The 107,091-nt window shown below is 64.9% G+C and carries 86 protein-coding genes and 1 pseudogene; 42 read left to right on the top strand and 45 right to left on the bottom strand.

Annotation, left to right across the window (positions count from 1 at the left end; all coding sequences use genetic code 11):
* Window positions 1-406: 406 nt before the first annotated feature.
* Entirely contained in the window at window positions 407-874 is a 468-nt protein-coding gene (locus ACFFWD_RS19150) for an L-2-amino-thiazoline-4-carboxylic acid hydrolase (RefSeq protein WP_376967902.1), read from the top strand.
* Between the two features lie 24 nt (window positions 875-898).
* Here the strand turns inward: ACFFWD_RS19150 and ACFFWD_RS19145 are convergent, their stop codons facing one another.
* Entirely contained in the window at window positions 899-1,600 is a 702-nt protein-coding gene (locus ACFFWD_RS19145) for a hypothetical protein (protein WP_376967900.1), read from the bottom strand.
* 215 nt (window positions 1,601-1,815) lie between these two features.
* On the opposite strand from ACFFWD_RS19145, the gene ACFFWD_RS19140 reads away from it, so the two are divergent.
* The gene (locus tag ACFFWD_RS19140; protein WP_376967897.1) at window positions 1,816-2,586 is read left to right on the top strand and encodes an SDR family NAD(P)-dependent oxidoreductase; all 771 of its coding nucleotides are present in this window, start codon (window positions 1,816-1,818) and stop codon (window positions 2,584-2,586) included.
* A 231-nt stretch (window positions 2,587-2,817) separates the two neighbouring features.
* Here ACFFWD_RS19140 and ACFFWD_RS19135 read toward each other — a convergent pair whose 3' ends face one another.
* From ACFFWD_RS19135 to ACFFWD_RS19125, 3 genes are read right to left on the bottom strand one after another with little or no spacing between them, the layout of a single operon-like run.
* Window positions 2,818-6,417, bottom strand: a complete 3,600-nt coding sequence (locus ACFFWD_RS19135) for an error-prone DNA polymerase (protein WP_376967895.1) — start codon at window positions 6,415-6,417, stop codon at window positions 2,818-2,820.
* The gene (locus ACFFWD_RS19130) at window positions 6,414-8,168 is read right to left on the bottom strand and encodes a Y-family DNA polymerase (protein WP_376967893.1); all 1,755 of its coding nucleotides are present in this window, start codon (window positions 8,166-8,168) and stop codon (window positions 6,414-6,416) included. The genes ACFFWD_RS19135 and ACFFWD_RS19130 overlap by 4 nt, the downstream gene beginning before the upstream one ends.
* Window positions 8,059-8,853, bottom strand: coding sequence for an ImuA family protein (locus tag ACFFWD_RS19125; RefSeq protein WP_376967890.1), 795 nt, complete (start codon window positions 8,851-8,853; stop codon window positions 8,059-8,061). Before ACFFWD_RS19125 ends, ACFFWD_RS19130 begins: the two co-directional genes overlap by 110 nt.
* Window positions 8,854-9,119: 266 nt before the next feature.
* Between ACFFWD_RS19125 and ACFFWD_RS19120 the strand changes: the two genes are divergently transcribed.
* Window positions 9,120-10,547, top strand: a complete 1,428-nt coding sequence (locus ACFFWD_RS19120) for a UdgX family uracil-DNA binding protein (protein ID WP_376967887.1) — start codon at window positions 9,120-9,122, stop codon at window positions 10,545-10,547.
* Between the two features lie 482 nt (window positions 10,548-11,029).
* Complete coding sequence (locus ACFFWD_RS19115; protein WP_376967885.1) at window positions 11,030-12,658, top strand: inorganic phosphate transporter; 1,629 nt, start codon at window positions 11,030-11,032, stop codon at window positions 12,656-12,658.
* A 204-nt stretch (window positions 12,659-12,862) separates the two neighbouring features.
* Here ACFFWD_RS19115 and ACFFWD_RS19110 read toward each other — a convergent pair whose 3' ends face one another.
* On the bottom strand, window positions 12,863-13,771 hold the full coding sequence (locus ACFFWD_RS19110) for a LysR family transcriptional regulator (protein ID WP_376967882.1): 909 nt from the start codon (window positions 13,769-13,771) through the stop codon (window positions 12,863-12,865).
* Window positions 13,772-13,911: 140 nt separating this feature from the next.
* Here ACFFWD_RS19110 and ACFFWD_RS19105 point away from each other — a divergent pair, with 140 nt between their 5' ends.
* Window positions 13,912-15,093 carry a cytochrome P450 gene (locus tag ACFFWD_RS19105; protein WP_376967880.1) on the top strand — a complete coding sequence of 394 codons (1,182 nt, stop codon included), beginning with the start codon at window positions 13,912-13,914 and terminating at the stop codon, window positions 15,091-15,093.
* 161 nt (window positions 15,094-15,254) lie between these two features.
* A complete protein-coding gene (locus ACFFWD_RS19100; RefSeq protein WP_376967876.1) occupies window positions 15,255-17,753 on the top strand; it encodes a hypothetical protein in 2,499 nt (832 codons plus the stop codon).
* 417 nt (window positions 17,754-18,170) lie between these two features.
* Here the strand turns inward: ACFFWD_RS19100 and ACFFWD_RS19095 are convergent, their stop codons facing one another.
* Entirely contained in the window at window positions 18,171-19,343 is a 1,173-nt protein-coding gene (locus ACFFWD_RS19095) for a M20 aminoacylase family protein (RefSeq protein WP_376967873.1), read from the bottom strand.
* Window positions 19,344-19,512: 169 nt separating this feature from the next.
* Window positions 19,513-20,283 carry an IclR family transcriptional regulator domain-containing protein gene (locus ACFFWD_RS19090; protein WP_376967870.1) on the bottom strand — a complete coding sequence of 257 codons (771 nt, stop codon included), beginning with the start codon at window positions 20,281-20,283 and terminating at the stop codon, window positions 19,513-19,515.
* A 123-nt stretch (window positions 20,284-20,406) separates the two neighbouring features.
* Here ACFFWD_RS19090 and ACFFWD_RS19085 point away from each other — a divergent pair, with 123 nt between their 5' ends.
* Genes ACFFWD_RS19085 through ACFFWD_RS19070 form a run of 4 tightly spaced genes read left to right on the top strand, consistent with a single transcriptional unit; the run spans window position 20,407 to window position 23,975 of the window.
* Entirely contained in the window at window positions 20,407-20,898 is a 492-nt protein-coding gene (locus ACFFWD_RS19085; protein ID WP_376967868.1) for a MaoC family dehydratase, read from the top strand.
* Window positions 20,899-20,908: 10 nt separating this feature from the next.
* Window positions 20,909-21,391 carry a MaoC family dehydratase gene (locus ACFFWD_RS19080; RefSeq protein WP_376967864.1) on the top strand — a complete coding sequence of 161 codons (483 nt, stop codon included), beginning with the start codon at window positions 20,909-20,911 and terminating at the stop codon, window positions 21,389-21,391.
* 39 nt (window positions 21,392-21,430) lie between these two features.
* The gene (locus ACFFWD_RS19075) at window positions 21,431-23,050 is read left to right on the top strand and encodes a GMC family oxidoreductase (protein WP_376967861.1); all 1,620 of its coding nucleotides are present in this window, start codon (window positions 21,431-21,433) and stop codon (window positions 23,048-23,050) included.
* Between the two features lie 7 nt (window positions 23,051-23,057).
* On the top strand, window positions 23,058-23,975 hold the full coding sequence (locus ACFFWD_RS19070; protein ID WP_376967859.1) for an alpha/beta fold hydrolase: 918 nt from the start codon (window positions 23,058-23,060) through the stop codon (window positions 23,973-23,975).
* A gap of 82 nt (window positions 23,976-24,057) precedes the next feature.
* Here the strand turns inward: ACFFWD_RS19070 and ACFFWD_RS19065 are convergent, their stop codons facing one another.
* Window positions 24,058-24,273, bottom strand: coding sequence for a hypothetical protein (locus ACFFWD_RS19065; RefSeq protein ID WP_376967856.1), 216 nt, complete (start codon window positions 24,271-24,273; stop codon window positions 24,058-24,060).
* A gap of 285 nt (window positions 24,274-24,558) precedes the next feature.
* Here ACFFWD_RS19065 and ACFFWD_RS19060 point away from each other — a divergent pair, with 285 nt between their 5' ends.
* The 4 genes from ACFFWD_RS19060 (at window position 24,559) to ACFFWD_RS19045 (ending at window position 27,274) form a co-directional block, all read left to right on the top strand.
* Window positions 24,559-25,512, top strand: coding sequence for a metallophosphoesterase family protein (locus ACFFWD_RS19060; protein WP_376967853.1), 954 nt, complete (start codon window positions 24,559-24,561; stop codon window positions 25,510-25,512).
* Window positions 25,513-25,531: 19 nt separating this feature from the next.
* On the top strand, window positions 25,532-25,855 hold the full coding sequence (locus ACFFWD_RS19055; RefSeq protein WP_376967851.1) for a cupredoxin domain-containing protein: 324 nt from the start codon (window positions 25,532-25,534) through the stop codon (window positions 25,853-25,855).
* 94 nt (window positions 25,856-25,949) lie between these two features.
* Window positions 25,950-26,510: a sigma-70 family RNA polymerase sigma factor gene (locus ACFFWD_RS19050; protein WP_376967848.1), complete on the top strand. Its 561-nt coding sequence runs from the start codon at window positions 25,950-25,952 to the stop codon at window positions 26,508-26,510.
* On the top strand, window positions 26,507-27,274 hold the full coding sequence (locus ACFFWD_RS19045; protein ID WP_376967846.1) for an anti-sigma factor family protein: 768 nt from the start codon (window positions 26,507-26,509) through the stop codon (window positions 27,272-27,274). The genes ACFFWD_RS19050 and ACFFWD_RS19045 overlap by 4 nt, the downstream gene beginning before the upstream one ends.
* Before the next feature lie 253 nt (window positions 27,275-27,527).
* Here the strand turns inward: ACFFWD_RS19045 and hpnO are convergent, their stop codons facing one another.
* Window positions 27,528-28,919 (bottom strand): aminobacteriohopanetriol synthase HpnO, encoded by a 1,392-nt coding sequence (gene hpnO, locus ACFFWD_RS19040; protein WP_376967844.1) that lies wholly within the window; start codon window positions 28,917-28,919, stop codon window positions 27,528-27,530.
* Between the two features lie 102 nt (window positions 28,920-29,021).
* Here hpnO and ACFFWD_RS19035 point away from each other — a divergent pair, with 102 nt between their 5' ends.
* A complete protein-coding gene (locus ACFFWD_RS19035) occupies window positions 29,022-29,678 on the top strand; it encodes a DUF2147 domain-containing protein (RefSeq protein WP_376967842.1) in 657 nt (218 codons plus the stop codon).
* On the opposite strand, the gene hpnN is transcribed toward ACFFWD_RS19035, so the two are convergent.
* Window positions 29,619-32,234 (bottom strand): hopanoid transporter HpnN, encoded by a 2,616-nt coding sequence (hpnN, locus tag ACFFWD_RS19030; RefSeq protein ID WP_376967839.1) that lies wholly within the window; start codon window positions 32,232-32,234, stop codon window positions 29,619-29,621. The two genes, ACFFWD_RS19035 and hpnN, sit on opposite strands and share 60 nt — an antisense overlap.
* A 443-nt stretch (window positions 32,235-32,677) precedes the next feature.
* Here hpnN and ispH point away from each other — a divergent pair, with 443 nt between their 5' ends.
* Entirely contained in the window at window positions 32,678-33,604 is a 927-nt protein-coding gene (gene ispH / locus ACFFWD_RS19025; protein ID WP_376967837.1) for a 4-hydroxy-3-methylbut-2-enyl diphosphate reductase, read from the top strand.
* 40 nt (window positions 33,605-33,644) lie between these two features.
* Window positions 33,645-34,808, top strand: a complete 1,164-nt coding sequence (gene hpnH / locus ACFFWD_RS19020; RefSeq protein WP_376967834.1) for an adenosyl-hopene transferase HpnH — start codon at window positions 33,645-33,647, stop codon at window positions 34,806-34,808.
* Between the two features lie 106 nt (window positions 34,809-34,914).
* Here the strand turns inward: hpnH and ACFFWD_RS19015 are convergent, their stop codons facing one another.
* The 6 genes from ACFFWD_RS19015 to ACFFWD_RS18990 form a co-directional block, all read right to left on the bottom strand.
* Window positions 34,915-35,673 (bottom strand): phosphorylase, encoded by a 759-nt coding sequence (locus ACFFWD_RS19015; RefSeq protein ID WP_376967832.1) that lies wholly within the window; start codon window positions 35,671-35,673, stop codon window positions 34,915-34,917.
* Complete coding sequence (gene shc / locus ACFFWD_RS19010) at window positions 35,670-37,631, bottom strand: squalene--hopene cyclase (RefSeq protein ID WP_376967830.1); 1,962 nt, start codon at window positions 37,629-37,631, stop codon at window positions 35,670-35,672. The genes ACFFWD_RS19015 and shc overlap by 4 nt, the downstream gene beginning before the upstream one ends.
* A 60-nt stretch (window positions 37,632-37,691) precedes the next feature.
* The gene (gene hpnE, locus ACFFWD_RS19005) at window positions 37,692-38,948 is read right to left on the bottom strand and encodes a hydroxysqualene dehydroxylase HpnE (protein ID WP_376967827.1); all 1,257 of its coding nucleotides are present in this window, start codon (window positions 38,946-38,948) and stop codon (window positions 37,692-37,694) included.
* Complete coding sequence (hpnD, locus tag ACFFWD_RS19000; protein WP_376967825.1) at window positions 38,948-39,787, bottom strand: presqualene diphosphate synthase HpnD; 840 nt, start codon at window positions 39,785-39,787, stop codon at window positions 38,948-38,950. The genes hpnE and hpnD overlap by 1 nt, the downstream gene beginning before the upstream one ends.
* Window positions 39,784-40,662: a squalene synthase HpnC gene (hpnC, locus tag ACFFWD_RS18995; RefSeq protein ID WP_376967823.1), complete on the bottom strand. Its 879-nt coding sequence runs from the start codon at window positions 40,660-40,662 to the stop codon at window positions 39,784-39,786. The genes hpnD and hpnC overlap by 4 nt, the downstream gene beginning before the upstream one ends.
* A 194-nt stretch (window positions 40,663-40,856) precedes the next feature.
* A complete protein-coding gene (locus tag ACFFWD_RS18990; RefSeq protein WP_376967820.1) occupies window positions 40,857-41,102 on the bottom strand; it encodes a hypothetical protein in 246 nt (81 codons plus the stop codon).
* A 406-nt stretch (window positions 41,103-41,508) separates the two neighbouring features.
* Between ACFFWD_RS18990 and ACFFWD_RS18985 the strand changes: the two genes are divergently transcribed.
* Complete coding sequence (locus tag ACFFWD_RS18985; protein ID WP_376967818.1) at window positions 41,509-42,012, top strand: hypothetical protein; 504 nt, start codon at window positions 41,509-41,511, stop codon at window positions 42,010-42,012.
* 70 nt (window positions 42,013-42,082) lie between these two features.
* Here the strand turns inward: ACFFWD_RS18985 and ACFFWD_RS18980 are convergent, their stop codons facing one another.
* From ACFFWD_RS18980 to ACFFWD_RS18965, 4 genes are all read right to left on the bottom strand, one after another.
* The gene (locus ACFFWD_RS18980) at window positions 42,083-44,461 is read right to left on the bottom strand and encodes an efflux RND transporter permease subunit (protein ID WP_376967816.1); all 2,379 of its coding nucleotides are present in this window, start codon (window positions 44,459-44,461) and stop codon (window positions 42,083-42,085) included.
* 194 nt (window positions 44,462-44,655) lie between these two features.
* Entirely contained in the window at window positions 44,656-45,447 is a 792-nt protein-coding gene (eutC, locus tag ACFFWD_RS18975; protein ID WP_376967814.1) for an ethanolamine ammonia-lyase subunit EutC, read from the bottom strand.
* Window positions 45,448-45,454: 7 nt separating this feature from the next.
* Complete coding sequence (locus tag ACFFWD_RS18970; protein ID WP_376967811.1) at window positions 45,455-47,041, bottom strand: B12-binding domain-containing radical SAM protein; 1,587 nt, start codon at window positions 47,039-47,041, stop codon at window positions 45,455-45,457.
* A gap of 132 nt (window positions 47,042-47,173) precedes the next feature.
* Window positions 47,174-48,556: an ethanolamine ammonia-lyase subunit EutB gene (locus ACFFWD_RS18965; protein WP_376967809.1), complete on the bottom strand. Its 1,383-nt coding sequence runs from the start codon at window positions 48,554-48,556 to the stop codon at window positions 47,174-47,176.
* 336 nt (window positions 48,557-48,892) lie between these two features.
* On the opposite strand from ACFFWD_RS18965, the gene ACFFWD_RS18960 reads away from it, so the two are divergent.
* From ACFFWD_RS18960 to ACFFWD_RS18950, 3 genes are all read left to right on the top strand, one after another.
* On the top strand, window positions 48,893-50,575 hold the full coding sequence (locus ACFFWD_RS18960; protein ID WP_376967807.1) for a methyl-accepting chemotaxis protein: 1,683 nt from the start codon (window positions 48,893-48,895) through the stop codon (window positions 50,573-50,575).
* 167 nt (window positions 50,576-50,742) lie between these two features.
* A complete protein-coding gene (locus tag ACFFWD_RS18955; protein ID WP_376967804.1) occupies window positions 50,743-52,245 on the top strand; it encodes a sensor domain-containing diguanylate cyclase in 1,503 nt (500 codons plus the stop codon).
* 332 nt (window positions 52,246-52,577) lie between these two features.
* A complete protein-coding gene (locus ACFFWD_RS18950) occupies window positions 52,578-53,531 on the top strand; it encodes a helix-turn-helix domain-containing protein (protein ID WP_376967801.1) in 954 nt (317 codons plus the stop codon).
* A gap of 8 nt (window positions 53,532-53,539) precedes the next feature.
* On the opposite strand, the gene ACFFWD_RS18945 is transcribed toward ACFFWD_RS18950, so the two are convergent.
* Genes ACFFWD_RS18945 through ACFFWD_RS18935 form a run of 3 tightly spaced genes read right to left on the bottom strand, consistent with a single transcriptional unit; the run spans window position 53,540 to window position 60,223 of the window.
* Complete coding sequence (locus tag ACFFWD_RS18945) at window positions 53,540-54,418, bottom strand: transglutaminase family protein (protein ID WP_376967799.1); 879 nt, start codon at window positions 54,416-54,418, stop codon at window positions 53,540-53,542.
* A complete protein-coding gene (locus tag ACFFWD_RS18940; RefSeq protein ID WP_376967796.1) occupies window positions 54,415-56,937 on the bottom strand; it encodes a circularly permuted type 2 ATP-grasp protein in 2,523 nt (840 codons plus the stop codon). The genes ACFFWD_RS18945 and ACFFWD_RS18940 overlap by 4 nt, the downstream gene beginning before the upstream one ends.
* Window positions 56,938-56,956: 19 nt before the next feature.
* On the bottom strand, window positions 56,957-60,223 hold the full coding sequence (locus ACFFWD_RS18935; RefSeq protein ID WP_376967794.1) for a transglutaminase family protein: 3,267 nt from the start codon (window positions 60,221-60,223) through the stop codon (window positions 56,957-56,959).
* Window positions 60,224-60,405: 182 nt separating this feature from the next.
* Here ACFFWD_RS18935 and ACFFWD_RS18930 point away from each other — a divergent pair, with 182 nt between their 5' ends.
* Window positions 60,406-61,362, top strand: a complete 957-nt coding sequence (locus ACFFWD_RS18930; protein ID WP_376967792.1) for a lipase family protein — start codon at window positions 60,406-60,408, stop codon at window positions 61,360-61,362.
* 220 nt (window positions 61,363-61,582) lie between these two features.
* Complete coding sequence (locus ACFFWD_RS18925) at window positions 61,583-62,011, top strand: DUF2147 domain-containing protein (RefSeq protein ID WP_376967906.1); 429 nt, start codon at window positions 61,583-61,585, stop codon at window positions 62,009-62,011.
* Window positions 62,012-62,128: 117 nt separating this feature from the next.
* On the opposite strand, the gene ACFFWD_RS18920 is transcribed toward ACFFWD_RS18925, so the two are convergent.
* The 7 genes and pseudogenes from ACFFWD_RS18920 to ACFFWD_RS18890 form a co-directional block, all read right to left on the bottom strand.
* The gene (locus ACFFWD_RS18920; RefSeq protein ID WP_376967790.1) at window positions 62,129-63,652 is read right to left on the bottom strand and encodes a D-arabinonate dehydratase; all 1,524 of its coding nucleotides are present in this window, start codon (window positions 63,650-63,652) and stop codon (window positions 62,129-62,131) included.
* A 102-nt stretch (window positions 63,653-63,754) separates the two neighbouring features.
* Complete coding sequence (locus ACFFWD_RS18915) at window positions 63,755-64,531, bottom strand: HpcH/HpaI aldolase family protein (protein ID WP_376967788.1); 777 nt, start codon at window positions 64,529-64,531, stop codon at window positions 63,755-63,757.
* A gap of 37 nt (window positions 64,532-64,568) precedes the next feature.
* Window positions 64,569-65,653 (bottom strand): annotated as a pseudogene (locus tag ACFFWD_RS18910) (malate/lactate/ureidoglycolate dehydrogenase).
* A 26-nt stretch (window positions 65,654-65,679) separates the two neighbouring features.
* Complete coding sequence (locus tag ACFFWD_RS18905; protein WP_376967786.1) at window positions 65,680-66,408, bottom strand: ABC transporter ATP-binding protein; 729 nt, start codon at window positions 66,406-66,408, stop codon at window positions 65,680-65,682.
* A complete protein-coding gene (locus ACFFWD_RS18900) occupies window positions 66,408-68,180 on the bottom strand; it encodes a branched-chain amino acid ABC transporter ATP-binding protein/permease (RefSeq protein ID WP_376967784.1) in 1,773 nt (590 codons plus the stop codon). The genes ACFFWD_RS18905 and ACFFWD_RS18900 overlap by 1 nt, the downstream gene beginning before the upstream one ends.
* On the bottom strand, window positions 68,177-69,049 hold the full coding sequence (locus ACFFWD_RS18895; RefSeq protein WP_376967782.1) for a branched-chain amino acid ABC transporter permease: 873 nt from the start codon (window positions 69,047-69,049) through the stop codon (window positions 68,177-68,179). The genes ACFFWD_RS18900 and ACFFWD_RS18895 overlap by 4 nt, the downstream gene beginning before the upstream one ends.
* Window positions 69,050-69,123: 74 nt before the next feature.
* Window positions 69,124-70,269, bottom strand: coding sequence for an ABC transporter substrate-binding protein (locus ACFFWD_RS18890; RefSeq protein ID WP_376967780.1), 1,146 nt, complete (start codon window positions 70,267-70,269; stop codon window positions 69,124-69,126).
* 292 nt (window positions 70,270-70,561) lie between these two features.
* Here ACFFWD_RS18890 and ACFFWD_RS18885 point away from each other — a divergent pair, with 292 nt between their 5' ends.
* The gene (locus tag ACFFWD_RS18885) at window positions 70,562-71,557 is read left to right on the top strand and encodes a GntR family transcriptional regulator (RefSeq protein ID WP_376967778.1); all 996 of its coding nucleotides are present in this window, start codon (window positions 70,562-70,564) and stop codon (window positions 71,555-71,557) included.
* 36 nt (window positions 71,558-71,593) lie between these two features.
* On the opposite strand, the gene hpaR is transcribed toward ACFFWD_RS18885, so the two are convergent.
* Window positions 71,594-72,130 (bottom strand): homoprotocatechuate degradation operon regulator HpaR, encoded by a 537-nt coding sequence (gene hpaR / locus ACFFWD_RS18880; protein ID WP_376967776.1) that lies wholly within the window; start codon window positions 72,128-72,130, stop codon window positions 71,594-71,596.
* 198 nt (window positions 72,131-72,328) lie between these two features.
* Between hpaR and hpaH the strand changes: the two genes are divergently transcribed.
* The 6 genes from hpaH to ACFFWD_RS18850 all read left to right on the top strand — a co-directional run bounded on the left by hpaH (window position 72,329) and on the right by ACFFWD_RS18850 (window position 78,747).
* Window positions 72,329-73,135 carry a 2-oxo-hept-4-ene-1,7-dioate hydratase gene (hpaH, locus tag ACFFWD_RS18875; protein WP_376967774.1) on the top strand — a complete coding sequence of 269 codons (807 nt, stop codon included), beginning with the start codon at window positions 72,329-72,331 and terminating at the stop codon, window positions 73,133-73,135.
* A gap of 27 nt (window positions 73,136-73,162) precedes the next feature.
* Window positions 73,163-73,561: a 5-carboxymethyl-2-hydroxymuconate Delta-isomerase gene (locus tag ACFFWD_RS18870; RefSeq protein ID WP_376967772.1), complete on the top strand. Its 399-nt coding sequence runs from the start codon at window positions 73,163-73,165 to the stop codon at window positions 73,559-73,561.
* Window positions 73,554-75,104, top strand: coding sequence for a 5-carboxymethyl-2-hydroxymuconate semialdehyde dehydrogenase (hpaE, locus tag ACFFWD_RS18865; protein WP_376967770.1), 1,551 nt, complete (start codon window positions 73,554-73,556; stop codon window positions 75,102-75,104). Before ACFFWD_RS18870 ends, hpaE begins: the two co-directional genes overlap by 8 nt.
* Window positions 75,105-75,224: 120 nt before the next feature.
* Complete coding sequence (gene hpaD / locus ACFFWD_RS18860; RefSeq protein WP_376967768.1) at window positions 75,225-76,208, top strand: 3,4-dihydroxyphenylacetate 2,3-dioxygenase; 984 nt, start codon at window positions 75,225-75,227, stop codon at window positions 76,206-76,208.
* Between the two features lie 11 nt (window positions 76,209-76,219).
* Complete coding sequence (locus ACFFWD_RS18855; protein ID WP_376967766.1) at window positions 76,220-77,089, top strand: fumarylacetoacetate hydrolase family protein; 870 nt, start codon at window positions 76,220-76,222, stop codon at window positions 77,087-77,089.
* A gap of 29 nt (window positions 77,090-77,118) precedes the next feature.
* Window positions 77,119-78,747 (top strand): thiamine pyrophosphate-dependent enzyme, encoded by a 1,629-nt coding sequence (locus ACFFWD_RS18850; protein WP_376967764.1) that lies wholly within the window; start codon window positions 77,119-77,121, stop codon window positions 78,745-78,747.
* Here ACFFWD_RS18850 and ACFFWD_RS18845 read toward each other — a convergent pair.
* The 5 genes from ACFFWD_RS18845 to ACFFWD_RS18825 all read right to left on the bottom strand — a co-directional run bounded on the left by ACFFWD_RS18845 (window position 78,744) and on the right by ACFFWD_RS18825 (window position 83,604).
* Window positions 78,744-79,964, bottom strand: a complete 1,221-nt coding sequence (locus ACFFWD_RS18845) for an MFS transporter (RefSeq protein WP_376967762.1) — start codon at window positions 79,962-79,964, stop codon at window positions 78,744-78,746. The two genes, ACFFWD_RS18850 and ACFFWD_RS18845, sit on opposite strands and share 4 nt — an antisense overlap.
* A 49-nt stretch (window positions 79,965-80,013) precedes the next feature.
* The gene (gene alkB / locus ACFFWD_RS18840; RefSeq protein WP_376967760.1) at window positions 80,014-80,667 is read right to left on the bottom strand and encodes a DNA oxidative demethylase AlkB; all 654 of its coding nucleotides are present in this window, start codon (window positions 80,665-80,667) and stop codon (window positions 80,014-80,016) included.
* Between the two features lie 12 nt (window positions 80,668-80,679).
* Complete coding sequence (locus ACFFWD_RS18835; protein ID WP_376967758.1) at window positions 80,680-81,426, bottom strand: 2OG-Fe(II) oxygenase; 747 nt, start codon at window positions 81,424-81,426, stop codon at window positions 80,680-80,682.
* A gap of 149 nt (window positions 81,427-81,575) precedes the next feature.
* Window positions 81,576-82,262 (bottom strand): DUF2848 domain-containing protein, encoded by a 687-nt coding sequence (locus tag ACFFWD_RS18830; protein WP_376967756.1) that lies wholly within the window; start codon window positions 82,260-82,262, stop codon window positions 81,576-81,578.
* A complete protein-coding gene (locus ACFFWD_RS18825; protein WP_376967754.1) occupies window positions 82,255-83,604 on the bottom strand; it encodes an amidase in 1,350 nt (449 codons plus the stop codon). Before ACFFWD_RS18825 ends, ACFFWD_RS18830 begins: the two co-directional genes overlap by 8 nt.
* Before the next feature lie 198 nt (window positions 83,605-83,802).
* Between ACFFWD_RS18825 and ACFFWD_RS18820 the strand changes: the two genes are divergently transcribed.
* The 4 genes from ACFFWD_RS18820 to ACFFWD_RS18805 all read left to right on the top strand — a co-directional run bounded on the left by ACFFWD_RS18820 (window position 83,803) and on the right by ACFFWD_RS18805 (window position 87,722).
* A complete protein-coding gene (locus tag ACFFWD_RS18820) occupies window positions 83,803-84,216 on the top strand; it encodes a Zn-ribbon domain-containing OB-fold protein (protein WP_376967752.1) in 414 nt (137 codons plus the stop codon).
* A gap of 5 nt (window positions 84,217-84,221) precedes the next feature.
* The gene (locus ACFFWD_RS18815) at window positions 84,222-85,361 is read left to right on the top strand and encodes a thiolase C-terminal domain-containing protein (RefSeq protein WP_376967750.1); all 1,140 of its coding nucleotides are present in this window, start codon (window positions 84,222-84,224) and stop codon (window positions 85,359-85,361) included.
* Window positions 85,362-85,497: 136 nt separating this feature from the next.
* Entirely contained in the window at window positions 85,498-86,412 is a 915-nt protein-coding gene (locus ACFFWD_RS18810) for an SDR family oxidoreductase (protein WP_376967748.1), read from the top strand.
* A 389-nt stretch (window positions 86,413-86,801) separates the two neighbouring features.
* Window positions 86,802-87,722 carry an SMP-30/gluconolactonase/LRE family protein gene (locus tag ACFFWD_RS18805; protein ID WP_376967904.1) on the top strand — a complete coding sequence of 307 codons (921 nt, stop codon included), beginning with the start codon at window positions 86,802-86,804 and terminating at the stop codon, window positions 87,720-87,722.
* Window positions 87,723-87,787: 65 nt separating this feature from the next.
* Here the strand turns inward: ACFFWD_RS18805 and ppc are convergent, their stop codons facing one another.
* The 3 genes from ppc to ACFFWD_RS18790 all read right to left on the bottom strand — a co-directional run bounded on the left by ppc (window position 87,788) and on the right by ACFFWD_RS18790 (window position 93,231).
* Entirely contained in the window at window positions 87,788-90,589 is a 2,802-nt protein-coding gene (gene ppc / locus ACFFWD_RS18800; RefSeq protein ID WP_376967746.1) for a phosphoenolpyruvate carboxylase, read from the bottom strand.
* Between the two features lie 106 nt (window positions 90,590-90,695).
* A complete protein-coding gene (locus ACFFWD_RS18795) occupies window positions 90,696-92,243 on the bottom strand; it encodes an acyl-CoA synthetase (RefSeq protein WP_376967744.1) in 1,548 nt (515 codons plus the stop codon).
* A gap of 175 nt (window positions 92,244-92,418) precedes the next feature.
* Window positions 92,419-93,231: a crotonase/enoyl-CoA hydratase family protein gene (locus ACFFWD_RS18790; protein WP_376967742.1), complete on the bottom strand. Its 813-nt coding sequence runs from the start codon at window positions 93,229-93,231 to the stop codon at window positions 92,419-92,421.
* A gap of 102 nt (window positions 93,232-93,333) precedes the next feature.
* Here ACFFWD_RS18790 and ACFFWD_RS18785 point away from each other — a divergent pair, with 102 nt between their 5' ends.
* Window positions 93,334-94,209 (top strand): SDR family oxidoreductase, encoded by an 876-nt coding sequence (locus ACFFWD_RS18785; protein WP_376967740.1) that lies wholly within the window; start codon window positions 93,334-93,336, stop codon window positions 94,207-94,209.
* Window positions 94,210-94,464: 255 nt separating this feature from the next.
* Window positions 94,465-96,045, top strand: coding sequence for a fatty acid--CoA ligase (locus ACFFWD_RS18780; RefSeq protein ID WP_376967738.1), 1,581 nt, complete (start codon window positions 94,465-94,467; stop codon window positions 96,043-96,045).
* A 102-nt stretch (window positions 96,046-96,147) separates the two neighbouring features.
* Here ACFFWD_RS18780 and ACFFWD_RS18775 read toward each other — a convergent pair whose 3' ends face one another.
* Together ACFFWD_RS18775 and ACFFWD_RS18770 are read right to left on the bottom strand one after the other, a co-directional pair.
* Entirely contained in the window at window positions 96,148-96,624 is a 477-nt protein-coding gene (locus ACFFWD_RS18775; RefSeq protein ID WP_376967736.1) for a GFA family protein, read from the bottom strand.
* A 20-nt stretch (window positions 96,625-96,644) separates the two neighbouring features.
* Entirely contained in the window at window positions 96,645-97,919 is a 1,275-nt protein-coding gene (locus ACFFWD_RS18770; RefSeq protein ID WP_376967734.1) for an acyl-CoA dehydrogenase family protein, read from the bottom strand.
* 220 nt (window positions 97,920-98,139) lie between these two features.
* On the opposite strand from ACFFWD_RS18770, the gene ACFFWD_RS18765 reads away from it, so the two are divergent.
* Window positions 98,140-98,919 carry an enoyl-CoA hydratase-related protein gene (locus tag ACFFWD_RS18765; protein ID WP_376967732.1) on the top strand — a complete coding sequence of 260 codons (780 nt, stop codon included), beginning with the start codon at window positions 98,140-98,142 and terminating at the stop codon, window positions 98,917-98,919.
* 211 nt (window positions 98,920-99,130) lie between these two features.
* On the opposite strand, the gene ACFFWD_RS18760 is transcribed toward ACFFWD_RS18765, so the two are convergent.
* From ACFFWD_RS18760 to ACFFWD_RS18750, 3 genes are read right to left on the bottom strand one after another with little or no spacing between them, the layout of a single operon-like run.
* Window positions 99,131-99,505, bottom strand: coding sequence for a DUF6285 domain-containing protein (locus ACFFWD_RS18760; protein ID WP_376967730.1), 375 nt, complete (start codon window positions 99,503-99,505; stop codon window positions 99,131-99,133).
* A 1-nt stretch (window position 99,506) separates the two neighbouring features.
* Complete coding sequence (locus tag ACFFWD_RS18755; RefSeq protein WP_376967728.1) at window positions 99,507-100,493, bottom strand: phosphotransferase family protein; 987 nt, start codon at window positions 100,491-100,493, stop codon at window positions 99,507-99,509.
* Complete coding sequence (locus tag ACFFWD_RS18750; RefSeq protein WP_376967726.1) at window positions 100,490-101,281, bottom strand: enoyl-CoA hydratase/isomerase; 792 nt, start codon at window positions 101,279-101,281, stop codon at window positions 100,490-100,492. The genes ACFFWD_RS18755 and ACFFWD_RS18750 overlap by 4 nt, the downstream gene beginning before the upstream one ends.
* Before the next feature lie 154 nt (window positions 101,282-101,435).
* Between ACFFWD_RS18750 and ACFFWD_RS18745 the strand changes: the two genes are divergently transcribed.
* The 5 genes from ACFFWD_RS18745 (at window position 101,436) to ACFFWD_RS18725 (ending at window position 105,942) form a co-directional block, all read left to right on the top strand.
* Window positions 101,436-102,218 carry an SDR family NAD(P)-dependent oxidoreductase gene (locus tag ACFFWD_RS18745; RefSeq protein ID WP_376967724.1) on the top strand — a complete coding sequence of 261 codons (783 nt, stop codon included), beginning with the start codon at window positions 101,436-101,438 and terminating at the stop codon, window positions 102,216-102,218.
* Between the two features lie 768 nt (window positions 102,219-102,986).
* The gene (locus tag ACFFWD_RS18740) at window positions 102,987-103,364 is read left to right on the top strand and encodes a VOC family protein (RefSeq protein ID WP_376967722.1); all 378 of its coding nucleotides are present in this window, start codon (window positions 102,987-102,989) and stop codon (window positions 103,362-103,364) included.
* 300 nt (window positions 103,365-103,664) lie between these two features.
* Window positions 103,665-104,939, top strand: a complete 1,275-nt coding sequence (locus ACFFWD_RS18735; RefSeq protein WP_376967720.1) for an acyl-CoA dehydrogenase family protein — start codon at window positions 103,665-103,667, stop codon at window positions 104,937-104,939.
* Between the two features lie 76 nt (window positions 104,940-105,015).
* The gene (locus ACFFWD_RS18730; RefSeq protein ID WP_376967718.1) at window positions 105,016-105,291 is read left to right on the top strand and encodes a GNAT family N-acetyltransferase; all 276 of its coding nucleotides are present in this window, start codon (window positions 105,016-105,018) and stop codon (window positions 105,289-105,291) included.
* A gap of 171 nt (window positions 105,292-105,462) precedes the next feature.
* Entirely contained in the window at window positions 105,463-105,942 is a 480-nt protein-coding gene (locus ACFFWD_RS18725) for a hypothetical protein (RefSeq protein WP_376967716.1), read from the top strand.
* A gap of 97 nt (window positions 105,943-106,039) precedes the next feature.
* Here ACFFWD_RS18725 and yghU read toward each other — a convergent pair whose 3' ends face one another.
* Complete coding sequence (gene yghU, locus ACFFWD_RS18720; RefSeq protein WP_376967714.1) at window positions 106,040-106,918, bottom strand: glutathione-dependent disulfide-bond oxidoreductase; 879 nt, start codon at window positions 106,916-106,918, stop codon at window positions 106,040-106,042.
* Window positions 106,919-107,091 lie beyond the last annotated feature (173 nt).

The raw sequence follows: 107,091 nt of genomic DNA, 5'->3' as shown, positions 1-107,091 counted from the left end.
CTTCGCAACAAAGATGTGTGCATTAGATAGCCGGCGAGACCGGGCTTGTTTGTCACCGTCTTCGCAAAGGCGCTTCACGCCTTGCGAGGAGACACCTGCCACTGGGGCGTCAGGACCACACGACTTCGCCGTCCGCTTTCCGCGCGCACTCGTCGGTTGCGCGCGCCGCGTCCACCGCATCTCGACCCAACACTCGTGACGATCGCGAAGCGCCCCTCAAGCGGGTGAGACGAGTGGATCATTACACTGATTTGCACTTCGCATAAACCGAAATATTTTTGCGGCAGGGGCTTGCGCCGTCGGGCAAATCAGTGCCACGGGGCGGATGCCCTCCCTCCCATCGGTTGTTCAGCGTCACCGCCGTCGGCGCTATACTCCAGGACAAACGAACACGAGGGAGAACCCGGTGAGTATTTCCGTTATCGAGCAAGCCAGGATCCAGGCGCAGGTGCTGGTGCCGCTGGTGAAGGCGCTGCAAACTGAGCTCGGCGAGGCGCGCGCCAATGCGCTGGTGCGCAAGGCGCTCGGCGAGCTCTATCGCCGCCACGGCGAGGCGTTCTGGCGGGCGAAGAACGAGAGCCATCTCGGAACGGCGGTGGCGTCGGCATTCAAGACCTATGCGCGCGACGACGCGCTCGATTATGACGTGATCGAGCAGTCGCAGGATGCCTTCGAGATCAAGGTGACGCGATGCAAATATGCCGAGTTCTACAAGGCGCTCGATGAGCCCGAGCTTGGATTCCTGCTGGTCTGCACTGCGGATTTCGCAACCGCCGACGGGTTCGGCGGCGACGTCAAGCTGACGCGCACGCAGACCATCATGCAGGGCGCGAGCCACTGCGACTTCAGGTATGCGCGGAAAGAGCCGGGCTGAGGGCAGCGCCTTGCAACTTCGATGTCACCGTTCTTGCGATGCGGCTGCACGCCGATGTCGCCAGCGGATGAACCACATCACGATAGTCACGAACCACTCCGGCGCGTCCAGATAGCGCAGCGTTTCAATTTGACCCTGCTCGTCGCGTTCTTGGAAATTTGCTTCGGAAAAGTAGTCTTGGGTCGCGGTGTACCACTCCAAGGTATGTGTGATTTCCTCCTGCAAAGGAGCAGTACTCGGAAACCTTTTGAGGAAGTTCAGTTCGCGGCGAAGACAGATCGCCTCGATGCTCGCGCGCTTCTTCTCCTCGTAGTCAATGCCCCATCCAGCGAGCCTTGCATGAGTCGTTTCATGTATGATCGTGGAGGCCAGACGCTCACGCGTCGTCGTGTCCTGGAGGACAAAACGCTCATCAAGGGCGCAGGCGTTCAATGGCGGGCTGTAGTGTGCGAGCGCATGTGGAATCAGGTGCACCCATATTCGGCCGAGATTGCGGGTGACGCGGGAATGGTTGAGCCGATCGCTGCGCTTGATGAGCTGTAGCGCGTCCTCGACGCGGCGCAAGGCGGTATAGGGCTCTGCTTCCCTGCTTCCCACCCAAAGCCCGTCGATCGTCCGGCCGTTTGATAGCCAGAGCTCCAGCCTCTCGGCGCGGGTGGGATTTCGATCCGGCTTTCTGACCAGGACGAGGCCGCGCGGCTTTTGCGGCGATTCCGATTGCTGCAAGCGGTACCCCGTCGTGCCCGAGTTCGGTTTCCGCCGATCACGATAGGCGAGCCTCGCTTTCAGGCTGTTTAGGAGCTTAGCTCAAATCGTAGCGATTGTCGTTAAGGCCTCACGAGGCTGCGGCTGGTCCATTCCGGATTTCGTCGGTCTGGTGGTTTCTCCAGAGCGGTCCAGGCGCTACAGTGCGCGCACAGATCAAGAAAAGGAAAATACGAATGGATTTGGGTTTGAAGGGACGAAACGCCGTTGTGCTCGGCGGCACGCGCGGCATCGGGCGGGCGATTGCGGCGACGCTGGCCGGCGAAGGCGCCGGCGTGGCGGTCTGCGCCCGCAACGCGGAGCAGGTCGCGGGCACGGTTGCCGAATTGAAGGCTGCGGGCGTGCGCGCGACCGGCGCGCCGGTCGACATTACTGACGGCGCCGCGTTGAAGTCGTGGATATCGGATGTCGCCAAGGAATTGGGCAGCATCGACATGCTGTTCTCCAATGCCGGCGCGATGGCGCAGGGCGGTGATCCGGCGTCGTGGGAGCAGAATTTCCGGCTCGACGTGCTCGGCGCGGTGAATGCGTTCGAGGCCACGCGTCCGTTCCTCGAAGCGAGCGGCGAGAAGACCGGCGATGCGGCCTTCATCATCATCTCGTCGATCTCGGCCGCTCAAGCCGACCGCGTAAGCTCCTATGGCCCGATCAAGGCGGCGCTGGTGCACATGGCGAAGGGGCTGGCGCGGCAATACGCGGCCAAGAAGATCCGCGTGAATGTCGTGTCGCCCGGCACGGTGTATTTCAAGGGCGGCATCTGGAACATGGTCGAGCAGAACGCGCCCAAGATGTACCAGGACGCGCTGGCCCGCAACCCGACCGGCCGCATGGCCACGCCGCAGGAGATCGCCAATGCCGCGGTGTTCCTGGCGAGCCCGGCGTCCTCGTTCACGACGGGCTCGAACCTCGTCGTCGACGGCGCGATCTCGAACCGGGTGAATTTTTGAGGGCGACGACATTCGCGGCCGACCTGTCATCCCTGCGCAACGGCTTCGCCGTTGTCGCTGGAGGTGCTCGCCGTGCGGTGCAATGCACCGCACGGCGAGCATCGAAGGATGAACGGCCACAGTCGGGCCGTCGACCCTTCGAGACGCGCGCAATGCGCGCTCCTCCAGCGACAAAGGCGAAGCCTTTGCGCGGGGGTGACGGTGAGAGGACGACGCTTTGGCGACAGCCCCTCAATGAAAATCCCGTGACGGCGGCAGGATGCGGACGTTGCGGGGGTGGCGGATTTTCTGCGCCGGCATGTCGACATGGTCGCGGCGGTCGTCGTTGAGCTGCTCGATCAGCGCCGGGCCCGGCGGCACCGGATGCTTGCGGCTGAGGGAATCGTTGGCGAGGCCAGTCAGGTCGTGGGAGCGGTCGACCATGCGCTGCGCGACCAGATGCGTGACACCTTCCGGGCTGCTCTGGATATAGCCCTCGACCAGGATCAGGCGCGCCCCCATCACCTCTTTCCGGTACTGCTCCATCACCTTCGGCCACACCACGATATTGGCGATGCCGGTCTCGTCCTCCAGCGTCATGAACACGACGCCCTTGGCGCTGCCCGGCCGCTGCCGCACCAGCACCACGCCGGCGCAACGCACGCGACGGCGGTCGTTAGCGTGATTGATCGTCTTGCAGGCGACGACGCGCTCCTTCGTGAACATCTCGCGCAAGAACTCCATCGGATGGCCCTTCAACGACAGGCGGATGGTCTGATAGTCGGCGACCACCTGTTCGGGGCGCGGCATCTCCGGCAGCGGCTCTGCGTTCTCGTCGGGCTGCTCGCGCGCCGTGGCCGCCTCGAACAGCGGCAGCGGAACGTCGTCCGGCAGCCGCCGCACCGCCCACAGCGCCTCGCGGCGGTCGAGCCCGATCGAGCGGAACGCATCGGCATCCGCGAGCAGGATCAGCGCGCGCTTGGGCAGGCCCGTGTCGCGCGCGAATTCCTCCAGCGAGGTGAAGGGACGGCGGGTCCGCGCGGCGACGATGCGGTCGGCCCAGTCTGTTGGTTCTGCAGCAGCTTGTCCGCGGGCTCGCTGCACCTCTCCCGCTTGCGGGGGTCGAGACGAGCGAAGCTCGCTCTTAGGTCGGATCGCATCGTAAGATGCGATCCGGGTGGGGGCTCTCTCCTCACGAAGAGCGTCGCCCGCGGAGATACCCCCACCCCAGCCCTCCCCCGCAAGCGGGAGAGGGAGCGTAGTCCCTTCGCGGCTAGAAGTGGACCGAGCATGTAGCGCCGACATGCGCCGCCGCAGCGCCTGGTCCCGCTTCAATCTCTCCTCATCCGGATCATTCCAATGAAACCCGTCGATCTGGCGGAAGCCGAGCCGCACCGCGCAATAGTCCCCGTCCTTCTCCTCCAGCGTGTTCTGCGCGAAGCTGAAGGAGACATCGACCTCGCGCACCTTGACGCCGTTCTTGCGGGCGTCGCCGACGATCTGCGCCGGGGCGTAAAAGCCCATCGGCTGCGAGTTGAGCAGGCCGCAACAGAACGCATCCGGGTGGTAATGCTTCAACCATGACGAGATGTAGACGAGCTGGGCAAAGCTCGCGGCGTGGCTTTCCGGAAAGCCGTAAGAGCCAAAACCCTTGATCTGGTCGAAGCAGCTTCTGGCAAACTCCGGGTCGTAGCCGCGCGCGACCATGTTGCCGATCAGCTTGTCTTCGTATGTGCCGATGGTGCCGAGATTGCGGAAGGTCGCCATCGAGCGGCGCAGGCCGTTGGCTTCCTCGGAGGTGAATTTTGCCGCCTCGATCGCGATCCGCATCGCCTGCTCCTGGAACAAGGGCACGCCGAGCGTCTTGTGCAGCACATTATAGAGTTCGTCCTTGTCGCCCTTGTCCGGTGACGGCGACGGATAGCTCACCTTTTCCTGGCCGTTCCGCCGCCTGAGATAAGGATGCACCATGTCGCCCTGGATCGGCCCGGGGCGCACGATCGCGACCTCGATGACGAGATCGTAGAAGGTCCGCGGCTTCAGCCGCGGCAGCATGTTCATCTGCGCCCGGCTCTCGACCTGGAACACGCCGAGCGATTCCCCGCGGCACAGCATGTCGTAGACCCTCTCGTCGTCCTGCGGGACGGTGGCGAGCGCCCAACGCTCACCCTTGTGGTCGTCGATCAGGTCGAAGCATTTGCGGATGCAGGTCAGCATGCCCAGCGCCAGCACGTCGACCTTCATCATGCTGAGCGCGTCGACGTCGTCCTTGTCCCATTCGATGAAGGTGCGGTCGTCCATCGCGGCGTTGCCGATCGGCACATAGGTGTCGAGCCGGTCCTGGGTCAGTACATAGCCGCCGACATGCTGCGAGAGGTGACGAGGAAACTCGATCAGCTCGCTGGCGAGCTCGACCGCAAGGGTGATCATCGCATTTTTGGGATCGAGTCCGGCCTGCCGCACCTGCACGTCGTTGAGGCCCTTGCCCCAGCTTCCCCACACGGTGTTGGCGAGCGCCGCGGTGACGTCTTCCGTCAGCCCGAGCGCCTTGCCGACGTCGCGGATCGCGCTGCGCGGGCGATAATGGATGATGGTCGCGATGACGGCGGCGCGGTGGCGGCCATAGCGGCGGTAGACATATTGCATCACCTCCTCGCGCCGCGAATGCTCGAAATCGACATCGATGTCGGGCGGCTCGAGCCGCTCCTTGGAGATGAAGCGCTCGAACAGCAGATCGACCTTGGTCGGATCGACCGAGGTGATGCCGAGCACGTAGCAAACCGCCGAGTTCGCCGCCGAGCCCCGCCCCTGGCACAGGATGTTCTGGCTGCGCGCATAGTGCACGATGTCGTGCACGGTGAGGAAGTAATGCGCATATTTCAGCTCGGCGATCAACGCGAGCTCCTTGTCGAGGGTGGCGCGGAGTTTTGCGTCGATCTTGCCGCCGAAATATTTGTCGACGCCGGCCCAGGTCAGGTCTTCGAGGTGCTGCTGCGCGGTCTTGCCCGGCGGCACCGGCTCGTCGGGATACTGGTATCTGAGCTGGTCCAGCGTGAAGGTGATGCGCTCGGCAAAGCGCATGGTCTCGGTGATCGCCGCAGGCCAGTCGCGGAACAGCCTGATCATCTCATGCGCCGGCTTGAGATGGCGCTCGGCATTGGCCTCGAGCTTGCGGCCGATTGCCTCGATCGTGGTCTTCTCGCGGATGCAGGTCAGGACGTCCTGCAGCGGGCGGCGCGCCGGGTGATGATAGAGCACCTCGTTGGTGGCGAGCAGCGGGACATCGGCCTTGGCCGCAAGGCCATGGAGCTGTGCGAGGCGGCGCCGGTCGTCGCCGCGATAGAGCAGGCTGGCGGCGAGCCAGACGCCGTCGGCCGAGCTCGCCTTCAGCTTTTCAAGCAGGTCGAGCGCGCTTGCCGCGTCGAAGCGATGCGGCAGCGCCAGCACCAGGAGCTGCCCCTCGGCGAAGTCGAGGAGATCGGCGAGCTTCAAATGGCACTCGCCCTTCTCGATCCGCACGATGTCGTCGCCGCGCTTGCCGCGGGTCAGGAGCTGGCACAGCCGGCCATAGGCGGCGCGGTCGCGCGGATAGACCAAAATGTCGGGCGTAGAGTCGATGAAGACGATGCGCGCGCCGATCAGGAGCTTTGGCGGATGCGTGACCTTGTCGCTGTCGAGCTCCTTCCAGGCGCGCACCACGCCGGCCAGCGTGTTGTGATCGGCGATCCCGATCACCGGGATGCGCAATTCGCTCGCCTCATGCACATAGGCGCGGGGGTCGGAGCCGCCGCGCAGGAACGAGAAATTGGTGGTGATGCCGATCTCGGCATAGTCAGGCGTTTGCGCGCTCATGCGAACAACCCATGCACATACCAGTTGGCGGGAACGGGCTCGCCGGCCTCGTCCCGCAACTCGCTCTCATAGAGACCGTCGCGGAAGATCCAGAAACGCTGGCCCTCGGCGTCCTCGACGCGGAAGTAATCGCGCGTCAGCGCTTGGCCGTCCTGCTTCCACCACTCCATGGCGATGCGCTCGGGGCCTTCGGCCCGCACCACCGCATGCCGCGCGCGCCGCCAGGTGAACTGATGCGGCGGACCGTCGGGCACGGTTGCGAACGGCACCTTGATCGGCTCGGGCCGGTCGAACAGCCGCAACGGGCGCAGCGGCGGCTCGCCCGCGACGCGCTCCGGCCATGCGGCCGCGCTGGCGGCGGCGAGATGATGCTGCGCCGGCACCGCGAGCGCTGATCGTTCGGGGATGTGGCTCTCCAGCGGCAGATGCACGACCACGCGTTTTCCGCCGATGCGGGCGGCGATGCGGTCGATCAGGTCGGACAGTTGGTCATTGTCGTGCACATTGGCGTCGAGATCGCGCTGCTGCTGCACCACGATCTCGGTGCGGCCGGCGGCGAGGCGGACGAGGTCGAAGCCGAAGCCGGGATCGAGCGGATCGTTGAGCGCATCGAGCCGCTCGCGGAACAGGCGGTCGATCATCTCGGGCCGCGTCACCGGACGCCCGGTGTCGACGACGATCGCGCGCACCGCGCCGTCGGTGCGGAAGAAGCTCGCCTCCAGCTGCCGCGCGCCCTTGCCCTGCTTGTCCATCGCCGCGACCAGCATCCGGGCGAGGTTTTGCAGCGTCAGCGCGATCACGGTGTCGGTGGCGATGGGCTCGGGGAAACGCTTCTCCACGATGTAATCGGGCAGCGGCTTGCGCGGGCTGATCGGGGCATCGCCCTGCCCGAGCGCATGCGTCAGCAGCGTCGTGAAGGCGGTGCCGAACCGCGCCGAGATCTCGTGCGGCGCGCGTGCCGCGACATCGCCGATGGTCTTCAACCCCGCGCGGCGCAGGCCGCTGGTGATCGCCTCCCCGGCGCCGAGCGCTGCAACCGGCAGCGGACCGACGGCCTCGGCCTCCTCGCCGCCGGCGATGATCCGGCCCGAGGCGTGCCGCGTCAGCGTGCGCGCCGCAATCGAGGTGCCTGATATCGCGGCGCTGACGGCAAAGCCGCGGCGGCCGAGCGCGCCAGTCACGGTCTGCAGCAGCGCGCGCTCGCCGCCGAACAGGTGCGCGCAGCCGGTGATGTCGAGGAACAGGCCATAAGGCGGATCCAGCGCCACCAGCGGCGTGAAGCGGTCGCACCAGTCGGCGATGTCGTTCAGCGTCTTTGCGTCCGCAGCGGGATCGGCGTCGTAGACCGTGAGCTCCGGGCAGATCGCGCGGGCATTGGCGAGCGGCAGCCCGACCGAGAGCCCGGCGCGCACCGCGGCCTCGTCGAGCGCATGCAGCAGGATGGCGTTGTGGTCCTTTGCGACGACGACGCTGGGGATTTCTTTCTTCGCCTCTCCCGCTTGCGGGGGAGGCCGGATCGCATCGCGAGATGCGATCCGGGTGGGGGCTCTCTCGACAATGGGACTCGTGGAGACACCCCCACCCCAGCCCTCCCCCGCAAGCGGGAGAGGGAGCCCTACCACTGCCCGAATGTCGTGCGCGTCAGCTTGCGAGACGGTGCCCTGCGCGAGCTTCCGCTTGATGCGGTCGATGGGCAGGCGTGGCAGCCACAGGCTGAGGATACGCCGACGGTTCGCTGAATTGGCACTCATCACATTTCCATTCCATGATCCATCGCCCGACCGGGCCATGACGATTGCGGATGAGCTCGGCGTCGAACCGCGGCACGCCCCAGGCGCTGGCCACCGTGCCCGGCGGCGAATGCGCCGCGCGCACGATCCAGCGCGTCTCGGCGGTCGAGGGAATTGGCGTCGCCGCGATCCGCAGCACCAGCGCGGTGACGCCGGAAGCTTGCGCGGCCAAGGTCAATTTGCGGCTGGCGACGAGATCGAGCTGGCGCACATTGCCCCAGACCTCGAGCACGACCGCGCCCAGCGCATCGCAAGCGAGCGCATCCGCCGCCGTGCGCAACGCGGCATCAACGTCAGTGGCACGCACGGTCACCAACAGGCGCGGATCGAGGCCGAGCTCGGCAAGCCCGTTCATCGACAGCGCACCGGATTCGACGTCGGAAAAATCCTGCCGCACCCAGACCAGCGGCTTGCGCGGTGACAATCGCCCGGCGAGCCCGGCGATGAAACCGGTCGCGGCTCCGCCCTGATGGCCGCCGGCGAACACCTCGTGCAGCGCCGACGTCGCAAGTCCGCCGCGCAGCATCGCGTCCGCTCCCGCATGTCCAAGCGCGATGCGGTTCGGCGCCTGCGCATCGTCAGACGTCTCGATGCGCGCGATGCTGCCGCGCAGGGACGCAAGCGTACTCATGCGTGCGCCGTTCATGCGCCGCTCCCTTCCAACCGAGATTTGAGGCCGTCACTGGTTCTGAACAGAGAACCAGGCACTGGCTCATTTGTTCATGATATGTTCTAATATAAAGCTAACAGGACCGGCGGAGTCAATCGGATTGGTAGGCTCTCCGATTCATCAGTGAAATCAAAGGGATTCAAGGGGGGCGCTGAAGCTGGCGCAGTCCCGCCATCCTCTCCTCGCTCATTTCCGGAGCCGGGCTCCGGAAATGGCGGCGTCACGAAAACGGAGCAGGTCGCATGCATATCATCATGCTCGACAACGACACCGATTTCGACGGCTGGCGCAAAGCCGCGCGGCGATTGGCGGTGAATGACGTGACACCATCCGACGTCACCTGGACGGTGCGCGGTGAGGCGGAATTATTCGCAGGCCCTTGCGCGAACGACCTGCCCGATATGCCGCATGCGACGTTCAACGTCTCCGCCAGATTCATCGATCTGGCCAGGACCGCGATCCTGCATCGCGATCGCGAACGCTTCGCTTTGCTCTATCGCCTCGTCTGGCGGCTGCGCAGCCATCATGATCTGCTCAACGCCACGACCGATCCCGAAGTCGGCGAGATCCACGCGATGGCGCGCGCGGTCTATCGCGACATCGACAGGATGCATGCGCAGCTCCGCTTCCGCGAGATCGGCCGCGAGCAGAAGGCGCATTACGTCGCCTGGTTCGAGCCCGAGCATCACATCGTCGAGGTCGCCGTCCCCTTCTTCGCGAGCCGCTACGCCGACATGCCGTGGTCGATCCTGACCCCCGACGTCTGCGCGCATTGGGACGGGCACGCGATCTCCTTCACATCGGGCATCGATCAATCCGAAGTGCCGACCGAGGACCGGCTCGAGGACGCCTGGCGACGGCATTACAGCGGCATCTTCAATCCGGCGCGGCTGAAGGTGATGGAGATGCCGCAGGCCTATTGGAGGAACCTGCCCGCGGGCTCGATCATTAGGCCCCTGATCGAAGACGCGATGCGGATGACGAGCGGCGCCTTCGTCGAGCGCAGGACGAGCGAACAGCGCAAGCCCGAGAGACGGCAGGACACGCCGATGGCCCGCAAGCAAGCCCGCGATACGATCGCCGCCTTGCGCGACGAGGCCAAGGATTGCCGCGCCTGCCCACTGTGGAAGGATGCGACCCAGACCGTGTTCGGCGCAGGGCCGCAAGACGCATCCATCATGCTGGTCGGCGAACAGCCCGGCGACAAGGAAGACCTCGCCGGCAAGCCGTTCATCGGCCCGGCCGGGCAGATGCTCGATCGTGCGCTGGAGGAGGCCGGCATCGACCGCCGCAAGGTCTACGTCACCAATGCCGTCAAGCATTTCAAGTTCGTGCCGCGCGGCAAGATCCGGCTGCACCAGAAGCCGGGCACGCCGGAAATCCGCGCCTGCCGGCAGTGGTACGAGCGCGAGCTCGCCGCCATCAAGCCGGAGCTCGTGGTGGCGCTGGGCGCGACCGCGGCGCAAAGCGTGCTCGGCAAGATCACGCCGATCAACAGGAACCGCGGCCGCCTGATCGAGCATGACGACACCAGGGTGCTGGTGACCGTGCATCCGTCCTATCTGCTGCGACTGCCGGACGAAGATGCCAAGGCCCGGGAATACCAGCGCTTCGTCGACGATCTGAAGATCGCGGCCGCAAGGTTGGGGCAATGTACGGATGCTACCTGAGCCTCGCGGATCTACAGAAACTCGGGAACCGCACATTGATGTGAAACAGTTGATCGCGCGGAGAAACACCTACAACCTTTAATTGACATGTGTTATAGTCGCAGTCTTCGCAGGCATTGGGCGTCATGTTCACGCCATGACGTGCCCTGAGGTCAGCGCGCTGCGCGGTTCAATTAGCCCCGACCGCGCGGCGCGCGACCTCGCATTGTTGTTTGCCGACGCGCCACTGCTTCAGCTTCCCGGGATACGCCATGCGCGAAACGCTGCACTGCGTGCGGTACATGGCGCGTCGCGCCAGACACCTGTGATCCGACAACATTAGATAGATTCCAATGAGAAGCGTTGTGCCTGACCGCACATAACGCGGCACACGCTCAACTGCTTGCTGCACCTGCTCAATGTAACGTTGAGACTGTCATCTAACCTTCAAGTCCCTCGGTCAAAAATGCCACCGGCTGGCATGGTATTTGAGGGGCGTCAGAATGACCGATATTACACTCAATTCATCGATAGCCGAGGGAGCGCCGATACAGCCGGCGTCGCGGCCCAATCTCGACAAGGGTTTCAACCCGCTCACGATGATCCTCTTCTTCGGCATCCTCGCCGCGGGACTGCTCTACGTCGCCTACAGCATCTATTCCGACGTCGATGCGACCGGCGCCAAGGTCACGGCCTACCTGCCCTACATCCTGCTGCTCGTCGCGCTCCTGATCGCGCTCGGCTTCGAGTTCGTCAACGGCTTCCACGACACCGCCAACGCGGTCGCGACCGTGATCTACACCCACTCGCTGCCCGCGGAAGCCGCCGTGATGTGGTCCGGCCTGTTCAACTTCCTCGGCGTCCTGACCTCGACCGGCGCAGTGGCGTTCGGCATCGTCTCGCTGCTGCCGGTGGAGTTGATCCTACAGGTCGGCTCCAGCGCCGGCTTCGCCATGGTGTTCGCGCTGTTGATCGCCGCGATCCTGTGGAATCTCGGCACCTGGTATTTCGGCCTGCCGGCCTCCTCCTCGCATACGCTGATCGGCTCGATCATCGGCGTCGGCGTGGCGAACGCACTGATGCGCGGCCGCGACGGCACCTCGGGCGTGGACTGGGGCAAGGCCACCGAGATCGGCTACGCGCTCTTGCTCTCGCCGGTGGTCGGCTTCGCCTGCGCCGCCGTGCTGCTGTTGCTGCTCAAGACCGTCGTCAAGAACCCGGCGCTCTACGCCGCGCCTGAAGGCAACAAGGCGCCGACGCTCTGGATCCGCGGCCTCCTGATCCTGACCTGCACCGGCGTCAGCTTCGCCCACGGCTCGAACGACGGCCAGAAGGGCATGGGCCTGATCATGCTGATCCTGATCGGCACCGTGCCGACGGCCTATGCGCTCAACCGCGCGCTGCCGGAATCCCAGGTGGCGCAGTTCCAGAAGACCTCGGAGGCGGCCTCCAGGGTGGTCGCCGCCAAGGGCGCCGGCCACAACATCATCGGCGATCCGCGCCCCGCGGTGACGCAGTACATCACCTCGCACCACATCAGCGAAGGCACCTATCCGTCGCTCTCGGTGCTGGTGAAGGACGTCGGCGACCAGGTGCAAAAGTACGGCTCGCTCAACAGGGTGCCCGCGGAATCCGTCGGCAACACCCGTAACGATATGTACCTGACGTCGGAAGCGATCCGCTTCCTGATGAAGGACAAGGAAAACGACCTCAGCAAGGAAGAGGTCGCGACCTTGAACGCCTACAAGGCCTCGCTCGACAGCGCGACCAAATTCATCCCGACCTGGGTGAAGGTCGCGGTCGCGATTGCGCTCGGCCTCGGCACCATGATCGGCTGGAAGCGCATCGTCATCACCGTCGGCGAGAAGATCGGCAAGACCCACCTCACCTACGCGCAGGGAGCGTCCGCGGAGCTCGTCGCCGCCGGCACGATCTTCGCCGCGGATACCTTCGGCCTGCCGGTCTCGACCACCCACGTGCTGTCATCCGGCGTCGCCGGCGCGATGTCGGCAAACGGCTCCGGGCTCCAGGTCGCCACCATCAGGAACATGGTGATGGCCTGGGTGCTGACGCTGCCCGCCGCGATCCTGCTGTCGGGCACGCTCTACGTGATCTTCTCGCGCGTGTTCTGATCCACGAGGCCGATAGCGGCTATTGAGAAAGGCCCGCCGATGCGCGGGCCTTTTGCTTTTTGGATGATACCGTCATTGCGAGGAGCTCGCGACAAAATTGCAAAGCAATTTTGCGCTGAAGCGACGAAGCAATCCATGCCTCCGCAAGCGGTGAAATGGATTGCTTCGCTTCGCTCGCAATGACGACGGAGAGGCCGTAACACCTCACGCCGCGTAGCTCTTCGTCACCTCGGCAATCAGGCCGCGCGCCCATTTGTGCAGGCCGGATTTCGCGGTCCGTGCGCTCCAGTACATGTCGATCGAGATCGGCACGCGGAACGGCAGGGCCGCGACATGCAGGCGGCTGCGCATGGTGCGCGCCAGGTGGTGCGGGATGGTCGCGACGAGACGCGTGCCGGACATGATGCGCTCGAGGCTGTCATGGTTGGGCAGCGACACCGCCGGCTCGAGCACGATGTCCCGCGCCTTGAGGTGATCGAGATAGAGCGGCTGCCATTCCCCGCTATGGGTGACGAAGACATGCTCGGCCCTGCAATAGGCCGACAGCGTGACCTTGCCGCGCGCGAGCGGATGGGTGCGGTCCATGACGCAGACATAATGATCGGTGAGGATGTGGCGGCGATAGACACTCTCGCCGACGATCCCGACCGGACCCAGCACGATATCGCACTGGTTCTGCTTAAGGTGGAGATGGCCATGCCCCGCCGCATCGAGCAGGGTTAGCCGCACGCGCGGTGCACGAGCGCGCAATCGCGCGCTGAGCTGCGGGATCAAGGTCTGGCGTTCGTAATAGTTGCAGGAGATCGTCACGGACCCTTGCGCGGTGGCCGGATCGAACTCCGCGGGCGAGGCCAGCCCCTCGATCTCTCCGATCATCTCCCGCGCCCATACCACCAGCGCCGCGCAGCGTTCGGTTGGGCTGACGCCATTGCCCTGGCGGACGAACAGCGGGTCGCCGAGGACAGCGCGCAGCCGTTCGATGGCGTAGCTGATCGTCGACTGGTTGACGTCGAGCCGCTTCGCCGCCGCCGAAAACGACCGCAGGTCGTACACGAGCACGAGCGTCCGCAACGTCCCGATGTCGATCGGGTCGATCGGCGAATTCACCGTCACGCACCGCCTCCCAGATGGCCAAGCGGTCGTCAGGCTAGCACAAGGTCATGCAGGAATTCGATAGGCTGTATCAGACCCATCGAATTGACCCATCCGAATCCGCTGGCTAGCCTCCCCAAAAATGCCCCGGGAGGACAATGATGACCAGCACTGTGCCCGTCGTCACCGACATCTCGTATCAGGATCTGCTCGACGACCCCTATCCGGCGTTTCGCCGCCTCCGCGAGACCGCATCTGCTGTGTATGTGGAAGCCGCCAAGCTGACGCTGGTGACGCGCTTCGACGACATCACGCGGATCGAGCGCGATCCCGCGACCTATTCGGCCGACAATCCGGTTTCGCTCGTCAACAGGGTGATGGGGCCGACCTTCATGCGCAAGGACGGCGCCGAGCACGCGGTCGGTCGCAAGGCGATCGAGCCGTCGTTCCGGCCGGGCACGATCAAGGAATACTGGACGCCGAAATTCACCGCGATCTGCGAACGGCTGATCGACGACCTCAAGGATGCGTGCGAAGCGGAGCTGTTCGGCGCGCTCGCCGCGCCGATGGCCTCGCTCTGCCTGATGGAGATGATCGGCTTTCGCGAGATGCCGTGGCAGACGCTGGCGGAGTGGTCGCAGGCGCTGATCGACGGCGCCGGCAATTATGCAGCCGACGCCGAGATCGAGCGGAAGGCGATGCAGGCATCCGCCGACGTCGATACCGCGATCGAAGCGGTGCTCGATCATCATCGCGCCAATCCCAATCCCTCGATCCTGTCCTCCATGGTGCACGCCGACCCGCCGATGCCGACTGAGGGCATCCGCGCCAATGTCAAGGTGATCATCGGCGGCGGCCTTAACGAGCCTCGCGACGCGATCCTGACGCTGGTGCTCGGCCTCCTGGAAAATCCGGCGCAACGGGCGAGCGTCATAGCAAACCCGGAGCTGTGGCCGGCCGCGTTCGAGGAGGCGGTGCGCTGGATCTCGCCGATCGGCATGTATCCGCGTCGCGCCGCGCGCGACGTCGAGCTCTCCGGCGTGCGGCTTCCGGAAAACCTTCAGATCGGGCTCTGCGTTGGCGCCGCGAACCGCGACGGCAAGCGCTTCGCTGATCCTGACCGGTTCGACCTGCTCCGGCCCAAGCAATCGCATTTGGCGTTCGGCGCCGGACCGCATTTCTGCGCCGGCACCTGGGTGTCACGGTTGACGGTTGGCAAGATCGTGGCGCCGATGCTGTTCGAACGCCTCCGCAATCTCCGCCTCCGCGACGACGCCGTGCCGGTGTTGCGCGGCTGGGTGTTTCGCGGGCCGATCTCGCTGCCGGTCCAGTGGGATGCCTGAACAACACACCTCGCAGGCGCGCGGTGCCGCCTGCGCAACACCTTAAGATTGTAGAATCCGCCTTCACGTGCTTACAATGGATGCCGATCCATGGCTTGCCGGGACACACCCGACGCGAAAGCCGCATTTTAGGATCGGATCTCTATTGCAGGGCGCATTTCATGACGAGCATATCCGAAGCCGACGTCACGACAGCTCCGAAAGCAGGACAAAACTGCGGCCCCTTCACGGTCTATGCCCGAAACAAGACTAACGAGGCCATGGATGTAGAGGCCGGCGACGTCTGGTCGTTCAGTGCCAAAGGCCGCTGGACGGATTGGTTCATCGCGTGCGGACCCGAGGGCTATCGCAATTTCCTGGCCGACATCCTACAGATCGAGCCCCGCGTCGCCGGCCAGAACCTGTTTTGTCTCTGCGGTGAGGTCACGGACAAGGACGGGACCGAAAGCTTCGCGATCGGCCGCGGATGCACATACACCTTCAAAAAATCGGGCAGGCTCAACCTGTTCGCCAACGACCTGCCGCGCATGTACTGGAACAACGACGGCGACGTCACCGTGAATGTCGAACGCGGCGGCGTAGCGCCGGGTCCCGACACCGATGCGGCGGATCCCACCGATCTCATCGGGTGGTGGCAGTTCATCCACGGCACCGTGGAAAAGACGAGAGGCGTGGGCACGCTTGCGATCCTCGTGCTTGGCGCCTGCCTGATCCTCGCCTTGCTGCCGCAAGGTGTCGACCTCGTGCGCGCGGTCGGCGACGACTCGCTCGACGCGCCGAAGCATCAGCTGATCGCTTTCGTCCTCGGCCTCCTGTTCCTCGGCATCCAGTCGTGGCTCTGGCCGCGCGTGGTGATCAATTTCAACTACGGGATGAATCGGAGCAAGTGGAAGCCGAAACGCCTGCTCGAATGGGGCCCTAGGGTGCTTGGCGTCGCACCCTTCGTTCTGGTCCTGTTCGCGATGCGCAACACCCTTCTTACAAATCCCGGCCTGCCGATCATCCTGATCCTGTCCGCGTTGGGCTTCCTCGTGCTTCTGATCAAGCGCGAGGACTGGACCAAGGGCCTTCGCGCAGCCGATGGGCGATCGCGTTTCGCGCCATGGTGGATTGCCCTATGCCTGCTGCTTGCACCCGGACTGATGGCATATACGAGCTTCACGCCGGTCGCGTTCGGGCACGCGCTCGGCGCGCCGGCCGTCGTCTTCATCGGGCTCGGCCTGATCATCCCGCCGATGATCATCGCGATTCAGAGCGGAAGCGGATTGCGATTGCCGATCGTCGGCGGCACGCTGCTGGCGGCGGTCGTGTTCAGCTGGTGGATGGACAATCACGAGGTCGGCCGCCGCGCATTCGGACGCGGGCCGGCACCGATGACCAGCGTCGCGCGACCGGACCTTGCCGCGGCCTACAAAATCTGGCGATCCAAGCAGGGTGACCCGAAGGGTGGCGCGCTTCCAATCGTGCTGGTGGCCTCCGAGGGCGGCGCGTCGCGCGCCGGCGACTGGACCGCCGAGGTCTTGGGCGCGCTCCACCAGCAAAGCGGCGGCAAGCTGGCCTCGAGCCTGTTTGCGATCAGCTCGGTCTCAGGTGGAAGCGTCGGTGCAGTCGGCTACTCTGCCCTGTTGCACGCCGCGCCTGCGCTCGCGCCGGACAAATTCGCCCTGGTGCTGCCCGCGTTCACCGGCCAGGATGCGCTGAGCCCGACGCTGACGAGCATGCTGTTCTCCGACCTGCTGCAGCGCTTCGTGCCATTCCCGGTACTGCCCGACCGCGCCGAAGCGCTCGAACGGGCCTGGGAGACGGGATGGAATGCGACCTGCCCGCCCGAGGGCAAGGAAGGCTGCGCCGACCTGATGCAGAAGGCTTTCCTCACGCTCAGCCCGCGGCAGGACAAGCCGTGGCTTCCGATCCTGATCGTCAATGGGGCAAGCGAGGAAACCGGCCGGCGCATCCTGACCAGCACGGTCGATCTTGGCGGTGCCATCGATGCCGACGACTTCCACACCATCGTGCAGCGCGACGTCCGGATTTCAACGGCGATCAGCAATGGCGCCCGCTTCCCCTGGATCAGCCCGGCCGGAACGCTGAAGCAGCAGGGCAAGCGGCAGGGACACCTGCTCGATGGCGGCTATTTCGACGCCGCGGGCGTCGCGACGATCGGCGAACTCGCCCAGGCCATTGCCGGCGTAGCGGGGACCGAACGTCTCCACTTTATTTTTGTGTTCATCGGCTACGACGGAGCCACCGAACCGTCACGGCCGCCAGGTCAGCAACCCACGCAACAATCGCTTCCGTCGGCAGGCGCGCCCGCAAAGCCCATGCCCCCATCAACCGAACCGCCGAGGACTCAGAGCGACGGCGCCCGGCTGCTCAACGAAGTGCTGGCTCCCCTGATCGGACTATTCGCGAGCCGCACCGCGCACGCGGCGCACATCATGCATGTGTTCCACAATGCGACGGCGCCGACCGGCGCAACCGCAGAGATCGTGCCGCTGATGCTCTGCCAGACCGAGGACTTCGAACCCCCGATGGACTGGGCCCTTTCCGACGCGGCACGCAAGTTCATTCACGGCGCGCTCGGCTCGAATGGAAAGCTTCCCTGCGCCAGCGCCAATGCCGAAGCGCTAAGGAAGATCAGCGGCCTGATCACGAAATGAGGCGAGCTGCCCGGCGATCAGGCCGCATGTTCGAGCGCTTGCGCAATCTGCGCCTCCGCGACGACGCGGCGCCAGTGCTGCGCGGCCGGCTGTTCCGCGGCCCAGTCTCGCTGCCAGTCAGGTGGGATGGCTAACGAGCGTTTTGCTTCTGTCGACGACTTCACCGTCGTTGCGAGGCGCGAAGCGACGTCGCATGCGCACTCGGCACAAAAAAGCCCGCGCGGCAACATGACGGCCGCGCGGTCCAAGTCTAGGGAGGAAACGCCCAATCCGAGACAAATCGGCGGAGCCGACTTGCTCTGAGGGCCGCGATAGCGCGAGGCGCTGTCGCATCCTCGATATAGGAACGAAAAAGCTTCGCGCAATGCCGCGAGGCGCTGTGTTTCGGGCCGCGCCGCCAGCGACGGCGGAGGAAGATCACGCCGCCAGCGAGTTCTCCACCAGCTTGATCCAGTACGAGGTGCCGTGGACGATCGCCTCGTCGTTGAAATTATAGGCGGGGTGATGCAGGCCGGCGCTGTCGCCATTGCCACAGAAGATGAAGGCGCCGGGCCGCGCCTCGAGCATGTAGGCGAAATCTTCCGCGCCCATCAACGGCGGCATCTCGTGCACATTGGTGTTGCCCGCGACCTCCCGCGCGACCCGCGTCGCGAATTCGGTCTGGGTCTCGTGGTTGACGGTGACGGGATAGCCGCGCTCATAGGTGAGGTCGATTTTCGCGCCGGTGACCTTGGCGATGCCCTCGACCACCTCACGCACGCGCTTCTCGACGAGATCGCGGACCTCTTTCGTCAACGTGCGCACGGTGCCGCGCAATTCCGCGGTCTGCGGGATCACGTTGCGGGCGTTGCCGGCGTGGAACTCGCACATCGAGATCACGGCGGAATCGAGCGGATCGATGGTGCGCGAGACGATCTGCTGCAGCGCGGTGATGAGCTGCGCACCGACCAGCACAGAATCGATGCATTTGTGCGGCCGCGCGGCGTGGCCGCCGAGGCCCTCGATCTTGATGTCGATCGCATCCGTCGCCGCCATGATCGGACCGGTGCGGATCGCGAACGAACCGATCGGGATGCCCGGGCCGTTGTGCATGCCGTAGACCTGCTCGATGCCGAAACGGTCCATCAGGCCGTCCTTGATCATGGCAGCCGCGCCCGCGCCGCCCTCCTCGGCCGGCTGGAAGATCACCACCGCGTCGCCGGCGAAATTGCGGGTCTCGGCGAGGTAGCGCGCCGCGCCGAGCAGCATCGCGGTGTGGCCGTCATGGCCGCAGGCGTGCATCTTGCCCGGGGTCTTCGAGGAATAAGGCAGGTTGGTTTCCTCGTGGATCGGCAGCGCATCCATGTCGGCGCGCAAGCCGATCACCTTGAGATCGCCCTTGGCAGCCCCCTTCTTGCCCTTGATGACGCCGACCACGCCGGTCTTGCCGAGGCCGGTCACGACCTCGTCGCAGCCGAACTCCCGCAAGCGATCCGCCACGAATGATGCAGTGCGGTGCACATCGTACAGCAATTCGGGATTTTCGTGGATGCTGCGACGCCAGGCCTGGATATGGGGTTGCAGATCGGCGACGCGGTTGACGATGGGCATGGGAGTTCTGGCCTCAAGGGTTGGACTGCGAAAGCCTGTCTAGCATGCAAGGGCCGGTCCACCCAACAGGGCCTGGCATGCCTCAGGCTGGACCCGGCGGCGCAACAAACGCAGGGCAAATCGACCGCAGATTGCGAAGCGCGCGCGCTGCGCTGCAACCCGAAGCGGACTAGCCCGACGTGATCATCTGGCTGCGAATTTCCTGCGCGGTACGCCGGAGCGGCAGCAGGTATTTCTTGCGCGCGCCGGCCTCGCTGACAGTACCCGAAATGGTGTTGACGCTGAGCGCCGCGACCACCGCGCCGGCTGGATCGCGCAATGGCACCGCAATGCCGCAGATCGCGGGGTCAAGCTCACCGTCGACCCAGGCATAGCCCTCGCTCTCGACCCGCGTCAGCAACTCGCCAAGCTGCCTGGGATCGATGACCGTGCGCGGCGTGACCGGCTTGAACGTGCCGGCGGCGAGATAGGCGTCGCGCGCGTCCGATGGCAACGCCGCGAGCAGCACGCGCCCGAGCGAGACCAGATGCGCCGACAGGCGGCTGCCGACGCCGAGATTGGCCGAGAGAATGCGGCGCGCCGGCAGCCGCAGCGCATAGACGATCTCGTCCTCGTCCAGCACAGCCATCGCGCAGGACTCCCCGACCTCGTTGCGCAGATTCTCCAGCGCGCGTTGCGCATGCGCCCACCATGGCAGCGCGTTCAGATAGGACAGGCCGAGCCCGAGCGCACGCGGCCGCAGGCTGAAATAGCGGCCGTCAGAGGCGCAATATTTCAACGCCACCAGCGTCGCCAGGATGCGGCGCGCGGTGGCGCGGTTGAGACCTGCAATATCGGCGGCTTCCGCCAGCGTATGCCGCCCCGGCGGCTTGCCGAGCGCCTCGATGATGGAGAAGCCGCGCGCGATCGCGCGCACGAAGCCGTCGCTCTCCTTGCTCACGACACGGCTCCCTTGCCCATGACGCAACGCTTCGCGCTTGTCAGGTGTCCCCGACCGCGCTAGCGTCAGTTCACATAGCGAATGAATTGTTCGCCTGGCGAACTGATAGCAGGAGGATCCACGATGGCGCAAGCAGAAAGTTCTGCGGCCGGCGCGTTCGAAACCGATTTCTGGAAGGACGCGAAGCTGCGCAAGGTCTGGGACGAGATCGTCCCCGGCGAGCCGCGCAAGACGCTGCCCTACAAGCTGACCTTCGAGGCGATCGCGCTGTATTGCCGCGCGGTCGGCGAGACCAATCCGCTCTACCTCGACGAGGCGGCCGCCAAGGCGGGGCCGTATGGCGGGCTGATCGCACCGCCCGCGATCCACATTCTCCTGATGTTCGCCTGCACGCCCGCCGACGACTGGATGCGCTCGCCCGGCACCGTCAATGCCGGACAGTCCTGGAGCTACAACATCCCTGCCCGTCCCGGCGACACCATCACCTTGCAGGCCCGCGCGCTCGACAAGTTCATCAAGCGCGATCGCCTGTTCGTGGTGCACGACAACGTCTTCTTCAACCAGCATGGCGACGTGATCTGCTCGGGTCGCGGCCAGACCATCCGCCCGATGTGAGGAGAGCGACATGACCACGCTGACATTCGAAGGGCTCAAGGCCGGCGACACGATCGACGGACCCGCATTCGCGGTCTCGCGCGAATCCATCCGCCTGTTCTGCGATGCCTCGCTCGACTACAACCCGCTGCATCTCGACGACGACTACATGAAGGGCGATTTCGGCAAGACCAATTTCGGCGGCATCATCATGCATGGCATGAACAATTTCGGCCTGATCACGCGCATGCTGACCGACTGGGCGACGCCGGCGGGCGCGATCCATCGGCGGCTGGAGACGCGCTGGCTGAAGCCGGTGAAGCCAGGCGACACCATCCGCCCGGCCGGCACGATCAAGGCCAAGCAGGTCACCGCCAAATCGCGATGGGTCGTGGTCGACGTAACAGTGCAGAACCAGCGCGGCGAAACGGTCGCGGCCGGCGAAGCGATGCTGGAGTTTCCGCCAGGCCCGGCGCCTCGGCCGGGCTTGTCACGTCCTGCGGCGTCTGACTAATAGACGTGAAACAGGAATGACGACCGGGACAACGAGGACATGCCGCGAAGGCTCGAGGGTGATTTCGACTATATCGTCGTCGGCGCGGGCACGGCCGGCTGCATCATGGCCAACCGCCTGTCGGCCGATCCGAGCAAGCGCGTGCTGCTGCTGGAGGCCGGCGGCAACGACAACTGGATCTGGTTTCACATCCCGGTCGGCTACCTCTTCGCGATCGGCAATCCGCGCTCGGACTGGATGTTCAAGACCGAGGCCGAGCCGGGGCTGAACGGCCGCGCGCTGAGCTATCCCCGCGGAAAGGTGATCGGCGGCTCGTCGGCGATCAACGCCATGATCTCGATGCGCGGACAGGCCGCGGATTACGACCATTGGCGGCAGCTTGGCCTGACCGGGTGGAGCTACAGCGACGTGCTGCCGGTGTTCAAGCGGCTGGAGGATCACTTCCTCGGCGCCAGCGAGCATCATGGTGTCGGCGGCGGCTGGCGCATCGAGGCGCCGCGGCTGTCCTGGGAGGTGCTCGACGCGGTCGGCGATGCCGCCGAGGAGATGGGCATCAAGCGCATTCCGGACTTCAACACCGGCGACAATGAAGGCACGAGCTACTTCCACGTCAACCAGAAGCGCGGCCGGCGCTGGTCGTCGGCGCGCGGCTTCCTCAAGCCGGTGCTGAACCGCAGCAACCTCAGGCTGGAAACCAACGTGCTGGTCGACCGCCTGATCATCGAGAGCGGCCGCGCCACCGGCGTCCGCTTCCGGCAGGGCAATGAAGAGGTCGAGGCGCGCACACGCGGCGAGGTGATCCTGTGCGCCGGCTCGATCGGATCAACCCAGGTGCTGCACCGCTCCGGCATCGGCCCGTCGGAATGGCTGTCGCCGCTCGGCATCGAGATCGTGCTCGACCGCCAGGGCATCGGCCGCAATCTGCAGGACCATCTGCAGCAGCGTGCGATCTACAAGGTCTCCGGCGTACGCACGCTGAACGAGACCTATTACAATTTGTTCCGCCGCGGCCTGATGGGGCTCGACTACGTGTTCCGCCGCCGCGGTCCGCTGACCATGGCGCCGTCGCAGCTCGGCATCTTCACACGCTCGGATTCCACAAGGTCGCGCGCCAACATCCAGTTCCACGTGCAGCCGCTGTCGCTCGACAAGTTCGGCGATCCCCTGCATCGCTTTCCCGCGATCACGGTGAGCGCCTGCAATCTGCAGCCGACCTCGCGCGGCACGGTGCGCCTCCGCTCGGCGGCGATCGACGACAAGCCGTCGATCGCGCCGAATTATCTGTCGACCGACGACGACCGCCAGGTCGCGGCGGACGCGATCCGCACCACGCGGCGGCTGATGAAGCAGCACGCGCTCGCCAAATATCGTCCCGAGGAATTTTTGCCCGGCCCCTCCGTCGGCGACGACGACGCGTCGCTGGCGAAAGCCGCCGGCGATATCGGCACCACGATCTTCCATCCCGTCGGCACCGCGAAGATGGGAACGGCCAATGACCGAATGGCCGTCGTCGACGAGCGGCTGCGCTTCTACGGCCTCGACGGCCTGCGCATCGCGGACGCCTCCGTCATGCCGACCATCACCTCCGGCAATACCAACACGCCGACCGCGATGATCGCCGACAAGGGTGCGGCGATGATTGTGCAGGACGCGCGCTGATCGACCGATGACGCAACCGCAACGAATCGTCGTTGGCGACGCAAGCGAGGCCATCGCGCTGGCGCGATGGGGCGAGCCCGGCTCGGGGAAACCGCCGGCCCTGCTGCTGCACGGCACCGGCTTCGTCGCCGAGGTCTGGACCGAGGTGGCGGCAGCGCTTGCGTCCGACTACACGGTGTACGCGCTCGATCGCCGCGGCCACGGCTTGAGCCACAAGCCGCCTGCCGATCGGTATCACTTCCAGGATTTCGCCGAGGACCTCGCCATGGTCATCGCGCGCCTCGATCTCGACGGCATCTTCGGCATCGGGCACAGCGCCGGCGCCACCGACCTGCTGCTGGCCGCCAAGCTGATGCCCGGACGCTTCTCGCGCCTGTTCGTGATGGAGCCGACCGTGATGGATCCGCACAACCTGCGCACCGGTGTCGCCTTGAGCGACCTCGCGAGGGGATCGGTCGAGGGGGTGCTGCGCCGCCAGGCCGAATTCGACAGCGCGGACGCCCTGTTCCGGCGGCTTCGCGCCGCGTCCGCCTTCGCGCCATGGACCGAAGCGGCGCTCTGGGCCTATGTCCGGCACGGCTTCGCCGTCCTCGACAATGGCCGCGTGCGGCTCCACTGCACGCCGGAGATCGAATCCGCGTTGCTGCTGCCGATCTTCCAGGCGATGGAGCAGATCTATGTCGGCGACGGACGCGGCAATCCGTTTCCCTGGTTGTCCGACATCACCTGCCCCGTCCGCATCGCGACCGCCGAGCTATCCTGGCCCGCCTACAAGGTCATGGCCGACCGCGCCGCGGCGCTGATCCCGCATGCCAGCCGGTGGACGTTTGATCGTGTCGGGCATTGCGTGGCGCAAGAGGCACCGGGGCAGCTGCTCGCGGCGCTCAAGGCATTCGCCACTGGAGGGCTGGCTCCGTCGCCGTAGCCAAGCGGCGAGGCACCGGTGGAGGAAAAATGCCGTCCCCTTGCGGGGACGGCGGAAGCTACTCACGCAGTACTGGAACCAATTAGTGGTGGCCGTGGTGCTCGGCGTGGTGCCGGCTGGCCTCGGTGTGGTGATGCTGGGCGTGGCTGGCATGGCCATGGGCGCTGTGGGCGTGATGCGCCGCCTTCTCGTGATCGCCCGCCTCGTGGTGCTTGGCGGCTTCGCGGTGATGCCGCGCCGCGTGCTCGTGATGCTCGGCCGCCTTATTGTAATGCTCAACGCCTGCGTGGTCGCTCATGTCGATCTCCCCTGTGGCGAATGAAGTCTGGCATGCTTACGCAGGACCGCTGACACTATGCTGACGGTTGCAAGACACCTTTGTTGCGGCCGTTCATATTCGGCCGGCGCGGGCGCGCAGCTCCCTCCCGATGTCCCGAGAGGCGCGCGCGATCCGGGAAATTCCCGCCGATCACGAAATCGTCATCCCGCAGTGCCGCATTGCCTGGGCGGCCGGGAATAAACCCTCAGCCCCGCCGATCACGTCCCCGGAAACCCAATCCCTGGGCCCCACGGGAGACATGCCATGAGCGGACACGATCACGACCACCACGACGAAGAGAAGGGCGTCAGCCGACGCAAGGTGCTGGAATGCATGACCTGGGCCGGCACCGGCGTGCTCTGGACGATCACGGGCGGCGTGCCGCATTCGCTCGGCATCGTCGGCGAGGCCGCGGCCGCCGAGCAGGCTGCCGGCATGACCTTCCTGCAGATCAGCGACAGCCATGTCGGCTTCGACAAGCCGGCCAATCCGAACGCCAAGGGCACGCTGGAGGAGGCCATCAACAAGGTCCGCGCGATGCAGACCAAGCCGTCCTTCATGATCCACACCGGTGACATCACGCACCTGTCGAAGGCCGTCGAATTCGACGACGCCGACCGCATCATCTCGCAGGCCAAGCTCGACGTGCACTACGTGCCGGGCGAGCACGACATTATCGACGAGGAAGTCAAGCTCTACAAGGAGCGCTATGGCAAGGGCACCAGGGGCCCGGGCTACTATGCCTTCGACGCCGGCGGCGTCCACTTCGTGGGCCTCGTCAACGTCGTCGACCTCAAGGGCGGCGGCCTCGGCAATCTCGGCAACGAACAGCTGGAATGGCTGGAGAACGACCTCAAGGGCCGCTCGAAATCCACCCCGATCGTGCTGTTCGCCCATATCCCGCTGTGGACGGTCTATCCGCAATGGGGCTGGGGCACCGAGGACGGCGCACGTGCGCTCGAATATGTGAAGGGCTTCGGCTCGGTCACCGTGCTCAACGGCCACATCCACCAGGTGATGCAGAAGGTCGAGGGCAACGTCACGTTCCACACCGCGCGCTCCACCGCCTTCCCGCAGCCGGCACCGGGCACAGCCCCCTCGCCCGGCCCGATGAAGGTCGAGGACGCCAAGCTCCGCAGCATGCTCGGCGTCGCCAGCATCAACTTCAAGCAGGGCACTGAGCGCCTTGCCATTATCGACACGCCGCTGCAGGGCTAACGGAAGGACAACAAGAGCGATGAGTTCGATCAATCGACGCGACTTCGGTATCGCCGTGGTCGCCACCATGCTGCTGCCCGTCACCGCCGCCCGCGCCGAGGACCTCGAGATACATATCGACAACTTCGCGTTCACTCCGGCGCAACTCGCGGTGAAGGTCGGCACCACGGTGACCTGGATGAACCGCGACGACATCCCGCATACCGTGGTGTGCGGGGGCAAGTTCAGGTCGAAGACGCTCGATACCGACGACAAGTTCTCGTTCACCTTCACGGCGGCCGGCGAATACAAGTATTTTTGTTCGCTGCACCCCCACATGACAGGCAGTGTCAAGGTTGAGTAACGTGTCCAACCAAGGCATTACGACCATGCCCGGCCGGTGGCCCGCCGCCCCCGGCCGGGCGCGAACGTCTTCTGCAGCTGCCGAGCGAACCACGATGGCCGTCAAAGCGTCGGACGATGACCCCGAGAAGGCACGGCGCTTTCGCGAAGCCGCGCTGCCTTATCTCGACGATGCCTACACGCTGGCCCGCTATCTGCTGCGCGACGCTGCCGACGCCGAGGACGCGGTGCAGGAATGTTTCCTGCGCGCATACAAGCACTTCGACAGCTACCGGGGTCCGGCGATGAAGCCGTGGCTGTTCGCGATCCTGCGCAATGTCTGCCGCGCCGAATATGCCCGCCGCGCGACCGCGCCGATCACCGCGGTCGACGACGTGCCCGAAAGTGCCGACCGGACGCCGATGTGGAACGAGACTCCCGACACGCCGGAAACGCAGCTGCTGCGCCGCTTCGATGGCGACACCGTGCGCAAGCTGATCGCGGCGCTCGCCGAGCCGTTCCGCGAGACCTTCGTGCTCAGGGAAATCCAGAATCTTTCATACCGCGAGATCGCCGATGTCGCCGCGGTGCCCGTGGGCACTGTGATGTCCCGCCTCGCGCGCGCCCGCGCCATGCTGCGATCGGCCTGGCTTGCGGAACAGGAGCAAGCGAAATGACATGCGAGGAAGCTGAAGTGCTGCTTCACGCGCTGATCGACGGCGAACTCGACGCCGGCCATGCACGCGACGTGGAAGCCCATATCGCCGGCTGCGCGCACTGCGCGGCGCTGGCAAGGGACTATCGCGAGATCAGCCAGGCGATGGCCGGCGCCAATCTGCGCTACAAGGCGCCGCTCGAGCTGCGCCACCGCATCGAGAAGGCGTTGCCGAAACCGCAAGTGGCGGCGCCAAGCCGGCGCTCCGTGCTGCGCGGCTTCGCGCTGGGTTCGGCGGTGTCGGCCATGGCCGCGACCGGCCTGTTCGCGATCGTGCTGCGCAATGACGACGAGCAGCGGATCCAGTCCGAGATCGTCTCGGCGCACCTGCGCTCGCTGCAGGCCGGCCATCTCACCGACGTCATCTCCACCGACCAGCACACGGTGAAACCGTGGTTCAACGGCAAGCTCGACGTTTCGCCGCCGGTGATCGATCTGACGGCGCAGGGCTTCACGCTGATCGGCGGCCGGCTCGACTATGTCGATACGCGCGCGATCGGCGCCGTGGTCTATCGACGGCGCCAGCACGTCATCAATCTGTTCGTGGCGCAGACCGCGAGCACCGAGCATCGCAACGTGAAGTCGGAAACCCTTCAGGGCTTCAACATCCACCGCTGGAGCGAGCGCGGATTGAATTATTGGGCGATCAGCGATCTTGGGAAGGACGAGCTCGCCGAGTTCTGCCAGAAGTTCGAGGCGGCGATGCAGGCGCGCAAGGAGGGGTAAACGCTTGTGTCGTCCGGCTCGGGCCGCCGTCATTGCGAGAAGCGTTGGCGACGAAGCAATCGATACCTCCGCTTGCCCCGCTGTTGATTGCTTCGCAGAGCCTACCAACGGGTGATACGTGGCCCGTTGCTTCGCAATGACGGCGGCAGATTGTAGGGCCGACTGGCCAAAGCCGCAACATCAAGGCGGTCTGCCACCTGCCTGCCGAATAGCGGGAGATCGTCTGCCTCGACCGGGGCGAACGCTTCGATTACTACGCCGACTTCCGCACCGCGTTGTCGACCAGCGTCTTGCCGAGCGACCAGATCGCGCCGGGGACCTTGTGGCTGCCGGCGATCACCTCGTCGAACGCCTTTTCGATCCAGTTGCAGTCCTCTTCGGTGATCACGAGCGGCGGAAGCAGCTTGATGGTATGGCTGCCGTGGCCGGCGACCTGGGTCAGGATCTTGTGGTCCTTGAACAGCGGCACGGTGATGAGTTGGCAGAACAGCCCCTTGTTCGCGGTCTCCAGCAGGTTCCACGAGGCCTTCAGGCGCAGCGACTTCGGCGGGCCGAACTCGACGCCGATCATCAGCCCCTTGCCGCGGACCTCCTTCATCAGCTCGTAGCCCGGCACCATGCGCGTCAGTGCCAAACGGAGCTCGGCGCCGCGCTTGGCGGCCTGCTCGACCAGCTTCTCGGCCTTGATGACGTCGAGCGTGGCGATGCCGGCGGCCATCGCGAGATCGTTCTTGGCGAAGGTCGAGCCGTGCACGACCGCCCGATCCATCTGGTTGAAGATCTTGTCGAAGATGTTCTTGCGCGTCAGCAGCGCGCCGATCGGCACGTGGCCGCCGGACAGCGCCTTCGCAAGCAGCACCATGTCGGGCTCGATGCCCCAATGCTCGATCGCCAGGAACTTGCCGGTGCGGCCGATGCCGGTCTGAATCTCGTCGGCGATGAACAGCGTGCCGTATTTGCGGCACAGCGCCAGCGCGCCGGGCAGGAATTCGTCGGTGGGCATGTTGACGCCCTTGCCCTGGATCGGCTCGACGATGAACGCGCCGACCTGCCTGGACGACAAAGCTTTCTCGAGCGCGTCGAGATCGTTGAACGGAACGGGCGTGCAACCCGGCAGCAGCGGCTCGAAACCGCTGCGGAAGTTGGCGTCGTCGGTCAGCGACAGCGCACCATAGGACAGGCCATGGAAGGAATGCGTGCAATAGACGATGCCGGGGCGACCGGTCGCGCCACGCGCGAACTTGATCGCGGCCTCGACGGTCTCGGCGCCGGAATTGGCGAAGAACACCTTGTCCAGATATGGCACATGTTCCAGCAGGCGTTCCGCGAGCACGCCGGCGAGCGTGGAGACGTCGAGCTGGACAAGGTTGGGCAGATCGGCGTCGAGCACGCTCTTCAGCGCGTTGCGCAGCGTCGGATGATTCCGGCCAATCGCAAAAACGCCAAATCCGCTCAATAGATCAAGATAGCGAGCCCCCTGACGATCGAAAAGGTATTGGCCTTGCCCCTTCTGAAAGCCGACGTCGTAACCGATGGTCTTGAGAACGCGAACAAGCTGCTCATTGAGGTGGCGCGTGTGCATGGCACCGCGCTGCCCCTCGCGCTCCACAAAAATCTCGGAAACGTCTAGATTGGAACTTAGCATTCGTTACATACGTCGGTTGATGGCCATGTCGTCAACATAAAACGCTCGACAGCGGCGTTTTGACCCCCGCTCGGATCATCTACTTAAGCACAGGTTCGGACCATGTTGCACTGCCCAAAGACTTTCGCGCGTACAATAGGCTTTTCAGGTTTATTTTTGGCCACCGTATTATCACCGGCATTGGCTTTGGACCCGACGGGGGACTGGAAGGTCGCGGACGGCGTCGCCACCATCCGCGTCGCCCAATGTAATGGCAGCATGTGGGGTGCCGTCGCCTGGGAAAAAACCCCCGGCGGCAAAGATAAAAACAATCCCGATCCGGCGAAGCAGACCCGGCCGACACTCGGCATGCCGATCCTGATCGACATGAAGAAGCAGCCGGGCGTCGATGCCTGGGAGGGTCAGGTCTACAACGCCAAGGACGGACAGCTCTACAGCTCGACCATCAAGCCGGTCGGCGCCGACCAGCTCGAAATCCAGGGCTGCGTCCTGGGCTTCCTGTGCGGCGGCGAGACCTGGACGCGCGTCGGCCCGCCGATTCCGACAAGCCCTGCCAACGCCGCGGCCAAGGGCCCCGCGCCCAAATCGTCGGCAACAACGCCGCCTCCGCCTCCGGCGCCGCCGAAGACCACCGGTGCGGTCCCGCCGCCCGCCTCGACCAAGCCCGGCCAGAAGCAGGCGGCCGTCGCGCCGGCAGCTTCAGGTGACGTCGTTGGCGATATCTGTGTCCTTCCCGATATCGCGCGGTTTGCCCATTAGGGCGGGCTGGAACAGCAACACGGCCGCAAGCGTGGTCACGAGCGAGAGCGCAAGCAGCTTGCCCATGCTCGCGGTACCGGGATGACTTGACAGCCACAGGCTGCCGAAGGCTGTCGCCGTCGTCAGCGCGCTGAAAAAGATCGCGCGCGTCAGGCTCGACTGCAGCAGGTTCGTTCTGCCCTGCCGCCACGCGGTGACATAATAGATCTTGAAGGCGACGCCGACGCCGAGCAGCAGCGGCAAAGCGACGATGTTGGCGAAGTTGAGCGGCAGGCCGATCAACACGCAGATCTCGAGCGTAACGATACCCGCGACCAGGAGCGGAACCAGCGTCAGCAGCACATCGGTGATCCGCCGCAGCGTCAGCCACAACAGCAGGCTGATCGCCACCAGCGCCAGGATGCCGGCGTGGATGAAGGCCTTCACGACAGTGTCGCCGGACTTCAGGATCGAGACCGGTCCGCCGATCGCGGTCGGCTCGGCCGCAAGCACGGCGTCGGCGAATCGACGCAGATTGTCGTTATCGTTGGGGTCGCCCTTGGGCAGCGCCTCGACGCGCATCAGGCCGTCCTTCGCCTTCCAGCTTGCCACCAGCTCCGGCGGCAAGGTCTTCAGCGTAACGGTCTGGGCCTGCAGCGTGTTCTTGAGCTGATCGAACACGATCTTCAGCGGCGCGACGAAGATCGCCTGCGCCTTGTCGCGGGTCGCCTTACTCGAATCGGCAAGCTTCTGCAGAGCATCGGCAAGCCGGCGCGCCGCGACGGCGCCCGGCCCCTTGCCGTCGCCCGCGGTCTTGCGCAGGCTCTCGACCGAGCTCTTCAGCGCCTCGACGTTCTCCTCGTCCGACGGCGAGGGATCGACCGTATCAGGGTTGAGCGCGGGACCGAGCACCTTTGCCGCCTGCGCGATCAGCTTCAGCTTGGCGGGCTGATCCTGTGGCACGAAGCTGTCGAGCGACATCACTCGCAGCACCTCAGGCACCTTCTCGAGCTTCGCCTCGATCTTCTTGGCGTCGGCGTCCGAGCGCGTCATCACGTTGATGGCGTTGGCGCCGGTGTTGGGATCCTTGCGCAGGTCGAGGAAGGTCGCGATCGACTCGACCCTGGCGTTGCGCAGGTTGATCGGGTTGAAGTCGAACTTCATGTAGGAGAGCAGCGGCAGGCCTGCGATCGACACCAGGATGGTGCCGACGATAATCGGGATGCGGTGCCGCTCGAGGAATTCATCGACCGGCGCGAGGAAGGCGTAGCCGACCGGCTCCTTCTCGCCGGCCGGATGCAGCAGGTCGAGCAGCGCCGGCAGCACCGTGATGCTGGTGATGAACGCGATCAGCATGCCGGCGCCGGCGATCTTGCCGAGCTCGGAGATGCCCTTGTAGTCGGTCGGCAGGAAGCAGAGGAAGCCGGCTGCGGTCGCCATCGCCGCGAGCGACAGCGGCACCGCCGAGCGGCGCGCCGCGTTCTCCAGCGCGAGCGTCACATTGTCGTTCTTGAAGCGCTCGGAGCGGTAGCGGACGCTGAACTGGATGCCGAAGTCGACGCCGAGGCCGACGAACAGCACGGCAAAGGCGATCGAGAGCAGGTTGAGCGACCCCACCATCATCAGCCCGACCGCCGTGGTGATCGCAAGACCGATGAACAGGTTCACGAACACCGCGAGGATGATCTTGCCGGAGTGCAGCGCCATCCAGAGGATGACCAGCACGATCAGCACGGTGCCGACGCCGTTGACGATCGCGCCATCCTGGACGGTGGCGTATTCCTCGTTGGCGATCGGGACCGGCCCGGTGAGCCGGACGCGCGCGTGATACTCGGCCGGGAACTTCAGCTCGGCCGCCGCCTGCCGGATCGCGTCGGTGGCGGCCTTGCCGGGCTCCAGCGCGGTATAGTCGATGATCGGCTTGACCTCGATAAAGGCGCGCTTGTCGGTATCGGTCAGCGGCTTGTCGCTGGTCAGCTCGCGCCAGGAGAAGGTGGCGGTGCCCTTCGCCAGGATGGTCTCGACGGTCTCGGAGATCAGGTTGAACGGACGCGCCGCGTTGTCGAGCTTGACCTGCCCGCGCTTGACGCCCGCAAGCCCGGTCTCGAGCGCACCGGTCAGCCCGCGAATCGAGGGATCGCCGGCCATGATCTCGACCAGGGGCGCCGCCGATTCGAGCTGGCCGGTGATCTTGCCGACCTCCTCGGTCGGCAGGAACAGGAGGCCATTCCGCTCGAAGAACTCGCCTGAACCGAGCGAGGTCACCGCCTCGAAGTTCTTCTTGTCCTGGACGAGCTTCGCGGCGAGCGCCTTCGCTGCCGAACTGGTCAGCTCCGGCGTCGGGGCCTCGACCACGGCCAGGATCATGCGCTCGCGGTCAAACGCTTTCTCGAATTGGTTGTCGCGCTTGCGCCAGTCCAGGTCGGGCGAGATCAGCTTGTTGATGTCGGTATTGATGGCGAAGTTACGGGCCGCGTAGACGCTGGCCCCGGCCGCTACAATCAGAGAGAGAACGACGACAGGAAGGGCAAACCGCGTACAGGTCCTAACAACCGAGACAACAATATTGGTCAGCACATCGTATCTTTCTAATCTCAGGGAAGCTTGGCCGAAAACGCCTGCTGTCTAGCGGAGTTCCCGGGGCCGATCTAATGTTGTTTTGGTTACTTTCTGCGGGCGGACGGCGAACAGTGCCAAACAGCACGAAACGGCAGTGAGGCGCCGGTATAAACCGCCTCAAAGGGCGATAAAGTGACGAACAAGTGAGAGAGACGGACAGTCGCAGAGGGCGATATTCTGTATTATAATACCACCAATCTCCTGCCCTTGAGATAGCGCACCTTTTCTAGGCGCTACGTTTTTGACACAAAGCCCTGTATTTCCATGCGCTTGGGACGCGGGAACTGTCATGGTGCGGATATTGCAGCTCACGTTGCAGTGTCCGGCCAAGTGGAGTGCGGCGCCAAAATAGCCGGAAGGGCATTGAATGAGATTGGTGCAATTTGCGTAACGGACGTCCTATGGAAGTATTTCTTGCTCAGCCGCGCGGCTTTTGCGCGGGCGTGGTGCGTGCCATCGAAATCGTCGAGCGTGCGCTCGATAAATACGGCCCGCCGGTCTATGTCCGCCACGAGATCGTTCACAACAAATACGTCGTCGAAAGCCTGAAGAAGAAGGGCGCGATCTTCGTCGAGGACCTGTCAGAGGTGCCGCCCAAGGCGGTGACCGTGTTCAGCGCACACGGCGTGGCGCGGAGCGTCGAGGAGGAGGCTGCCGCGCGCGACCTGCCGGTCCTCAATGCCACCTGCCCGCTCGTCACCAAGGTCCATAACCAGGGCAAGCGCTATATCTCCAAGGGCCGTACCCTGATACTGATCGGGCACGCCGGCCACCCCGAGGTCGAGGGAACCATGGGCCAGGTTCCGGGACCCGTCACCCTGGTCCAGAGCGTCGAGGACGTGGCGGAACTCGCCCTGCCGACCGATACCCCGGTGGCCTATATCACCCAGACCACCCTGTCCGTGGACGATACCAAGGACATTATCGCGGCCCTTCAGGTAAAATTTACAGATATTCAAGGCCCAGACATCCGGGATATCTGCTATGCGACACAGAACCGCCAATCTGCGGTAAGGGACCTGAGCAAACTCGTGGACGTCATATTGGTGGTGGGGGCCGCCAATAGTTCCAACTCAAACCGGCTTCGCGAAATCGGCACCGAGGTTGGTGTCGCGAGTTACCTTATTGCCGATGGCCGCGAGCTCAACCCGGATTGGCTGAAGGATGCGAAGGTCGTCGGAATTACGGCGGGCGCCTCGGCGCCCGAAGTTCTGGTCGACGACGTGATCGAGGCCTTGCGACGCATCGGACCGGTGACGGTCTCGGTGCTCCCGGGCCGGGAAGAGAACATCGAATTCCGGCTGCCAGCCGAACTGACTGCGGGCTGATCTGAACCACCTTACCTTAAGTCCAGAAAGTAAACTCCCAATGGCTATTCCGTTTTTCAAGGAAATGCGTATCGGCGGTTACCTCATCAAGCAGAAGCTGCTTGGCCGTAAACGCTATCCGCTCGTGCTGATGCTGGAGCCGCTGTTCCGCTGTAACCTCGCTTGCGTCGGCTGCGGCAAGATCGACTATCCGGATGCGATCCTCAACCGCCGCATGACGGCCCAGGAGTGCTGGGACGCGGCCGATGAATGCGGCGCGCCGATGGTGGCGATCCCGGGCGGCGAACCGCTGATCCACAAGGAGATCGGCGAGATCGTGCGCGGCCTGGTCGCGCGCAAGAAGTTCGTCTCGCTGTGCACCAACGCGCTGCTGCTCGAGAAGAAGCTCGATCTGTTCGAGCCGTCGCCGTACCTGTTCTTCTCGGTGCATCTCGACGGCCTCAAGGACCATCACGACAAGGCGGTGTCGCAGAAGGGGGTGTTCGACCGCGCGGTCTCCGCGATCAAGGCGGCCAAGGCGCGCGGCTTCACCGTGAACGTCAACGCCACCATCTTCGACGGCCATCCGGCCGAGGAGATCGCCAAGTTCCTCGACTTCACCACCGAACTCGGCGTCGGCGTGTCGATGTCGCCGGGCTACGCCTATGAGCGCGCGCCCGACCAGGAGCACTTCCTCAACCGCACCAAGACCAAGAAGCTGTTCCGCGACGTCTTTGCGCTCGGCAAGGGCAAGAAGTGGAACTTCATGCATTCCGGCCTCTTCCTCGACTTCCTCGCCGGCAACCAGGAATACGAGTGCACGCCCTGGGGCATGCCGGCGCGCAACATCTTCGGCTGGCAGAAGCCCTGCTACCTGCTCGGCGAAGGCTACGCCAAGACCTTCAAGGAGCTGATGGAGACCACCGACTGGGATTCCTACGGCACCGGCAAGTATGAAAAGTGCGCCGATTGCATGGCCCATTGCGGCTACGAGCCGACGGCTGCGACCGCCGCACTGAACAATCCGCTGAAGGCGATGTGGGTCGCCCTGCGCGGCATCAAGACGTCGGGTCCGATGGCGCCTGAGATCGACATGTCGAAGCAGCGTCCGGCGCAGTACATCTTCTCGGAGCAGGTCCAGAAGAAGCTTTCGGAGATCCGCCGCGACGAGGCGCTGGCCGCCGAGCGGAAGGCCGCCGCCAAAACCGACTCGACGGCAGCGTAAGCCGCGCCGTCAGGCACCCAAACGACAAAGGCCCGATCGCGATGCGATCGGGCCTTTTGTTTTTGCGTTTGATCCGGCGCGGAAGCCGTCTCCGCCCGGACGATAATCAGGCCGCCTTCGCCGTAACCAGAATGTCCTCGACCGGAGCTAGGACATCGTTTCCGAGCAGGAAGCCGCGGCAGCCGCGTAGCGAGCGCAGCGCGCGATTGAAGTCGATGCCGGTCGACACCAGTGCCCGCAACGTCCGCGGATTGCGGGCGATGCCGCGCAGCACCTTGCGCAGGTCGATATCGCCGTTCGGCTTGACGGCGGACTTGGCGAGTTCGGGCAGCGCGCGGTGGGCGGGATCGCTGATCACCCGCAGCGCCGCGAACGGAATGCCGGCATCGGCGGCGTAGGCGGCCGCGATATGGCTTTCCATGTCGACGGCGGCAGCCCCCGTCACCGAGCGCAGCGCGGCCTTGCAGGCCCTCGCCACGACCACCTGTTCCACGCCGGCCAGGCCGCCGCGCACGATCTTGCGGCCCTTCAGCGCGGCGCTGGCGATCATTTCCTCGTTCAACGCCGAGCCGGCCAAAAAGCGCGCATCGCCGGCCATCACCTCGGTCGCGACCACGACGTCGCCCGATTTCAGCGACGGGTCGAGCCCGCCGGCCACGCCGAACGAGATCACGCCGCGGAATGTCGTTGAATCCAGCGTCGCCAGCAGCGCACGAAGCTGCTGCGGGTCGCTCGAACTGCAAATAACGATCATGCCGGGGCCCGCCGCAATGCGAGCCTCCTGCACCAATCCAGTCACGATCAACACCGGCCGAGGATCAATTCTGTTGCCCACGGTCTCGGCGGCCCCCGCCCCCAAAATCACATCCCGACCCCTACCACCCTGCTATTGGTGCTTCTCAAATTCCGATACCGCGCAAGCGCCCAGAGCGGAAAGAACTTCGAGTAACCATGATATCGCAAGTAAAACACCCGCGGAAACCCCGTTGCGGTGTACCGGGGCTCGTCCCACTGCCCTTTTTCCGTCTGTGTTGCCTTTAGGTACTCAATGCCCCGTGCGACGGCCGGATTATCGACCTCCCGGGCCGCCATCAGCCCTAGCAAAGCCCATGCCGTTTGCGACGCGGTCGACGGCGCAACCTCGTATTCCTTGTAATCCAGCCGGTAGCTGACCGCGTCCTCGCCCCAGCCGCCGTCCTGATTCTGGACCGACACCAGCCAGTCTACCGCTTTTCGGACCATCGGGTCGTCAGGGTCGATGCCTGCGACATTTAGCGCCGAGAGCACCGACCAGGTGCCGTAGATGTAGTTCAGCCCCCAGCGGCCGTACCAGGAGCCCTCGGCAAGCTGGGTGCGGCGCAGATAGGCGATGCCGTCGGCCATCACCTGGCTGGTCCCGGCGGTCACGCCGAGCTGGCCCAGCATCGAGATGCAGCGCGCCGTGACGTCCTCGGTCGGCGGGTCGAGCAGCGCCCCGTGATCCGAGAACGGGATGTTGTTGAGGTAGTATTCGAGGTTGTTGACGTCGAAGGCCGCCCAGCCGCCGTCGCGGCTCTGCAGGCCCTCGATCCATTCGCGGCCGCGCGCGATCGCCGCGTCGTATTCCTTGGTGCCGGTCTGGCGGCGTGCCCGGTCCATCGCCATGACCACCACGGCGGTGTCGTCGAGATCGGGATAGTGGTCGTTGTTGTATTGGAACGCCCAGCCGCCGGGACGGACGTTCGGTGCCTTGACCGCCCAGTCGCCCTTCAGCTCGAGCACCTGGCGCGGCTTCAGCCAGTCGAGCCCCTGCTTGGCCTTGGCAAAGGTATCGTCGCCGCCGGTCTCCTGCAGCGCGTGGCAGGTCAGGGCGGTGTCCCACACCGGCGAGACGCAGGGCTGGCAATAGGCCTCGTGCTCGCCGATCACGAGCAGCTTGTCGATGCCGCGCCGCGTGATGGCGCGCGGCGGGAAATTCTCGTCCTTGCCGAGCGCGTCATACATCATCACGATGTTGGCCATCGGCGGATAGATCGCGCCCATGCCGTCCTCGCCGTTCAGCCGCTCCTCGGTGAAGGCAAGCGCGGCGTCGATCGCGCGCTGACGCAGGCTCTTCGGGAACAGCGGCTCGATCACGCGCAGCACCGCGTCGAGCGAACGGAACAGATAGAACCAGCCCGCGCTCTGGTGCGGCGCCTTCGGCGCCATGCGCAGCGACTTCGGATCCTGCAGGAACAGCTCGTCGATGCCGACGCCTTTCGGATTCTTCGCGCGCGGCTTCAGCGCGGCCAGCACCATCAACGGCACCATCGTGGTGCGCGCCCAATAGGAGATCTTGTTGATGTGGAACGGCGACCACATCGGCAGCAGCATGATCTCGATCGGCAGCACCGGCGCCGCGCGCCAGGTCACCACGCCATAGAGCGCGAGCAGGAAGCGCGTGAACACGTTGCTGCCCGCCGCACCGCCGCGCGACAGGATCGCCTCGCGCGCCCGCACCATGTGCGGCGCGTCGACGGAATCGCCGATCATCTTCAGCGCGAAATACGACTTCACGCTGGCGCTCATGTCGAACGGGCCGTCATGCACCAGCGGCCAGCCGCCATGCGCGCCCTGCACGCGGCGAAGATAGCTGGCGATCTTGGCCTCGAGCACGGCATCGATCGGCTCGGCGAGATAGTGTCGCAGCAGAACGTACTCGGCCGGAATCGTGCTGTCGGCCTCGAGCTCGAACACCCAGTGACCGTCGGACTGGCGATAGCCCAGCAGCGCTTCGGTCGCCTTGGAGATGCTGGTCTCCAGCGCGACCGGATCGACTGTGACGCCGTGATCTCTCGAAAGCATTTCGCTCGATATCCTCTTCATCGCGGTCCGGCGATTGAGTGCCGGGGCCGCTGCAACAGGTCAAACTGAGCGTCTGGCAAGAACCAGATCGGCGGCGCGATCACCCGACCGCACCGATCCCTCGATGGTTGCCGGCAACCCGGTAGCAGTCCAGTCGCCGGCGAGGAACAGGTTTTTTTGCGTGGTCTCAGGCCCCGGACGCAGGGCATTCTGCTCCGGTGTCGCCTCGAATGTGGCGCGGCGCTCGCGCACGATCTGCCAGGGCGGCAACTCGCCGGACACGCCGGATGCCTTGCAGACGTCACGCCAGATCGCCTGCGCGAGCTCCTCGCGCGGCATATCGACCAGACGGTCGCCATTGCTGATCGTCACCGACAACCGCTGCGGGAAGGCAAACAGCCACTCCACGAGGCCGCCGACGACACCGAGAATGGGCGCGGCATCGCGCGGCGGATCGACGCGGAAATGCGCATTCACGATGGCGCGGAATTTGGTCGGGGTCTTCAACCCCGGCAGCAGCGACGCCGCGGCGCGCGGCGGTACCGCGAGCACGACCGCATCGTCGGCCGACAGCGCAATCTTGTCGCCGTTACCGAAATCGAGGGCGCTGACGCGGTCGCCGGACATCACGAGCGCGCGCAGCTCATGGCTGAACTGGACGCTGTTGCCCCTATCCTGCAGCTGCTTGACCGCGGGCTCGATCAAGACCGAGCTCAGGCCGTCGCGCGCGATCAGAGGGCGGCAGGCCTGCCCGCCCGCCAGCAGCGTCTCCCGCACGATGGCGCCGGCGAGCCCGGCCGAGCCTTCGGGCGGATCGACATTGAGGGCCGCAAGCAGCAAGGGCTGCACCAGCCGCTCGTACAGCGTGCCCTCGCACGGAATGGCATTGCCGACGAGCTTGTCGGCGCCGGCCCAGACCAGCGGCGCCAGCGCGAGATAATCACGCAAGCTGGTGTCGGGGACGCGACGCGCCTCGTCGAACACCCACAGCGGCAAACGCGAGTCACCAAGGTCGAGTTGCCAGCGCTGGCCGCTCGAGAGATCGACAAACGGAAACTGCGCGCGCGCCGGCCCGACAAGGCCCGCGTCGGTGCCGATCGAGCGGGCGTAGCTCACGGCATGGCGGTTGCCCGACAACAGGAGGTGATTGCCGTTGTCGATCGTGAGGTTGGTGGCGGCGTCGAAATAGGAACGGCAGCGCCCGCCGGCCTGCTGCGTGGCCTCGTGGACCGACACCTTGTAGCCGGCATTGGCAAGCCGCACGGCGGCCGAGAGGCCGGAAATGCCGGCGCCGATGATATGAACGGTCTTTTGCATCAGATGATCGCGTAACGAAGGAGAATGCCGATCTTGGCCGCCTTGGACACGCGCACCGGCGCGCGCGGGGCGGCAAAGCCGCGTGCAATCAAGAGGTCGAGGATCGCGCGGTAGTATTTCGACATGATCCGCGGCGCGCGCACCGCGCGGCGCGAATTGCTCTCCATGATCTCGTCGGCCTTCTGGAAGTGCATCTTGGCGCGCTCGGCGAGCGGCGCGCAAACCTTCGGCAGCGCACGCTCGGCGGTGACGCGCGCCGGATCGTCGCTGGTGATCCCGGCGTGCCACAGCCATTCGCGCGGCAGATAGAGGCGGCCGAGGCCGGCGTCCTCGTCGATGTCGCGCAGGATGTTGGTGAGCTGCAGCGCGCGGCCGAGATGATGCGCAAGCAGGATGCCGTCTTCCTCGGGCAGGCCGAACACCCGCACCGAGAGCCGGCCGACCGCGCTCGCCACGCGATCGCAATACAGATCGAGCGTCGCGAGGTCGGGCGCGCGGATGTCCTGCGGCACGTCCATCTCCATGCCGTCGACGATCGCAAGGAAATCCTCGCGCTTCAGGCCGAAGGTCTTCACCGAAGCGACGTAGTCCCTGAGGCGCTCCGGCGGGCGGCCCTGATACAGCGCGTCGATATCGTCGCGCCAGACTTGCAGCGCCGCCAGCCGCTCCGGCCGCGGACCGTCGGAATCGGCGATGTCGTCGACCTGGCGGCAGAAGCTGTAGATCTGGAACATCGCCTCGCGCTGCGCACGCGGCAGGATGCGCATCGCGGCATAGAATGAGCTGCCGGATGCGGTGCTTCCGTAATTTGCGTTGGCCGCCGCCGTGCCCACGCTCATGCGCCGGCCGCCGTCTTGGAGACCGAACGGCGCCCGGTGGCGCGGCGGGCGATCTCGCCCGCGACACCGCCGAGGCTGTGCGCGAGAAGCTCGACCGGGCTGAGATGGACGCGCTCGCTGAGCGGATCGCGCACTTTCAGCATGCCGACGATGCGGTCGGCGAAAGCCTGGATCACCGCGACCTCGAGGCCAAGCCTGAAATCCTTCACCTCGGCTGCGAGCGGCTTGCTCTCGTCGAGCAGCGCCTCGGTGCGCACCGCGAGCGCCTGCAGGCATTTGAGCAGCGCCGGCTGTGACTTCGCCTCGCCGAGCATCTCGACGGTTGCACCCGACGCGGCCAGCGCGTCGCGCGGCAGGTAGACGCGGTTGAGGTTCTTGTAGTCCTTGGCGCAGTCCTGCAGGTGGTTGTTGACCTGCAGGCCGGCGCAGAGCGCATCCGACGCGACCCAGGTCGACGTGCTCTCGCCGTGCACGTCGAGCATGAAGCGCCCGACCGGCATTGCCGAGTAGCGGCAATAGTGGATCACGTCGTCCCAGGTCTCGTAGCGCAGCTTGGTGACGTCCATCCGGAACGCGACCAGCACGTCGAGCGCATGGCGCGGCGGCATGCCGCGCTCGGCGAGCGCGCGGCGCAGATTGACGGCTTCCTTCTGGGTGTCGCCCTGGCCGAGCAGCTCGGCCTCCATCAGATCGAGGTAGCGGAGCTTCTCGTCGGCGGGCAGCGTCGCGTGATCGGCGATGTCGTCGGCGGTGCGGACGAAATTATAGAAAGCCAGAATCAGGGCGCGATGCCGCGGATGAATGATCCACGACGCGACCGGGAAATTCTCGTCGCGGTGGGTCTTTCCGGATCGCAGGTCGCTCGCGCTTGTCATTGGAAATTGGGCTACACGGGTCATGGCACGGCGCAGGCGCTAGGTGTCCGGCGCATGCGGAGGATTGCGAGCCCCATATAGGGGAATATGCCGCCAAAACCAATGCTATCTGTGACCGCCAGCACAGCCGGCCCGTGACCGGCGCGCATGCCGGTCGCGGGCCTTTCGGCGATCGCTTAAGGCGTGAACCGGCCTTATTGGCCGTGATTCTTGAGCACCTGGTCGCAGGCGGTGCTGATCTTAGTGCGGTTCTGCTGCAGACAGGCCAGGATCGTGAAGTCACCCTGGTCGATCACGGAGCGGCAGTGCTTTTGCACGTCGCGCGCGCAGGCCTTCTGCTCCTCAGGCGTGCCGCTGCGCGCCTGCTGTTGTTGCTGGGCGAAGGCGTTGGATGAAAGCGGGATCGTCATCAGGACAACAGCGAGGAGAAATTTACGCATCGTATTCCTTCACTTCCGACAGCAGAAAATCTGTCCCCGAAAAGCGCTTCGGCATGGCCGGGACGGATTTGTTGGGATTGCAGACGCCGCGTAATGCAGCAACGAAGCTACGACAAGCACCACTAAATGCGGCTAAAATTGCGGCGCTGTAAACCCTCGCATAAGCCATTGATATTGATTATTTATTTCTGTGACAATTTTGCCCGAATTTGGCGGTTGCAGGCAAAGCCGACGCGAGGTCAGATGCCCTTATGGTACAGGAAGTTCTTGATTCCATTTATGGAGACGACGGCCTCACGCACGAGCGCCATCATTTGAACCTAACATAGTGCGGTGACACTAAATCTTCGATGCGGCGAGACGTTTTCTTTCACCGGAAGCGTCTATTTTGATGGGAATATTCACAATGAAACTGTTTGGTTCCAGCCTTTGTGGTGGGGCATTCAAGGCTGCCGGCATCAGCGCCGCGCTCATGCTCTCGGTCGCGGCAAGTCATGCGCAGTCCAGCGGGCCTTTTGCCGGCTTCGACGGCTCCTGGAGCGGCTCTGGCACGGTTTCGTTGTCCAACGGCACCACCGAACACATCCGCTGCAAGGCCGACTACAAGGTCGGGGCATCGGGCCTGAACCTGAAGCAGAACCTGCATTGCGCCAGCGACAGCTACAAATTCGACCTCTCCAGCGACGTGACGAGCCAGGGCGAGCGCATCTCCGGCAACTGGAGCGAGAAGAGCCGTAACATCTTCGGCAATCTGCAGGGCACCGCGGGCGGCGGACAGATCGACGTGTTCGTCGAGGCGTCCGGCTTTGCCGCCAATCTGAACCTGCGCACCAACGGCACCAAGCAGGTCGTCCAGATCGATTCGAAGGGTGAGATCCGCGGAGTCTCGATCACGATGACGAAGGGCTGACGCTCCTCCTTCGACCCACGAAAAAGGCCCGGTTCCGAACGCTCGGAGCCGGGCCTTTTCGTGCGTTCGGCTATTCCGCCGCTTTCGGCTGTCCCGCCGTGCCGCGGATCTTCTGCGCCAGGTTGATCAGGAACATCGACGTCGGCCGCAGGATGAATAGGTCGGCAACCAGCGCGGCCACCATCGAAAACGCGCTGAGCCAGCCGAACAGCCGCAGCGACGGCAGGTCGGAGAATACGGTGACGACGAGGCCGCAGGCCAGCACCACCGTGGTCAGGATCAGCGCCGGGCCGACCAGCACTGTGGCGCGTTCGACCGCGAGCGCGGACGAGACACCCGGTTTGCTCTCAAGCCGCAGGCGGTTGAGGAAGTGGATGGTGGCGCTCAAGCCCAGGCCGAACGACACCGTCAGCGCCACGACGCTGGCGAATTGCAGCCCCTCCCCGAGCAGCCACAGCACCGTGCCCGACAGCACCACGGGGAAGATGCCGGGCAGGATGCAGGAGAACATCACCACGACCGAGCGGAACGCCAGACCGATGAAGATCGCAACCAGCGCGAATTCGACGGTGAGGCCACGGTTGAGCTTCTCGATCATGTTGGCGCTGTTACGCGCTGCGATCGCAGACAGGCCGGTGACCGCGATCTCGTAGCCGGGATGCTCGGCGCGCACCTTGTCGAGCGCATGGTCGAGCTTCTCGACCACCGGCAGGATCTCGCTGGAATCAAGGTCGGGCACGCGGCCCGACACCACGACCGCGTCCTGCTCCTTGGAGATGAAGCGCCGCACCAGATGTTCGGGGATCACGCTGACATATTCCTTCAGCGTCCCGACGTCGTTGCTGCCAGCCTTCTCCGCGAGCCAGCGGCGCAGCGTCTCCAGCGACCACACATTGCCGACGCCGGCGGCCTTTTCGACCATGGCATGGACGTCGGCGATCGTGTTCAGCGTCTCCTTCGAATAGAGATCGGCTCCTTTCGGGAATTCGATCAGCACGTCGATCGGATTGGCGCCGGTCAGCTTGGCGTCCAGTCGGCTCGACGCCTCCACCGCCTGCCGCTTGTCCGGCACCTGGTCGGCCAGGCGATAGCGCGGCTCGAGGCTGCCGTAGATGATGCCGAGGCCGCCGACGACGATCACCGCGATCAGGCTGAACAGCCCGGGACGGCTCACCATGCGCACCGCGATCCAGTAGCAGAAATTGCGCAACGCCTGCACGCCGGCATCCGCGCTCTGGAACTTGACCGCAAAGATCTTCTCGTTTCGCACGAACAGGATGCCGAACACCGGCACCAGGCTGAGCACCGCGACCAGCGCGATGATGGTAGCGGCAAGCCCCGCCTCGCCGAACTTGCGGATCAGGTCGGAGTCCGAGAACTGCAGCGCGATGAAGGAAATGCCGGCGGTGCCGTGGGTCAGCACGCAGGCCGGGCCCACCACCAGCACCGCATTCTTGAACGCCGTGAACTTGTCCTGCCCGGCGATCAGCCGGTCGCGCGCCGCAAACGTCAGCTGCATCGAGTCGGAGAAGCTGATCACCATGATGAGCGGCGTCATCACGTTGAGGAACATGTTGAGATTGAAATTGGCCCAGCCGAGGCCGCCGAGCGCGAGCAGGATCGCGATCATCGGCGGGAACGCCGCCGCCACCATGAAGGAGATCTTGCGGAAGAAGATGATGGCGATGATGCAGCCGGCGAGGATGCCGAGGATGTTGTAGGTCAAGCCGTCGCGCTCGACCGCATTGCGGATCTCGAGCTGCATGACCGGCACGCCGGAGAGCTGGGCGTTGAGCCCGCTGCCGCCGAGGTCGTCGGCCATGATCTTCCGCATGTCGGCGACGACCTTGGAGAGCTTGTTGCTGCCGACCACCTCCGGTTCGAGCGACAGCACGATCAGCGCCAGCGTGCCGTCCTCCGACAACAGCTTGCCGCGGATGATCTCGTTGCTTTTGACGGTCTCGACGAATTTGTCGTAGGCCGCGCCCTGCGGCAGCTCAGGCGGGAACAGCGCCGCCGGCAGCTTGCCGGGCTCCGGCGCCTGGCGCGCCGAGAACAGCGAGACCAGGCCGCGCACGCCCTCGACCAATTGCAGGTCGGTGACCATGTCGCGGATCTTTTCGAGGTTGTCGCGCGCGAGCAGCGTCTTGCCCTCGACCACGACCAGGACGTCGAATTCGGTCGCAGGGAAGCGCTTGGTCACCGCCTCGTACTGCTTGTAGTCCTTGGAATTGGAGCGGAACAGCTGCGACAGCGAATCGTCGATCTTGATCCGCTGGACGCCGAACACCGCACCGATCATCAGGAGCACGAGCACGACGCAGGACAGGATCGGCGCCCGCATCGGGATCAGCCCGATGCGCTCCAGCCCGAACGCGATGCTGGTCCCCGGCCGCGGCTCTTCGATCTTCCCGACGTGGACCTGACTTTCGGAGTTCTTTTCGAGCATGCCCTATCCAGTTCTGAAAACGGCTTGATCTGTTAGCTTGGGTTGCGGGCGCGAATGAGGCTCTGAAGCCAGTGTGGTCGGCGCTAGCCCTTGAAAACACGCGAGTATTACCGGCGCCGGTTTTACAGGGCCACAATCCCGCTCGCAAGCACAGGCGCGATATCAAATAAGTGCGGAACTACAGAAAACCACCATTAAGTATCTGATTTGTCACACCCGGGCAGCGAGCGCGAAAACGATCCGCCGCCACTTTCATCCTTCAGCGCAACACCCGTGACCTGGCGCGCAATCCCCTCGCGCACGAGCCAGCTGATTCTGAATGCTGCCTCCTCATAGCTTAGGCCCGCGCCGTGGATGTTGGAGACGCAGTTGCGCTCGGCATCGGTCAGCCCGATCCGCGGCGCGAAGGTGAGATAGGCGCCGAGGCTGTCGGGCGCCGACAGGCCGGGACGCTCGCCGATCAGCATCACCAGCATCCGCGCGCCGGTGATCGCGCCGATCTCGTCGCCAAGCGCGACGCGCGCGCCTGACGCAACGACCACGGCACCGACCTCGACCTTGTCGGCGGCGAGCCGCGGCAGCAAATGGCGGACCAGCGCGACCGCATGGACGTTGACCGCCGTCGGCGACAGGCCGTCGCCGACGACGATCGCGCATGGGCATGGTGCCGCGCCCCTGCCCTCCACCGCGCGCTTCGATGCGGGATCCAGCATGCGCCCGAGATCGGGACGGCGCAGATAGTCGCGGCGGTTGCGCGCCTGGCTCGACACCTCGATCGGCGCGGTGCCGAGGCCGGCGAGCCCGGCCATGATGCCGGCGGCATCAAAGGCGGCGTGGACGGCGTCGCGGGCGCGCGCATGGTCGAGCGTGAAGGAGAGCAGCGCCTCCGTCGGCAGGCTGGCCGCGCTGCGGCCGAGACCGACCCGCGCCGGCGTCAGCCTGCGCAGATCGGCAAGCGAACGGGACGACGGCACCGGCGGTTTCATACGGCTGTTACTCGGCTGGAACGGACGCCTCGCGCAGGCGGACCGAATAGTTCGACGCGTTCTGCCGGCCGCTGGAGGCCGCGCGGGCGAACGTGATCAGGTGATGCGCGATCATTGCCGACGAGATCAGGCCCTCGATGTCGCCGCGCCTGAGCCGCCCCAGCGCGAACTTCCAGAACACGCGCTTGTAGTCGCCGAGTACGCCAACCTTCCAGAAGATATTGCGGAGCATGATCAGCGCGCGCTTGATGTTCCGCCACGTCTTCAGCTCCGGCGCGACCGGCACCTTCAGGCGCTTCGCATAGGTGTAATCGCATTGGTACTGGTAGCGCGCGTACAGCTTCTCGGGCTGGTAGGCGACCTCCATGCATTTGCGCCAGGAGTTGACGACGTCCTCGTAGGGCAAGAGGAACTGCACGTTGGAATCGCGGCTGTCGTCGTCGATCAACCGTCCTGCCTTTTCGAGCCGATCCCACAGCGGCGTCTTCGGCAGCGCCTGCAGGAGATTGATAGTCAGAAGTGGAATGCGGGATTCGTCGATGAAGGAGAGCAGCGCGTTGCCGGTCTCGGGCTTGTCGGTATCGAGCCCCATGATGATGCCGGAGACGACCTCCATCCCGTAGGAATTGATGGTGTGCACGCCTTCCAGGATCGGGACCATCATGTTCTGGTCCTTGTGCATCGCGTGCAGCGCGTCGGGATCCGGCGTCTCGATGCCGCAGAAGATGGTGACGAAGTAGGCCTCGCGCATCTTCTCCAGGATCTCCGGCCGCTTGGCGATGTTGAGCGTCGCCTCGCAGGCGAGCGGCGTGACGTAGCCGGTCCGTTTCTGCCATTCGATCAGATGCGGCAACAGCTCCAGCGCCGCCTTGCGGTTGCCGATGAAATTGTCGTCGACGAAATAGATCGTGTCGGTCATTCCGCATTCGCGCAGCTTGTCGAGCTCGGCGATGATCTGCTGCGGCGTCTTCAGCCGCGGATTGCGGCCATAGAGGCCGGGGATGTCGCAGAACTCGCACTGATAGGGACAGCCGGAAGAGAACTGGATGCTGCCGAGAAAATACTTGCGGGTTTCGGCGAGCTCGTAGGCTGGCAGCGGGAAATCCGTCATCGGCAGGCGGTCGACGGTGTTCAGCACCACCTGTTGGTCGGGGCGCGTGGTGTCATCGGCCAGCCGCTTGATCAGCTCGTTGGTGGCATCGCCAAGCTCGCCGACATGCAGGTAGTCGAACGAGGGATAGTAATCCGGGCAGGCGCTGACCGACGGACCGCCGATCGCGACCGGCAGATCGTAGTCATGCGCGCGGTGGCAGATATCGTTCATCTGCTGGCGCTGGATGTGCATACCGCTGACGAAGACGGCATCGGCCCACGCGAAATCGTCTGCGGTCGCCTCGCGCAGATTCTCGTCGATGAAACGGACCAGCCAGTTCGCGGGCAGATAGGCGGCGATCAGCAACAACCCCTGCGGCGGCATGAACGCCTTGACGCCGTCGGTTAAGGGATAGGCGTATTCAAAGGTCCCAAAGGCCGACGTATAGCGCGGAAAGACGCAGAGGATACGCCGTACCGTCTGAATGCCCTCAGCTCTCATCAAACGTCCTCAACCGAAGCACCAACAAATCTAACCACGCCATTGAACGCTGGGCCAGAAATCTTTCAACAATGTGGCACCTGCTAACGTCACAAGGCCGGGATGGTTGCTCAAAAAACTCCTTCTCTTGCCTCACGCGATCAGCCGCGCGGCGAATTCGGGCAGCAGCCCTGCATCGGCGGCAAGGCGGTAATCCTGGTCGGCAAGGCCCGATCGCATCAGCCAGTCGTCGAATTCCGGCGCCCGCTTCAAGCCGAACAGGTCGCGGACATAGAGTGCGTCGTGAAACGAGGTCGACTGATAGTTCAGCATGACGTCGTCGGCGCCCGGCACGCCCATGATGAAGGTGACGCCGGCGGCCGCGAGCAGCGTCAGGAGATTGTCCATGTCGTCCTGGTCGGCCTCGGCGTGGTTGGTGTAGCAAACGTCGACGCCGAGCGGCAGGCCGAGCAATTTGCCGCAGAAATGATCCTCGAGCCCGGCGCGGATGATCTCCTTGCCGTCGTAGAGGTATTCCGGACCGATGAAGCCGACCACGCTGTTGACGAGCAGCGGATCGAACGCGCGCGCCACCGCATAGGCCCGTGCCTCACAGGTTTGCTGATCGACCTGGTGATGGGCGTTGGCCGACAGCGCCGAGCCCTGCCCGGTCTCGAAATACATGACATTGTCGCCGACGGTGCCGCGACGCAGCGACAGCCCCGCCTCGCGCGCCTCCTTCAGCAATGCGAGATCGACGCCGAAGCTGCGGTTGGCCGCCTCGGTGCCGGCAATCGACTGGAAGACGAGGTCGACCGGCAGCCCCTGCCCGATCAGGCCGAGCGTCGTGGTAACATGGGTGAGCACGCAGGCCTGTGTCGGGACCTTGAGCCGCGTGATGATGTCGTCGAGAAGCCGCAGCAGGCTCCCGATCACACCGGGATCGTCGCTCGCCGGATTGATGCCGATGCAGGCATCGCCCGATCCGAGCAGGAGGCCGTCGAGGATCGAGGCGGTGATGCCCCTGGGGTCGTCGAACGGATGGTTCGGCTGCAGCCGCACGCTCATCCGGCCGCGCAGGCCGATCGTGTTGCGAAAGCGCGTCGTCACCTGGCACTTCTTGGCGGCCAGGATCAGGTCCTGGTTGCGCATCAGCTTCGACACCGCGGCCGCCATCTCCGGCGTGATGCCGCGTGCCGCCGCCTTGAGCGTGTCCGGCGTCGCCGCGTCCGACAATAGCCAGTCGCGGAAGCCGCCGACCGTCAGCGCGGCGAGCGGCGCGAAGGCTCCCGCATCGTGGCCATCGAAGATCAGGCGCGTCACCTCGTCGTCCTCGTAGGGGATGACGGCCTCGTTGAGGAACTGCGTCAGCGGAACGTCGGCGAGCGCAATCCGCGCCGCAATCATCTCCTCGGCGCTGTCGGCCGCAATGCCAGCGAGCCGGTCGCCGGAGCGCGGCGGCGTCGCCTTGGCGAGCAGGTCGCGCAAATCATCGAAGACGTAGGAGGTGGCGTCGATGGTGTGGCGATAGACCATGGCAACTCCGGCCTGCAACGGCTGCAGGATTCATGTCAGCGTACCACCTCTCTGCGAACGCCGTGCCATCCGCCGCCGCTCCCCGACCCAAGGGGTGCATCGAATTCCGGCTGCAGCCGCAATCTCCCCGGCCGGTCGGGCGAAACTTGGCATGCCAGTATAAGCCTTTGGTATTATTAAGCAAAAATTTGAAATTTGCGCCTGCTAAAAGCTCGCGCATTAAGAAATAATCCATGAAGCTTCTGCATAATTCTTAACCGGCCGAAGGTGCTCGCCGGCCTCTCTGGAGTGCCCACGGCCATCCGTCACATCGCGGCACCTATTCCTCGGCGCACCATGGCATCCCGCTTCTCGCTCGCAGCCAAGCTGTACTCGATCTTTGCGCTCATCGCGGTCCTGACCGCGGCGATCACCATCCTGTCGGACTACAACTCGCGGCGGAATGCCGAATTGACCGAGGCGGTGGATCTCGCAAGCCGCGCAGCCCTCAATATCGAACGCGTCAATTCGCTGGTCTACGCCGTGGTGATGGAATCCCGCGGCATCTACATGTCGACCGATCCGGCCACGGTGAAGAAATACGGCGAAGGGCTGCTGAAGTTCAACGAGCGCATCCTCGCTGTGGTCAAGAACTGGGAAGCACTCGTGCAGGCCGACGACGCCGAGCAGTTTGCGACCTTCAAGAAGCGCATCGAGCAGTTCGTCGACTTCCGCAAGGAGCTAGTCCGCCGCGGTGTCGAGATCGGCGGCGCCGCCGGGCGCGAATGGGGCGACAACGACGCCAATCGCGAGGTGCGCACCGCGCTGAACAAGGATCTCGAGGCACTGTCCAAGGTCTATGCCGAGCGCGGCAAACGGCTGGCGCGGCAGACCGACGCCAATCGCGACATGGCCTTTGTCCTGACCTGCCTCGGTGCGGTCGCGCTGATCGTGGTCGTGCTCGGCGTGCTGATCATCGCGCGCTCGATCGCCCGCCCGCTGTCGCAGATCACCACGACCATCAAGCGCGTCGCCGAAGGCGCCGAGGGCGTCGAAGTCCCGCATGCCGCTCGCAGCGACGAGATCGGGGCGCTGGCGCGCGCGATCAAGGTCTTCCAGGAAGCGATGGAGCGCAACCGCAGCCTCAATTCCCAGGTCGTGCAGGACTCCGAGGCGCGCAACGCGCGCACCCGCCATATCGAGAGCTCGGTTGAGGCATTCCGCGACGCGATCGGCGCGGTGCTCCGCGTGGTTCATGACAATGCGGCCTCAATGCGCGCGACCGCGCAGACGATTGCCAACGTCGCCGCGAATGCCAGCGGCCGTGCCGGCGACGCCGCGGCCGCGACCGAGCAGGCCTCGAGCAATGTCTCCGCGGTCGCCGGCGCCGCCGAGGAGCTTTCCGCTTCGGTCCAGGAGATCGGTCGGCAGGTGCGTCAGTCGGCCGGTGCGGTCGAACAGGCCGGTGCGCGCACCGACAAGTCGATCAGCGAGATCGAGGGGCTTGCCGCCGCCACCCAGCGCATCGACGGCGTGCTCAACCTGATCCAGGCCATCGCCGAGCAGACCAACCTGCTGGCCCTGAACGCCACCATCGAGGCCGCCCGGGCCGGCGACGCCGGCCGCGGCTTTGCCGTCGTCGCGCATGAGGTGAAGGCGCTCGCCGGGCAGACCGCGAAGGCGACCGCCGAGATCAGCGAGAATGTCAGCCTGATCCAGGCCTCGACCCGGACGTCGGTCGATGCGGTCCGCGAGATCGGCAACGCCGTGCGCGAGATCAACGATGTCACCGCGAACATCGCCACCGCCGTCGGGGAGCAGGACGCCGCCACCCGAGAGATCTCGGTCAACGCGCAAATGGCCGCGCAGGGCAATGAAACGCTGGTCGCCAATATCGGCTCGCTCCGCGACGACATGGGCCAGACCAGCACGGCCGCGGAATCGGTGCTGGCCGCGTCCAACGACCTGACCGCGACCGCCGAGACGCTGTCGCGCGAGGTCGAGCAGTTCTTCCGCAGCCTGCGCAGCGACGCGGCCTGAGGGTTTGCAGCTGCCGTGCGAGCCACGACGGCCGTCAACCCGCTGGTTAACAACTCCCTAATCCGCGCGAATAAATTGCGTCCGGTTCGCGTCCGCTTTCTCAATCTGATGGCCCTATAAAGGCTGTCAATGCGCGGGGGCGCGGGGAATTCAGGGGGAAGCAAGCAATGCAGGGGCTGTTGCCACGGCCAAGAGCGGTGCCGGCCAAGCGGCTGCTCGCACTCGGCATCGGTCTTGTTCTCTGCTTTTCCGCCGTCTGTGCATCCATCCTGTGGGAGATGGCGCAAAAGGACTATCAGCATGCGAAGGAAGCAGCCACGAATCTCGTGGCCAGCATCGCAAGCGAGATCGACCGCAACATCGAACTCTATGATCTCTCGCTACAGGCCGTCGTCGATGGCGTGAAGCTGCCCGAGATCAACCGCGTCAGCCCCGAGCTGCGCCAGGTCGTGCTGTTCGACCGCGCCGCGACCGCCAAGGACATGGGCTCGATCCTTGTTCTCGACCCGGCCGGAGAGGTCTTGCTCGACTCCAGGACGTTGACGCCGCGCAAGACGAACTTTGCCGATCATGATTTCTTCCGGATTCACCAGGCGCGGTGGGATGCGGGACTCTTCATCAGCCAGCCCTGGGTGACCTCGGACGGCGAGTACCTGATCAGCCTCAGCCGACGCATCAGCAACGACGACGGCTCCTTTGCCGGCGTCGTCGCCGGCAGCATGCGCCTCAGCTATTTCCACAACCTGTTCAGGAAGCTCAACTTCAACGCCAAGGACTCGCTGGTGCTGTTCAACAGCAACGGCACCATGCTGATGCGCGCACCTTTCGACATCAAGCAGATCGGGCAGAGCATCAAGGGATCCCAGACCTTCAAATACTTCCCGGCCCATTCGTCCGGCTCCTACGTGACGAAATCGATCGTTGACCAGATCAGCCGCCTCTATGTCTTCCAGCAGGTCGGACATCACCCGCTGCTGATCGCCGAGGGCCTCGCGCTCGAGAACATCTACGCGGACTGGTGGCAGCAGCTTTGGTCGATCGGCGCCGTGGTGGCCGCGCTCAGCGCGTTCTCGGTCGTCTTGATGTTCTATCTGCTGTCGGCGGTGAAGCGGCGTGCCAATGCGGAGAGCGAACTGGCGCGGCTGGCCAGCACCGACGGGTTGACCGGCCTCGCCAACCGTCGTCGCCTCGACAACACGCTTGCCGCGGAATGGCGCCGCGGCATGCGCGCCAAGGCGCCGGTCTCGCTGTTGATGATCGATGTCGATCACTTCAAGGTCTACAACGACACCTACGGGCACCAGGCCGGCGACGCCGTGCTTGCGACCGTGGCGCAATGCATCGCCGCGAGCACCAAACGCGCCACCGACCTCGGTGCACGCTACGGCGGCGAGGAGTTCTCGGTGCTGCTGCCCGGCATCGGCAGGGCCGGCGCGCTGGAGATGGCCGAGCAGATTCGCCGAAGGCTGACAGCCGCACGGGAGATGCAGCAGGATTTGCCGACCGTCAGCATCGGATTGGCCAGCATGGTGCCGGGCGACGATCGTACGTCGCGCGATTTCATCACGGCGGCGGATCTCGCCCTCTATCAGGCCAAGCACACGGGCCGCGACCGCGTCGTCGCCAGCCCGGTCGGGCGGGAGATGCCCGGCAAGCGGCGCGCGGCCTAGAACCAACCGCGGCGGGCGCGCGGATTGCGGCCCCTTCGCCTCGGGTGCCATACGCACGCTAGCGTGCGGAGCCGCTTTCAGAGTGACCGGCGGGCGCAAGCCGCAGCCAAATTCCCTTGGAGATTTAACGGGATACCACTCCTCTCGCTTGTGTGATGTGCGCTTTGTGGCAGTGTTGACGACAATGCGTGAGGACGTGCCGCGGGTCCGCCGATGTTGAATGCGGCGCGCCTCTTGAGCGGTGGGGGCGGTTTGTCGCGGGGGACAAACTTCCGATGACTTCGAGTTCCTGGCTTGAATAGACTGGTCGCGTCGCAGTTGTGAGCGGGGACATGGACGAACACCTGTCGGTCAGCACCAGCGAACTCGACGGCTTCGAGGGGCTTCACGAAGCCGTCAAGGGCTCCCATGTCGACGTCATGCAACTCGAGCGCGGTAAGCTGCGCGGTACACTGTCCCATGTCGAGATTGGCGATTTCTCGCTCAGCATCGGCGCGTTCAATGTCGGCGTCCGCACCCAGCGCATCTCGACCGACGACAAGCTGATCATCGGAATGCTGCTCAGCGCCAAGGACCGCGTCACGCACTGGGCGTTCGACATGCAGCCGGCGGACGTGCTCGTGGTTCCTCCGTCGATCGAGCATGACGGGGTGTTTCAGAGTGCCGCCTCCTATGCGGCGATCCGCTTCGACTTGATGGACCTGCGGGCCGTGTTCGGCGGCGAGGCGCGGCTCAGCGATGCGGCGACCTGGCGAGAGAAGAACCACTATCGCGCCGACAGCACGGTGGGCAGGTTTGCTGCGCAAAAGCTGCCGCAGATCGTCGCGCACCTCGCGCGCGAGCCGGACGCGCTGTCGGACAAGACCGCCGAATTCTGGAAGCGGGCGATCGTCGACTGCGTGACCGCGACGATCGTCACATCGCTGCCGCCGGATGATTTCGGCTATCTGCCGTCGGCGATGAAGCTGGTTCGCAACGTCGAGGACTATCTGGAAGCCGCCGGCACGCGGCCGGTCCACGTTTCGGAGATCTGCTCGGAGTTCCGCCTGTCGCGACGCAGCCTGCACCGCGCCTTCCACGAGGTGTTCGGCATCGGGCCGGTGACGTTCCTCCGCCACAAGCGGCTCTGTGCGATCCATTCCATCCTGCGCGAAAGCGCACCGGGCCAAACCACCGTCTCGAAGGTGGCGCTCCAGCAGGGCTTCATCGAGCTTGGGCGCTTCTCGCAATACTACCGCGCGATGTTCGGCGAGTATCCGTCGCAGACGTTGGGCTGTGCGGCGTAGACCTAGCCCTATTCCACCAGCAGGACGTCCACCGCGACATTGAGCTTCTGCTTGCGCGCGCCGGCAATGACGCCGTCGACCGGCGAGACGTCGGAGAAGTCGCGCCCGATCGCAAGGATGATGTGGTCGCTCGCGACCACGAGGTCGTTGGTCGGATCGAAGCCGATCCAGCCGAGCTCGGCGCCGCACCACACCGCAACCCAGGCATGGGTTGCGTCCGCGCCCTGCAACCGCGGCTGGCCCGGCGGCGGAATCGTGCGCAGATAACCGCTGACATAGGCCGCCGGCAGGCCGAGCCCGCGCAGGCCCGCGATCATCACATGGGCAAAATCCTGGCAGACGCCGTGACGCTTCTCGAACACCTCCTTAAGCGGCGTCGAGATCACGGTCGCCTTGGGATCGTACCGGAAGTCGGTCCGGATGCGGCGCATCAGAGCAGCCGCGCCCGACAGGATGCCGCCGCCCGGCGGAAAGCTTTCGCTCGCGTAGTTCGTTACCGGTTGCAGCACCGGCACCAATGCGCTGGCGAAGACATAGCCGACCGGCGAGGTCGGACCGAGGCTCGACGCCTCGAACGCGATATCGCGCACGCCCTCCCATGGCGGGCTCGCAGCGTCGCGAGCCGGTGCCTGCCGCGCGATCGAAACGCGCGAGCGGGAGTCGATGCGGAGATTGCGGTGTGCGCTCTCGATCAGGACGCTCTCGGTCAGCGTGCCGAAGAAATCCCGCCGCGTGGTGCGCTCCGCAGGCTTGGGACGAATCTCGACGCTGTGGGAGATCAGCTCCTGGCCGTCTCCCGAATGCGGCACGAGCCGCAACGAGCAGCGTGCGAAGCTGACCTGTGTCTCGTAACTGTAGGTCGTGACGTGACGGATGTCGTAGATCACGCCAGCCCCGTGAGCTTCTCCGGACGGCTCGCATTCGGTCCATGCGGGAAGTAGTGCAGCCCGATCGCGTCGGCGAGGTTGAGCAAATCCTGCTCCAGCGCAAACAGCGTCTTGACGTCGAGCGTTGCCGCCTCCGCGGTCGTCAGCATCGCCTCGATCGCGACCGCCAGCCGCTGCGGCCGCTCGATCAGGCCGTGCTCCTTCAGGCTCGGCAATGCGGCGATGTGCTCGTTCAGGGATGCGACCTGGAACGCGACCGAGCGCGGATTATAGGGATCGAGCACCGCGAGATCGCGCACCGGCGCGAGCAACGGCTGCACCAGATAGCGCGAACGATAGGTGATCTGGCAGTCGACCAGCGTCAGCAGGACGTCGAGATCCTCGTCGCCTGCCTCGTCATAGGCGAACTGGCGGGCGAAGCGCGTGGTGTTGATGGCGCGCTCGGCGCGACGGCCCATCTCGAGGAAGCGCCAGCCGGCGGCGCGGTTCATGTTCTCCTGCGCAAGTCCTGCAAAGCTTGCGAGCTCCTGCAAGGTCAGTTCGGCGGCGCTGACGACGCCGTCATCATCGTGAACCTCGATGGCGAGCCGGTCGGCCATCTCGGTGATGACCTGCCAGGCGTCTGGCGACAGGCGCTCGCGAAGCCCCGTCGCCGTCCGCTGCGCGGAGCGCACAAGCGATAGCGCCGAGCCGAATTTTTCCTCGTTCTGCAGGGCGTCGAGCGCGACCTTGGCCGGATTGGCGCGCGCGGTCTGCGCAGTCGCGCCCCACGCCACCAGCATGCGCTGGATGCGTTCGGCCGAATGCAGTGCCGACGTGCCGGTCGAATTGCCGCGCGCGGGATCGCGCAACGGCGTGCACAGCGCACGGATCAGCCGCATCGTCGCCTCGGCGCGCTCGAGATAGCGGCCGAGCCAGAACAGGTTGTCGGCGGCGCGGCTCGGCAGCACGCCGGCGATACGGCGGATGCGCACGGTGTCGACCGCCGGCAACAGCGTCGAAGTTGCCACCGCCTTGTCGGACACGACCCAGACGTCTGCGGAAACAGCGCCGTCGCCCATCGAGACCGCGCGCGCATCGGCCTGCTCGGCGATCCGGCAGAAGCCGCCGGGCAACACGGTCCAGCCGTTCGGCGTGGCGGCCGCGAACACCCGCAACACGAAGGGGCGCGGCGCGATGCGGCCGTTCTCCCACACCGGCGTGGTGGAGAGCCGCACCAGTTCCTGGCCGACATAATCGATGCCACGATGCGCGATCGCATCCTTGAGGCGATCGCGCTCGCTTGGCGACAATTCGCCCGGGAGCACCGGGCCGCTGCCGGGGAAGCCGGGAACGCCACGGCCATAGGCGCCCTCGATCGCGAACTCGTCGAGCCGCGACAGCACCTCCTCGCGCGCCGATTTCTGGCCGCACCACCAGGTCGCGATGTGCGGCATCTCCAGATCTTCGCTGAGCAGCCGCCGGCAGAGATTGGGCAGGAAGCCGAGCAGCGCCCGCGCCTCCATCACGCCCGAGCCCGGCATGTTGGCGACCACGACGCCGCCCTTGCGCAGCACCTCGACGAGGCCGGGCACGCCGAGATAGGACGAGACGTCGAGCTCGAGCGGATCGAGCATGTTGGAATCGACCCGGCGCAAGAGCACGTCGAGCCGCTTCAGCCCCGCGACCGTGCGGATATGGATGCGGTCGCCGCTGACGGCGAGATCGTCACCCTCCACCAGCAGGAAGCCGAGATAGCGCGCGAGCGTCGCGTGCTCGAAATAGGTCTCGCTGAACGCGCCGGGTGTGAGCAGGCCGATCCGCGGCTCGTCGCGGTCGGCGCTCGCACGAAGCGAGTCGCGGAACGCCTCGAAGAACGGCGCCACGCGCTCGACATTCATCGACTTGTAGAGATTGGAGAAGGCGCGCGACAGCACCAGGCGGTTTTCCAGCGCGTAGCCCGCGCCTGACGGGGCCTGCGTGCGGTCGCCGAGCACCCACCAGCGTCCATCCGGGCCGCGGCCGATATCGGCGGCATAGAGGTGCAGATAGCGGCCGCCGGGCGGCTTGATGCCGCTGATCGCGCGCAGATACTCGCTGCTGCCGGCAATCGCCGCCGCTGGAATTGCGCCGCTCGCGACCAGGCGGCCCTCGCCATAGAGATCGGCGAGCACCATTTCCATCAGCTGCGCGCGCTGCGCGACGCCGGCCGCGAGTTGCCGCCAGTCCGCAGCATCGATGATCAGCGGCAGATGGCTGAGCGGCCAGATCCGGTCCGAGGTGTCGCCGGGCGCGCGGTAGGTGACGCCGGCCTCACGCAGATGCCGGTCGGCGGAGGCGAACCGCCGCTCGATATCGGCGGGCGATAGCGCAGCAAAGGCGTCGAAGAAACGGGTCCAGGCTGGCCGCGGTGCGCCATCCTCGCCGATATACTCGTCGGGAATGCCGGGAAGACGGACGTAATCGCGCGTCCATTGCGCCATCCGGCGCTGACCCGGACGGGCCCTGCTCTCCTGATTGTTGCCAACCGGTTCGGACATTCCCATTTCCTCGCACCAATTAGTGCAGGAGCGGCGTCCGCAAGTCGAGGGTCAGCGGAAACTCAATTGTGCGTTCCTCCGGAGGGGGTACGATTCGGCCAGGGGTGTGGCCGTGATCCTGGAAGCGCGCCAGCCGCCGCGCCTCGGCCTCGTAGGAGTTGACCGGCTTGGTCTCGTAATTGCGGCCACCGGGATGGGCGACATGGTAGACGCAGCCGCCGAGCGAGCGGCCGTTCCAGGTGTCGATCAGATCGAAGGTCAGCGGCGCATGCACCGGAATGGTCGGGTGCAGACCAGACGCCGGCTGCCAGGCCTTGAAGCGCACGCCGGCCACCGCCTCGCCGGTGCGGCCGGTCTCCGTCATCGGCATCCGCCGACCGTTGCAGGTGACGACGTGGCGGCCCTCGACAAAGCCTGATGCCTTGACTTGCAACCTCTCCACCGAGGAATCGACGTAGCGCACGGTGCCGCCCGCCGAGCCCTCTTCGCCCAGCACGTGCCAGGGCTCGAGCGCCTGGCGCAACTCGAGGTTGACGCCGCCGTGATGAACGCGGCCGAATGCTGGGAAGCGAAATTCGAGCTGCGCCTGATACCATTCCGGCTCGACATCGTAGCCGGACTGCTTCAGCTCGGCGAGCACGCCCAAAAAATCCTCCCAGAGGAAATGCGGCAGCATGAAGCGGTCGTGCAGCGCGGTGCCCCAGCGCACGAACTTGCCCTGCTGCGGCTCGCGCCACAGCTTTGCGATCAGCGCGCGGATCAGGAGCTGCTGTGCCAACGACATCCGTGGATCGGGCGGCATTTCGAGCGCGCGGAATTCGACGAGACCGAGCCGGCCGGTCGGGCCATCGGGCGAGAACAGCTTGTCGATGCAGATCTCGGCGCGATGGGTGTTGCCGGTGATGTCGACCAGGATGTGTCTGAACAAGCGGTCGACCAGCCACAACGGCGCATCCATGCCCGGCGGCGGCACATGCGCCAGCGCGATCTCGAGTTCGTACAGGCCATCATGCCGCGCCTCGTCGATGCGCGGGGCCTGGCTGGTCGGGCCGATGAACATGCCGGAGAACAGATAGGACAGCGACGGGTGCCGCTGCCAATACAACACGAGGCTCTTCAACAGGTCGGGCCGGCGCAGGAACGGCGAGTCCTGCGGCGTGGAGCCGCCGACCACGACGTGGTTGCCGCCGCCGGTGCCGGTGTGACGGCCGTCGATCAGGAAGCGGTTGGCGCCGAGCCGTGTCTTCGCCGCGTCTTCATAGAGACCCAGGGTGATGTCGACGGCCTCCCGCCAGCTCTGCGCCGGCTGTACGTTGATCTCGATCACGCCAGGATCGGGCGTCACCTTGATGACCTCGATGCGCGGGTCATAGGGCGGCGCGTAGCCCTCGACATGCACCGGCAATTGCAGCGCTTCGGCGGTGGCCTCGATCGCCGCGACCAGCGCCAGATAATCGTCGGCCTTCTCGACCGGCGGCATGAACGCGCACAGCACGCCGTCGCGCACCTCGATCGACATCGCCGTGCGCACCGGCAGCGGCTCGGGGATTCCCTCAAGCTCGTGCATCAGCTCGGCGTCGAAATCCGGAAACCCGTCGCGCGGCGCCATCGGGTCCTGCTCCACGGTGTAGGGATAATCTTCAGGGGGAACGTATTCGAGCGAGGAGATCGGAAGCCGCAGGCCGAGCGGGGAATCGCCTGCTGACAGGAACAGATGGCTGCGCCGCATCTTCCAGCGCTCGCTGCGCCAGCGTGCGGGCACGCGATCGGCAAGCAGATTCCAGCGCTGGATCGGCAGCACGTAGCCCTTCGGCGTCGTCAGCCCCTCATCGAACACCCGCGCCAGCCGCGCGCGTTCCTCCGCATCCGCCAGTTTTGAATTGGCCGGGCTGACATTGGCGGGAAGGCCCGCTTCGCGCTGTAGCCAGAACGCGGGATCCTCGTATGCGGGCATCACGTAATCGGCACTCAGCCCGAGCTTCTTGGCAGTGCCCTCGGCGAAGCGTTGCGCATCGCCGATCCCGGCCTTGCGCGGGTTCTCAACGCTTGCGATCAGGTCGGCGTTGTTCCAGATCGGCTCACCGTCCTTGCGCCAATAGAGGCCGAACGCCCAGCGCGGCAGGCTTTCGCCCGGATACCATTTGCCCTGCCCGTAATGCAGCAGGCCGCCCGGCGCAAAGCGTGTGCGCAGCTTGCGGATCAGCTCATCGGCAAGCACGCGCTTGGTCGGCCCGACCGCCGCGATATTCCATTCCGGCGATTCCAGATCGTCGACAGAGACGAAGGTCGGCTCGCCGCCCATGGTCAGTCGCACGTCGTCCTTGTGCAGGTCGGCATCGACCTGCTCGCCAAGCGCGTCGAGCCGCGCCCATGAGGCATCCGAGAACGGACGCGTGATCCGCGGCGCCTCGCGGATGCGCTTGACGCTCATCTCGAAGCCGAAGTCGACATTGGCGATGCCGGCTGTGCCTGAGATTGGCGCCGCCGAACGGTAATGCGGCGAGGCGCAAACCGGAATATGCCCCTCGCCCGTCAGCATGCCCGAGGTGACGTCGAAGCCGATCCAGCCCGCGCCCGGCAGATAGACCTCGGTCCAGGCGTGCAGGTCGGTGAAATCATTCTCGACCTCGCGCGGCCCATCGACCGGATCGATATCGGGCCTGAGCTGAAGCAGATAGCCGGAGACGAAGCGCGCCGCGAGCCCGAGATGGCGTAGCGTCTGCACCAGAAGCCACGCGGAATCGCGGCACGAGCCACTTCCGGCGGCAAGCGTCTCCTCCGGCGTCTGCGTACCCGCCTCCATGCGGATGACGTAGCCGACCTTCTTCTGCAGCTCTGCGTTCAGCTCGACCAGGAAATTGACCGTGCTGTCGGCCTCGCGTGGAATCTCTTTCAAATAGGCCGCGAACAACGGCCCCGGCTCCGTCGTCTCCAGGTAAGGCGCGAGCTCGTTCTTGAGATCGCCGGTGTACTGGAACGGAAAGCTGTTGGCATAGGGTTCGACGAAGAAATCGAACGGATTGATCACGGTCATCTGTGCCGTGAAATCGACCTCGATCTTGAGCTCGGTGGCCTTCTCCGGGAAGACGTAGCGCGCGAGCCAGTTGCCCTGCGGGTCCTGCTGCCAGTTCACGAAGTGGTTGGAGGGCGTCACCTTGAGCGAATAGCTCAGGATCGGCGTGCGCGTGTGCGGCGCCGGGCGGAGCCTGATCGTCTGGGGCCCGAGATCGATCGCCCGGTCGTATCTGTAATGCGTGACGTGGTGCAGTGCGACGAAGATCGACACGGACAAGGGACTCCAGCAGCTTTTTTGAGCAGAACACCGCTCCCGGCCGACATCAAGCACTAACAACGGGCACGGCGTGCCTACGGGGCGTGCGGATGCCGGCGCGGACGCTTGTCGGCATGATCTACCTGTGGTTGATTTGACGTCACGGATCCCACTTGTGGCGCAGGGAGGGTACCGCAATGAGCTTCCTGGTTGCGATCAGCCGAAGTGCCTATCCCGACACCGCGCTCGACAATTTTGCAGCGAGTCCATCCTTCGCCATGGGCGATGCGCAATCGATGATGTGGATGTCGCAGCTCGCTTACGAGACCAACACGCCGGACAAGGTCGACAGCATCCTGAAGGCGTGGCAACTAGAGCGCAAGGGGCTGGCCAGCAACGATCCCGTCACCAGCCTGCCGCCGCACAGCGCATGCTTCGTGGCTGCGGCCGGACGCAACGCAACCATCATCGCGTTCTCCGGCACCGATCCGCTCAAGATCGAGGACTGGATCACCGACTTCACTGCAGCCCGCTCGCCTGACGGCCTGCACAGCGGGTTCAAGGCCGCACTCGATTCCGTCTGGCCGCAGATCGTGCCGATCATCCAGCAGCGTCCGGCGCCCGCGCAACAGCTGTTCTTCACCGGCCACAGCCTCGGCGGCGCGCTCGCGATCATCGCCGCCGAGCGCGCGATGCGCGAATTCGGCGCGACCGCAACGGCGGTCTATACATTCGGCGGCCCGCGAACCGGCGGCCAGGACTTCTTCAACAGCTACACGACCGGACTTGGCACCGGACTTGGCACTGGACTTGGCACCCGCACCTTCCGCCTGGTGCATGGCAACGACGTCGTGCCGACGGTGCCGCCGCCGCTGCTCAACACCTTCCTTCATGTCGGCCAGATGATCCAGTGTCCGACCGACGGCACCTTCGCCGATCCACCGACGATGTCCGCGCCCAACGGCAACGATCCGGGCTTTGTCGACGGCCTGATCCAGGCCGGACTTGCCGACCTCCGCGCATTCGCGGCATTCCGGTTCCTTCGCTCGATTGGACCAAGACCGCTCGACATGCTCGCGGGCATCCTCCCGCGGATCGTGCGCGATCATGTGCCAGCGATTTATTTCCGCGCGCTTGGGATTCCACTGCGGTGAATGACGTCCATCATCGACGGCCGTAGCCCGGATGAAGCGGAGCGCAATCCGGGACCTCTGCCGGCTTGTGCAGAATCCCGGATTTCGCTGCGCTCCATCTGGGCTACGCACCTACACGCTGAACCCTAAGTTAACCAAGTTTGTTCACCATAACGGCTGGGACGCATGTTGAGTATGGAGTAGCGCCGTGCCGAAACTTACCATCTTGTTAACTGCTGCAATGCTGCTGCTCGGGTTGAACCAGGCAGCGCGCGCTGACGAGGTCGAGGGGATCTGGCTGACCGCGGCCGGCGACGCCAAGATCCGCATCAACTCCTGCGGCAAGGGATTGTGCGGCATCATCGTCTGGCTGAAGAACCCGATCGATGCCTCCACGGGCAAGCCGCAGGTCGATGACAAGAACGCCAACAAGGCGCTGGCGCAGCGGCCGATCATCGGCCTCAACATCTTCAGCACAATGCTTTCGGTCGCCGACAAGAAGTGGTCGGGCAGCATCTACAATGCAGACGACGGCAAGACCTATTCCAGCGAGTTGCGCCTGGCCGCCGCCAGAAAACTGGAAGTGCGTGGTTGCGTGTTAGCCGTGTTGTGCGGCGGCGAGACCTGGACCAAGGTCGGCGAGACCACGGTGGCGTCCGTCAATCAGTGATCGCGGGCGAGAACCCGTAGCCCGGATGAAGCGAAGCGAAATCCGCGATTCCGCGCATGCAGACAGTGCACCCGGATTGCGCTGCGCTTCATCCGGGCCACGCACTGCGCGATGAGGCTACATCGTCGCGCCCAGCACCCATGGCGCGAACTCGGCGCCGCCGAAATCGAAACTCTCGCTCTTGGTCGGCTGGCCCGAGGCCGTCTTGAGCATGAGATCGAAGATGCGCTGGCCGCATTCCTGCACGCTCTCCTCGCCGTCGAGGATGGTGCCGCAATTGACGTCCATGTCGTCTTCCATCCGCTTGTACATCGGCGTGTTGGTGGCAAGCTTGATCGAGGGCGCGGGCTTGCAGCCGAACACGCTGCCGCGTCCGGTCGTGAAGCAGACGAGATTGGCGCCGCCGGCCACCTGCCCGGTCGCCGCGACCGGGTCGTAGCCGGGCGTGTCCATGAACACGAAACCTTTCTTGGTCACCGGCTCGGCGTAGTGCAGCACGTCGACGAGGTTGGTGCTGCCGGCCTTCGCCATCGCGCCGAGCGACTTCTCCAGGATGGTGGTGAGGCCGCCGGCCTTGTTGCCGGGGCTCGGATTGGCGTTCATCTCGGCGCCTTCGCGTTGAGTGTACTCTTCCCACCAGCGCATCAGGCCGACAAGCTTCTCGCCGACCTCGCGGCTAACGGCGCGGCGCGTCAACAGATGCTCGGCGCCATAAGTCTCCGGCGTCTCCGAGAGAATGACGGTGCCGCCGTGACGCACCAATAGATCGCTCGCGGCGCCGAGCGCCGGATTGGCCGACACGCCGGAATAGCCGTCCGAGCCGCCGCACTGTAGCGCCACCGTCAGCTCGCTCGCCGGGACCGCCTCGCGCTTGACCTTGTTGGCATCGGCGAGCGCCTCCTTGACGAAGGCGACGCCGGCCTCGACTGTCTTGCGGGTGCCGCCGACCTCCTGGATGTCCATCGCGCGCAGCCGGCCGGCGAGCTTCTGCTCCTGCATCAACCCGCCGATCTGGTTCACCTCGCAGCCGAGGCCGAGCACGATCACGTTGGAGAAGTTCACGTGACGCGCATAGCCGCCGAGGGTGCGGCGAAGCAGCGCCAGGGGCTCATCCTGGGTCATGCCGCAGCCGGTCTTGTGGGTCAGCGCGACGACGCCGTCGACATTCGGAAAGTCGGCCAGCGGGTTCTCGCCGGTGAACGGGTTCTTCTTGAACACGTCGGCGACGAGGCCGGCGACATGCGCGCTGCAATTCACCGAGGTGAGGATACCAATATAGTTGCGCGTCGCCACGCGACCGTCGGGACGGCGGATGCCGTCGAACGTCGCCGGCAGATCGAAATTCGGCACCGGCTTGACGTCGACGCCATAGGCATAGTCCTTGGCGAAATCGCCCATGCCGCAGTTCTGCGTATGCACATGCTGGCCAGGCGCGATCGGCGCGGTGGCAAAGCCGATGATCTGGCCGTAGCGCCCGATCGGCTCGCCTTGTGCGATCGCCTTGATCGCGACCTTGTGACCTGCGGGAATCCGATCGACCGTGGTGACCCCCTCAGTCACCTCAAGCCCCGGCGGTAGGCTCGCGCGCGCGATCAGCACGCTGTCGTCGGGATGCAGGCGGATCACGGGTGCCGGGGCCATCGGGGTCTCCTTCTGAGGGGCGAATAGCGAATGGCGAGTAGCGAATAGCGCTACACGAACCGCCAATCCCTATTCGCCATTCGCTACTCGCTATTCGCGTTCTTACGCCTTGCCGCCGGACTTCTCGCGGGTCTGGTTGACCTGCATCCTGGCGTAGGTCTGCATCAGACCGACCTCGTTCGACAGCGTCACGAGCTTGAAGCCCATGTTGATGGCGCGCACCGCGCCTTCGGCGCCGGAGCAGTGGATGCCGGGATTGAGGCCGCGCTTGCCGCATTCCTTGATGATCTTCTCGTAGATCTTCAGGATCTCGGGCTCGTCGCGGTCGAGCTTCGGCACGAGGCCGTAGGAGAAGCCGAGATCGGACGGGCCGATATAGACGCCGTCGATGCCCTCGACGTCGAGGATCGCTTCCATGTTTTCGACCGCGGTCCTGGTCTCCATCATCGGCAGCAGCACGATTTCGTCATTGGCGGTCTGCTGATAGGTGCCGGCCGAGCCGTACATGCCGGCGCGGATCGGACCGTTGGAGCGCACGCCCTTCGGCGGATACTTCGAATAGGAGACGAGGTTCTTGGCTTCCTGGGGCGTGTTCACCATCGGGCAGATCACGCCATAGGCGCCGCCATCGAGCACCTTGCCGATGATACCGGGTTCATTCCAGGGCACACGGACCATCGGAGTGACGGGGTGGGCATGCATCGACTGGAAGCATTGCACCATCGACAGATAGTCCTGCACGCCGTGCTGCATGTCGACGGTGACGCTGTCGAAGCCGCACTGCGCGATGACTTCGGCCGAAAACCCCGAGGGGATCGCGAGCCACGCGTTCACCACCGCCTTGCCAGACGCCCAGACTTGCTTGACCTTGTTTGCCATTGATCGCGTTCCCTTCGCGGTTTTCTTGGAGGACGACTTAGCTGGTCGCCCGCTGGATGCTGATTTCGCTGACGCCGACTTCGCGCGCGGTGTTCACTATCGCCGCCCAAGTATCGTCAGGCAAGGGGATGCCGTTCTTCGTCCGGTCGGCGCGTGTCTTCCGCTCGGGATCGCCGGGAATCAGCACGGATTCGACGCCTGCGATCGGTTGGTCGCGCGGATGAAATCGACGTAGCGCGCGATCTCGCCGTCGAAGAAGTTTTTGGGATCGATCACCTTCGGGTCGATATAGAACGCCAGCATGCCGTTGGCGAAGCGGCGATCCGGAGCGGTGGCGCCGGTGCCGGTCAACGCGCCGCCGAGCAGCTCGCAGATGAACGCAAGGCCGGAACCCTTGTGGTCGCCAAAAGCGCGGATCGCGCCGGTCCCCTTGGTGTGATCGCGCGGTCCGTCGGGCGTATAGGGGCCATAGAGCACGTGCGGGTCTTCGCTCAATGTGCCGTCGGCATCGACCAGCGCGCCGGCCGGCAGCTTCTTGCCGCCGCGGCTCGCGACCAGGCACTTGCCTTCAGCCACGATCGACGTCGCGAAATCGAGCACGATCGGATCCTCGCCATCGCGTGGAATGCCGACGCAATAGGGCGCGGTCGACAACCGCTTCTCGACACCGCCATAGGGCGCGACGAGCAGCGAGCCTGCGGCGTTGACGAAATGCACCGATACCAGACCTTCGGCGGCGGCCATCTCGGCCCAGTCGCCGACGCGGCCGATATGGCCGGCGTTGCGCAGCGCGATCGCGGCAAGCCCCGCCTTCTTGCACTTCTCGATGCCGAGCCTGACCGCGACGGGCGCGACCGTTTGTCCGTAGCCGAATTTGCCGTCGATCACCGCGAGCGACGGCGTGTCGACCACGACCTCCGGCGCCTGGTTCGGCACCACCGAGCCCGTCTTCTTCCACCTGATGTAGACAGGCACGCGGATCACGCCGTGGCTGTCATGGCCGGTGAGGTTCGCCGTCGTGAGATAGGTTGCGATGCGCCTCGCCTCTTCGGGCGAAGATTCCACGTGGGAAAACACCTCGGCGACGAAATTGATGAGGTTCTCAACCTTGATGGTGACCATGGATCGGTAGCTCGCTGGATTGGTTTTCAAGCATGGGCTTTGGCGTGACCGCCAAGATAGGCGGCCGCGATGGCTTCGTTGCCCCACAATTCGTCGGGTTTGCCGCCCAGCACGATCCGCCCGGTTTCCAGGACGAAGCCGTGATCGGCGACTGAAAGTCCCATGCGCGCGTTTTGCTCGACGAGCAAAACCGTGGTGTCCTTCCTGATCTGCGAAATGATGCGGAACACCGCCTGCACGATCACGGGCGCGAGCCCGAGCGACGGCTCGTCCAACAGCAACAGCCGCGGCTTGGCCATCAACCCACGCGCGACCGCGACCATTTGCAACTGGCCGCCGGACAGCGTCCAGCCGAGCGCACCCGAGAAGGCGCGGATATCGGGGAACAGATCGAACATCGCGTCGGCCTCGCGCGAAATCTGCGCCGCGCCGACCTTCCGGTTCGACGCGCCGAGCATGATGTTTTCCTTCACTGTCAGGCCCGGGAACACGCGCCGGCCCTCCGGCACATGCGAGATACCGAGGCGGACGATCGCCTCCGGCCCGAGGCCGGCGATCGAACGGCCATCGAACAGGATGTCGCCCGAGGCGGGCTTTGCCAGCCCCGAGATCGCGCGCAGTGTCGTCGATTTGCCGGCGCCGTTGGCGCCGAGCAGCGTGACCACCTGCCCCTGCTCCACGGCGATGGTCACACCGCGCAGCGCTTCGATCTCGCCGTAGCGGACCACCAGATTGCGGATTTCGAGCAGCGGCATCATTCGCTCCCGAGATAGGCGGAGACGACGTCGGGATGGCGCAGCACCGCCATGGATTCGCCGTCCGCGATGCGGCGTCCGAAGTTCAGCACCGTGATGTGCTGGGCGGCTTCCGAGACCAGCGTCATGTCGTGATCGATGATCAGGATGGTGAGGCCTTGGGCTGCGATACGCTTGAGCAGCTCGTGCAGCTCGAGCTTCTCGGTCGAGTTGAGGCCGGCGGCCGGCTCGTCGAGCAGCAGCAGCGTCGGGTTCGAGGCGAGCGCACGCGCGATCTCGATCAACCGTTGATGGCCGTAGGAGAAGCTCGAGATCAGCTCGTTGGCGCGGCTGCCGAGGCCGACGAAGGTCAAGGCTTCCATCGCGCGCTCGGTCAGCGCATCCTCGCCCTTCCCGATCATGGTGTTGCCGGGACGCTCGGCGCCGATCTCGACGTTCTCCAGCGCCGTCATCGTGCGGAACAGGCGGATGTTCTGGAAGGTGCGCCCAAGCCCCGCAGCGGTGCGCTGATGGGTTGCCATGTTGGTGATGTCGGTGCCGTCGAGCACGATTCGGCCCGCGGTTGCCTTATAGAGGCCGGAGAGCACGTTCAAGGTCGTGGTCTTGCCGGAGCCGTTGGGGCCGATCAGCGCATGGACGCTGCCGCGCTTCACCGCGATGTCGACGCCGTCGACCGCCTTCAGGCCGCCGAAATGCTTCGACAGGCCGGTGACCTCAAGCACGATATCGCCGCCTGCGGTCGCAGGCTTGAGGTGCAGCGCGCCCGCAACCGGCGGCGCCTTGGTATGCGAACGCCAGCGCGTGAACGCGTCGGACACAAAGCCCCAGATTCCGTCCGGCATGAAGCGGATGATGAGGATCACCGACAGGCCGTAGATGGCGAGGTAGAGACCCGGCACACTTTTCAGGAAGCGCAGCCATTCCGGGATCAGGATCAAGAGGCCCGTGCCGATCACCGAGCCGACCGGCGAAGCCACGCCGCCGAGCAGCGACATGGTCAGGAACACGATCGATTCGGCGAACGAGAACTGATCCGGGCTGACATAGGCGAAGCCGCCGGCGAACAGGCCGCCGGCAAGGCCGCCGAGCACCGCGCAGAGCGCAAAGGCGGAGACCTTGGTGCGGAACACGTCGATGCCGTTGACGCCGGCCGCGAGCTCGTTGTCGCGCACCGCACGCATGGCGCGACCGATCTTGGTGTCCGGCAGGTGCCAGACCAGATAACCGACGATGGCGAGCGCCGCGACACAGAACGCGAGATAGCTCTGCGACGACTGGAACAGCTCCGGCCGGCCGATGTGCGAGACGCCGTCCGGCCCGTGGGTGACGCCGATCGCGTTGATCATCACCAGCGTCACGATCTGCTGGAACGAGATCGTTACCATGGCGAGATAGTGGCCGCCGAGCCGCAGCGTCGACATGCCGAGGAACGCGCCGGCGACGAGCGAGATCACGCAGCCGCCGACCAGGCAGGGCCAGAAGCTCAAGTGCAGGTCGGCGGTGCCGAGGCCGACCGCATAGGCGCCGAAGCCGAAGAACGCGGCCTGCGCCAGGTTGATCTGGCCGCAGAGGCCGAGCACGACCGACAGGCCGAACACCGCGATCGAGAAGGTCGTCGCCTGCAGCAGGATGTTGAGGATGTAGCCGTCGAACCGCATGCTGGCGGCGAGCGCCACCAGCACCGCGGCGCCGATGAAATACGGCAGATGACGGATAACAAGCGGCTTCGAGCGCACCGCGGGCGCCGGAATCATGTTGTCGCTGGCGCTCATGCTTTCTCCGCGACGCGCTCGCCGAAGATGCCCTGCGGCCTGAAGATCAGGAAGGCGATCAGCACCAGGAAGGCAAAGCCGTCTTTGTACGGCACCGAGACATAGGCGGCGCCGAACGTCTCGATCACGCCAAGCGCAAGCCCGCCAACGATCGCGCCGGCGACGTCGCCGAAGCCGCCGATGATGGTCGCCGCAAACGCCTTCAGCGCGATCGTCGAGCCCATCTGGATCGAGACGAACAGGACGGGTGCGACCAGGATGCCAGCAAGACCGCCGAGCACCGCCGAATAGATGAAGGTGATCATGATCATGGTGGAGACGGAAATGCCGAGCAGCGAGGCCATTTCCTTGTCCTGCGAGGTCGCCTGCAGCTTCTTGCCGAGCAGCGTCTTCTCGAAGAACCAGAAGTTGAAGAAAACCAGGAAGATCGTGACGCCGATGATCAGGAGATACTGGCTGTCCAGATAGACCGGGCCGAGCTGGATGCCGGGCGTGTCGAACCAGCCCTGCAGCACCTGCGGCTGCGGGCCGTAGATCGCCAGCACCGAGTTGGAGAGCAGGATCGACGCGCCGATGGTCGCGATGATGACAGGCAGATAGGTGCGGTGACGCAACGGATAGTAGACGCCGAGATTGAAGATGACGCCTAGCAGCGCCATGCCGGCGAGCGCGATCAGGAAGGCGAGCCAGTAAGGCAGGCCAAGCTCGACGCAGACCACCATCAGATAGGCCGCCACCATGGAGAATTCGCCTTGCGCGAAATTCACCACATTGGTGGCACGGAAGATCAGCACGAAGCCCAGCGCGACAAGCGCATAGACCGCGCCGATGCCGATACCGGTGAAGAGCAGTTGGAGGACGAGATCCATGACGAGCGCTCGATCTGGGAATTGTGTCGCAGACGATCGGCCTCTCCGAGGTCGCCAGAGAGGCCGGACCGCGATCAATCGTTGAAGTCGATGTGCTTGTCGTAGACGATCGCGCCCTTCTCGTTCTTCACGACGTTGTAGCCGTGCAGGCCGTCGCCGTTCTTGTCGAAATTGTACTCGCCCTCGGCGCCGGCGAATTTCTGTGTCGCCAGGATGGCGTCGCGGATCTTGTTCGGATCGGTCGTGCCCGCCTTGTTGATCGCGGCCGACAGGATCGTGATCGCGTCATAAGGCCAGGAACTCTGGTTGTCGGGCGCGGTCTTGTAGGCGTCGCGGTAGGCCTTGCTGAACGTCTTGGAGGCTTCGCTGGAGTCTTCGGCAAAGTCGGCAACACCGTAGGTGCCATAGAGCGCGGGGCCGGCGAGCTTGGTCGAGGAGACCGCCACCACCGAGGGCGAGCCGACCCAGGGGATGTTGACGCCGAGCTGGCGCAACTGCCGGGCAAAGATGCCGAGGTCGTTCTCGAAGGTGAAGTAGGTGCCGAGCACGTCGGCGCCGGACTGCTTCACCGCCAGCACGACTGGGGTGAAATCCTGGCTCTGATTGGCATAGCCCTGGTCGAGCACCGGCGGGGCGCCGAGCTTGGTCAATGCCTCGCTGAGCGCCTTGCCGCCGGCCGTGCCGAAGGCGTCGGTGGAATGGACGATCGCCCACTTCTTCTTGCCCAGCGTGTTGACGCCGAAATCGGCGATCACGCGGCCGGAATAATTATCGTTTGGACGGAAGCGGAACAGCCACGGATTGCCGGAATGGGTCAGGTCGGGGTTGGTGCCGCCGATCATCACGGGCTTGCCGACCTTGATCACGTCAGGCGCCATCGCCTGCACCTGGGTCGAACGGATCGAACCAAGGAAGGCGACGATGTCGGATTGCGCAGCGAGCTTCGAGAACGCCAGCACGATGCCGGGATTGGTGGTCTGGTCGTCTTCGATGACGAGTTCGAGCTGCTTGCCGAGGACGCCGCCGGCCTTGTTGACGGCAGCCAGCGCCAGCTTGGCTCCGTTCTGGGCCCACAGCCCCTGCTCTGCGGCCGGCCCCGTGACGGGCACGCACATGCCGATCTTGATGGTCGCGCCTTGCGCCCTTGCGCTCGTGATGATGTGGGGGGCGGCGATGCCAGCGACGATACCGGCCGCGAAATCGCGTCTCGTTATTTTCATTCAATCCTCCCTGTATAGCGCCGAACTTGCACGTCGGCTGCCTTTTGAGACGAGCGAGACGCGTAGACTTGTTGCCCTATCCACGGCCATCACGCAGTGCGACGAACAAATGTTCGCGCCGCTGCAGCGCACTCGACGCGCAACGGCGACCATCCATCCAAGCGCAAGGCGGAGCTAATCATGATTGTACATTGCACGCAATAGCCAAAAATTCACCGCTGCGGTGCGTAAATGCCTGTTGCGAGCGACCTCGACACGATCACGTGATAGTGTGGCCGGCGAGCAATCATCCATGTCGACGCCAAGAGCGAAATCGCAGACCAGACGGAAACAGCCGGCCTATGCGCTGATCAAGGACGCATTGGCAAAGCGGATCCGGACCGGTGACGTTCCGGCCGGAACCGTTCTCTCCGAATCGTCGATTGCGACGCTGTTTGGCTCCAGCCGCTCCCCGGTACGGCAGGCCTTCGAGCAGTTGGAGCACATCGGCCTGGTGCGCCGGTTCGACGGCCGTGGCGTTATCGCCGGCAAGCGCCAGGTCGAACCTCGGCGCGTCCCGATCACACCGGAAATGCTGGGACTGACCGACGGGCCGGTCGAGGCGGTGCGAAGCGACGCCTGGGACGCCCTCTATTACGAACTCGAACGTGAAATCATTTACCGGTCGATGTTCGGGCGCTTCCGCGTCAGCGAGCTCGCACTGGCGCGGCATTTCCGGGTGGGACGCACGGTTGCCCGCAACCTGCTGCTACGCGCGCAGGCGATCGGAATCCTGGAGAAAGGCGCCAAAGCCCACTGGTACGTGGTGCCACTGGACGAGGATCGCGTCCGCGACATCTTCGAGGTGCGGGCAGTCCTCGAGCCGCTACTCCTCAAATCCGCTGCTGCGAAGATTCCGGCAGCGTTGCTGGACCGGATGGCGGAGCGGCTGCGCGAGGGGATTCGGTTCCGTGACCGCGTCGGCGTCGCCGAGCTCGACGAGATCGAAGGTGATCTCCATATCCGGTGCCTGGGTTACGGCATCAATCGCGAGATGATCGAAGCCCTCAAGCGCACCCACTGCGCTTTCGTGATCGGCAAACACATTCAGGTGGCCTTGACCGCGCCGCAGATCGATTCCTTCATGGACGAGCACCTGCTGATCATTGAGGCATTGCGCGCTCGCGACGGCGACACGGCGGCCGCGACATTGCGCCGCCATATCGAGTGGTCCCAATCGAAAGTTGCCCGCTGGATTGCCGAGTTCCGCGCCATCAACGTGATTTCGCGCGTTCCTTACATGGTCTAGCCGGCACTGCCGGATATCATCGTGCAAAATTCCTGGCTATTCGTCGGCCTCGACCTCGGCGCCGTCGGCGGACGTCATCCCGGCCAGGCTCATCTCGAGCGCGCCGAGCATCTCGTGCAGCTCCACAAGCTTACGTGCGCCATAGCGCCTGGTGATCTCGGCGTAGATTGCCTCCGACGACGGCGCCACCGCCTCGATCAGCTTCATCCCCTTTGCCGAGATCGAAACAACGGCGCGGCGCAGATCGGTCTCCGCGGCCTTGCGCTCGATCAACTGGCGCGCCTCGAGGTCGCGCAGGATGCGCGACAGGCTCGGGCCGAGCAGGAACGCGACGCGCGCAAGTTCGGTCACCTCAATTTGATCGACCGATGTGAGCGCGCGGAGGATCCGCCACTGCTGCTCGGTCAGCCCGTGATTGCGCAGCGATGGACGGAACTGCCGCATCACGGCCTCGCGCGCACGCAACAGCGACATCGGCAGCGAGCGCGAGAACTCGCGCATCGGGGCCCGGCGGGACGATCCGGCCTCGGCCGCGCCTGAACGCAAGTCGTCCGACGATTTCTTCCGCGCCATGGTTCAATCTAGGGCGCGATGATCATCGCGCTCCACCCCTTCTGCTTGAGCATGATCTGTTCCGGAAAACCGGTACCCACTTTTCCGGATCATGCTCGGAGCCACGAACTTTTGCGCTGCAGCATGCACCGATTCAGTTTGCGGGAATACACTTAACATGTTAATCATCTCCCGGCATCCACTATTTGTGTGTCATTCATGGCCCTCTCCCACGACGATATCCGCACGGCCGCGCAGCGGCTCGACCAGGCGGAAAAGACCCGCAAGCAAATCCGCCAGCTCTCGCTGGAGTATCCCGGCATCACTATTGCTGATGCGTACGCGATTCAGAAGGCCTGGGTTGAGATGAAGGTGGCGCAGGGCCGCGTCGTCAAAGGCCACAAGATCGGCCTAACCTCGAAAGCGATGCAGAGCGCGCTCAACATCGACGAGCCCGATTCCGGCATCCTGCTCGACGACATGTTCTTTGCCGATGGCGGGCTGGTGCCGAGCGATCGCTTCATCGCGACCCGCGTCGAGGCCGAGCTCGCCTTCGTGATGAAGCACCGCCTCTCGGGCCCGGACTGCACGCTGTTCGACGTGCTCAACGCCACCGACTTCGTGGTGCCGGCGCTGGAAATCCTCGACACCAGGGTCGAGCGGGTCGATCCGCAGACCCGGGCGACGCGCAAGATCTTCGACACCATCGCCGACAACGCCGCCAATGCCGGCATCGTGCTCGGCGGCCGCCCGATTCGCCCGCTGGACGCCGATTTGCGCTGGATCGGCGCGCTCTGCTTCCGCAACGGTCAGCTCGAGGAGACCGGCCTTGCCGCCGGCGTGCTCAATCATCCGGCGACCGCGGTAGCGTGGCTCGCCAACAAGATCGCGCCCAACGGGCTGGCGCTCGAGGCCGGCCAGGTGGTGCTGGCGGGCTCCTTCATCCGCCCGATCGAGACCCGCAAGGGCGACACGATTCAGGCCGACTATGGACCTTACGGTTCCGTGAGCTGCTACTTCGCCTGACGCCTTGGTAACAGCAGGAGACCGGCCATGCCGCATTTCACGCTAGAATATTCCGCCAATCTCGACGGCCTCGTCAACATCGGCGAGGTCGTCGAGGTGGTCCGCAAGGCCGCGGTCGAGACCGGCATCTTCCCGCTCGGCGGCATTCGCGTCCGCGCCGTCAGGTGCGAGCATTACTCGATCGCCGACGGACGGAAGAATTACGGCTTCCTCGACATGGTGCTGCGGCTCGGCGAAGGCCGCGATCTCGCCACCCGCAAGAAGGCCGGCGAGCACATCTTCAAGGTGCTATCAGCCCATCTCGATCCAGTGTTCGCCAAGAGCAAGTTCGCGCTGTCGTTCGATATGCAGATCAACGACAAGGAGACGAGCTGGAAGCGCAACAACATCCACGAAGCCCTGAAGGTGGAGACCGTCAATGGATAAGGCCGCAGCGAAATCCGCCGATCTGTTCCAGGCCAACCGCGATCGCGCCGGCCCCCTGCTCACCAGACTGAAGGCCGAAGGCATCGGCCATGTGATCGGCGGCAAGGTCGTGCCGTCGGTCTCGGGCCGGACGTTTGAGACGAAGTCGCCGATCGACGGCACGGTGCTTGCGACGGTGGCGCGCGGCAATGCCGAAGACATCGACCGCGCCGCAACCGCGGCATCGCTCGCCTTCAAGGCCTGGCGCGACATGCCGGCGGCGCAGCGCCGCAAGCTGCTGCATCGCGTCGCCGACGCGATCGAGGATCATGCCGACGACATCGCCGTGCTCGAGTGTGTCGACACCGGACAGGCGCATCGCTTCATGGCCAAGGCCGCGATCCGCGGCGCGGAAAACTTCCGCTTCTTCGCCGACAAATGCACGGAGGCCAGGGATGGCCGCAACACACCGTCGGAAGAACACTGGAACATCTCGACCCGGGTGCCGATCGGCCCAGTCGGCGTGATCACGCCGTGGAACACGCCGTTCATGCTGTCGACCTGGAAGATCGCGCCTGCCTTGGCCGCGGGCTGCACGGTGGTGCACAAGCCGGCCGAATGGTCGCCGGTGACCGCCGACTTGCTGGTCAAGCTCGCGAAGCAGGCCGGCCTGCCCGATGGCGTGCTCAACACCGTGCACGGCTTCGGCGAGGACGCCGGCAAGGCGCTGACCGAACACCCCGCGATCAAGGCGATCGGCTTCGTCGGCGAGAGCGCGACCGGTTCGGCGATCATGGCGCAGGGCGCGCCGACCTTGAAGCGCGTGCATTTCGAGCTCGGCGGCAAGAACCCGGTGATCGTGTTCGACGACGCCGATCTCGAGCGCGCGCTCGATGCTGTCGTGTTCATGATCTACTCGCTCAACGGCGAGCGCTGCACCTCGTCGAGCCGCCTCCTGGTCCAGGAGAGCATCGCCGACCGCTTCATCGCAAAGCTCGCCGCGCGCGTGAAGGCGCTCAAGGTCGGTCACCCGCTCGATCCGGCAACCGAGATCGGGCCGCTGATCCACGAGCGGCACTTTGCCAAGGTGTGCAGCTATTTCGACATCGCCAGGCAGGACGGCGCGACGATTGCGGTCGGCGGCGAGCCGCATGACGGTCCGGGCGGCGGGCACTATGTGCAGCCGACCCTCGTCACCGGCGCCAACGCCCAAATGCGGGTCGCCCAGCAGGAAGTGTTCGGCCCGTTCCTGACCGTGATCCGGTTCCGCGACGAGCCTGATGCCATCGAGATCGCCAACGGCGTACAATACGGCCTCGCCGGCTATGTCTGGACCGGCGACGTGGGCCGCGCGCTGCGGGTGGCGGATGCGCTCGAGGCCGGCATGATCTGGCTCAACTCGGAAAACGTCCGCCATCTGCCGACGCCGTTCGGCGGCATGAAGGCGTCGGGCATCGGCCGCGACGGCGGCGACTACTCGTTCGACTTCTACATGGAAACCAAGCACGTCTCGCTCGCGCGCGGGACGCACAAGATTCAGAAACTGGGAATCCCCTCATCCTGAGGAGCGGGCGTCAGCCCGCGTCTCGAAGGATGAGGCCACAGACCGGGCCTCGTGGTTCGAGACGGCGCTGACGCGCCTCCTCACCATGAGGGTCAACACTTTGAGGATTGGAAAAAACCCATGCCCGTTCCGCAACACGTCTTCGATCCGCCGTTCAACATCATCCGTTGCAGCCACGCCGTGCTCGACGTCACCGATCTCGACGCCAGCGCCACCTTCTATGAAAAGACGGTCGGACTCCACATCGAGGACCGCGACGACAAGGCGGTCTACCTGCGCGCCTGCGAGGAGCACCAGCATCACTCGGTGGTGCTGCGCAAGGCGCAGAAGGCCGCCTGCAACCGGCTCGGATTCAAGGTCGGCAATGACGGCGACCTCGACAAGGCGGCCGCGTTCTTCTCGAAGAACGGCATCAACCACGCCTTTGCCGATCAGCCGTTCCAGGGCCGCACGCTGCAGTACACCGATCCGTTCGGCTTCCAGATCGAGCTCTATGCGACGATGGAGAAGCGTCCGCATCTCCTGCGCCGCTACGACCTCTACAAGGGCTGCCACCCGCAGCGGCTCGACCATTTCAACGTGTTCGCCGCCGAGGTGCAGGACACGGTCGATTTCTATGCCCGGCTCGGCTTCCGGCTCACCGAATATGCCGAGGAGGACGGCGCCAACGGCCGCATCGCCGCCGCCTGGATGCATCGCAAGGGCAACGTCCACGACTTCGCCATCACCAACGGCAGGGGCCCTCGTCTGCACCACATCGCCTATTGGGTGCCGACCGCGATGAACATCGTGCATTTGTGCGACGTGATGGCCTCCTCCGGCTATCTGAAGAACATCGAGCGCGGACCCGGCCGGCACGGCATCTCGAACGCATTCTTCCTCTACATCCGCGATCCCGACGGCCATCGCATCGAGCTCTACACCAGCGACTATTTCACCGGCGATCACGACCACGAGCCGCTGCGCTGGTCGCTGCGCGATCCGCGCCGCCAGACGCTGTGGGGCGCGCCGGCACCGCGTTCCTGGTTCGAGGAGGGCTCGCCGTTCGCAGGCCAGGCCGTGCGCGATCCGCGCTTCGTCGCCGACGTGCTGGTTGCGGACTGACGGGGACCGAAATGGCTGCACCTCGCCTCGCCACCTACGCCGCCAACGGCGCCATCGGGTACGGCGCCGTGACCGACGCCGGCATCGTCGACCTCTCCTCCCGCTTTGCGAAGGACTATCCGACGCTGCGCGAGGCGATCGCCGCCGGCGCCCTGACGAAGCTGGCGGACGCCGCCGCCGGGCGCGCGCCCGAGCACGCGCTCGACGCGATCACCTTTCGGCCGCCGATCCCCGCGCCGGAAAAGATCATCTGCATCGGCGTCAACTATCCGGACCGCAACGCCGAGTACAAGGACGGCTCGGACGCGCCGAAATATCCGAGCATGTTCCTGCGCGTGCCGCGCTCCTTCGTCGGTCACAACGTGCCGGTGGTGCGCCCGCGCGTCTCGCCCCAGCTCGACTATGAGGGCGAACTGGTGCTGGTCATCGGCAAGGCCGGCCGTCACATTCCCGAGAGCGCCGCGCTCGACCATATCGCGGCGCTGACGCTATGCAACGAAGGCACCATCCGCGACTGGGTGCGTCACGCCAAGTTCAACGTCACCCAGGGTAAGAACTTCGATTCCACCGGCAGCCTCGGGCCGTGGATCGTGCCCTATACCAACGAAGCGCAGATCGCCGATATCCGCCTGACCACGCGTGTCAACGGTGAGACGCGGCAGGACGACCGCACCTCGCGCTTGATTTTCGGCTTCCGTTATCTCATCAACTACATCTCGACCTTCACGACGCTGGTGCCGGGTGACGTCATCGTGACGGGCACGCCGACCGGCGCCGGCGCGCGGTTCGATCCGCCGCGTTACCTGAAGCCCGGCGACGTCGTCGAGGTCGAGGCCGAAGGCGTTGGAATTCTGCGCAACGGCGTCATCGACGAAGGATAGCAATCCCCCAAAAAACAGTGGACCGCATCATGACCTCAACATCCGGCGGCGAAGCGATCGTCAACGGCCTTGTCGCACACGGTGTTGACACCGTGTTCGGCCTGCCCGGCGCGCAGATCTACGGCCTGTTCGATGCGTTCCACCAGGCCCAGCTCAAGGTGATCGGCGCGCGGCACGAACAGGCCTGCGGCTACATGGCGTTCGGCTATGCTCGCGCGAGCGGCCGACCCGGCGTGTTCAGCGTGGTGCCCGGCCCCGGCGTGCTCAACGCCTCGGCGGCGCTGCTCACCGCATTCGGCTGCAACGAGCCGGTGCTGTGCCTGACCGGCCAGGTGCCGACGCAATTCCTGGGCAAGGGCCGCGGTCATCTGCACGAGATGCCGGATCAGCTTGCGACGCTGCGCACCTTCGTGAAATGGGCCGACCGGGTCGAATATCCCGACGTCGCGCCCGCGATGGTGTCGCGCGCCTTCCAGGAGATGCTCTCTGGCCGACGCGGCCCGGCCTCGCTGGAAATGCCCTGGGACGTCTTCACCCAGCGTGCGCAGGTCGCCGCCGTCAAGCCGTTCGACCTGCTGCCGGCGCCGCAGCCCGACCCGGACCGCATCAAGGCGGCCGCCGACCTGATCGCCGGCAGCAAGGCGCCGATGATCTTCGTCGGCAGCGGGGCGATCCATGCGGGCGATGAAATCCTCGAGCTCGCCGAGATGATCGACGCGCCAGTCGTGGCGTTCCGCAGCGGCCGCGGCATCGTCTCGAACGCGCATGAACTCGGGCTCACGATGGCGGCGGCCTACACACTGTGGCCGAAGACCGACCTGATGATCGGCATCGGCACCCGCATGGAGCTGCCGACGATGTCGCGCTGGCCCTATCGCCCCGACGGACTGAAATGCGTCCGCATCGACATCGACCCGGTCGAGATGCGGCGCTGGCCCGCTGATGCCGCCGTGATATCAGATGCCAAGACCGGCACCTCCGACCTCGTCGCGGCCGTGCGCAAGGCCGGCTACAGCAAGGTCTCCGGCCGGCGCGCGGCAATCCTCGAGGCGACCGCAGCGGCCGAACACGAGATCCAGCGCATCCAGCCGCAGATGGCCTATCTCAAGATCCTGCGCGAGGTGTTGCCGGCGAATGCTGTTATCACCGACGAGCTGTCGCAGGTCGGCTTCGCCTCCTGGTATGGCTTTCCGATCTACCAGCCACGCACCTTCATCAGCTCAGGCTATCAGGGCACGCTCGGCTCGGGCTTCCCGACTGCGCTGGGCGCCAAGGTTGCCAATCCGAACAAGCCTGTCGTCGCGATTACCGGCGACGGCGGCTTCATGTTCGGCGTGCAGGAACTCTCCACCGCGGTGCAATTCAAAATCGGCGTCGTGACGCTGGTCTTCAACAATAACGCCTATGGCAATGTGCGCCGCGACCAGCGTGAGCGCTTCGACGGCCGCGTCGTCGCCTCCGACCTCGTCAATCCGGATTTCGTGAAGCTGGCGGAATCCTTCGGCGCCGGTGCGGCGCGCGTCACCTCGCCCGACCAATTCCGCCCGGTGCTGGAAAAGGCGCTGGCCGATGGCGGGCCGTACGTGATCTCGGTCGAAGTGCCGACGGACTCCGAGGTCAGCCCCTGGGCGTACATCCATCCGGCGAAGAACAACTAGACAGCTTTCACGCCGCGTTGCAGGCGCGACGCGGCGATCACCAGCAATCCGGCTCCGGCGACCGACCAGCAGGCGACCGGCGCCCAGTGCAAGAGCGGCGCATAGTCCGGCATCTTTTGCAGACCGCCTGCAACCGCGGCCATGCGCGCAAAGGTCGCGAGCGCGAGCGCCGAGAAAACGGTGCCGGTGACCTTGCCTTCGGCGCCAGTCTCGCCGATCGCCAGCGCCGCCGATACTGCGCTCATCGGCATGCAGCCCCAGGCCGCGCCCGCCATGAATTGCGCCGCGATCAGCACATTGAGGCTGCCCGCCATCTCCGCCAGCGCGACGGCGAGCGCGCCGAGCAGGCCGGCCACCCCCATCACGATCAGTCCGCCGCGATGCTTGACGACGACGCTCGCCGGAAACATCGCAATGTTGAAGCCGACCCAGAACACCGGCATCAGCCATTGCAGGCCGTCAGGTTTCGCGAAGCGGAGAAAGAACGGGCCGCTGTTGATGCTGAAATGCAGTTGATAACCGAGCGACAGGATCACCATCGACGCAATGAAGAACATTGGCAGCCGCCCGAGCGGCTTGGCCGGCGGCGCCGGCTGCACGGACGGCGTGTCCTGCGCCAGCCGCCGCTCGATGCCCGAGAGCGCGAGCGTCGTCAGCAGCAGCACCGCGCCCGACAGCAGGAAGGGGAGCCGCGCATCCTGGTTGCGCAGCATGACCCCAAGATAGGGCGACACCGCACCGGCGAGGCCATAGCCAAGCATCGCCAGCGCCGCGAGAAACGGGACCTGCGGCCGCGGCCGATATTTTCCGAGCAGCATCAGCGGCGGCGCGCGCAGCGCCGACGACGTCACCGCCCAGATCACGATCAGCGCGATCAACCAGCCTTGCGCGCCTGGCCCGGTGCCGGCCACGTAAGGCAGCGAAATAAAGGCCGCACAGGAGATCGCAGTCAAAACGCCGACGAATATTCCGAGCCGGCCGAGCATGCGCGAAATCCTGTCGGCGGCCATGCCCATCGCGGTGTCGGTGATGGTGAAGATGCCCTGATCGAGCATCAGGAGCAGGATCACGGTTGCCGGCGCGATGCCGACCTCGGCGCAGAGGTTGGGCAGATAGATCACGTAGGTGGTCCAGCCCAGCGTGAACACGAGCTGCAGCACGCCGAGGTAGACGCCGGTACGCCTGGCTGCACTGTCGGCCTTCGCGGTCGTGGTCATGGCGCAAGCTTAGACCAGCCGCTCGCTTCGCGGGAGAGGGCTTGGCGCCTCAGCGCACCTTGCGGAAGGTCAGGTTGATGCGCTGGCGGCCGAAGATGCCGTGCTCGCCGTCGGCAAGCGGCGCGACGCCATGGAAGAACAGCCGCGATGGCCCGCCCCACACCACGACGTCGCCGTGCTCGAGGCGATAGCGGCGCGGCGTGTCGCTGCGCTTCAGCCCACCGAACAGGAAGATCGCCGGCAATCCGAGCGAGACCGAGACGATGGGTGCTGCGAAATCGAGCTCGTCCTTGTCCTGATGCAGCGACAGCTTCGCGCCCGGCACATAGCGGTTGATCAGGCAGGCCTCCGGGGCAAAGCCGGCGAAACCGGCCTCAGCGGCAGCAGTGGCGGCGATTGCGCGAAGCACCGGCGGCATCGCCGGCCAGGGATGTCCCGAATTCGGATCGATGCCGTCATAGCGATAGCCGCTCGGGTCCGAGACCCAGCCGAGGCTGCCGCAATTGGTCATCGCAACCGACATCCGATGGCCGCCGGGCGTGATCAAATGGCGGAACGGCGCCTGCTTGACGATGGTTCGCAACGCCGGGATCAGCTCGACCTCGAACGGCCGGGCAAACCCGCGCAGCACGACCGCGCCCTCCGCCATCGTCTCGCGCGCGGGGCGCGCATCGCCAACGCTTTCGAACAAATCAGCGGTCACGCCTGTTCGCGCTCACTTCGCGTCGTGAAAGATCACACCAACGGTGTGGCGATGGCCGGAGCGGATCCGGCTGACGCCGTGGCGCAGATTAACGCGATAGACGCCGCGCGTCCCTTGCACCGGACGATGATGCACAGCGAAGGCCACCGCATCGCCCTGGGTGAGCGGCACCACCTCCGGCCGCGACTGCATCCGCGGACGTTGCTCGGTCAGCACGAATTCGCCGCCGGTGAAGTCGCGCCCCGGTTGCGACAGCAGGATCGCGACCTGGATCGGAAATACGTGCTCGCCGTAGAGATCCTGATGCAGGCAATTGTAGTCGCCCTCGCCATATTGCAGCAGTAGCGGCGTCGGCCGCGTCTGCCCGGCGTCGTGGCAGCGTTTCAGGAACACCTCATGGGCGGATGGATAGCGGATATCGATCCCCATCGCCTGGTTCCAGCGATTGGCGATGCCGGTCAGCCGCGCGTAGAGCGCGGGCCGCAGCTCGGCAATCAGGTCGGGCAGCGGATAGGAGAAGTACTTGTACTCGCCGCGGCCGAAGCCGTGGCGGCCCATCACGACCTTGCTGCGAAACCGGCTGTCGTCGGGATAGAGCCCGGCGATCGCATCGCATTCCTGCGGCGCCAGCAATCCCTTGAGGACCGCACATCCCTGCCCGTCGAGGTCGGCGGTGACGTGCTCCCAGTCGAGCGCATCGACGCGGGCGGGGATGTCGGTTGAGGCCGCGCGGGCGGCGATTTTGGCTGTTGCTGTCATGGCGCGACTCTCGCCGATCATTGCCGTCGGCGCCACCCGATTTCCGACGGTTCCGGCGTCATTGCGAGGAGCAAAGCGACCAAGCAATCCAGCCCTCGGCAGACCAAGAAATGGATTGCTTCGCTTCGCTCGCAATGACGGCGGGGAGATCAGCCCCTAACCGGCAGCGTGATCACGTCATAGCCGTGCCGGATCGTGCGCTTCCTGACCGGATCTTCCAGCTCGAACTCGAATCGGCTGGCCGGCCGGATGCCGCCCTTGGCCGCAAAGGTGCCGCCGAACATGGCGCAGCCGTCGGGCAGGCCCTCCCCGCCGAAGCCGCGGGCGACCAGCTCCTTGACCGGCAGCATATGATCGAGCGTGCCCTCCTGGTAGAGCACACGTTCGCCGCCGATGACGGCCCAGGAGCGCAGGATCAACTGGTCCCAGTGATCGATGACGTCCTCGAGCTCCCATAGTTCGGACGCCATCGGCTTGTCGCACATCTGTTTCGACACGGTGACGCTGTAGCTCTCGACCTTGCGGTCGGTGTGGTCGGAGCCGCAGCCGACGAAGATGCGGCCCTGCCAGCCGATCAGCACGAACTCGACCTCGCCGCTGGACTCCTCGCCGCAGACTTCGATCGCGTCGGCAAAGGTCAGCCGGCGCGCCGAGCAGCGGTAGTAGATCGGCGTCGTGGCGGGCCGCGCGATGCCGAGCGCCTCGAGCTCGGCGATGTGCTTGTCGCGCGCGACGGGATCGCGGCCGGTCCAGCCCGCGATCACCGCCTGCTTGATTTCGAGCGTCAGAGGCGTGGCCATGCCCTTGTCGTCGACGGTGAAGGTGAGATCAAACACGGATGATGCTCTCCATTCCGGCCGCAAGCTCGAAGATGCGGCGATCCGAACCGCCCGACGCCGCGAGCATCAGGCCGACCGGCACCTCGCCCTCGCGATGCGCCGGCAGCGAGATGGCGCAGCCGTCGAGCACATTGATCAGCGTGCAGTTGCGCAGTGCGCGCAGGTTCTGCGTCGTGAAGGCCTTGTCGTCGGCGAGATCGGCGATCATCGGCGGCGTGTTCGCCGTCGTCGGCAGCACCATCGCGTCATAGGGTGCGATGCGCTGTCCGGTTCGTGCGATGAAGGAACGGCGCGCACTGAGCAGATCGATGTAGTCGGCGGCCGGGAATCCCTCGCCGCGCAGGATGCGGGCGGAAACGCGGGGATCGTACATGTCGCCCTTGCTCGCGATCAGGAAGCGGTGCCAGGCGTAGCTTTCCGCAGCCGCGAAGCCGCCCTTGGCGTTCATCACGCCGACGTCGAGCAATTCCGGCACCTCGATCCGCTCGATCAACGCGCCCGCGCGTGACAGCGCCGAAAGCGCCCGCTCGAACGTCTTGGCCACGGCGTCGTCGAGGTCATCGAGCGCAACGGTGGTCGGCACCGCAAGGCGCATACCCTTCACCGGGCGCGGCGTGATCGGCTCGACTTTCTCGTCCGCGAGCACGGCATCGAGCGCGGCACAACACGCCACCGAGTTTGCCAGCGGGCCATAGCTGTCGAGCGAGAATGACAGCGGCACGCCGCCGTCGAGCGGCATGCGGGCTTGCGTCGGCTTGTAGCCGACGATGCCGTTGAAGGCCGCCGGGATGCGGCACGAGCCGCCGGTGTCGGTGCCGAGCGCGCCAAAGGCCATGCCGTCGGCGATCGACACCGCGGCACCGGAGGACGAGCCGCCCGGCACGTGGCCGACCTTGCGGTTCCACACGCTCTTCGGCGTCCCGTAATGCGGATTGATGCCGATGCCGGAATAGGCGAACTCCGTCATGTTGGTGCGGCCGATCACGATGAAGCCGGCGCGCTTGAGCCGCGCCACCACGGGCGCATCGGCGTCCGCTGGCGCGGAGTCGTCGAGCGCCCGCGAGCCCGCGCGCGTCACCTGCCCCTTGATGTCGAAGAGGTCCTTGACCGAGACCGGGATACCGGCAAACGGCGATGGCGCCGCGTTCGCCTTGCGCAGCCGGTCCATGGCGTCGGCCGCCTCCAGCGCGGCATCCTTGTCGACGTGCGTGAAGGTGCGTTGGCCTTCGCCCGCGGGATCGGCGATTTTGGCGATGCATTGTTCGACCAGCTTGCGGGCGGAGGTCGTGCCGCCGGCGAGATCGGCGGCAAGGGAGGCGAGTGTCGGATTGTTCGGCATGGCGTTCCGGTCAGTGTTGGCTTCGGCGTCACGCAGGGGTGCGATTTGCCGTGTGGCGGACTATCGTCGATGACGCGTTGGCATACAAGCGCCCTCACGGGCCAGCATACCGCCATGCGGCAACGATGCTGGACCGTTGACGGGGAATAGCCGATTGTCGCATCAAGATTGCAAACATCTTTGGGAGGACTTGCCGACATGGCCGAGGCTGCGCGCGCCAAACCGAAACCGACGCCGGAAACCCAGCACTTCTGGGACGGCACGAAAGCCGGCGAATTGCGCCTGCAGCGCTGCGATGCCTGCGCCAACGTCTACTTCCCGCCGCGCCCGTTCTGCCCGTCCTGCGCCTCGCGCAAGGTCTCGGTGTTCAAGGCGAGCGGCAAGGGCAAGCTGTACAGCTATGTCATCAACCACCGCCCCGCCGCGCCCGGCTTCACGCCGCCCTACGCCATCGCCGTGGTCGAGCTCGACGAGGGCCCGCGCATGATGAGCAACATCGTCGACTGCGCGCAGACGCCCGAGGCGCTCGAGCTCGACATGAAGCTGGAGGTCGCGTTCGAGAAAATCGACGACAAGATCACCCTTCCGATGTTCCGTCCGGCGAAGGGGTAAGCACGATGCGCGGGAACCAGGTTGCCGTCGTCGGAGCGGCCGAAACCACCGAACTCGGCGTCATCCCGAACATGTCGCAGATCCAGCTGCACGCGGACGCGGCGCTGAACGCGATCGCGGATGCCGGACTGAAACTGTCAGACATCGACGGCTTCGCCACCGCGGTCGAGACGCCGCAGCAGATCGCCCACTATCTCGGCGTCACGCCGACCTGGGTCGACGGCACGTCGGTCGGCGGCTGCTCCTTCATGCTGCATGTCCGCCACGCTGCGGCGGCGATCGAGGCCGGCCTTTGCAAGACCGTTCTGATCACCCATGCCGAGAGCGGCAAGTCGATGATCGGCAAGCTGCCGCGCTCGATTCCCGCCGACAGCCTGCAAGGGCAATTCGAGGCGCCGTTCGGCGTCTACGGTCCGCCCAGCATGTTCCCGATCCCCGTGCTGCGCTTCATGAAGACCCACGGCATCACCCATGAGCAGCTTGCGATGGTCGCGGTCGTTCAGCGCGAATGGGCGGCGAAGAACCCGCGCGCGATGATGAAGGACCCGATCACGGTTGCCGACGTCCTCAATTCGCGGATGATCGCCTATCCGTTCCGCCTGCTGCAATGCTGCCTCGTCACCGACGGCGGCGGCGCGCTGATCCTCACCTCCGCCGATCGCGCCAAGGATTTCCCGAAGAAGCCGGTCTATATCCTCGGCACCGGCGAGAGCGTGGAAACGCCGATGGTCAGCCAGATGAAGTCTTTTGACTCATCGCGCGCCTTCAAGGTCGCAGGCCCCTTGGCCTTCAAGGAAGCCGGCATCGCCCACAAGGACGTCGATCACCTGATGATCTACGATGCGTTTGCGCACCTGCCGCTCTACGGTCTCGGCGACCTCGGCTTCATGCCCTATGAGGAGACCGGCAAGTTCATCGCCGACGGCCATACGCGCCCCGGCGGCAAGCTGCCGCTCAACACCAATGGCGGCGGCTTGAGCTATATGCACTCCGGCATGTACGGCATGTACGCGCTGCAGGAGAGCGTGCGACAGATGCGTGGCATCGCGCCGGCACAAGTGCCGAATGCGAAGATCTCGGTCTGCCACGGCGTCGGCGGCATGTTCGCGGCATCCGGCACGATCATCTTTACGAACGAGAAGTAGGCAACATGAGCCCGTCATTGCCGGGCTTGACCCGGCAATCCATCTTCTTCTGAAGAAGGATAGTTGCGCGGGTCAAGCCCGCGCTTGACGATCGAGGGGCTCGTCCAATCGCAGATAACAGGACAGAGAGGTCACCATGACAAAATCACTGCAGGACAAGGTCATCATCGTCACCGGCGCGGGCCGCGGCATCGGCCGCGAGATCGCGCTGCTCTGCGCCGCTGAGGGCGCCAAGGTCGTCGTCAACGATCCCGGCGGCGCGGCCGACGGCGCCGGATCGAGCGCTGCGCCCGCCGAGGAGGTGGTCGAGGAGATCAAGAAGCGCGGCGGCACCGCGGTCGCCAATTTCGAGTCGGTGGCGGAAGCAATTCCGGCAAGCAAGATCGTGAAGACCGCGACCGATCATTTCGGCCGGCTCGACGGCGTCGTCAACAATGCCGGTATCCTGCGCGACATGATCTTCCACAAGATGAGCGTGGAAGCCTTCGAAGCCGTCATCAAAGTGCATCTGATGGGCTCATTCTACGTCTCTCACGCCGCGGCGCGCATTTACCGCGAGCAGGAGAGCGGCTCCTTCGTGCACTTTACCTCGACCTCCGGCCTGATCGGCAATTTCGGCCAGGCCAATTACGCCGCCGCCAAGCTCGGCATCGTCGGCCTCTCGAAGTCGATCGCACTCGACATGGGCCGCTTCAACGTGCGCTCGAACTGCGTGTCGCCGTTCGCCTGGACCCGCATGATCGGCACCATCCCGACCGAGACCGAGGCCGAGAAGGCGCGCGTGGCGAAGATCCAGCAGATGGGTCCGGAGAAGATCGCGCCGGTCTGCGCCTACCTGCTCTCGGACGCTGCCAAGGACGTCACCGGCCAGATCTTCGGCGTGCGCATGAACGAGATTTTCCTGATGGGTCAGTCGCGCCCGATCCGCTCGGTGCACCGCGGCGAGGGCTGGACGCCGGAGACCATCGCCGAACACGGCATGCCGGCGCTGAAGGGCTCGTTCTACAAGCTCGACCGCTCCGCCGACATCTTCACCTGGGACCCGATCTGACGGTTTTATGAAAATGTCGTCCCGGCGAACTTCGTGCGCAATCGCGCACGAGGCCGGGACGACACACTCTTTGGTTGCTTCATAGCAACTCGCCCGCTTTATGCCGGATTGCGGGCACATGGTTTCCATCCCAACAAAAAAGTGGGAGGAAAACCATGACAAAAACCCTGACCTTTCCCGATCATCAGCCACTCAGCCGCCGCAACCTGATGAGGGGCGCGGCGGCAATCGCCGCAACGGCCGCGACCGTCAAGGCCGCCTCTGCGGCGACGGTGACGCCACTCGGCCAGACCGGCGCTCCGACACGCTCAACGCAACCGCTGCCCTTGGGGCCGCTTCCAGGAAGCCGCTATCCGGATTCCCGCCTCGAGTCGGCCAAACCCAACAAGATGTCGTTCGGGCCAGCAGATTTTCCAGCCTTCGCCGGCACCATGGCGGTTGAACGCGTCGCGACCGGGTTCCGCTGGGCCGAAGGTCCGGTCTACTTCCCGGCGGGGCGCTACGTGCTGTTCAGCGACATTCCCAACAACCGCATCATGCGCTTCTCGGAAGACGACGGTCACGTCAGCGTCTATCGCCAGCCGTCGATGAACTCGAACGGCAACACCATCGATCGGGAAGGACGGCTGATCACCTGCGAACATGCCGGTCGACGCGTCACCCGGACCGAACTCGACGGTTCAATCACCGTGATCGCCGACAAGTACAATGGCAAGCGGCTGAACTCGCCGAACGACGCGGTCGTCACGTCAGATGGCGCGATCTGGTTCACCGATCCGGTTTACGGCATCGGCGGCTATTATGAAGGCGTCAAGGCCGAGCCCGAGCAGGAGAAGCACAACGTCTATCGGTTCGATCCCAAGTCCGGCGAGGTCAAGGTTGTGGTCGACGACTTCGTGGAGCCCAACGGCATTACCCTTTCGCCCGACGAGAAGAAGCTCTACGTCATCGACACCGGCTTCACGGACGGGCCGGACAACCCGTCGCATATTCGCGTTTTCGACCTGGATGTGGCCGGCGGAAAGATGTCGAACAGCAAGGTCTTTGCCGAGATGCCCAAGCCCAGCATCACCGACGGGATGCGCTGTGACACCGAAGGCCGCATCTGGTGCTCGGTGGGCTGGGGCGATCCGAACGAGGACGGCGTGCGCTGCTACACATCAGGCGGCGATTTGCTCGGCAAAATCCACATACCGGAGACGGTCGCCAATCTGTGCTTCGGCGGCCAGCAACGAAACCGACTGTACATCTGCGGCTCGACGTCACTCTATGCGGTGTACACCAGCGTGCAGGGCGCGATGAAGCCGTAAGCGATTGGCGAATGGGGCGTGGCGAATAGCGAATAGGGAGACCCATTCGCTACTCGCTATTCGCCCTACCCGCTATTCCTCAACCCCGCGGAAATACCGTTGATCGTGATCTGGATGCCGCGCAGCACCTGCTCATCCGGGTTCTGCGCGCGATGCTCCTTGAGCAATTCCACCTGCACGTGGTTGAGCGGATCGAGATAGGGGAAGCGGTTGCGGATCGAGCGCTCCAGCAGCGGGTTGCCCTGCAGCAGCCGGTCGTGGCCCATGATGTCGAGCAGCGTCTCGATCGAGAGATGCCATTCCCTGCGGATGCGGCCGAAGATCTTCTCGCGCAAGCTCTCGTCGGGCACGAGCTCGGCATAGCGCGAGGCGATGGCGATCGAGCTCTTGGCCAGCACCATGTCCATGTTTGACAGCAGCGTGCGGAAGAACGGCCACTCTCTGTACAGCTCCTGCAGGAACGGCATGCCCTGCTCGGGGTGCTCCAATATCCAGGTCTCGACCGCCGCGCCGAAGCCGTACCAGCCCGGCAGCATCAGCCGGCATTGCGCCCAGGAGAATACCCAGGGGATAGCGCGAAGGTCCTCGATCTCGCGGGTCTTCTTGCGCGACGCCGGACGGCTGCCGATGTTCAGCGTCGCGATCTCGTTGATGACGGTCGAGCCCCAGAAATAATCGGCAAAGCCCTCGGTCTCGTAGACGAGGCCGCGATAGGCCTTGAAGGCCAGCGCCGAGAGCTGCTCCATCGCCTCCAGATATTCGGCGCGCGGCGCGCTCTGCCGCGGCTGCAACAGGCTGGTCTCGAGCGTTGCCGCGGCGAGGATTTCGAGATTGCTGCGGCCGACCTCGGCGTTGGAATATTTGGAGGAGATGATCTCGCCCTGTTCGGTGATGCGGATCTGGCCGTTCACCGCGCCGCCGGGCTGGGCGATGATCGCGTCATAGCTCGGCCCACCGCCACGACCGACCGAGCCGCCGCGGCCATGGAACAGGCGCAGGCGCACGTGATGGCGTTCGAACACTTCGACGAGACCGATCTCGGCCTTGTAGAGCTCCCAGCCCGAGGTGACGAAGCCGCCGTCCTTGTTGCTGTCGGAATAGCCGAGCATGACCTCCTGCACGCTGCCGAGGCTGTCGACCAGCTTGCGGTAGTCGTGCAGCGCGAGCATGCGGTCCATGATGGCACTGGAGGCCTGCAGGTCCTCGATCGTCTCGAACAGCGGCACGACGTTGATCGCGCTGCGGCCGGACGGATTGACGAGGCCGACCTCCTTCAACAGCACCGCGACCTCGAGCATGTCGGACATGCCCTTGCACATCGAGATGATGCATTGGGAGATCACATCGGGGCCGAATTTGGCGTGCGCTTCGGCGGCAGCGCGGAACACCGCGAGTTCGCCCTGTGTCTCCTCGGAGTATTTGACGAACGGCGAGGTGAGCGGCCGGGCGCTGCGCAATTCGTTGAGCAGCAGGCTGACACGGGCATCCTCAGCCAACGCCAGATAGGACATGCCGGGATTGGCGGCATCGAACAACTCGGCGATGGTGCGTTCGTGCACCGCAGAATTCTGGCGGATGTCGAGCCGGGCAAGATGGAAGCCGAAGCAATCCACGGCGCGGCGCAACAGCCGGAGCCGACCGCGCGCGATCACCCCGGAATTGTTCGCGATCAGCGACCGGTCGAGCACGTCGAGGTCGGCCTGGAATTCCTTCACGCTCGCGTAAGGCTCGGCCTTGCCGACCGGCGGCCGCGTGGTCTCGACCTCGAGCTTGGCGGCCGTCGCCGCAAGCCGCGCATAGATGCCCGACACCGCGAGGCGGTAGGGCTCGCCGCTGCGATGCGGCGAGGTGTCGGGCGAGCGTTCGGCAAGCGTGCGCAATTCGTCCGAGACGTCGGCAAGATGCGCCGCCAGCGACAGTTCGGCGCCGAGCGCATGGAGCTCTTCGAGGTAGAAGCTGAGCGCGCGGCTCGACTGCAGGCGCAGCGTGCCGCGCATCACCTCCGCCGTGACGAACGGATTGCCGTCGCGGTCGCCGCCGATCCAGCTTCCCATCCTGAGGAACGAGGCGAGATCGCCCGCCTCGCCGCCCTCCTTGTTCAGGCGGTCCTCCAGCGCGCAATGCAGCCGCGGCACTTCCTGCAGGAAGGTGTAGCCGTAGAACGACAGTCCGTTGGCGACCTCGTCGAGCACGGTGAGCTTGGTCCGGCGCAACAGATTGGTCTGCCACAACGTCACCACCGCTCGGCGAAGCTGCTCGTCGCTCGCCTCGGCCTCGTCCGCGGTCATCTGCAGCCGCTCGCGGCGGTCGAGCAGGCCTGCGATCTCCATCTCGCGGTCCATGGTGCTCTTGCGGCGGACCTCGGTCGGATGCGCCGTCAGCACCGGGCTGACCAGCGCGCTCCTGAAGAAGCCGCGGAGATCGGCCGGGCTGATGCCGGCCTGCCGCGCGTGGGTCAGCGTCTGTTCCAATGTCGACGCCCGCGGCGCCCCGTTCGGGCCGCGGCTGCGCATCTGGCGGATGTTGTTCTGGTCCTCGGCGATATTGGCAAGGTGGGAGAAATAGCTGAAGGCACGGACGATCCGCAGCGTCTCCGAGATCGACATGCCGTCGAGGATGGTTTCCAGCTCCTGCCGCGCCAGCCTGTCCTCGTCGCGGTGGAACCGGATCGAGGTCTGGCGGATGCGCTCGACCAGGTCGAACACGTCGGCCCCCTCCTGGTCGCGTACGGTATCGCCGAGAATGCGTCCCAGGAGGCGAATGTCGTCCCGGAGCCGCGCATCCAACGCCGAGTTATCGAGCGCATTGGCCTCTTCGGCGCGCTTGGCGCGGACCTCGGTCTCGGAAGGCATGGTCTGGGGAGGCATAGGCTGGCTACTCCAGAAGCTGCCCGGCATTTCCCGCAGTGTGCAATTTTTTTACCGCAGCGCAAGATGAACTTGGGGGCGCTGCACATTTGCCTGCCAAGCGGCTCTAAATCCGCCGCCCGGCCCGCTCCCAATACGGATCCCGCAGCCGGCGCTTGAAGATCTTGCCGGAATCCTCGCGCGGCAGGTTGGTCTGGATCTCGATGTGCTTCGGCACCTTGTAATCCGCAAGCGAGGTCTTGAGCTCGGAACGGATCGCGCCGACGTCGAGGGTCACACCCGGCTGCGGCTCGACCACCGCCATCAGCGCCTCGCCGAACTCCGCGTCGGGAATGCCGAACACCGCGCAATCATGCACCCCGGGGACGGCATGCAGCACCGCCTCGATCTCAGCCGGATAGATGTTGACGCCGCCCGAGATCACCATGTCGCGCTTGCGGTCGCAGATGAAGACGTAGCCGTCCTCGTCGATGTAACCGACGTCGCCCGAGGTGATGAACCCTTGGCGATCGATCTCGGCGCGCTTCTCCGGCTTGTTGTGATAGGTGAAATCGGGATTGCCTGCGATCCGCGAATAGATTTCGCCGATCTGGCCCTGCGGCACGTCCTTGCCGTCGTCGCCGATGAGGCGCAGCTCGGCACCGGGCGAGATTTTTCCGACCGTGCCGGGCTTCTTCAGCGCATCCTCCGAGGTTGCGAATGTCACCGCTCCCGACTCGGTCGAGCCGTAGAACTCGTAGATCACCGGCCCCCACCAGTCGATCATCGCGCGCTTGACGTCGGCCGGGCACGGTGCGGCGGCGTGGATGATGTGGCGCAGCGACGACATGTCGTACTTCTTGCGCACCTCGTCCGGCAACTTCATCAGACGGATGAACATGGTCGGCACCATGAAGATGGTGTCGATCTTCTCGCGCTCGATCAGGTGCAAAAACTCTTCCGCGTCGAAGCGCGGCATCAGCACCAGCACGCCGCCGAGGCGGCCGGCGCGCAGGCCGAACGAGTTCGGAGCGGAGTGATAGAGCGGTCCCGGCAGGATCGCGCGTGCCCCGGGCTTCAGGCCGTAGATCATCGCGCGCATGGCTTCCGCATTGGCGGTCTGCGCGGGCGTCGGCGCGAAGCGGCGCACGCCCTTGGGATGACCTGTCGTGCCCGACGTGTAGATCATGTTCTGCGGCTGCGGCACCGCCGGCCCGTCATAGCGCGGGTGCTGTGCCAGCCAGGTTTCGAAATCGGTCGCGAAATCCGGCGTTGTGAGGTGATCGGGATTGATCTTGTAGTTCGCCAGGATTTCCGGCGGCGTCGGCACGCTGAGCACGGTGACACCGGACGGAACGGCATCGCGCAGCGGATGCAGCATGTCGGCATGGGCGATCAGGACCCGCGAGCCGGAGTCCGTCAGCACGTAATTGATCTCTTCCGGCTTGAAGTGCCAGTTGATCGGCACGCCATAGGCGCCGAGCCGCATCGCCGCATAGGCCGCCTCGATGAAGGCGATGTCGTTGCGCATCAGCATGCAGACGCTGTCGCCCGGCTTGACGCCGAGCTGGCTCAGTCCGCTCGCGATGCGGTCGACGCGCTCGCCGACCTCGGCGTGATCACGCCTGCGCGCGCCAGAGATGATGCCGTGGAAGAGTTGGGACGTTTCGCTCATTTTTTCGTGCTTGTTCTTCGTTCTTGGTTAGCGGCGCTGGCTATTGTCGTCATCACCGGGCTTGTCCCGGTGATCCACGTCTTGCCTCCGTCGCCATAGCGAAGACGTGGATGGCCGTGACATCTGCGCGAAGACGCGCTTCGCGCTCTTGCCCGGCCATGATGGAGACGGAAAATTACGCATCCGCAAAGCGCGGCGCGCGCTTTTCGAGATTGGCGCGCACGGCTTCGGTCTGATTGGGACTGCCGAGCAGCTTCTGCTGTTCAACTGACTCTGCAAGTAGCGCCGCAGCCGGATCGACCGAGAGATTGTTCAGCATCCGCTTCGCGGCGCGGATCGCGTCCGGGCTCTTGCCGGCGATCTCGCGGGCGAGCTCGAGCGCTGCAGCGCGCGGGTCATCGCAGACGCGGGTGGCAAGGCCGTAGCTCTGCGCTTCCTGCGCCGAGAAGATGCGGCCGGTGTAGGTGAGCTCGCGCAGGATGTCGTCGCGCACGAGGCTCGCAAGGATCGGCGTGCCCGCCATGTCGGGCACCAGGCCCCATTTGATCTCCATGATCGACATCCGCGCGTCCGGCGAAAGGAAGCGCATGTCGGCGCCGAGCGCGAGTTGGAACCCGCCGCCGAAGGCGACGCCATGGATCGCGGCGATGACGGGCACCGGAAGCTGCCGCCATCCCCACACCGCCTGCTGCGGGAAGTTCGCCTTGCCGTGGGTGCGGATGGAGAGGTCGCGCTTCTCGCCGCCCGGCACTCCGTTACCACCCTTCTCCTTCATGGCAGCGAAGCGGCCCATGTCGAGGCCGGCGCAAAATGCGCGGCCCTCGCCGGACAATACGACCACCCGCAAGCCTTTTTCCTTGGAAAGCCGATCGGTTGCGGCCACCAACGCCTCGAACATCGCGGCATCGAGCGCGTTCATCTTGTCGGCCCGCACCAGGCGGACATCCGCGATACCGTCAGAAATCGATATCGAAACGCGATCTTCCATGGAAATCTCCTCCGCTCGTTCAGTGTTGGCGCTTTACAGAAAGGCCGTTATTCGGCTTTAGTCAATCGATCAATTAACAGACAACCCCCGTGGGTGGAAACGATGTTCAACGATCAGCTTCTCGCCGGGCGGCGCATTCTCGTTACCGGAGGCGGCACTGGGCTCGGCAAGGCCATGGCCGCACGGTTCCTGCAACTTGGCGCCGAGGTGCACATCTGCGGACGCCGCAAGATCGTCTGCGACGAGACCGCCACCGAACTGATGGCCGAGTATGGCGGACGCGTGGTCAGCCATGGCGTCGACATCCGCAACGCGATGGCCGTCGACGAGATGATCGAGGCGATCTGGACCACCAGCGGTCCCCTCACAGACCTCATTAACAACGCCGCCGGCAATTTCATCTCGCGCTCGGAGGAGCTGTCGGCGCGCGGCTTCGATGCGGTCGCCAACATCGTGATGCACGGCACCTTCTACGTGACGCACGCAGTGGGCCGACGCTGGATCGCGGGTGGTCACCGCGGCAATGTGGTGTCGATCACCGTGACCTGGGTGCGCAACGGTTCGCCCTATGTGGTGCCGTCGGCGATGAGCAAGTCGGCGATCCACGCCATGACGATGTCGCTTGCGATCGAATGGGGCCGGCACGGCATCCGCCTCAACACCATTGCGCCGGGCGAAATCCCGACCGAGGGCATGAGCAAGCGCATCAAGCCGGGCGACGAGGCCGGTGCGCGCACCAAGGCGATGAACCCGATGGGCCGCGTCGGCACCATGGAGGAGCTGCAGAACCTCGCTGTGTTCCTGATCTCCGGCGGCTGCGACTGGATCAACGGCGAGACCATCGCCATGGACGGCGCGCAGGCGCTCGCGATGGGCGGCAACTTCTATCAGCTGCGCGACTGGAGCGACGACGACTGGACCAAGGCCCGCGAGTCGATCAAGGCGCAGAACGAGAAGGATCGCGCCGCGCGGAGCTGATTCCTGCAGTGCTTGCCGCGGCTCGCGCCTTATCCTCCGATGTCGTCCCGGCGAAGGCCGGGACCCATAGCCACCGCTTTGCGTTGTTCGCACGCTGTGGCCCCAGCGTCGTGCCACACTAACATTCGTGGTTATGGGTCCCGGCCTTCGCCGGGACGACGCCGTTGAAGCAGAGGAGCCACGATCCCTGTATTGTTTTTCGCGCGAGATATCGCCACACTCCGCGCAACCAGAACAAAACACCACGGGGGAAATATGTCTACTGCAGCGCAACTGACGAACCTTGCCGACATGGTGCGCGACCGCGCCAAGAGCCGCGGCAACGCGCTGGCCTATGAGTTCGAGGGCCGTCAGACCAGTTTTGCCGAGTTCGACGTCAAGACCAACCGCGTCGCTAACGCGCTGATCGCGATGGACGTCAAGAAAGGCGACCGCATCGCCTATCTCGGCAAGAACAGCGATTTCTATTTCGAGCTCCTGATGGGCGCGATGAAGGCCGGCGTGGTGATGGCGCCGGTGAATTGGCGGCTCGCGGGTCCCGAGGTCGCCTTCATCGTCGATGACTGCAAGGCGCCGGTCTTGTTCGTCGGCCCCGAATTCATCACGCAAGTCCGCAACATCAGGGACAAGATCCCAAGCGTGCGCACCATCATCACGACCGAGGGCGGCGCGCCGGAATGGCCTGATTTCGCGGCGTGGCGCGACGCGCAGAGCGGCGACGATCCCAAGGTGCCGATCGAACGGAAGGACATCGCGATCCAGCTCTACACTTCGGGCACGACAGGCAAGCCGAAGGGCGCGATGCTCTCGCACGCCAACTTCCTCAACCTGGTGCAGACCGGCAACGAGGCCGAGAAGCCCGAGTGGAACCGCTGGACCACCGACGACGTCTCGCTGGTCGCGATGCCGATCTTCCATATCGGCGGCTCCGGCTGGGGCGTGATGGGGCTCTATCACGGCGCCCGCGGCGTGATCGCGCGCGAGTTCGACCCAACCAAGGTGCTCGACTTCTTCGAGCAGTCCGGCATCACAAAGCTGTTCATGGTGCCGGCCGCGATGCAGTTCGTGGTGCGGCAGCCGCGCGCGCGGCAGATGGATTTCTCCCGCCTGAAATACATGCTCTATGGCGCTTCCCCGATCCCGGCGGCGCTGTTGAAGGAGTGCATCGAGGTCTTCAAATGCGGCTTCGTGCAGATGTACGGCATGACCGAGACGACCGGCACCATCGTCGCGCTGCCGCCGGAAGACCATGTCGAAGGGCTCGACCGCATGCGTTCTGCCGGCAAGGCCCTGCCCGGCATCGAGCTCGCGATCCTCGACCCCGACGGCAAGCCGCTGCCGCCGGGTGAAGTCGGCGAGATCGCCACCCGCTCCGGCTCCAACATGTCCGGCTATTGGAACCTGCCCGAGGCGACCGCAAAGACCATCGACAAGGACGGTTGGCTGCGCACCGGCGATGCCGGCTACATGGACAAGGACGGCTATCTCTACATCCACGACCGCATCAAGGACATGATCATCTCCGGCGGCGAGAACATCTATCCGGCCGAGGTCGAGAGCGCGATCTGCGATCATCCCGACGTGGCGGAAGCCGCCGTGATCGGTATCCCTGACGACAAATGGGGCGAGGCGGTGAAGGCGGTGGTGGTGATGAAGCCGGGCAAGACGGCGACCGCGACCGACATCATCAACTTCACGCGCGAGCGCATCGCAGGCTACAAGACGCCGAAGTCGGTCGACTTCATCCCGGCGCTGCCGCGCAACCCGTCGGGCAAGATCCTGCGGCGGAATTTGCGTGATCCGTATTGGGAGGGGAAGGACCGGCAGGTGAATTGATCCGTCATTGCGAGGAACGAAGTGACGAAGCAATCCATGCCTCCACTTGCGGCACGATGGATTGCTTCGCTGCGCTCGCAATGACGGGGAGACAACAGGCACTTACTTCTTCATCTTCTCCCGCATGATCCGTCGGCGTTCCTTCGCCTCGTCCGACCAGACCTCGTTGATATCGTAGTACTCGGCGAACACCTTCGCGTCCGGCGGCAGCGTCACCCAGGGCTGCTTGGTCGAGGTGAAGATGTGGACGTCGGGCGGGCATTGGGTGGGATCGTCCATGGTGCCGACGCGGACGAACCGCACCGCGGGTCCTGATCCCGGATAGTTGCTCCACACCGCGACCTTGCAATGCGGGCAGCGTGCGATCTTCTGCCCCTTCCCGCTTGCCGACGGTGTATCCACGATCTCCGGCTCGGCGGCGGTATGCTCGACCCGCTCGGCTTCGTACATCGCGTTGAGCGCGTGCACGGTGCCGGTCTCGCGCTGGCACCATGTGCAGTGGCAGGCGTGCACGATCATCGGCTTGCCGATCAGGCGATAGCGGACGTGCCTGCAGGTGCATCCACCTTCCATTGTCATGCCGCCTCCTCCGCTTGTGCTCAGTGTTTGCCGGCGCCCATATAACCGAACAGGAAGCCTGCCACCTTGCGCTTCTGGATCTCCTCGCTGCCCTCGGTGATGCGGTAGCGGCGGTGGTGGCGATAGATATGCTCGAACGGCTTGTGGCGCGAATAGCCCATGCCGCCATGCACCTGCATCGCGCGGTCGGCGGCGTCGCAGCAGAGCCGGTTTGCCCAGAAGTTGCACATCGAGACCCTGTCGGACAGCGTGTGCTCGACCTGGGCCTGGGTGAGCTGGTCCATCTCCCAGGCGGTCTTGCGGATCAACAGCCGCAGCATCTCGGCCTGCGTCGCAAGCTCGACCAGCGGCCACTGGATCGCCTGGTTCTCGGCCAGCGCCTTGCCGAACGGCTTGCGCTCGCGCGCGTATTTCACGCTCTCATTGATGCAGTAGACGGCGGCACCGAGCGAGCTCGCCGCCTGGCGGATGCGGTTCTCGTGCACGAAGCACTGCGCGAGCGACAGGCCGCGCCCGATCTCGCCGAACAGCGCATCCTCCGGCACGAACACGTCCGTGAAGCTGACGCGCGGGTGGTCAGTCGGCATGTTGAAGGTCCACATATACTCCTCGACCTTCACGCCCGGCGACTTCGCCGGCACCAGGAAGCAGGTGATGCCGCGCGCATCGCCGTCATTGCCGCTGGTGCGGGCGAACAGCGCGCAATGCGTCGCGACGTGCATGCCCGTCGTCCACATCTTCTCGCCGTTGATGATCCAGCCCTTGACGTTGTCGCGGACAGCTTGCACCGCCTTCGTTTCCATATGGGTCGCGTCCGAGCCGTGCTCGGGCTCGGTGAGACCAAAGGTGATGCGGTATTTGCCGGTGATGGAACCGTCGATCATCGCCTTCTGCTCATCGGTTCCGTAGCGGTCGAGCATGGTAACGATCGGCAGATTGCCGACGATCGAGTGCTCGTTCTGCAGATCGTTGTGCAGGCCAAGGCCCTTCGAGGCAAAGTGCTCGCGGATCACGGCCATCCAGAGATTGGAGCCGTCCTTGCCGCCATAGCGCTTCGGGATCGCGAAGCGCAGATGGCCGGCGGCATCCGCGCGGTTCTTTGCCTTGCGCAGCAGCGCCTCCCATTCATGCCGCGGCAGGCCACCATTGTCGAAATCGGTACGCGCCCATTCGCGGCGGTGGTCGAAGAAGCGGATGTTGTCGTCGGCCGCTTCGAGCGGCTTGATCTCGCGTTCGATGAAGCGGTCGAGTTCGGCGAGATAGGCTGTGAGGTCAGCCGGCAGATTGAAATCCAAGGCAGTCTCTCCCGGAAATATCGTTGATTTTGGTTTTGCGTTTAGGCGCTACGCCGCGCGCTTGCTCTGATCGATTAAGGTGAGAAGCACACGCCCAAGTCAAGCGGGCGATGCCGCTTGGCACGCGCCCTCGCCCCGCGTATTTGGATGGCACCAGAACGCGCGCACGCGCTAGGATGCCGGCAATATTCTTCGCCACAGAAAAACGACGGGAGCAGACATGGATCTCAAATTCTCCAAGGTGACGCGCAAGGGCCCCATCACCATCGTGACGCTGTCGCGCCCGGAAGTTTACAACGCGCTGCACATCGACGCGCATTTCGAGCTCAACAAGGTCTTTGACGACTTCTCCGCCGACCCCGACCAGTGGGTCGCGATCGTCACCGGTGCCGGCGACAAGGCGTTCTGCGCCGGCAACGACCTGAAATGGCAGGCGTCGGGCGGCAAGCGCGGCTGGGACAAGGGCGGCTTCGCCGGCCTCACCACCCGCTTCGACTGCGACAAGCCGATCATCGCCGCCGTCAACGGCGTCGCAATGGGCGGTGGTTTCGAGATCGCGCTCGCCTGCGACCTGATCATCGCCTCCGAGAATGCGACCTTCGCGCTGCCCGAGCCGCGCGTCGGCCTCGCCGCGCTCGCCGGCGGCCTGCACCGGCTGCCGCGGCAGATCGGGTTGAAGCGCGCCATGGGCATGATCCTCACCGCGCGCCACGTCAGCGCCAAGGAGGGTCTTGAGCTCGGCTTCGTCAACGAGGTCGTGCCGCAGGGCGAGGCACTTGCCGCCGCCGAGCGCTGGGCCGAGACGATTGCCAAGAACTCGCCGATGTCGATCCGCGCCTCCAAGCAGGCGATCCAGAAGGGCCTCGAAGTGTCGCTGGAGCAGGCGCTGGCCGAGCAGCGCGACTACCCCGCGGTGAAGGCGATGGTCGCCTCGCAGGATTACATCGAGGGACCAAAGGCGTTTTCGGAGAAGCGCCCGCCGAAGTGGCTGGGGCGGTAGTGGTTCCGCCGTCATTGCGAGGAGCGAAGCGACGAAGCAATCCATGTCTCCGCAAGTGGTGAGATGGATTGCTTCGCTTCGCTCGCAATGACGAGGATACCAGCTACCTCGTTCCCAATTCCCTCTAATTGCCCGTGGGATGGGTAGAGCGCAGCGAAACCCATCGGCGCTTGCCGCGTGTCGTGATGGGTTTCGCTTCGCTCTACCCATCCTACTTATTTCCCAACTCCCTCTTGTAGGACGCGTAGTTCGGCTGATCGACGGCGAGCTTGTCCATCGTGGTCTGCCAGAGATGCTCCGACAGGCCCGGCGTCTGCAAATCGACCTCGCCGTTCGCGATCTTCTCCGACAATGCGCGGTTCAGCTCCACCAGCGAGCCGTCGGTGCCGAGCAACTGTTTCAGCCGCGCGGCCTCGGTCGCTTCGCTCGCGTCCGCCAGTGCGAGCTGCCGCGTCACCAGATCGAGCGCGTTGATGCCGACGCGGAGCTTGAAGGCGTTGTGGCCCTTGATGGCGGGCGTGATCTCGCTGCGCAGGAAATCGGCAACGGCCTTGATCAGTTCGGTGGGTGTCGGTTCGTCCTGCATGTTACTTGCCTCGCGGCGCTAGCAGTCTAAGTAGGTCGATCTCGGTCTCCGACGCGCGCCGGCCGATCATCGCGCGCTCCATCGAGTGGTCGGGGCCGGCACGGAAGCGCTGCATCATGCCGCAGCACATCACGCCCCAGCGCAGCGTGCCCATTACCTCCCAGAACATCACCCTGTCAGGGTCGACCTTGCGGCCGGCCTCCGCGTAGCCGGCGAACAGGTCCTCGCGCGCGCCGAAACCGCCGACCGGCTTGTCGATCTCGCCGAAGCGCCAGGAATTGACGCAGATCCAGCCGAGATCCTCCATCGGATCGCCGAAATGCGCGAGCTCCCAGTCGAGCACCGCGCGTACGCCGTCGGGGCCGATGATGAGGTTGCCGTGGCGGAAATCGCCGTGCACCAGCGTCACCTCCGACGACGGACCGGGATCGTGATCGCGCAGCCAGCGCAGCGCGAGCTCGAACACCGGCCGCGGCCAGTTGAAGCATTGATACTCGCGCGTGAGGTCGTCGATCTCCTTCGTCGCCGTCACGCTGCGCAGCTTCGGCAGCTTCGCCTGCGGCAGGCCATGGATGCCGGCGATGACGCGGCCGAGCTGGCGGGCCAGGATCGGCCGCGCGCTGGCAAATTCCTCGTCGCGCAAAATCTTGCGCGCGATGGTTTCGCCCTCGACGCGGGCCATGATGAAGCCGCGGCCGAGCCCATCCTCAGGCGTCAAGACATGCATCACCTTGGGCGACGGCAGCCCGGCATCATGCGCGAGCTGCATCAGGGTGGCTTCCGCATCGAGGCCGGCGGCGCGGCCCGGCGCCGCGCCATAGCCCGGCGGCGCGCGGCGCAGGATCGCGCCGACATTGCCCGCCGGATGCACGATGTCGAACGTCCAGGTCTCCTGGCTGGCGCCGCCGGACAGCTTTGCGGCGCCAGTGACGCCGGTCGCGCCCGAAACGAAGGAGGCGACGCAGCGTCCGAGTTCGGCCTCGATCATTTGCCCTTGAACTTCGCCGGCCGCTTCTCGAGGAACGCGGTGACGCCTTCCTTGAAGTCCTCGGCGCGGCCTGCGATGCGCTGCGACTCGAATTCGAGGTTGAGCTGCTCCTCGAACGAGTTCTCCGGGCTGTCCCAGTAGAGCTTGCGGATCAGCGACAGCGCCACCGTCGGACCGTTGGCGAGCTCATGCGCGAGCTTCATCGCCTCCTCCATCAGCACAGCGTCGTCATAGACACGGTTGACGAGGCCCCATTCCAGCGCCTTCTCGGCCGGCAGCCGCTCGCCGAGCAGCGACAGCTCGACCGAGCGCGCCTTGCCGATCAGCCGCGGCAACAGCCAGGTCGAGCCGCAATCCGGCACCAGGCCGATGCGGCGGAACGCCTGCAGGAAATAGGACGAGCGCGCGCACAGGATCAGGTCGCCCATCAACGCGAAGCTCATGCCGGCGCCGGCCGCCGGGCCGTTGACCGCGGTGACGATCGGACAGTGCAGCTTACGCAACCGGCGCAGGAACGGATGGAACGCGGTCTCGAGTGCCGCGCCGGCATTGCTCTTGCCGGACTTCTGCTGGTTGCGGCCCTGCAGATTGGCGCCGGTGCAGAACGCCCTGCCCGCGCCTGTGATGACCAGGCAGCGCACCTCGTCGCGCCTGTCGTCGATCGCATCGAGCGCCTCGGCAAGGCCGCCCAGCATGTCGATCGAGACCGCGTTCATGACCTCCTGATGGTCGAGCTTGAGGATCGCGACCGATCCGTCGAAATCCAGCGTGACGTGCTTGAACTGCATTGTTTCCTCTTCATCGTTGCGCGGTTGGTACCGCAGTAGGTCGAATTTGATGCTTCGACCCATATTTGATTTTTGTGCCGGGCTTGTCCATGGTTGCGGCCCAGCCCATCCTCGAGCGCACGATTAACGCGCGCCAAACCAAATGGAAACCCCAATGAGTGGCATCTTCGATCTCACCGGCCGCGTCGCGGTCATCACCGGCGGCAATGGCGGCATCGGGCTCGGCATCGCGCAGGCCCTGAATGCCGCCGGCTGCAACGTCTCGATCTGGGGCCGCAACGCGGACAAGAATGCGAGCGCGGCGGCCTCGATGGCGGCCGGCCCGGGCAAGGTCGCGACCCAGGTCTGCGACGTCACCGATTCCGCCTCCGTGAAAGCGGCGATGCAGGCGACGCTCGACACCTTCGGCCGCGTCGACGGCTGCTTCGCCAATGCCGGCATCGGCGGCGGCGGACGGCGCGCCTTCATCGACCGCACCGAGGAGGAATGGCGCAAGATGTTCGCGACCAATCTCGACGGCGTCTTCCATGTGTTCCAGGTTGCCGCTCGCCACATGACCGAACGCGCCGAAGCCGGCGACAGATTCGGCCGACTGGTCGCCACCTCGAGCCTCGCCTCGCTGTTCGGCACCGCGCGCAACGAGCACTACGCCGGCACCAAGGCGGCGTTGAACGCGCTGTGCCGCGCGCTCGGCGTCGAGCTCGCGCGCCACGGCGTCACCGCGAATGCTATCCTGCCGGGCTGGATCAAGAGCGACATGACCGCAGGCATCATGGCCAACGACAAGTTCGTCGCCAACGTGATGCCGCGCATCCCGATGCGCCGCTTCGGCGAGCCGAGCGACTTCGGCGGCATCGCCGTCTACATCATGAGCAAGGCATCGTCCTATCATACGGCGGACTGCTTCGTGATCGACGGCGGCTATACGGCGTTTTGATTGCTCACGACTGTCGTCCCGGCGAAAGCCGGGACCCATACTCCGCGGCGGGTGTTGTGAGTGGGACTCGTCGTTCCGGGCGTGCGTAACAACCAATATTTGTGGCTATAGGTCCCGGCCTTCGCCGGGACGACATCAAGTTTGTCGCGCGGTCTATAAGACATACATCCGCATCCTCGCGGCGCCATCGCGTCCGAGTCTTGCGTTTACTTGCCCCTCTCTCGAAACAGAGGGCGCAGGGAAAGCCGGGTGCCGATTGCACCCATGGGTCCCGTGCAACAGAAAGCACGGGGGTAGGACCACAGGTGAAACCGGGAAACACGCCGGCTTTCCCTGCGCGATGGTTTTACGGCTTCCTTCGTGCTCTCCCCGGCGAGACCGGGCTTGTTTGTCACCGTCTTCGCAAAGACGCTTTCGCGTCTTGCGAGGAGACACCTGCCACTGGGGCGTCAGGACCACACGACTTCACCGTCCGCTTTGCGCGTTCTCGTCAGTTGCGCGCTCGGCGTCCACCGCATCTCACCGCAACACTCTGACGATCGCGACGCGCCCCTCAATCGGGTGAGACGGGCGCATCATTACACTGATTTGCCGTTCCGAAAAACCGAAATATTTCTTTCGCGGGGGCTTGCGCCGTCGGGCAAATCAATGGCATGGGGCGTCCCCTCCCTTCCTCCGTCATTCCGGGGCGACGCAGCATCGCTTCCACCGCGACAAAACTGCTGCTAGCGTTTCGTCGATAATCAAAAGCAACCGAGAGGACATTCAATGTTTTCACATGTGATGATCGGCACCAACGACCTCGACAAGGCCAAGGCGTTTTATGACGCGCTGCTCGGCACGCTCGATGTGCGGCCTGCCAGGGTCGACGGCCATCGCATCTTCTACATCACCAAGACCGGCGTGTTCTCGGTCTCGAAGCCGATCAACGGCGAGCCGGCAACGCATGCCAATGGCGGCACGATCGGCTTTGCCTGCAGCTCGCCCGAGCAGGTCGACAAGTGGCACGCGGCCGGCGTCGCCAATGGCGGCAAGCCCTGTGAGGATCCGCCGGGCGTGCGGGAAGGGTCCGGCGCCAAGCTCTATCTTGCCTATCTCCGCGACCTCGACGGCAACAAGATCTGCGCGATGCACCGGATGGTCTGAGCCCCTCGCCGACATCCAGGACCGCGGATTTCTTGACGCCAACATTTCCACGTCGTCATGGCCGGGCTTGTCCCGGCCATCCACGTCTTGTTTGCGCGGAAAACCAAGACGTGGATGCCCCGGCACACGGCCGGGCATGACGAGCTTGTGGAGAGACGGCGTTCAAACAACGTTTTAAACGCCGTCGCGATATTCCGCGATGCGGCAGCGATCATGCGGAAATGCGCGCTCGCACTTCGCCGCGCCTGCGTCTATTGTCCGCGGCGAACCGCGCAACTCGCCGATGGGAGGATGAAAGTAATGAAACACGCCTATGTGCCCCGCACCACCAACTACACGCTCAACCCGGGTGACGAGCTCAATGACCTGCGCATGTCGAAACAGGTCCGCCCGCTCTACGACCATGTGAAGCAGTTCATCCGCGACACGGTCGAGCCGATGTCGGTCGAGTTCTATCGCCTTGGCGAGAAGAAGACCGACCGCTGGAGCTTCACGCCCGAGCAGCTCCAGGTGCTGCAGAAGGCCAAGGACAAGGCCAAGGAAGTCGGCCTTTGGAACTTCTTCCTGCCCGACGCCGAGACCGGCGACGGCCTCAACAACCTCGATTACGCCTATATCGCCGCCGAACTCGGCAAGAGCCCGCTGGCGTCCGAGACCATGAACTGCTCGGCGCCCGACACCGGCAACATGGAGGTGCTGGAGCGTGTCGGCACCAAGGAGCAGAAGGAGAAGTGGCTGAAGCCGCTGCTCAACGGCGAGATCCGCTCGGCCTATGCGATGACCGAGCCGAACGTCGCCTCTTCCGACGCCAAGAACATTTCGACGACCGCAAAGCTCGTCGGTGACGAATGGGTGATCAACGGCGAGAAGTATTACATCTCTGGTGCCGGCGATCCGCGCTGCAAGATCATGATCGTGATGGTGAAGACCAATCCCGACGCGCCGCCGAGCAAGCAGCAGTCGCAGATCCTGGTGCCGATCGACACTCCCGGCGTCGAGATCCTGGGTCCGATGCATGTGTTCGGCCACGACCACGCGCCGCGCGGCCACATGCATCTGCGCTTCAATAATTGCCGGGTGCCGAAGGAGAACATGCTGCTCGGCGAAGGCCGCGGCTTCGAGATTTCGCAGGTCCGCCTCGGCCCGGGCCGCATCCATCACTGCATGCGCACCATCGGCAAGGCCGAGAAGGCGCTCGACATGATGGTGCAGCGGGGCCTCACCCGCGAAGCGTTCGGCAAGAAGATCGCCCATCTCGGCGGCAACATCCAGATCATCGCGCAGGCGCGCTGCGAGATCGAGGCGATGCGGCTGATGGTCTTGAAGGCGGCCAAGGCGATGGACGTGCTCGGCAACAAGGAGGCCCGCGTCTGGGTCTCGATGGTCAAGGCCATGATCCCCGAGCGCGCCTGCAAGGTGATCGACCAGGCGATCCAGATGCACGGCGCCACCGGCATCTCGCAATGGACCCCGCTCGCCGAAATGTACCAGGACGTCCGCCACCTCCGCTTCGCCGACGGTCCGGACGAGGTGCACTGGATGGTGGTCGGCCGCCACGAACTGAGCATGCCGTAGCTTCTCTACCCCTTCTCCCCGCTGTTCGCGGGGAGAAGGTCGGGATGAGGGGCTGCTTCTACAAGGGAGCGGCACAATGACGGAGCAATTCCGCGACAACGAAGCGCGCTCCCGGTTCGAGCTGGAGGTCGATGGTGTCATCGCGTTCGTCGTCTACCGCAGATCGCCTGATACGATCACGCTGGTTCACACCGAGGTGCCGCCGGAACTCGGCGGCCGTGGCATCGCTTCGAAGCTCGCGCGCGCTGCGCTGGACGCCGTGCGGGCCGAGCGGCGCAGGCTCATCGTCGAATGCGAGTTCATCCAGAGCTTCATGAAGAGGAATCCGCAATACGATGATCTGCTGGCGTAGGACGAAACAACGCCTACCGAAGTAGAGCTCCCCACTCGAACGCGCGGACTCCGGAGAACTACGGACTCTCGCACTCTCTGCACACACGCGATTGGCGAATCACGCCGCGCCCGCTAGGGCAGCGCGGGGGGCGGACGGTACTACGTTCCGCACTTGCTGAAGGGGCTGATCATGAAAACCACGCGCGACTATCTGAAGCAATTTTTCCGTATCGATCTTGCAAGCGCGATCGCCGGCCTGTTCGCGCTGATCGCGGTAGCGCTTTCGCCGGCCTATGCCGTCGAGCTTCCCGACGACGACGAGCAGGATGTGTTGGTCCGGACGACGTTGATGACGTTCAACGACGCAAACGTGACCGGCAACTACTCCGTCCTGATCGCCAAGGCGTCCCCGCAATTCCAGGCGCAGGTGACGCCTGAAAAATTGTCCACGACGTTTGAAGGCTTCCGGAAGAACAACCTGTTCATCGAGGACATCGTCAACGCCGAGTACGCGTCCCAGGACAAGCCCTCCGTCGATGGCGACGGCGTGCTGACGCTGTCCGGCACGTTCAAGACCGACGAGCTGACGGTGAAATACCGCCTGCGCTATGCCCAGAACGACAAGGCTTGGAAGGTGCTCGGCATCAACGTCGACGTGAACAAGAAGTAAGTTAGGAGTCCGTGGGGGGTTAGCGGAAGCATAACCCGCCACTCTCTCTTGCGCGTCAATGGCGGATTACGCTTGCGCCAATCCGCCATACGCCACCTCACGACGCGACCAACTCCCCGATCTTGTCCTGTGTCCTGGTCTCGAAATCGCTGGCGTCGTGGCGCTCGTGGAGCTGGCTTGCGGGATCGCCCCAGGTGCGGTTGACCATGCGGCCGCGCTTCACCGCCGGCCGCGCGGCGATCGCGTCGGTCCAGCGCTGTACGTTCTTGTACTCGTGCACCGAAAGGAATTCGCCGGCGCCATAGAGCAGGCCCTTGGCCAGCGCGCCGTACCACGGCCACACCGCGATATCGGCGATGGTGTAGACGTTGCCCGCGAGATATTCGTTGTCGGCAAGCCGCCGGTCGAGCACATCGAGCTGCCGCTTCACCTCCATCGCGAAACGGTCGATGGCGTATTCGATCTTGCTCGGCGCGTAGGCATAGAAATGCCCGAAGCCGCCGCCGAGATAGGGCGCGGCGCCCATCTGCCAGAACAGCCAGGAGAAGGTCTCCGCACGGGTCTTGATGTCGGTCGGCAGGAAGGCGCCGAACTTCTCGGCGAGATAGACCAGGATCGAGCCGGACTCGAACACCCTGACAGGCTCCGGCCCGCTGCGGTCCATCAGCGCGGGAATTTTCGAGTTCGGATTGACGTCGACAAAGCCGCTGCCGAACTGGTTGCCGTCGATCTTGATCAGCCAGGCGTCGTATTCCGCCCCCTTGTGACCGGCCGCCAGCAATTCCTCCAGCATCACGGTGACCTTCACGCCGTTCGGCGTCGCCAGGGAATAAAGTTGCAGCGGGTGACGCCCGACCGGCAATTCCTTCTCATGGGTCGGGCCCGCAATTGGACGGTTGATGCTGGCAAAGCGCCCGCCGCTCTCCTTGTTCCAGGTCCAGACTTTCGGCGGCTCGTAGGCGGGGATATCGGTCATGCAATGGGCTCCGGCGCGAACGGCGCGTCAAGGTTGGACCCGTAGGGTGGGCAAAGGCGCTCGTGCGCCGTGCCCACCTTCCGGACATGGCGCTGTATATGGTGGGCACGCTACGCTTTGCCCACCCTCATATGAGGCCTTTGTGAGTCAAGCGTCGCGCCGAGGGCTCGGGT

This window comes from Bradyrhizobium erythrophlei (assembly GCF_042430365.1).
In the GTDB taxonomy this organism is placed as follows: Bacteria; Pseudomonadota; Alphaproteobacteria; order Rhizobiales; family Xanthobacteraceae; genus Bradyrhizobium; species Bradyrhizobium erythrophlei.
The sequence above is the reverse complement of the archived record's forward strand: the minus strand, read 5'-3'. Positions and strand labels throughout refer to the sequence as shown.

What these genes read in the sequence shown, in the direction of transcription:
- ACFFWD_RS18725 (WP_376967716.1), top strand. Translation starts at nt 105,463, where the DNA reads ATGAAAACCACGCGCGACTATCTGAAGCAATTTTTCCGTATCGATCTT.
- ppc (WP_376967746.1), bottom strand. Translation starts at nt 90,589, where the DNA reads ATGCCTCCCCAGACCATGCCTTCCGAGACCGAGGTCCGCGCCAAGCGC.
- shc (WP_376967830.1), bottom strand. Translation starts at nt 37,631, where the DNA reads ATGCTTTCGAGAGATCACGGCGTCACAGTCGATCCGGTCGCGCTGGAG.
- ACFFWD_RS18785 (WP_376967740.1), top strand. Translation starts at nt 93,334, where the DNA reads ATGTTCAACGATCAGCTTCTCGCCGGGCGGCGCATTCTCGTTACCGGA.
- ACFFWD_RS19105 (WP_376967880.1), top strand. Translation starts at nt 13,912, where the DNA reads ATGACCAGCACTGTGCCCGTCGTCACCGACATCTCGTATCAGGATCTG.
- ACFFWD_RS18775 (WP_376967736.1), bottom strand. Translation starts at nt 96,624, where the DNA reads ATGACAATGGAAGGTGGATGCACCTGCAGGCACGTCCGCTATCGCCTG.
- ACFFWD_RS19045 (WP_376967846.1), top strand. Translation starts at nt 26,507, where the DNA reads ATGACATGCGAGGAAGCTGAAGTGCTGCTTCACGCGCTGATCGACGGC.
- hpaR (WP_376967776.1), bottom strand. Translation starts at nt 72,130, where the DNA reads ATGGCGCGGAAGAAATCGTCGGACGACTTGCGTTCAGGCGCGGCCGAG.
- hpaH (WP_376967774.1), top strand. Translation starts at nt 72,329, where the DNA reads ATGGCCCTCTCCCACGACGATATCCGCACGGCCGCGCAGCGGCTCGAC.
- ACFFWD_RS18820 (WP_376967752.1), top strand. Translation starts at nt 83,803, where the DNA reads ATGGCCGAGGCTGCGCGCGCCAAACCGAAACCGACGCCGGAAACCCAG.
- ACFFWD_RS19065 (WP_376967856.1), bottom strand. Translation starts at nt 24,273, where the DNA reads ATGAGCGACCACGCAGGCGTTGAGCATTACAATAAGGCGGCCGAGCAT.
- ACFFWD_RS18835 (WP_376967758.1), bottom strand. Translation starts at nt 81,426, where the DNA reads ATGACAGCAACAGCCAAAATCGCCGCCCGCGCGGCCTCAACCGACATC.
- ACFFWD_RS18895 (WP_376967782.1), bottom strand. Translation starts at nt 69,049, where the DNA reads ATGGATCTCGTCCTCCAACTGCTCTTCACCGGTATCGGCATCGGCGCG.
- hpnC (WP_376967823.1), bottom strand. Translation starts at nt 40,662, where the DNA reads ATGACAAGCGCGAGCGACCTGCGATCCGGAAAGACCCACCGCGACGAG.
- ACFFWD_RS18915 (WP_376967788.1), bottom strand. Translation starts at nt 64,531, where the DNA reads ATGGCAAACAAGGTCAAGCAAGTCTGGGCGTCTGGCAAGGCGGTGGTG.
- ACFFWD_RS18780 (WP_376967738.1), top strand. Translation starts at nt 94,465, where the DNA reads ATGTCTACTGCAGCGCAACTGACGAACCTTGCCGACATGGTGCGCGAC.
- ACFFWD_RS18930 (WP_376967792.1), top strand. Translation starts at nt 60,406, where the DNA reads ATGAGCTTCCTGGTTGCGATCAGCCGAAGTGCCTATCCCGACACCGCG.
- ACFFWD_RS18755 (WP_376967728.1), bottom strand. Translation starts at nt 100,493, where the DNA reads ATGATCGAGGCCGAACTCGGACGCTGCGTCGCCTCCTTCGTTTCGGGC.
- yghU (WP_376967714.1), bottom strand. Translation starts at nt 106,918, where the DNA reads ATGACCGATATCCCCGCCTACGAGCCGCCGAAAGTCTGGACCTGGAAC.
- ACFFWD_RS18810 (WP_376967748.1), top strand. Translation starts at nt 85,498, where the DNA reads ATGACAAAATCACTGCAGGACAAGGTCATCATCGTCACCGGCGCGGGC.
- ACFFWD_RS18920 (WP_376967790.1), bottom strand. Translation starts at nt 63,652, where the DNA reads ATGGCCCCGGCACCCGTGATCCGCCTGCATCCCGACGACAGCGTGCTG.
- ACFFWD_RS18970 (WP_376967811.1), bottom strand. Translation starts at nt 47,041, where the DNA reads ATGAGAGCTGAGGGCATTCAGACGGTACGGCGTATCCTCTGCGTCTTT.
- ACFFWD_RS18730 (WP_376967718.1), top strand. Translation starts at nt 105,016, where the DNA reads ATGACGGAGCAATTCCGCGACAACGAAGCGCGCTCCCGGTTCGAGCTG.
- ACFFWD_RS18885 (WP_376967778.1), top strand. Translation starts at nt 70,562, where the DNA reads ATGTCGACGCCAAGAGCGAAATCGCAGACCAGACGGAAACAGCCGGCC.
- ACFFWD_RS19115 (WP_376967885.1), top strand. Translation starts at nt 11,030, where the DNA reads ATGACCGATATTACACTCAATTCATCGATAGCCGAGGGAGCGCCGATA.
- ACFFWD_RS19125 (WP_376967890.1), bottom strand. Translation starts at nt 8,853, where the DNA reads ATGAACGGCGCACGCATGAGTACGCTTGCGTCCCTGCGCGGCAGCATC.
- ACFFWD_RS18745 (WP_376967724.1), top strand. Translation starts at nt 101,436, where the DNA reads ATGAGTGGCATCTTCGATCTCACCGGCCGCGTCGCGGTCATCACCGGC.
- ACFFWD_RS18735 (WP_376967720.1), top strand. Translation starts at nt 103,665, where the DNA reads ATGAAACACGCCTATGTGCCCCGCACCACCAACTACACGCTCAACCCG.
- ACFFWD_RS18925 (WP_376967906.1), top strand. Translation starts at nt 61,583, where the DNA reads ATGCTGCTGCTCGGGTTGAACCAGGCAGCGCGCGCTGACGAGGTCGAG.
- ACFFWD_RS19050 (WP_376967848.1), top strand. Translation starts at nt 25,950, where the DNA reads ATGGCCGTCAAAGCGTCGGACGATGACCCCGAGAAGGCACGGCGCTTT.
- ACFFWD_RS19120 (WP_376967887.1), top strand. Translation starts at nt 9,120, where the DNA reads ATGCATATCATCATGCTCGACAACGACACCGATTTCGACGGCTGGCGC.
- ACFFWD_RS19135 (WP_376967895.1), bottom strand. Translation starts at nt 6,417, where the DNA reads ATGAGCGCGCAAACGCCTGACTATGCCGAGATCGGCATCACCACCAAT.
- ACFFWD_RS19075 (WP_376967861.1), top strand. Translation starts at nt 21,431, where the DNA reads ATGCCGCGAAGGCTCGAGGGTGATTTCGACTATATCGTCGTCGGCGCG.
- ACFFWD_RS18765 (WP_376967732.1), top strand. Translation starts at nt 98,140, where the DNA reads ATGGATCTCAAATTCTCCAAGGTGACGCGCAAGGGCCCCATCACCATC.
- ACFFWD_RS18855 (WP_376967766.1), top strand. Translation starts at nt 76,220, where the DNA reads ATGGCTGCACCTCGCCTCGCCACCTACGCCGCCAACGGCGCCATCGGG.
- ACFFWD_RS19055 (WP_376967851.1), top strand. Translation starts at nt 25,532, where the DNA reads ATGAGTTCGATCAATCGACGCGACTTCGGTATCGCCGTGGTCGCCACC.
- ACFFWD_RS19060 (WP_376967853.1), top strand. Translation starts at nt 24,559, where the DNA reads ATGAGCGGACACGATCACGACCACCACGACGAAGAGAAGGGCGTCAGC.
- hpnE (WP_376967827.1), bottom strand. Translation starts at nt 38,948, where the DNA reads ATGCAAAAGACCGTTCATATCATCGGCGCCGGCATTTCCGGCCTCTCG.
- ACFFWD_RS18890 (WP_376967780.1), bottom strand. Translation starts at nt 70,269, where the DNA reads ATGAAAATAACGAGACGCGATTTCGCGGCCGGTATCGTCGCTGGCATC.
- ACFFWD_RS18990 (WP_376967820.1), bottom strand. Translation starts at nt 41,102, where the DNA reads ATGCGTAAATTTCTCCTCGCTGTTGTCCTGATGACGATCCCGCTTTCA.
- ACFFWD_RS18980 (WP_376967816.1), bottom strand. Translation starts at nt 44,461, where the DNA reads ATGCTCGAAAAGAACTCCGAAAGTCAGGTCCACGTCGGGAAGATCGAA.
- hpaD (WP_376967768.1), top strand. Translation starts at nt 75,225, where the DNA reads ATGCCCGTTCCGCAACACGTCTTCGATCCGCCGTTCAACATCATCCGT.
- ACFFWD_RS18870 (WP_376967772.1), top strand. Translation starts at nt 73,163, where the DNA reads ATGCCGCATTTCACGCTAGAATATTCCGCCAATCTCGACGGCCTCGTC.
- hpaE (WP_376967770.1), top strand. Translation starts at nt 73,554, where the DNA reads ATGGATAAGGCCGCAGCGAAATCCGCCGATCTGTTCCAGGCCAACCGC.
- ACFFWD_RS19085 (WP_376967868.1), top strand. Translation starts at nt 20,407, where the DNA reads ATGGCGCAAGCAGAAAGTTCTGCGGCCGGCGCGTTCGAAACCGATTTC.
- ACFFWD_RS18985 (WP_376967818.1), top strand. Translation starts at nt 41,509, where the DNA reads ATGAAACTGTTTGGTTCCAGCCTTTGTGGTGGGGCATTCAAGGCTGCC.
- ispH (WP_376967837.1), top strand. Translation starts at nt 32,678, where the DNA reads ATGGAAGTATTTCTTGCTCAGCCGCGCGGCTTTTGCGCGGGCGTGGTG.
- ACFFWD_RS18965 (WP_376967809.1), bottom strand. Translation starts at nt 48,556, where the DNA reads ATGGTCTATCGCCACACCATCGACGCCACCTCCTACGTCTTCGATGAT.
- ACFFWD_RS19080 (WP_376967864.1), top strand. Translation starts at nt 20,909, where the DNA reads ATGACCACGCTGACATTCGAAGGGCTCAAGGCCGGCGACACGATCGAC.
- ACFFWD_RS18760 (WP_376967730.1), bottom strand. Translation starts at nt 99,505, where the DNA reads ATGCAGGACGAACCGACACCCACCGAACTGATCAAGGCCGTTGCCGAT.
- ACFFWD_RS18960 (WP_376967807.1), top strand. Translation starts at nt 48,893, where the DNA reads ATGGCATCCCGCTTCTCGCTCGCAGCCAAGCTGTACTCGATCTTTGCG.
- eutC (WP_376967814.1), bottom strand. Translation starts at nt 45,447, where the DNA reads ATGAAACCGCCGGTGCCGTCGTCCCGTTCGCTTGCCGATCTGCGCAGG.
- ACFFWD_RS18955 (WP_376967804.1), top strand. Translation starts at nt 50,743, where the DNA reads ATGCAGGGGCTGTTGCCACGGCCAAGAGCGGTGCCGGCCAAGCGGCTG.
- ACFFWD_RS19070 (WP_376967859.1), top strand. Translation starts at nt 23,058, where the DNA reads ATGACGCAACCGCAACGAATCGTCGTTGGCGACGCAAGCGAGGCCATC.
- ACFFWD_RS19140 (WP_376967897.1), top strand. Translation starts at nt 1,816, where the DNA reads ATGGATTTGGGTTTGAAGGGACGAAACGCCGTTGTGCTCGGCGGCACG.
- ACFFWD_RS18900 (WP_376967784.1), bottom strand. Translation starts at nt 68,180, where the DNA reads ATGAGCGCCAGCGACAACATGATTCCGGCGCCCGCGGTGCGCTCGAAG.
- ACFFWD_RS19100 (WP_376967876.1), top strand. Translation starts at nt 15,255, where the DNA reads ATGACGAGCATATCCGAAGCCGACGTCACGACAGCTCCGAAAGCAGGA.
- ACFFWD_RS18795 (WP_376967744.1), bottom strand. Translation starts at nt 92,243, where the DNA reads ATGAGCGAAACGTCCCAACTCTTCCACGGCATCATCTCTGGCGCGCGC.
- ACFFWD_RS18805 (WP_376967904.1), top strand. Translation starts at nt 86,802, where the DNA reads ATGTCGTTCGGGCCAGCAGATTTTCCAGCCTTCGCCGGCACCATGGCG.
- ACFFWD_RS18950 (WP_376967801.1), top strand. Translation starts at nt 52,578, where the DNA reads ATGGACGAACACCTGTCGGTCAGCACCAGCGAACTCGACGGCTTCGAG.
- ACFFWD_RS18815 (WP_376967750.1), top strand. Translation starts at nt 84,222, where the DNA reads ATGCGCGGGAACCAGGTTGCCGTCGTCGGAGCGGCCGAAACCACCGAA.
- hpnD (WP_376967825.1), bottom strand. Translation starts at nt 39,787, where the DNA reads ATGAGCGTGGGCACGGCGGCGGCCAACGCAAATTACGGAAGCACCGCA.
- ACFFWD_RS18905 (WP_376967786.1), bottom strand. Translation starts at nt 66,408, where the DNA reads ATGCCGCTGCTCGAAATCCGCAATCTGGTGGTCCGCTACGGCGAGATC.
- ACFFWD_RS18940 (WP_376967796.1), bottom strand. Translation starts at nt 56,937, where the DNA reads ATGTCCGAACCGGTTGGCAACAATCAGGAGAGCAGGGCCCGTCCGGGT.
- hpnH (WP_376967834.1), top strand. Translation starts at nt 33,645, where the DNA reads ATGGCTATTCCGTTTTTCAAGGAAATGCGTATCGGCGGTTACCTCATC.
- ACFFWD_RS18790 (WP_376967742.1), bottom strand. Translation starts at nt 93,231, where the DNA reads ATGGAAGATCGCGTTTCGATATCGATTTCTGACGGTATCGCGGATGTC.
- ACFFWD_RS18740 (WP_376967722.1), top strand. Translation starts at nt 102,987, where the DNA reads ATGTTTTCACATGTGATGATCGGCACCAACGACCTCGACAAGGCCAAG.
- ACFFWD_RS18845 (WP_376967762.1), bottom strand. Translation starts at nt 79,964, where the DNA reads ATGACCACGACCGCGAAGGCCGACAGTGCAGCCAGGCGTACCGGCGTC.
- hpnO (WP_376967844.1), bottom strand. Translation starts at nt 28,919, where the DNA reads ATGCTAAGTTCCAATCTAGACGTTTCCGAGATTTTTGTGGAGCGCGAG.
- ACFFWD_RS19095 (WP_376967873.1), bottom strand. Translation starts at nt 19,343, where the DNA reads ATGCCCATCGTCAACCGCGTCGCCGATCTGCAACCCCATATCCAGGCC.
- ACFFWD_RS18750 (WP_376967726.1), bottom strand. Translation starts at nt 101,281, where the DNA reads ATGCAGTTCAAGCACGTCACGCTGGATTTCGACGGATCGGTCGCGATC.
- ACFFWD_RS18825 (WP_376967754.1), bottom strand. Translation starts at nt 83,604, where the DNA reads ATGCCGAACAATCCGACACTCGCCTCCCTTGCCGCCGATCTCGCCGGC.
- ACFFWD_RS18850 (WP_376967764.1), top strand. Translation starts at nt 77,119, where the DNA reads ATGACCTCAACATCCGGCGGCGAAGCGATCGTCAACGGCCTTGTCGCA.
- ACFFWD_RS19130 (WP_376967893.1), bottom strand. Translation starts at nt 8,168, where the DNA reads ATGAGTGCCAATTCAGCGAACCGTCGGCGTATCCTCAGCCTGTGGCTG.
- ACFFWD_RS19035 (WP_376967842.1), top strand. Translation starts at nt 29,022, where the DNA reads ATGTTGCACTGCCCAAAGACTTTCGCGCGTACAATAGGCTTTTCAGGT.